Annotated in this window: 100 protein-coding genes and 2 pseudogenes (2 of these 102 only partly in view); 76 read left to right on the forward strand and 26 right to left on the reverse strand. The window is 39.6% G+C overall.

All coding sequences use genetic code 11. The annotated features are described in order from the left end of the window. The 4 genes from CZ382_RS16480 to CZ382_RS16495 form a co-directional block, all read left to right on the forward strand. Positions 1-951, forward strand: partial view of a TRAP transporter large permease gene (locus CZ382_RS16480; protein ID WP_088052305.1) — the 3' portion only. The gene continues 330 nt to the left of window position 1, outside the view; the window shows 951 of its 1,281 coding nt (coding positions 331-1,281); the start codon falls outside the window, past its left edge; it ends in the stop codon at positions 949-951. Between the two features lie 109 nt (positions 952-1,060). Further along, on the forward strand, positions 1,061-1,885 hold the full coding sequence (locus CZ382_RS16485; protein WP_088052306.1) for a carbon-nitrogen hydrolase family protein: 825 nt from the start codon (positions 1,061-1,063) through the stop codon (positions 1,883-1,885). 894 nt (positions 1,886-2,779) lie between these two features. Continuing rightward, positions 2,780-3,358, forward strand: a complete 579-nt coding sequence (locus CZ382_RS16490) for a sigma-70 family RNA polymerase sigma factor (protein WP_088052307.1) — start codon at positions 2,780-2,782, stop codon at positions 3,356-3,358. A gap of 538 nt (positions 3,359-3,896) precedes the next feature. Then, the gene (locus CZ382_RS16495) at positions 3,897-4,535 is read left to right on the forward strand and encodes a sigma-70 family RNA polymerase sigma factor (protein ID WP_088053506.1); all 639 of its coding nucleotides are present in this window, start codon (positions 3,897-3,899) and stop codon (positions 4,533-4,535) included. Positions 4,536-4,970: 435 nt separating this feature from the next. On the opposite strand, the gene tagD (CZ382_RS16500) is transcribed toward CZ382_RS16495, so the two are convergent. From tagD (CZ382_RS16500) to CZ382_RS16515, 4 genes are all read right to left on the reverse strand, one after another. Beyond that, positions 4,971-5,366, reverse strand: coding sequence for a glycerol-3-phosphate cytidylyltransferase (tagD, locus tag CZ382_RS16500; RefSeq protein ID WP_088052308.1), 396 nt, complete (start codon positions 5,364-5,366; stop codon positions 4,971-4,973). 131 nt (positions 5,367-5,497) lie between these two features. Then, positions 5,498-6,673: a CDP-glycerol glycerophosphotransferase family protein gene (locus CZ382_RS16505; protein WP_088052309.1), complete on the reverse strand. Its 1,176-nt coding sequence runs from the start codon at positions 6,671-6,673 to the stop codon at positions 5,498-5,500. Next, on the reverse strand, positions 6,666-7,064 hold the full coding sequence (gene tagD, locus CZ382_RS16510; RefSeq protein ID WP_088052310.1) for a glycerol-3-phosphate cytidylyltransferase: 399 nt from the start codon (positions 7,062-7,064) through the stop codon (positions 6,666-6,668). Before tagD (CZ382_RS16510) ends, CZ382_RS16505 begins: the two co-directional genes overlap by 8 nt. Positions 7,065-7,385: 321 nt before the next feature. Next, on the reverse strand, positions 7,386-8,519 hold the full coding sequence (locus CZ382_RS16515) for an acyltransferase (protein WP_088052311.1): 1,134 nt from the start codon (positions 8,517-8,519) through the stop codon (positions 7,386-7,388). A gap of 502 nt (positions 8,520-9,021) precedes the next feature. Between CZ382_RS16515 and CZ382_RS16525 the strand changes: the two genes are divergently transcribed. From CZ382_RS16525 to CZ382_RS16540, 4 genes are all read left to right on the forward strand, one after another. Then, positions 9,022-12,693: a GW dipeptide domain-containing protein gene (locus CZ382_RS16525; RefSeq protein ID WP_088052313.1), complete on the forward strand. Its 3,672-nt coding sequence runs from the start codon at positions 9,022-9,024 to the stop codon at positions 12,691-12,693. A 413-nt stretch (positions 12,694-13,106) separates the two neighbouring features. Then, positions 13,107-15,230 carry a bifunctional glycosyltransferase/CDP-glycerol:glycerophosphate glycerophosphotransferase gene (locus CZ382_RS16530; protein ID WP_088052314.1) on the forward strand — a complete coding sequence of 708 codons (2,124 nt, stop codon included), beginning with the start codon at positions 13,107-13,109 and terminating at the stop codon, positions 15,228-15,230. An 83-nt stretch (positions 15,231-15,313) separates the two neighbouring features. After that, positions 15,314-16,483 carry a CDP-glycerol glycerophosphotransferase family protein gene (locus CZ382_RS16535; protein ID WP_088052315.1) on the forward strand — a complete coding sequence of 390 codons (1,170 nt, stop codon included), beginning with the start codon at positions 15,314-15,316 and terminating at the stop codon, positions 16,481-16,483. 46 nt (positions 16,484-16,529) lie between these two features. Next, the gene (locus CZ382_RS16540; protein ID WP_088052316.1) at positions 16,530-18,044 is read left to right on the forward strand and encodes a glycosyltransferase; all 1,515 of its coding nucleotides are present in this window, start codon (positions 16,530-16,532) and stop codon (positions 18,042-18,044) included. A gap of 267 nt (positions 18,045-18,311) precedes the next feature. Here the strand turns inward: CZ382_RS16540 and tnpC are convergent, their stop codons facing one another. The 3 genes from tnpC to tnpA (CZ382_RS16555) form a co-directional block, all read right to left on the reverse strand. Continuing rightward, on the reverse strand, positions 18,312-19,886 hold the full coding sequence (gene tnpC / locus CZ382_RS16545) for an IS66 family transposase (protein WP_088052317.1): 1,575 nt from the start codon (positions 19,884-19,886) through the stop codon (positions 18,312-18,314). A 68-nt stretch (positions 19,887-19,954) separates the two neighbouring features. Beyond that, positions 19,955-20,311: an IS66 family insertion sequence element accessory protein TnpB gene (gene tnpB / locus CZ382_RS24855; RefSeq protein WP_088049270.1), complete on the reverse strand. Its 357-nt coding sequence runs from the start codon at positions 20,309-20,311 to the stop codon at positions 19,955-19,957. Next, positions 20,305-20,631 (reverse strand): IS66 family insertion sequence element accessory protein TnpA, encoded by a 327-nt coding sequence (tnpA, locus tag CZ382_RS16555; protein ID WP_088052318.1) that lies wholly within the window; start codon positions 20,629-20,631, stop codon positions 20,305-20,307. The genes tnpB (CZ382_RS24855) and tnpA (CZ382_RS16555) overlap by 7 nt, the downstream gene beginning before the upstream one ends. Positions 20,632-20,893: 262 nt before the next feature. Between tnpA (CZ382_RS16555) and CZ382_RS16560 the strand changes: the two genes are divergently transcribed. From CZ382_RS16560 to CZ382_RS16570, 3 genes are all read left to right on the forward strand, one after another. Further along, on the forward strand, positions 20,894-21,718 hold the full coding sequence (locus tag CZ382_RS16560; protein ID WP_088052319.1) for an ABC transporter permease: 825 nt from the start codon (positions 20,894-20,896) through the stop codon (positions 21,716-21,718). A 15-nt stretch (positions 21,719-21,733) separates the two neighbouring features. Further along, on the forward strand, positions 21,734-22,540 hold the full coding sequence (gene tagH, locus CZ382_RS16565) for a teichoic acids export ABC transporter ATP-binding subunit TagH (protein WP_088053507.1): 807 nt from the start codon (positions 21,734-21,736) through the stop codon (positions 22,538-22,540). Positions 22,541-22,675: 135 nt separating this feature from the next. Next, on the forward strand, positions 22,676-23,926 hold the full coding sequence (locus tag CZ382_RS16570; protein WP_088052320.1) for an outer membrane protein assembly factor BamB family protein: 1,251 nt from the start codon (positions 22,676-22,678) through the stop codon (positions 23,924-23,926). A 53-nt stretch (positions 23,927-23,979) separates the two neighbouring features. On the opposite strand, the gene CZ382_RS16575 is transcribed toward CZ382_RS16570, so the two are convergent. Further along, positions 23,980-24,696 (reverse strand): glycerophosphodiester phosphodiesterase, encoded by a 717-nt coding sequence (locus tag CZ382_RS16575; RefSeq protein ID WP_159457819.1) that lies wholly within the window; start codon positions 24,694-24,696, stop codon positions 23,980-23,982. 252 nt (positions 24,697-24,948) lie between these two features. Here CZ382_RS16575 and CZ382_RS16580 point away from each other — a divergent pair, with 252 nt between their 5' ends. The 7 genes and pseudogenes from CZ382_RS16580 to CZ382_RS16610 all read left to right on the forward strand — a co-directional run bounded on the left by CZ382_RS16580 (position 24,949) and on the right by CZ382_RS16610 (position 32,875). After that, positions 24,949-25,185, forward strand: a complete 237-nt coding sequence (locus tag CZ382_RS16580) for a GlsB/YeaQ/YmgE family stress response membrane protein (protein ID WP_250889762.1) — start codon at positions 24,949-24,951, stop codon at positions 25,183-25,185. Positions 25,186-25,493: 308 nt separating this feature from the next. After that, the gene (locus CZ382_RS16585) at positions 25,494-26,684 is read left to right on the forward strand and encodes an ElyC/SanA/YdcF family protein (protein ID WP_088052323.1); all 1,191 of its coding nucleotides are present in this window, start codon (positions 25,494-25,496) and stop codon (positions 26,682-26,684) included. A 469-nt stretch (positions 26,685-27,153) separates the two neighbouring features. Continuing rightward, complete coding sequence (locus CZ382_RS16590; protein ID WP_088052324.1) at positions 27,154-27,747, forward strand: TetR/AcrR family transcriptional regulator; 594 nt, start codon at positions 27,154-27,156, stop codon at positions 27,745-27,747. Positions 27,748-27,775: 28 nt separating this feature from the next. Further along, positions 27,776-29,117 (forward strand): annotated as a pseudogene (locus CZ382_RS16595) (purine-cytosine permease family protein). Beyond that, complete coding sequence (locus CZ382_RS16600) at positions 29,114-30,205, forward strand: DUF917 domain-containing protein (RefSeq protein ID WP_088052325.1); 1,092 nt, start codon at positions 29,114-29,116, stop codon at positions 30,203-30,205. The pseudogene CZ382_RS16595 and the gene CZ382_RS16600 overlap by 4 nt, the downstream one beginning before the upstream one ends. Next, positions 30,205-31,764 carry a hydantoinase/oxoprolinase family protein gene (locus CZ382_RS16605; protein WP_088052326.1) on the forward strand — a complete coding sequence of 520 codons (1,560 nt, stop codon included), beginning with the start codon at positions 30,205-30,207 and terminating at the stop codon, positions 31,762-31,764. Before CZ382_RS16600 ends, CZ382_RS16605 begins: the two co-directional genes overlap by 1 nt. Positions 31,765-31,948: 184 nt before the next feature. Next, entirely contained in the window at positions 31,949-32,875 is a 927-nt protein-coding gene (locus tag CZ382_RS16610; RefSeq protein WP_088053508.1) for an RpnC/YadD family protein, read from the forward strand. A gap of 194 nt (positions 32,876-33,069) precedes the next feature. Here the strand turns inward: CZ382_RS16610 and CZ382_RS16615 are convergent, their stop codons facing one another. The 5 genes from CZ382_RS16615 to CZ382_RS16635 all read right to left on the reverse strand — a co-directional run bounded on the left by CZ382_RS16615 (position 33,070) and on the right by CZ382_RS16635 (position 40,311). After that, positions 33,070-34,497 carry an oligosaccharide flippase family protein gene (locus CZ382_RS16615; RefSeq protein WP_088052327.1) on the reverse strand — a complete coding sequence of 476 codons (1,428 nt, stop codon included), beginning with the start codon at positions 34,495-34,497 and terminating at the stop codon, positions 33,070-33,072. 667 nt (positions 34,498-35,164) lie between these two features. Continuing rightward, positions 35,165-36,334 carry a hypothetical protein gene (locus CZ382_RS16620; RefSeq protein WP_088052328.1) on the reverse strand — a complete coding sequence of 390 codons (1,170 nt, stop codon included), beginning with the start codon at positions 36,332-36,334 and terminating at the stop codon, positions 35,165-35,167. Between the two features lie 15 nt (positions 36,335-36,349). Beyond that, entirely contained in the window at positions 36,350-37,438 is a 1,089-nt protein-coding gene (locus tag CZ382_RS16625; protein ID WP_159457820.1) for a polysaccharide pyruvyl transferase family protein, read from the reverse strand. Between the two features lie 547 nt (positions 37,439-37,985). Next, positions 37,986-39,032 (reverse strand): glycosyltransferase family 2 protein, encoded by a 1,047-nt coding sequence (locus tag CZ382_RS16630; protein WP_088052330.1) that lies wholly within the window; start codon positions 39,030-39,032, stop codon positions 37,986-37,988. Further along, complete coding sequence (locus CZ382_RS16635) at positions 39,019-40,311, reverse strand: O-antigen ligase family protein (protein WP_235000457.1); 1,293 nt, start codon at positions 40,309-40,311, stop codon at positions 39,019-39,021. Before CZ382_RS16635 ends, CZ382_RS16630 begins: the two co-directional genes overlap by 14 nt. A 226-nt stretch (positions 40,312-40,537) precedes the next feature. Between CZ382_RS16635 and CZ382_RS16640 the strand changes: the two genes are divergently transcribed. The 3 genes from CZ382_RS16640 (at position 40,538) to CZ382_RS16645 (ending at position 43,076) form a co-directional block, all read left to right on the forward strand. Beyond that, positions 40,538-41,671, forward strand: a complete 1,134-nt coding sequence (locus CZ382_RS16640; protein WP_088052332.1) for a glycosyltransferase family 4 protein — start codon at positions 40,538-40,540, stop codon at positions 41,669-41,671. 100 nt (positions 41,672-41,771) lie between these two features. Continuing rightward, positions 41,772-41,918, forward strand: a complete 147-nt coding sequence (locus CZ382_RS23810) for a hypothetical protein (RefSeq protein ID WP_159457822.1) — start codon at positions 41,772-41,774, stop codon at positions 41,916-41,918. A 153-nt stretch (positions 41,919-42,071) separates the two neighbouring features. Further along, positions 42,072-43,076, forward strand: a complete 1,005-nt coding sequence (locus CZ382_RS16645; protein ID WP_088053509.1) for an MraY family glycosyltransferase — start codon at positions 42,072-42,074, stop codon at positions 43,074-43,076. A gap of 260 nt (positions 43,077-43,336) precedes the next feature. Here the strand turns inward: CZ382_RS16645 and CZ382_RS16650 are convergent, their stop codons facing one another. After that, on the reverse strand, positions 43,337-44,404 hold the full coding sequence (locus CZ382_RS16650) for an LCP family protein (RefSeq protein ID WP_088052333.1): 1,068 nt from the start codon (positions 44,402-44,404) through the stop codon (positions 43,337-43,339). Between the two features lie 300 nt (positions 44,405-44,704). Between CZ382_RS16650 and CZ382_RS16655 the strand changes: the two genes are divergently transcribed. Continuing rightward, positions 44,705-45,439 carry a WecB/TagA/CpsF family glycosyltransferase gene (locus CZ382_RS16655; protein WP_088052334.1) on the forward strand — a complete coding sequence of 245 codons (735 nt, stop codon included), beginning with the start codon at positions 44,705-44,707 and terminating at the stop codon, positions 45,437-45,439. A 94-nt stretch (positions 45,440-45,533) separates the two neighbouring features. Here CZ382_RS16655 and CZ382_RS16660 read toward each other — a convergent pair whose 3' ends face one another. Both CZ382_RS16660 and CZ382_RS16665 read right to left on the reverse strand, forming a co-directional pair. Next, positions 45,534-45,935 (reverse strand): ribosomal eL19 family protein, encoded by a 402-nt coding sequence (locus tag CZ382_RS16660; protein ID WP_088052335.1) that lies wholly within the window; start codon positions 45,933-45,935, stop codon positions 45,534-45,536. Further along, positions 45,932-46,117 carry a hypothetical protein gene (locus CZ382_RS16665; protein WP_088052336.1) on the reverse strand — a complete coding sequence of 62 codons (186 nt, stop codon included), beginning with the start codon at positions 46,115-46,117 and terminating at the stop codon, positions 45,932-45,934. The genes CZ382_RS16660 and CZ382_RS16665 overlap by 4 nt, the downstream gene beginning before the upstream one ends. A 228-nt stretch (positions 46,118-46,345) precedes the next feature. Here CZ382_RS16665 and CZ382_RS16670 point away from each other — a divergent pair, with 228 nt between their 5' ends. The 9 genes from CZ382_RS16670 to CZ382_RS24320 all read left to right on the forward strand — a co-directional run bounded on the left by CZ382_RS16670 (position 46,346) and on the right by CZ382_RS24320 (position 53,884). Next, positions 46,346-46,570, forward strand: coding sequence for a DUF1659 domain-containing protein (locus CZ382_RS16670; RefSeq protein WP_088052337.1), 225 nt, complete (start codon positions 46,346-46,348; stop codon positions 46,568-46,570). Positions 46,571-46,660: 90 nt separating this feature from the next. Next, positions 46,661-46,876, forward strand: a complete 216-nt coding sequence (locus CZ382_RS16675; protein WP_088052338.1) for a DUF2922 domain-containing protein — start codon at positions 46,661-46,663, stop codon at positions 46,874-46,876. A gap of 296 nt (positions 46,877-47,172) precedes the next feature. Continuing rightward, entirely contained in the window at positions 47,173-48,618 is a 1,446-nt protein-coding gene (locus CZ382_RS16680) for a PTS mannitol transporter subunit IICB (RefSeq protein WP_088052339.1), read from the forward strand. A 180-nt stretch (positions 48,619-48,798) separates the two neighbouring features. Next, positions 48,799-50,910: a BglG family transcription antiterminator gene (locus tag CZ382_RS16685; protein ID WP_235000458.1), complete on the forward strand. Its 2,112-nt coding sequence runs from the start codon at positions 48,799-48,801 to the stop codon at positions 50,908-50,910. A 15-nt stretch (positions 50,911-50,925) separates the two neighbouring features. Next, positions 50,926-51,363, forward strand: a complete 438-nt coding sequence (locus CZ382_RS16690; RefSeq protein ID WP_088052341.1) for a PTS sugar transporter subunit IIA — start codon at positions 50,926-50,928, stop codon at positions 51,361-51,363. Next, positions 51,364-52,524, forward strand: a complete 1,161-nt coding sequence (locus CZ382_RS16695; protein WP_088052342.1) for a mannitol-1-phosphate 5-dehydrogenase — start codon at positions 51,364-51,366, stop codon at positions 52,522-52,524. 234 nt (positions 52,525-52,758) lie between these two features. Next, entirely contained in the window at positions 52,759-52,866 is a 108-nt protein-coding gene (locus tag CZ382_RS24315; protein ID WP_235000459.1) for a putative holin-like toxin, read from the forward strand. A gap of 377 nt (positions 52,867-53,243) precedes the next feature. Beyond that, positions 53,244-53,513, forward strand: coding sequence for a mannitol dehydrogenase family protein (locus CZ382_RS23490; protein ID WP_123057226.1), 270 nt, complete (start codon positions 53,244-53,246; stop codon positions 53,511-53,513). 263 nt (positions 53,514-53,776) lie between these two features. Next, positions 53,777-53,884 (forward strand): putative holin-like toxin, encoded by a 108-nt coding sequence (locus CZ382_RS24320; protein ID WP_235000460.1) that lies wholly within the window; start codon positions 53,777-53,779, stop codon positions 53,882-53,884. 277 nt (positions 53,885-54,161) lie between these two features. On the opposite strand, the gene CZ382_RS16700 is transcribed toward CZ382_RS24320, so the two are convergent. Next, positions 54,162-55,004, reverse strand: a complete 843-nt coding sequence (locus tag CZ382_RS16700) for an aldo/keto reductase (protein WP_088052343.1) — start codon at positions 55,002-55,004, stop codon at positions 54,162-54,164. Between the two features lie 283 nt (positions 55,005-55,287). Between CZ382_RS16700 and CZ382_RS16705 the strand changes: the two genes are divergently transcribed. Beyond that, positions 55,288-56,499, forward strand: coding sequence for an AGE family epimerase/isomerase (locus tag CZ382_RS16705; RefSeq protein ID WP_088052344.1), 1,212 nt, complete (start codon positions 55,288-55,290; stop codon positions 56,497-56,499). 149 nt (positions 56,500-56,648) lie between these two features. On the opposite strand, the gene CZ382_RS16710 is transcribed toward CZ382_RS16705, so the two are convergent. Beyond that, on the reverse strand, positions 56,649-57,545 hold the full coding sequence (locus CZ382_RS16710; protein ID WP_200809538.1) for an SDR family oxidoreductase: 897 nt from the start codon (positions 57,543-57,545) through the stop codon (positions 56,649-56,651). A gap of 489 nt (positions 57,546-58,034) precedes the next feature. On the opposite strand from CZ382_RS16710, the gene CZ382_RS16715 reads away from it, so the two are divergent. Both CZ382_RS16715 and CZ382_RS16720 read left to right on the forward strand, forming a co-directional pair. Next, positions 58,035-58,454 carry a YwqH-like family protein gene (locus tag CZ382_RS16715; RefSeq protein ID WP_088052345.1) on the forward strand — a complete coding sequence of 140 codons (420 nt, stop codon included), beginning with the start codon at positions 58,035-58,037 and terminating at the stop codon, positions 58,452-58,454. Further along, the gene (locus CZ382_RS16720; RefSeq protein WP_088052346.1) at positions 58,454-58,732 is read left to right on the forward strand and encodes a YwqI/YxiC family protein; all 279 of its coding nucleotides are present in this window, start codon (positions 58,454-58,456) and stop codon (positions 58,730-58,732) included. The genes CZ382_RS16715 and CZ382_RS16720 overlap by 1 nt, the downstream gene beginning before the upstream one ends. 740 nt (positions 58,733-59,472) lie before the next feature. Here CZ382_RS16720 and CZ382_RS16725 read toward each other — a convergent pair. Beyond that, positions 59,473-60,441 carry an SDR family oxidoreductase gene (locus CZ382_RS16725; RefSeq protein WP_088053511.1) on the reverse strand — a complete coding sequence of 323 codons (969 nt, stop codon included), beginning with the start codon at positions 60,439-60,441 and terminating at the stop codon, positions 59,473-59,475. Positions 60,442-60,622: 181 nt separating this feature from the next. On the opposite strand from CZ382_RS16725, the gene CZ382_RS23980 reads away from it, so the two are divergent. Beyond that, positions 60,623-60,793, forward strand: a complete 171-nt coding sequence (locus CZ382_RS23980; RefSeq protein ID WP_196406345.1) for a hypothetical protein — start codon at positions 60,623-60,625, stop codon at positions 60,791-60,793. A gap of 516 nt (positions 60,794-61,309) precedes the next feature. On the opposite strand, the gene CZ382_RS16735 is transcribed toward CZ382_RS23980, so the two are convergent. Next, the gene (locus CZ382_RS16735) at positions 61,310-62,623 is read right to left on the reverse strand and encodes an MFS transporter (protein ID WP_088052348.1); all 1,314 of its coding nucleotides are present in this window, start codon (positions 62,621-62,623) and stop codon (positions 61,310-61,312) included. A gap of 60 nt (positions 62,624-62,683) precedes the next feature. Next, complete coding sequence (locus CZ382_RS16740) at positions 62,684-63,283, reverse strand: TetR/AcrR family transcriptional regulator (protein WP_088052349.1); 600 nt, start codon at positions 63,281-63,283, stop codon at positions 62,684-62,686. 449 nt (positions 63,284-63,732) lie between these two features. On the opposite strand from CZ382_RS16740, the gene CZ382_RS24325 reads away from it, so the two are divergent. From CZ382_RS24325 to CZ382_RS16755, 6 genes are all read left to right on the forward strand, one after another. Further along, on the forward strand, positions 63,733-63,840 hold the full coding sequence (locus CZ382_RS24325) for a putative holin-like toxin (protein ID WP_235000461.1): 108 nt from the start codon (positions 63,733-63,735) through the stop codon (positions 63,838-63,840). Between the two features lie 730 nt (positions 63,841-64,570). Beyond that, complete coding sequence (locus tag CZ382_RS24330) at positions 64,571-64,843, forward strand: hypothetical protein (RefSeq protein WP_235000462.1); 273 nt, start codon at positions 64,571-64,573, stop codon at positions 64,841-64,843. 21 nt (positions 64,844-64,864) lie between these two features. Beyond that, entirely contained in the window at positions 64,865-66,481 is a 1,617-nt protein-coding gene (locus tag CZ382_RS16745; RefSeq protein WP_235000463.1) for a DEAD/DEAH box helicase, read from the forward strand. Between the two features lie 18 nt (positions 66,482-66,499). Further along, positions 66,500-66,754 carry a hypothetical protein gene (locus CZ382_RS24335; RefSeq protein ID WP_230855990.1) on the forward strand — a complete coding sequence of 85 codons (255 nt, stop codon included), beginning with the start codon at positions 66,500-66,502 and terminating at the stop codon, positions 66,752-66,754. A 9-nt stretch (positions 66,755-66,763) separates the two neighbouring features. Next, positions 66,764-67,486, forward strand: coding sequence for a hypothetical protein (locus CZ382_RS16750; protein WP_230855991.1), 723 nt, complete (start codon positions 66,764-66,766; stop codon positions 67,484-67,486). A 211-nt stretch (positions 67,487-67,697) separates the two neighbouring features. After that, a complete protein-coding gene (locus CZ382_RS16755; RefSeq protein ID WP_088052350.1) occupies positions 67,698-68,267 on the forward strand; it encodes a Uma2 family endonuclease in 570 nt (189 codons plus the stop codon). Positions 68,268-68,936: 669 nt separating this feature from the next. Here the strand turns inward: CZ382_RS16755 and CZ382_RS16765 are convergent. After that, on the reverse strand, positions 68,937-69,722 hold the full coding sequence (locus CZ382_RS16765) for an HAD family hydrolase (protein ID WP_088052351.1): 786 nt from the start codon (positions 69,720-69,722) through the stop codon (positions 68,937-68,939). An 87-nt stretch (positions 69,723-69,809) separates the two neighbouring features. Here CZ382_RS16765 and CZ382_RS24340 point away from each other — a divergent pair. Next, positions 69,810-69,953, forward strand: a pseudogene (locus CZ382_RS24340) (cytochrome P450); the annotation flags it as partial. Positions 69,954-70,143: 190 nt separating this feature from the next. Here CZ382_RS24340 and CZ382_RS16775 read toward each other — a convergent pair. Continuing rightward, on the reverse strand, positions 70,144-71,925 hold the full coding sequence (locus CZ382_RS16775; protein ID WP_088052353.1) for an alpha-glycosidase: 1,782 nt from the start codon (positions 71,923-71,925) through the stop codon (positions 70,144-70,146). A 421-nt stretch (positions 71,926-72,346) separates the two neighbouring features. On the opposite strand from CZ382_RS16775, the gene CZ382_RS16780 reads away from it, so the two are divergent. From CZ382_RS16780 to CZ382_RS16880, 21 genes are all read left to right on the forward strand, one after another. Beyond that, positions 72,347-73,627, forward strand: coding sequence for a sugar ABC transporter substrate-binding protein (locus CZ382_RS16780; RefSeq protein WP_088052354.1), 1,281 nt, complete (start codon positions 72,347-72,349; stop codon positions 73,625-73,627). 151 nt (positions 73,628-73,778) lie between these two features. After that, a complete protein-coding gene (locus CZ382_RS16785; RefSeq protein WP_088053512.1) occupies positions 73,779-75,026 on the forward strand; it encodes a carbohydrate ABC transporter permease in 1,248 nt (415 codons plus the stop codon). Then, positions 75,026-75,865 carry a sugar ABC transporter permease gene (locus CZ382_RS16790; protein ID WP_088052355.1) on the forward strand — a complete coding sequence of 280 codons (840 nt, stop codon included), beginning with the start codon at positions 75,026-75,028 and terminating at the stop codon, positions 75,863-75,865. The genes CZ382_RS16785 and CZ382_RS16790 overlap by 1 nt, the downstream gene beginning before the upstream one ends. A 41-nt stretch (positions 75,866-75,906) precedes the next feature. Continuing rightward, positions 75,907-78,258: a glycoside hydrolase family 31 protein gene (locus tag CZ382_RS16795; protein ID WP_088052356.1), complete on the forward strand. Its 2,352-nt coding sequence runs from the start codon at positions 75,907-75,909 to the stop codon at positions 78,256-78,258. 24 nt (positions 78,259-78,282) lie between these two features. After that, a complete protein-coding gene (locus CZ382_RS16800; protein ID WP_088052357.1) occupies positions 78,283-79,299 on the forward strand; it encodes a LacI family DNA-binding transcriptional regulator in 1,017 nt (338 codons plus the stop codon). Positions 79,300-79,734: 435 nt separating this feature from the next. After that, on the forward strand, positions 79,735-80,883 hold the full coding sequence (locus CZ382_RS16805; RefSeq protein WP_088052358.1) for a GntR family transcriptional regulator: 1,149 nt from the start codon (positions 79,735-79,737) through the stop codon (positions 80,881-80,883). A 516-nt stretch (positions 80,884-81,399) separates the two neighbouring features. Next, entirely contained in the window at positions 81,400-82,701 is a 1,302-nt protein-coding gene (locus CZ382_RS16810; RefSeq protein WP_235000464.1) for an ABC transporter substrate-binding protein, read from the forward strand. 62 nt (positions 82,702-82,763) lie between these two features. Continuing rightward, positions 82,764-83,690 carry a carbohydrate ABC transporter permease gene (locus CZ382_RS16815; protein WP_200809539.1) on the forward strand — a complete coding sequence of 309 codons (927 nt, stop codon included), beginning with the start codon at positions 82,764-82,766 and terminating at the stop codon, positions 83,688-83,690. 14 nt (positions 83,691-83,704) lie between these two features. Further along, entirely contained in the window at positions 83,705-84,541 is an 837-nt protein-coding gene (locus CZ382_RS16820; RefSeq protein WP_088052359.1) for a carbohydrate ABC transporter permease, read from the forward strand. Positions 84,542-84,608: 67 nt separating this feature from the next. Then, positions 84,609-87,752, forward strand: coding sequence for an alpha-mannosidase (locus tag CZ382_RS16825; protein WP_088052360.1), 3,144 nt, complete (start codon positions 84,609-84,611; stop codon positions 87,750-87,752). Between the two features lie 153 nt (positions 87,753-87,905). After that, entirely contained in the window at positions 87,906-88,658 is a 753-nt protein-coding gene (locus tag CZ382_RS16830) for a basic secretory protein-like protein (RefSeq protein WP_159457823.1), read from the forward strand. Between the two features lie 276 nt (positions 88,659-88,934). Beyond that, on the forward strand, positions 88,935-89,918 hold the full coding sequence (locus CZ382_RS16835; RefSeq protein WP_088052362.1) for a LacI family DNA-binding transcriptional regulator: 984 nt from the start codon (positions 88,935-88,937) through the stop codon (positions 89,916-89,918). 12 nt (positions 89,919-89,930) lie between these two features. After that, complete coding sequence (locus CZ382_RS16840) at positions 89,931-90,686, forward strand: SDR family oxidoreductase (protein ID WP_088052363.1); 756 nt, start codon at positions 89,931-89,933, stop codon at positions 90,684-90,686. Positions 90,687-91,072: 386 nt separating this feature from the next. Beyond that, a complete protein-coding gene (locus tag CZ382_RS16845) occupies positions 91,073-92,395 on the forward strand; it encodes an ABC transporter substrate-binding protein (RefSeq protein ID WP_088052364.1) in 1,323 nt (440 codons plus the stop codon). Positions 92,396-92,486: 91 nt separating this feature from the next. Next, complete coding sequence (locus CZ382_RS16850) at positions 92,487-93,818, forward strand: carbohydrate ABC transporter permease (RefSeq protein ID WP_088052365.1); 1,332 nt, start codon at positions 92,487-92,489, stop codon at positions 93,816-93,818. Positions 93,819-93,830: 12 nt separating this feature from the next. After that, positions 93,831-94,652 carry a carbohydrate ABC transporter permease gene (locus CZ382_RS16855; RefSeq protein ID WP_088052366.1) on the forward strand — a complete coding sequence of 274 codons (822 nt, stop codon included), beginning with the start codon at positions 93,831-93,833 and terminating at the stop codon, positions 94,650-94,652. Between the two features lie 91 nt (positions 94,653-94,743). Further along, on the forward strand, positions 94,744-95,826 hold the full coding sequence (locus CZ382_RS16860) for a Gfo/Idh/MocA family protein (RefSeq protein ID WP_088052367.1): 1,083 nt from the start codon (positions 94,744-94,746) through the stop codon (positions 95,824-95,826). A gap of 30 nt (positions 95,827-95,856) precedes the next feature. Then, positions 95,857-96,072: a hypothetical protein gene (locus CZ382_RS16865; RefSeq protein WP_088052368.1), complete on the forward strand. Its 216-nt coding sequence runs from the start codon at positions 95,857-95,859 to the stop codon at positions 96,070-96,072. A gap of 72 nt (positions 96,073-96,144) precedes the next feature. Beyond that, positions 96,145-96,867: a ThuA domain-containing protein gene (locus tag CZ382_RS16870; protein ID WP_088052369.1), complete on the forward strand. Its 723-nt coding sequence runs from the start codon at positions 96,145-96,147 to the stop codon at positions 96,865-96,867. A 74-nt stretch (positions 96,868-96,941) separates the two neighbouring features. After that, positions 96,942-97,982 carry a Gfo/Idh/MocA family protein gene (locus tag CZ382_RS16875; protein WP_088052370.1) on the forward strand — a complete coding sequence of 347 codons (1,041 nt, stop codon included), beginning with the start codon at positions 96,942-96,944 and terminating at the stop codon, positions 97,980-97,982. 104 nt (positions 97,983-98,086) lie between these two features. After that, positions 98,087-99,055 carry a sugar phosphate isomerase/epimerase family protein gene (locus tag CZ382_RS16880; protein WP_088052371.1) on the forward strand — a complete coding sequence of 323 codons (969 nt, stop codon included), beginning with the start codon at positions 98,087-98,089 and terminating at the stop codon, positions 99,053-99,055. Positions 99,056-99,387: 332 nt separating this feature from the next. Here CZ382_RS16880 and CZ382_RS16885 read toward each other — a convergent pair whose 3' ends face one another. Both CZ382_RS16885 and CZ382_RS23815 read right to left on the reverse strand, forming a co-directional pair. Continuing rightward, the gene (locus CZ382_RS16885) at positions 99,388-99,750 is read right to left on the reverse strand and encodes a GyrI-like domain-containing protein (RefSeq protein WP_088052372.1); all 363 of its coding nucleotides are present in this window, start codon (positions 99,748-99,750) and stop codon (positions 99,388-99,390) included. 19 nt (positions 99,751-99,769) lie between these two features. Beyond that, complete coding sequence (locus tag CZ382_RS23815) at positions 99,770-99,934, reverse strand: hypothetical protein (RefSeq protein WP_159457824.1); 165 nt, start codon at positions 99,932-99,934, stop codon at positions 99,770-99,772. Positions 99,935-100,242: 308 nt separating this feature from the next. On the opposite strand from CZ382_RS23815, the gene CZ382_RS24860 reads away from it, so the two are divergent. From CZ382_RS24860 to CZ382_RS16925, 8 genes are all read left to right on the forward strand, one after another. Next, positions 100,243-100,434, forward strand: coding sequence for a putative holin-like toxin (locus tag CZ382_RS24860; RefSeq protein WP_088052373.1), 192 nt, complete (start codon positions 100,243-100,245; stop codon positions 100,432-100,434). Between the two features lie 681 nt (positions 100,435-101,115). After that, entirely contained in the window at positions 101,116-105,327 is a 4,212-nt protein-coding gene (locus tag CZ382_RS16895; RefSeq protein WP_088052374.1) for an endo-alpha-N-acetylgalactosaminidase family protein, read from the forward strand. A 94-nt stretch (positions 105,328-105,421) separates the two neighbouring features. Then, positions 105,422-106,009 carry a CalY family protein gene (locus CZ382_RS16900; protein WP_088052375.1) on the forward strand — a complete coding sequence of 196 codons (588 nt, stop codon included), beginning with the start codon at positions 105,422-105,424 and terminating at the stop codon, positions 106,007-106,009. Between the two features lie 117 nt (positions 106,010-106,126). Then, positions 106,127-106,585 carry an NPCBM/NEW2 domain-containing protein gene (locus CZ382_RS16905; protein ID WP_200809540.1) on the forward strand — a complete coding sequence of 153 codons (459 nt, stop codon included), beginning with the start codon at positions 106,127-106,129 and terminating at the stop codon, positions 106,583-106,585. Continuing rightward, a complete protein-coding gene (locus CZ382_RS16910) occupies positions 106,578-106,913 on the forward strand; it encodes a metallophosphoesterase family protein (protein WP_088052377.1) in 336 nt (111 codons plus the stop codon). Before CZ382_RS16905 ends, CZ382_RS16910 begins: the two co-directional genes overlap by 8 nt. Before the next feature lie 120 nt (positions 106,914-107,033). Further along, on the forward strand, positions 107,034-107,405 hold the full coding sequence (tnpA, locus tag CZ382_RS16915; protein ID WP_088052378.1) for an IS200/IS605 family transposase: 372 nt from the start codon (positions 107,034-107,036) through the stop codon (positions 107,403-107,405). Positions 107,406-107,413: 8 nt separating this feature from the next. Then, positions 107,414-108,586 carry an IS200/IS605 family element RNA-guided endonuclease TnpB gene (gene tnpB / locus CZ382_RS16920; RefSeq protein ID WP_088052379.1) on the forward strand — a complete coding sequence of 391 codons (1,173 nt, stop codon included), beginning with the start codon at positions 107,414-107,416 and terminating at the stop codon, positions 108,584-108,586. 64 nt (positions 108,587-108,650) lie between these two features. Continuing rightward, the gene (locus tag CZ382_RS16925) at positions 108,651-109,118 is read left to right on the forward strand and encodes an FIMAH domain-containing protein (RefSeq protein ID WP_088052380.1); all 468 of its coding nucleotides are present in this window, start codon (positions 108,651-108,653) and stop codon (positions 109,116-109,118) included. Between the two features lie 206 nt (positions 109,119-109,324). Here CZ382_RS16925 and CZ382_RS24550 read toward each other — a convergent pair whose 3' ends face one another. Continuing rightward, positions 109,325-109,447 carry a hypothetical protein gene (locus tag CZ382_RS24550; protein ID WP_268811328.1) on the reverse strand — a complete coding sequence of 41 codons (123 nt, stop codon included), beginning with the start codon at positions 109,445-109,447 and terminating at the stop codon, positions 109,325-109,327. A 154-nt stretch (positions 109,448-109,601) separates the two neighbouring features. Between CZ382_RS24550 and CZ382_RS16930 the strand changes: the two genes are divergently transcribed. From CZ382_RS16930 to CZ382_RS16945, 5 genes are all read left to right on the forward strand, one after another. Beyond that, complete coding sequence (locus tag CZ382_RS16930; protein WP_088052381.1) at positions 109,602-112,286, forward strand: polysaccharide lyase 8 family protein; 2,685 nt, start codon at positions 109,602-109,604, stop codon at positions 112,284-112,286. Positions 112,287-112,420: 134 nt separating this feature from the next. Next, the gene (locus CZ382_RS24865) at positions 112,421-112,570 is read left to right on the forward strand and encodes an FIMAH domain-containing protein (protein WP_407701327.1); all 150 of its coding nucleotides are present in this window, start codon (positions 112,421-112,423) and stop codon (positions 112,568-112,570) included. 610 nt (positions 112,571-113,180) lie between these two features. Next, positions 113,181-113,633 carry a hypothetical protein gene (locus CZ382_RS16935; protein ID WP_088052382.1) on the forward strand — a complete coding sequence of 151 codons (453 nt, stop codon included), beginning with the start codon at positions 113,181-113,183 and terminating at the stop codon, positions 113,631-113,633. Between the two features lie 20 nt (positions 113,634-113,653). After that, complete coding sequence (locus tag CZ382_RS16940) at positions 113,654-114,241, forward strand: CalY family protein (RefSeq protein WP_088052383.1); 588 nt, start codon at positions 113,654-113,656, stop codon at positions 114,239-114,241. A gap of 70 nt (positions 114,242-114,311) precedes the next feature. Continuing rightward, a protein-coding gene (locus tag CZ382_RS16945) for a M6 family metalloprotease domain-containing protein (protein WP_088052384.1) crosses the window boundary here: on the forward strand, positions 114,312-115,343 show its start. 1,212 nt of this gene lie beyond the right edge of the window; the window shows 1,032 of its 2,244 coding nt (coding positions 1-1,032); the start codon lies at positions 114,312-114,314; its stop codon lies off the right edge, out of view.

Below are 115,343 nucleotides of genomic sequence, written 5' to 3' on the forward strand. Positions count from 1 at the left end.
GCAGTTGGAGATCAGGCAGGTCTTGGAGCTATTGAAATGAAGGCAATGGTGGAGAAGGGTTATCAAAAGCCATTTAGTGCGGCCCTTACATTGGCTTCGTCTGTTATCGGTGCTATTATACCGCCGAGTGTCCCATTTATTGTCTATTCATACCTTGCAGAAGTTTCAGTGGAAAAGTTATTTATTGCTGGGGTTATACCAGGCTTAATGATAGCCGTTGCATTGTCGATGTATGTATATGTTGGGGTAACACGGGGGGTTATATCGGCCCCTCCTCCAAAATCTTTTTCGGTCAAATCACTTTCCGAGACGTTTAAAAACGGTTTCTTTGCATTGATGGCGCCAGTTGTTATTTTAGGTGGAATGCTTGGGGGGGTTGTTACACCAACGGAAGCTGGTGCAATTGCAGTAGTATACGCTCTATTTTGTGCCGTTATTTATAGGGAATTCAAATGGGAAACGTTAAAGGAAGGGTTTATGGCTAGTGTTGGTTCGACAGCACAGATCATGTTTTTAATTGGTGTGGGTACAGCCTTGGGTTGGGTCATCTCGGCTGAACAATTACCGTATTTATTATCAGATTCTCTACTCACATTAACAGAAAACAAGTACCTAATGTTATTGATTATCAATATCTTGTTATTGTTTTTAGGAAGTATTATGGAAGGTATTCCGATAAAATTAATCATGCTTCCGGTCTTGTTACCAATAATTGATAGTCTTGGAATTGATCGAATTCACTTCGGCGTAGTTATGTCTTATAACTTATTATTAGGAATGATAACACCGCCAGTTGGAATTGGGTTATATGTCATGAGTCGGGTAGGAAAGCTTTCTTTTGAAAGTATTGTCAGAAGAATTATTCCGTTTTATATTCCATTAATCATTACACTAATTATCATTACCTATTTCCCACAATTGTCTCTATGGTTGCCGTCATTATTAAAATAATTGTTACGGGAGAGCAATTTCCCGTTGAAACGTTACCAATGATGGTTGGGGAAGGAAAAGTATTTGGAGGAGAGTAAGTGAATAAGAAAAGAAATGGAGAGGATAACGTATGAAAGTAGCTGTTATTCAATTGAATTCAACATCTGATAAACAGGAAAATTTAAAAAATATATCTGACTATATTAAGAAAGCTGCTAAAGATGGTGCTGAACTTGTTTCATTGCCAGAGTATTGTAATTTTATGGGTAGAGATACGGAGAAAATAGTAAACGCAGAAAAAATACCGGATGGAGAAACGACTAGATTATTGGTGAAACTCGCAATGGAATATAACCTGTTTGTGCACGTGGGTAGTATTGTGGAAAGATATAACGGCGAAAAGTCATACAATACAAGTTACATTGTCAATCCTGATGGTAAGTTATTGGATAAATACCGAAAAATTCATTTGTTCGATATTGAAATTGAAGGAATGCCTGGTTACAAAGAGTCGGATTCAATTCAAGGCGGAACAAATCCTGTTATGACAAGGTTACCATTTGGTAATGCGGGTTTGAGCATATGCTACGACTTGAGATTTGCGGAGCTGTATCGAAATTATGCAACACACGATGCAAAAATACTATTTATACCGGCAGCGTTTACCAGATATACCGGAATGCTTCATTGGGAAAATTTGTTGAGGGCACGTGCAATAGAAAATCAATGTTATGTTGTTGCTGCTGGACAGTTTGGTAAGTATTTGCCTGAAAAAGAATGCTACGGTAACAGTATGATTATTGATCCTTGGGGAACAGTTGTAGCTCGTGCATCTGAAGGAGAAGGAATTATCATAGCGGAATTGCGGGAAGAGCTCATTCAATCCGCAAGAGAAAGTATACCTTGTTTGAAGCATAGAAAACCGGAGTTCTATGACAATTTGATGGTAAAATAGTAAGTATAGGATATGTTCCAATCTTGGTCATATTTTAAAGTGAAGGAGGAAAACATTAGGTTTTGCTCCTTTTTGTGTGAGTGGCAGCACATACGCTATAGGGGTGCAAGTCCTGACTGCGCCGTACAGCCGGTCTAAAGATGCAAAACAATCTTAAAGAACTTGATAATATTGACTCTCTTTTCGAAAAATCCGAACGAGGTGAACTTTCAGGCGATGATGTATCTTGTTTAAGATTAAATGACGACAAAGTTTTTAGAACTAGCTAGTTTAATAAAGTCTAACGCTATTTTATATTCACAAACAAATCGGTACCTTTCAACTAAAAGTACCGATTGTTTGTTTTTTGATTTATTATTGTTTATTTCATTTTCATGATGTATTATAGCCGCAAAAGCAGCATATCTTTCTTTATTGCTAAAGCATGATATTAAGCACGTAGAAATGATTTGATAAAGGAATAAGTTTGCAGTCTCTAACGATTACCTTAGCTGAGTTTAAAAAATTCAATTCAATAAATTAAGTTTGATCCAGAGGCTTATTTTTACTGGTATAAATGTATTCAAATTATTGAAGTAGAGGCTAAGGCTAAAATATAAAATACTAGAAAACATTTTTATAACTGAGGGTTCTCGCTCATCGCACCCACGTGTGGAAAAATGTCACAAATCTGTCACAATTATCAATCCGTATTTTCTAGCAGCATAATTCGACACAAATAGCAAAACATGCCGTCACTCAAGTTAATTCGACAATTTTCGATAACTGTTTCGTGGTCTTTCGACAATTAATGCGCGCCATTCCGGTTTTTCGGACGACTTGACACGATCTGCCATAATAGAGGTAAGCGCGCAATTATAGCAAGGCCGGCCTTGAGGAAAGAGTGAGGCTGTAATGAATATTCTTATTGGGGAATCTTTTGAGGAAGTCTTACGAAAACATGAGGGAAGAATTTATTACCACATCCACAAGTTAAACATCTTTGACCCGCACCGGGAATTTTACCAGGAAGGTTTATGTGCTTTATGGGAAGCGTATAAGACATACCAACCGGATAAAGCACAACTTTCCACTCACCTCCATAATGCGATTCGCAATCGTTTAATCGATTTACTACGAAAAAAGGCATGCCAACAACGTCACGATGAGATGTTTCATCAAGAAGAAATGAAAAAACAAGTAAGCGGAAATCGCCGTTGCAATGTAAATATGCCGATTCATGATGATCCAAGGATTATGCTCCATGAAGCTAAACTATGGCAGCAGGTGCGAGCTTTGCTAACTGTCAATCAGTGGAAATGGCTGAAGTTTAATATTTTAATGGGTCTTTCGAATCAGGAAATAGCAGAACAGGAAGGTGTTTCCGTTGCAGCTGTCCATAGTTGGGCGAAAACCGCAAAACGGAGATTGAGGAAGGAATTGAGTAAATGGAAGCGTTATTTAGACTGGGATGGAGTAAGCTGGATCGGTTGATGATGTAGGAAACACGGGTTGCCCGTTCGTACGTTTGCAAAGACGGGTAACCCTTTGGCCATTGGAAGTGTGGAGTATATGCTTAAGTAATTTCCGCAAATGGACCTTACATATAAGCCTATTTGAATGTGGTTAATCATGGAAACCGGCTCTTTTTATTTATATAAATATTTGTTGAAAAATATATATTTTTTTAATAAAACGTGCTACTTTTATACTACTTAATTCGATAATAGTAGTAGGGGAGGAGTTTAAAAATATAGATCAAAAGTCACTTTTGGGAATAGGGAGCGAATGCTGATAAGCTGTATCATTGGCAAACTGCATTCATCGTTGATTCCCATACATACATCATCCCCTTAAAGATTATCTCCATCGTTCCCACACCTGTCGCCACGCAATTAGCCCACCTAAAAATGGGGCAGGCCTCTGTCCCGCTATTAGTTTCCAAATTATGAATGATTCGGCTAATGAACATGGAGATAATCTGACTTTGCATCATATTGCGAAAGCTGGCTTTTGGGAAAAGAGGCGAGAGATGCGTAACGAGGAAAAGGGTAATGAGGAAAAAAGCTGTAATGAACAACGTCATGGGGAAAGTATTCGTGGACAAAGGGGGCATAAGGAAGAAGGTAATGAAGAAAAGGTGAGTTTTGAGGACATTTTCAAGCAGAATGAGCGGCGCATTCATTACCACATCCATAAGCTGCACATTCAGGATCCGCATAACGAATTTTATGTAGAAGGCTTGTACGCCTTGTGGTGTGCCTATAAGAAATACAGACCTGATCAGGGAGTCATGTCCACTTACTTCAACTTCACCATCCGCAATCGTTTAATCGATATGCTCCGTAAGAAAAACCGAGAAAACCAACATCAAGAAACGTTTATCCAGAATGAAAAACAAAAAATGGATAACGGCAATCGTGACTGCCGGACCAATCTTCCTATTCCTGATATGAATGGGATTGAGTTGCAGGATGATGTGCTTTGGGAGAAAGTGCGAGCCATGCTGACGGACAATCAATGGAAATGGGTGAAGTATCACATTATCGCGGGCATGCCGTTGAAGCAGATTGCAGAACAGGAAGGAGTAACGGTTGATGCGGTGAAGAGTTGGAGAAAGACAGCGAAGAAGAGGCTGGAGAAGGTTGGGATTAGGGAGTTGTTGGAATAAGGAAAGAAAAGCCGGGCAGGTGCGGCCAGCGGGACAGAGGGCCGGATCCTTTGTCCTGTCACTATTTGCCACACGGAGTGACTGGGAAAAGTTGGTCGGGTGCATAACCGATCGAGTAATTTTAAATTCATTTTTTGCTATTATGCCAAATTAATTGTCGATATATAATTCTTGAAATAGCCAGATGATAGAGAGCTGAACCCATTGTATTGGTTTATTAAAGTTTATTACCTTGCAAGAGAAGACTTGGGAGAACCTAATACTGCATTTCAGGGTTTTAATAATGACAAAGGGCTCGTCCGTTTTTGGTGCCAGCTCATGTACGGTATTATCCCCAAATGAAGCGATAAAGATTGTTTCCCTTTATAGAAATTACCTGAAATCAGTAAATAGGGTTTGAAAAACTCCGAAGTATATGGTGATAAAATTCTTTTTCTAAACCTTATTCTGATTGAAGTCATTTTTAATTTTGGTTGTCGAGATACCGACTGTACGCGGTAAATAAACAACTTGACAATAATCATTGAGAAAATCGAATTTACCTTTCCAGTCATCACCCATCACAAAAACATCAATATGGTACTTCAGCACATCATCAACTTTTTGCTCCCACGTGTTTTCCGGAATAACTTTGTCCACATAGCGAATCGCTTCCAGAATAGCCTTTCGCTGCTCAAAGCTATAGTAGGCTTTTTTATCTTTAAGCCTGTTAAATTCGTCTGTCGAAATGGCAACAATCAGGTAATCACCATATGTCTTTGCCCTTCGCAATAAGTTAATGTGCCCAGTATGGAGTAAATCGAATGTTCCATAGGTGATAACTTTTTTCATGGTATTCCCCCCGAAAACAGTATCGTTAATTATTATTATCTCAAACATGGATTCATGATAAACAATTGATCGAATGGTATGCAGTTTTTAACACCCATTCATAAAAAAAGACACCAGTCGGCGCCTATATATTAGTTTTCTACTGCTTGATACTGTTCCTCTTCGCGATATAGTTTATTAATTAAAGTTTTACTTGCATTCCCTTTGGAGTATTGATTCCATAGATTTGCAAAATCTTTAATACGTTCTATATCAAAGTAGCCATTTTCAATAACATCAATTAAATCATCGGTATTGTCTACAACCGGACCCGGGACAAGCGTTTCATAGTCTTCCCAGAAACCCGTTGTTCGTTCATACTTATCCAAGTCATAAGCAAAGAAAATCATTGGCCGCTCCAATAAAGAAAATTCAAATGGGATAGAGGAATAATCCGTTATTAAAATATCAGTAATTACCAGTAAGTGATTAATGTCGGTAACATCTGAAACATCATATACAAAGTCAGAATGTTGGTTACGGAATTCATGTTTCACTGCTGGATGCAATCGTAGAAATAAAACATAGTCATCATGGAACTTTTCATAAAGCTTTTCGATTTCAAGTGCAATTTCAGCTTTGTTTAGTTGATCATCCCGATAAGTAGGGGCATATAAAATGACCTTTTTACGATTCGTTACCGGATAAATTTGCCGCAACTCCTGCTCAACATTTTTTTTCTCCTGAATATTAAAGAAAAAATCACTTCGAGGGATCCCACTTCGCAAAATTGCTTCATTCGCCAGGCCAAAGCTTTGCCGGAAAATGGCTGCCATTTTTTCAGAGCCCACAACTACATGAGTAAATCGCTGATAAACGCTTTTAAAACGCTCAAGAGCTCGTTCAGACCTATTTTCAACAGAAGGATCTTTTAACCCAAATCGTTTTATGGCACCTGCAGCATGCCACAATTGAACACATTGAACATTTGGCTTGAAATCTGTCACTGCTAAAAAGCCAAAATAGTTATCGACAAATACTTTATCTGCAGTAGCCAAATGATAGATCGCTTGAATCCATTGCAATAGATTCATAGATTCGAAATTCAGCACGTTATCATCGTGTTCAAAGTCAACCTTGCATTGGGAGGTTTTGAGAATAACAACAGGATAATTTGTATGCTTTTTTAACTCATTTAACGTATACAAAATATTATCCCCAAATGAAGCAACAAAAATTGCTTTCTTCTTTTGGGGAAATAATTTAAAGCCATTAAAGAGTATCTGAAAAACAAAAAGGTACACCGTAACTACCAGTTCTCTAGCCATTGTTCGATAGCTGCAAATCTTTTTTGATTTTTGTGGTTGATATTCCAACTGTGCGTGGTAAATAGACAACTTTACAATAGTCTTTCAAGAAGTCAAATTTTCCTTCCCAGTCATCTCCCATTACAAACGTATCGACTTGATGCTTTTGAACGTCTTCTACTTTTTGTTCCCAATTGTGTTCCGGGATAACTTCATCGACGTAGCGTATAGCTTCAAGGATGGCTTTACGCTGTTCAAATGAATAATATGCCTTTTTACCTTTTATTGCATTAAATTCATCTGAGGAAATAGCAACGATCAAGTAGTCACCGTATTCCTTGGCACGACGCAATATATTTATATGGCCTGTATGAAGTAAATCGAATGTTCCGTATGTGATTATTTTTTTCATAAATAAAACCCCCGTTCAAAATTCATTACATATAATTATACTATATTTAACGTTACAGTGAGTTAACAAATTTGTATCAATTTTATTTGACAAAATATATTGTCGTAATATGCATTACTACTATATTATTTTATATTATAGCATTAATATGCAACGGTTTCTAGGTAACCTATGATTTATTTTTACAAGATATGCACTACTAAATAGGTTTTCTGTGAGCTTTAATCAAAATTTGGGCAAGGATTGCAATGTTTTTTGTGTGTCTAATCTTATAGATAAATTATAACTTATAAAAACTTAAGAAAAAGGAATTCAAGTTTCCTATGCACTTATAGTAGTAGGTTTTTCTGAGCTTCTTATATTAGATCTTTTGTTTGAACGAACAACAGTAACTATATAATTCCCAAATGGAAGTTTAACTATTAATTTTACGAGTGCTATAGATACAAATAAAGTAAATAGGAAGACTAAAGGTAAGAATCTAGTTCGATCAAAGTAGTGATTGAAAATCTCATACCTGCGCAGAAAAAATAAAATTAGTGGATGAACTAAATAGATTCCCATTGATAAGTTACCTATTTCAACAAAGTAATATTTAATCTTATTCCAAGAAGAAAGCGAAGAATATATACCTGCTAAAGCAACAAAAAGTAATGGAAGGTTTATCATATTCAGTGATCTATTAGAATCAATCCATCCAGCTAATTGATACTCCAATATCCCCCCAATAACCACTACAAGCCCTAAAAGCATACTGAAAATTGTATTTTGCTTTATCCATTTTATAATAAGATCCCAATAATAAACTAATAACCCACCCATAAAAAAGTAGTATACCCAATGAAAGAAAAATACTCTCTCGTTAAGGAATTTATTAAATAAGCCATTCCCAATCTCTATTTTATATTCTACAAAGAAAAAATTGACAAAAAATGATATTAACGTAAAAAGCATAAGAGATTTCTTAGATTTAAATAGCTGTAATAGAGGAAATAGTAAATAAAATTGGACTACAATAGCGATAAAATAAAGGTGATAATTACTTTTTCCTGTAAAAAAGTAATATAGGAAATATTTGATTTCCTCAGAAGAATCTAGCGAAGGTATTGCAAACAGATTATATTTCCATTTGATCAGAAGATATAATAAGCTCCAGATAAAAAAAGGAGTGATTACTTTCGTAAAACGCGATTTCCAAAATTTTTTAAAATTAAACCCCCTTTTGATAACCTGATTATACAATAGAAAACCGCTTATAATTGCAAATGCGGGGGTTCCAAACCGTGAAATTTGATTCAGAAATTGAGTTAACCAGTTGAAAGAATTCCCATTTTCATAGTAGAAACCTGCTGTTACATGTACCGTGACAACACAAAGACAGGCAATTGCACGGATGAAACTTATTTCGTAAAAGTATTTTTTTGATGATTTTATGTTTCCTTGGTTAATTTCCATTTTGTAAGCGCTCTTTCCTTAGCTGTAATTTGTTTTAATTCTCTATCTATAATAACAGCAAATTAGTACTCTTTCAATAGTATATTTTTAATTGATGGTTGAATGAATGTTTTAGAGGATGGGAGGTTGTTCCAAAAGTTCAGTGGAGAATGGCACTTTAATGTTTTTAGTTAGTTTGTTTCTTTCACTGCTCACTGCCATGTATCTAACTGTATACATTATGCCACCCCTTGAACTTCTTTTCCCTTTTTCCTCCTTTTTGAACACCCTCAAAAAGTATCGTAATAATTTTCAAGATCTTACTAAACTATCAAGAGTTAAAAAAACGGCAGTATATATACTATATAAATCAACCCATAAAATACTTGAATTTAATGGAATTAAACCGATAATAGTATATATAGTATTTTATTCTATGTTTAAGGGGGTGGAGTACATAAACGAGGTTCGATTTATTAAAATTGTAAACTTTTATTTCGAATAACGAACAAGGAGGTATTGAATGAAAAACATAGTACGCATTTTGGTATTTTTGCTAATATTTAGTTTAGCAGGACCTTATTCTTTATCAGCTAAAAGTATTGCTAATACAACGGAAGGAGTTGAGTCTGCTCCGGTTAATGAAGGTAAAGAAGATCCATCTTCGAATCAGAAAGAATTGGAACTAGACGATAAAAATAAAATTGAAAAAAATGGTGATAATACAAAAGGTGAAACTAACAATCAGGATAATGGAGTTCATGATGAAAAAGTAAACAAGAATGACTCCAGTACCGTAGAAGATACCGAATATGATGATCGGCAGAATGATAAAAAAGCGGAGAATACTGATAAGGATACTGAGAGCTCAATTGAAAAAAAGGACGCAAAAGGTAATGGAATAAACAATGTAGAAGACTCGGAAACTAGCAAGAACTACACTGAAAGTCATTTAACTTCCAAAATGAATGTGAACGAAAGCAAAACAAGCAGACTAGGACATATCCGAAGGGCAGACGTAAAAATATACAAAACTTTAGATGACCCGTCATCGGCTATAAAAGCAGGATCGACCTATACCAACTCGGTATATTATATAAAGAAACAAGCAAATGTAGGTAATCAACTGTATTATTTAATTAGCAATGAAGCAAGCAGTGTAAAAGGAGTAGTAGGTTGGGTGAAAGCCGAAGATCTCTCCACACATGCACATTTATCCGTAGATAAAAAGGCTAAAACGTTTTATGTAAAAGGAACCGGCAACGCATATAGCCGAGCCTGGGGAGGAAGTAAAAACCTGGTCTATAACCTCTCGAAATATAAGGGAGAAAAATTCGAAGTACATTTAACCGAAAAGGTAGGAACGAATGTATGGTATCGTGGCAAATTGAATGGCAAGACAGTGTGGATGCATTCAAGTTACGTACTATCAAAAAACGAAAGCAAAACAAGCAGACTAGGTCATATTCGAAGGGCAGATGTAAAAATATATAAAGAGGCGGGGGATGAATCCTCCGCAGTAACAGCAGGAACAACTTATACCAACTCGGTATATTATATAAAGAAACAAGCGAATAAAGACAATCAACTATATTATTTAATAAGCAATGAACCAAGCAGTGTAAAGGGAGTAGTAGGTTGGGTGAAAGCCGAGGATCTCTCCACACATGCACATTTATCCGTAGATAAAAAGGCTAAAACGTTTTATGTAAAAGGAACCGGCAACGCATATAGCCGAGCCTGGGGAGGAAGTAAGAACCTAGTCTATAACCTCTCGAAATATAAGGGAGAAAAATTCGAAGTACATTTAACCGAAAAGGTAGGAACAAATGTATGGTATCGTGGTAAATTGAATGGCAAGACAGTGTGGATGCATTCAAGTTACGTACTATCAAAAAACGAAAGCAAAACAAGCAGACTGGGTCATATACGAAGAGCAGATGTAAAAATATATAAAGAGCTGGGGGATGAATCCTCTGCAATAACAGCAGGAGCGACCTATACCAACTCGGTATATTATATAAAGAAACAAGCGAATGTAGGTAATCAACTGTATTATTTAATTAGTAATGAAGCAAGCAGTGTAAAAGGAGTAGTAGGTTGGGTGAAAGCCGAAGATCTCTCCACACATGCACATTTATCCGTAGATAAAAAGGCTAAAACGTTTTATGTAAAAGGAACCGGCAACGCATATAGCCGAGCCTGGGGAGGAAGTAAAAACCTGGTCTATAACCTCTCGAAATATAAGGGAGAAAAATTCGAAGTACATTTAACCGAAAAGGTAGGAACAAATGTATGGTATCGTGGTAAATTGAATGGCAAGACAGTGTGGATGCATTCAAGTTACGTACTATCAAAAAACGAAAGCAAAACAAGCAGACTGGGTCATATACGAAGAGCAGATGTAAAAATATATAAAGAGGTGGGGGACGAATCCTCCGCAATAACAGCAGGAGCGACCTATACCAACTCGGTATATTATATAAAGAAACAAGCAAATGTGGGTAGTCAACTATACTATTTAATTAGCAATGAACCAAGTAGTGTAAAGGGAGTAGTAGGTTGGGTGAAAGCCGAAGATCTCTCCACACATGCACATTTATCCGTAGATAAAAAGGCTAAAACGTTTTACGTAAAAGGAACCGGCAACGCATATAGCCGAGCCTGGGGAGGAAGTAAAAACCTAGTCTATAACCTCTCGAAATATAAGGGAGAAAAATTCGAAGTACATTTAACCGAAAAGGTAGGAACAAATGTATGGTATCGTGGTAAATTGAATGGCAAGACAGTGTGGATGCATTCAAGTTACGTACTATCAAAAAACGAAAGCAAAACAAGCAGACTGGGTCATATACGAAGAGCAGATGTAAAAATATATAAAGAGGTGGGGGACGAATCCTCCGCAATAACAGCAGGAGCGACCTATACCAACTCGGTATATTATATAAAGAAACAAGCAAATGTGGGTAGTCAACTATACTATTTAATTAGCAATGAACCAAGTAGTGTAAAGGGAGTAGTAGGTTGGGTGAAAGCCGAAGATCTCTCCACACATGCACATTTATCCGTAGATAAAAAGGCTAAAACGTTTTACGTAAAAGGAACCGGCAACGCATATAGCCGAGCCTGGGGAGGAAGTAAAAACCTAGTCTATAACCTCTCGAAATATAAGGGAGAAAAATTCGAAGTACATTTAACCGAAAAGGTAGGAACAAATGTATGGTATCGTGGTAAATTGAATGGCAAGACAGTGTGGATACACAATGCATATCTTAATGGAGCTGTTACCGTATATACTAGTTATGATATGACCATTAATAATATGGTTAATATTCAAATGGCTGTGTCACCTCAAACAGATAAAAAATACAAACTTTGGATCAGAGAAGACGGGATTAGGAAAACTAGTAACGATAGTGGTGTTGTTAATGGGAGTAACTGGAATCTGCGAAGAGGACCAGGAACAAATTATATTGTAGGTGGAAAAGTTAATAAAGGAACAAAGCTTAATTTATATTCAAGTACTAAAGCGTCAGATGGTTATACATGGTACCATGTAAAATATACTTCTGGGTGGGTTACTCCAAGTAAAAGTGATTTGAAATATTATCTTACACCTAACAACTTTACTAATGACTTAAAAAGTTCATTCCAATTCTTGTTATTATCAAAAAATGCAGGTGTTAACGTAAATGAAGTTAATAAAAAAATCCTAAAAGGAAAAGGAATACTGGCAGGTAAAGCAAAAGCATTTGTAGAGGGTGGAAAGAAGCATGGAGTAAATGAAATATATCTAATTTCACATGCTCTTTTAGAAACAGGAAATGGAACATCGGAATTAGCGACAGGTGTAAAATATAAAGGTAAGACTGTTTATAATATGTACGGAATAGGTGCTAAAGATGGTTGTGCGTTAGAATGTGGAGCTAAATATGCCTACAATGCGGGTTGGTTTACACCTGAAGAAGCAATTAAAGGCGGGGCTGAATTTGTAGGGAAAAACTATCTGGATGTAGGCCAAGATACCTTATATAAAATGCGTTGGAACCCTGGATTTGCGGCGCAGAATGGGTATGCGACACATCAATATGCATCGGATATAGGTTGGGCAGATAAGCAAACTACTAAAATGTATCAATTATATAGCCTGTTAGATGGGTATAGTTTAACTTTTGATATACCTAAATATAAATAAGCTATCTTGCTTATAGCACCTTGATTACGGGTTTACCGTAATTCAGGGTGCTTTTTACTTTAAAATATAGTTCTCTGCTTATTACATATAATTAATTCAATTGATTAGAAAAGTATTTTCCTTTAATTGCTGGATTTTTCATTTTCCTAAATGAGAATCATAATGATTTGCGTACATAAAATTGATCTGTTAATCGAATTGAATTATAATAAGGTTTATGATATTAATGTTTAATAATATAAATAATTGGTCAGTAAATCTAGATGGAAATGTATTATATTAAGGTATATATATATTTTGATTTAAAGTTTTCAATTACATAAACTAAAAATATTCATTGTGTAAAAGTTTGGAATTAAGTTAAGTATTGAGCAAAAAAATAAGCGTTAAATTTATTTTCAAGGAGTGCAGTTATGGAAAAGGTTTCGGTTATCATACCTGTTTATAACACTGAAGATTATATAAAAGATTGTTTGAATTCCGTAATGGAACAAACATATACAAATATTGAAATTTTATTAGTAAATGACAATAGTAATAAAGAGTGTACGCTGTTGCTTGAAAGAATATCTAAACAAGATAGCAGAATTCAGTTATTTCACTTTCAAAAAAGAGGGGGAGTTGGGGCGGCAAGAAACTTTGGAATAGAAAAAGCAAATGGGGATTTTATATACTTTTTAGACAGTGATGATTATCTACCCAATAAAACATTAGAAATATTAGTGAAAAATATTAAAAATAACAATATGATTCACGGGAAAATAAAGTCTACTTATTTCAATAGTGGTATGGCGATTATCCTAGAGGGTTTATATAAAATCAAAACATATTCTGATGAAAAATATAACTTGATTAAAAACAACTTAGTAAATAATTTTTTGTTTAAAAAAGAATTTATACTGGATAATAAGTTATTTTTCTTTGAAGATGTAGAAGTTTATACGGATTTAACGTTTATGGTGCCTGCGTTAATTAATACAGAACAAGTACCTCATATTAAAGAAGCAGTTTATTTTAAAAGAAAAAGGAACGATCCAATTACAAATCCTTCTTTATCACAAATGGATGAGTATATAAAAATAAAAGACTTTTTGTATATATATAGTACTTTAAAAAATATTTACAATGATGAATTGGCAAATAATTTTCTTGACGAACATTTACTAAACTTTTATAGAAAGGATATCGTTACTTATTTTAAACAAAGTGAAAATATAGATCCCCTTTTTTCCCAACTTGTCAAAACTCTGAAAAAAGTTGATACTAAAATATTAGGTGATCAAGATTTTATATTAAAAAGAGAAGCAAAAAAAATTATTAAAGGAGATATTGACAAGTATAAGAAGATAAATTCTAGGCATCAATGGTTAAGGGAACTTAAAGGGGGTTTAAAAGGCAGACGAAGATTTTATAGATTTTTATATAATAGGCTGTTCATAAAACTTCCAATTAAGCAAGAGTGGGTTTTTTTTGAAAGCTTTTTAGGGAAATCCTACTCTGATAATTCAAAGTACATTTATGAATACATGATAAATAATAATATGAAGTTTAAATATATTTGGAGTTTGAATGAAAAAAAGGACATTCCTGGAACTCCGATACAAGTAAAGAGGTTTAGTTTGCGTTATTTTTATTACTTAGCAAGGTCGGGGTATTGGGTGAGTAATTCAAGGTTACCAAAATATTTAACAAAAAGAGAAGGTAATATATATTTGCAAACTTGGCATGGAACGCCTTTAAAAACACTTGTATTTGATATAAAAGACATTTATTCAGCAGATCCAAATTATAAGAAAAATTTTTTTGTGCAGTCTAGAAGATGGGATTATTTAAATTCGCCAAACTTATATTCAAGTGAAATTTTCAGAAGGGCTTTTAAATATGATGGGCGTATGCTGGAGTTTGGATACCCTAGAAATGATATATTATATAAGAAAAATACAAAAGAATATATCTTAGGTTTAAAAAAGCAAATGAACATTCCAGCCAATAAAAAAGTAATTTTATATGCACCGACATGGCGTGATGATGAATTTTATGGTCGTGGAAAATATAAATTCAATTTACAATTAGATTTAGAAAAATTACAGAATGAGTTTGAAGATGAGTATATTATATTATTACGCATGCATTATTTTATAGCATCACAAATGGATATTTCTGAATTTGAAGGTTTTGTTTACGACTTTTCCGATTATGATGATATTGCGGAGCTTTATTTAGTATCAGATATTTTAATAACTGATTATTCCTCTGTATTCTTTGATTATGCGAATTTACAAAGACCAATATTGTTTTACACTTACGATTTGAAAAAATACCGTGATAAATTAAGAGGGTTTTACATTGATCTTGAAAAAGAAGCACCAGGCCCTTTATTAATGAATACGGATGAAGTTCTTGACGCAGTGAAGCATATTGAGGATACTAAAAAGAAATACGAGTATAAATATAGAGCCTTCTATGAAAGATTTTGCGAATGGGATGATGGAAATGCGACAGAAAATACAGTAAAGTCTGTTTTTGGAAAAGAGTAGATTCTACTAATATTGGTGCCTCTTATTGGGGGTACTTTTTTGATTATGTGTGAAGGAAAACCCAAGCTGAGGTGTTTTAATAATTGAATATTAAAAAAGGGATAATAGGAATTTTTAAATTACTTTTTTATACAGTTGGAAGATTGCCAATAAAAAAAAATACAATTGTATTTGAAAGCTTTTTGGGGAAACAGTTTAGTGATAATCCTAAAGCTCTTTATGATTATATAAAAAACAATTACCCTAACTATAAACTTTACTGGAGTTTTGATAGAAAGTACAAGTACAATTTTAGTAATCATGACTTGAATGTCTTGCCACGTTTTAGTTTAAAATGGATTTTTGTTATGGCTAGGGCACAATACTGGATAACAAACAGTCGTCTGCCTTTATGGATTCCTAAACTAAAACACACAATTTACGTCCAAACTTGGCATGGGACACCCTTAAAAAAACTTGGAACTGATATTAACAAAGTACAAATGCCCGGCACTAATACTCAAATTTATAAGAATGAGTTTATAGAAGAGGCTAATAAATGGGACTATTTAATATCGCCAAATTCATATTCTACGACTATTTTTAAAAGCGCATTTGAATTTGATAAAACTATAATCGAAAGTGGTTATCCACGAAATGATATTTTGTACTTAAAGAATACTCCTAAAGAGATTAAAAAATATAAGGAAAAAATGAATATTCCTTTTGAAAAAAAAGTAATTCTTTATGCGCCGACATGGAGAGATAATGATTATTATACAATTGGGAAATACAAATTTAGCTTAAAACTGGATTTAGCTAAAATAAAAGAGGAATTTGGAAATGATTATATCGTTATTCTTCGAATGCATTACTTGGTAGCTGAAAGTTTTGATTTAAGGGGCCTTGGTGATTTCGTATATGACTTTTCCTACTATAATGATATTAGTGATCTGTATTTAATTTCTGACCTATTAATTACGGATTATTCTTCAGTCTTTTTCGATTATGCAAACTTAAAAAAGCCAATTTTATTTTACACTTATGATATAGAGAGTTATCGAGATAAATTGCGTGGTTTTTATTTTGACTTTGAACAAGAAGCACCAGGTCCGCTTCTTACTACTACTGAAGAAATAATGTATTATTTAAGATTAATTAATAATAATCAATTTCAACTAGATAATGAATTTGAAAAGTTCTACAACAAGTTTTGTTATTTAGAGGATGGTAGAGCTTCACAGAGAGTAATTGAAGCCATTTTAGAAGGATAAGGTAGAAAAAGAGAACAAATAGCTGGATTTTTGAAGGGAGATAGTAATGGTGAAAAGAACTCCTGTAATAATGATACGGTCATTAAAGGCGGAAAGAGGAGGGATTACAAGGGCAGCCATAACTCGTGCTAATGCCTTTGCCGAAAAGTTTGATGAGGTTATCATTGTTACGTTTTTATATCAACAATATCATAAAAAGATAATTGCTGATTTAAAGGAAAAAAGACTTTTGTCTAAAAAAGTGAAGGTACTTAATTTTTTTGAAGACACAAAACCGAATATAAAAAGACGTGGGGAGTCTAGGGATACACAGAAGAATTTAATAAAAGAAAAAGGATTAGTTGAGTTTCCTGATAAAAGGTATAAGGAAGAGCCTTCGTATCGATATTACGAAAATGGTATATATATAAAGTACAAACGATTTACCGAAGATGGTCAATTAAAATTTATTGACTATATGGATTCAAACAGATATAGAATAAAAAGAGAGGAGTTTAATGAGCAGGGGCTATTAGTGCGGACGAGGCATATGGATTACTTATGCAATAAGTCAAGAATGGACAGATACTTTGACGATGCTGGAAATTGCTATATGAGTGTATGGCTAAATGCGGAAACCGGGGATGAAGAACGTACATTAACGTTTTCTGGTAAGCCAAATGAATATAAAAATTTGTATAAATGCCAAACAATGTGGCTGGAAAAAACCCTAAACAACATAGCTTTTCCAACTATTATGTGTGAACAAAGAACTTTAGATAAAATGTTACGTGAAGTCAAACACTATAATATTAAAAGAGTTAGTGTCGTTCATGCAAACCATTTAGAAAAGCCTTTTAATAATATATTTGATATTAAGAAAAGTTATACTAACCTTTTTAAAAATGGAAATAAATTTGATAAAATTATTCTTTTAACAAAGGAACAAAAAAAAGATGTTGAAAAAGCATATAAAGATCTTAAGAATATTTGTGTAATACCACATCCATGTGAACAAATTAATGAACTGGCTAAAGATAGGCATAAGGTAAACTGTAATCCCAATTTAGCTGTGACATTAGCCCGTTTCCATAAGGACAAACGTTTAGACGAGGCTATTCATGCTTTTAAATTTGTGGTTAATCAAATCCCGGAAGCTAAATACTATATCTACGGCTATGGGGAATTAAAAAAAGAATTACAAGAACTAATTGACAAGTTAAATTTGAATGAAAATGTGTATCTAAAAGATTACACGTTAAATCAAAAAGAAGTCTATCAATCAGCAGCTTGTTCAATATTGACATCTAGACAAGAGGGATTTGGCATGGTTATCACAGAAAGTATGGCAGTAGGAACTCCTGTAGTTTCTTATGATACTAAGTATGGGCCAAAGGATATTATAGAGGATGGTGTCGATGGTTATGTAGTTGAGCAAGGCAATAAGGAGCAGTTGGCAGAGAAAATTATTAAAATAATGCAGGATAAAAAACTTCGTGAAATATTGTCTGAAAATGCATTAAAGGTTAAAAAAACTTTTAGTGAGAAAAAGTATAAAAATTCTTGGTTTGATTTAATTTAAAGATTTGGATTTGTTTTGTGGCTAGAATAAAAAGGAGAAACAAAAGAGTCACTTTGTAAGAACATATTTTCAAAGATTTTCCGACTGTGGGGATAGATGGTAAATGTGGAAAGTAACTTTGTAAAATTATTTAGTGGAGCTACTTTTTAAAACTTATAAGTAATATTTGCTATTTAGAAGTAGAAGATAGAAAAACAAGCAAATGACCGTAAAAGGTAAGCGTAAAATAATCCCCACCTATTTTCAGATGGGGATTTCATGTATGCTTTATTTAGATTTATTTGGGACACGACATTCTTCTGGGAGTGTCTGGGACCAAGGTAGAAGTTGATCTAATTTATTTGCATCTGTTGTATCCATATTGGGAAGCTCCTCAAATAGGTAGCTAAGATAGTTAAATGGGTTCAATCCATTTTCTTTGGCTGTCTCCACCATACTATAAATGATCGCACTGGACTCTGCTCCCTTTGCGGTGTTGCTAAAGAGCCAATTCTTTCGGCCGATCACGAAAGGTTTAATCGAGCGCTCAGCACGGTTGTTATCTATCTCTAAACGGCCATCCTGTAAGAATCCACTCAATCGCTCCCACTGGTTACGACAGTATTTGATTGCTTCTCCAAGCGCGCTTTTGGGCAGCACACGTGGTGTTTGTTCACGAAGCCATGCTGAAAAAGCCTCCATTACTGGCTGGCTGCGTTCCAAACGTATGTTATAGCGTTCTTCAGGGCTAGCGTCCTTGAGTTCGTGTTCAATGGTATAAAGTTGGTTACAAAATGCCAGGCCTTCTTTTGCTTTAACGGTGAAAAGTGCTGCTGAATCCGGAAGTGCCTTTAACGCTTCCGTAAATTTGCGGCGGGCATGGGCCCAGCACCCAACTAATGTTACACCGGAAATCTTGTTATAACCAGCGTACCCATCGACATGTACGTATCCATTGAAATTTGCTAAAAAGCGCGATGGATGTTTACCTGCACGGGTTTGCCTATAATCATACAGAACAATTGGCGTATCGTCTTTTCCTGTACGATAAAGCCACATATAGGATTTTGATGTGGCAGGCCGTTCCGGTTCAGAGAGAACTTGCAGGGTTGTCTCATCTGAATGTAATATATCCCGTTCCAGGAGATGTTCCTGCATCCGGTCATATATCAGACGAAGCCATGTATCTGCACCATACAGAATCCAATTAGCCAGCGTTTGACGTGGTATGGATATTCCAAAACGCTCCAAATGCTTCTCCTGACGATACAATGGCATACCTTCCACATATTTTTGCGTCATCGTATAAGCCATTGCGGATGGAGAGGCCAGGCTTCCCGGAAAAACAGGGGCGGGCATTGTTGCTGTTACAATTGGCGTTTCTATTTCATGGCGCTCACAATGACGGCAACAGTAAACATAGCGAACATGCTCCTTCACGTTTACTTGTGCAGGAATAACTTCTATTTCCTTACGCACTTCTGTACTCATTTCGTGAAGGTCGCCACCGCAGCACGAACAAACCTGTTCCTCTTCGGATAAACGATATTCGATCGTCTCCGTAGGCAGGTTTTCAAGCATCAGTTTACGCTGACCACGTTGTTTTTTACGTTTATATGTAATCGTATCAACAGTTGGTTCTTCGATTGTTGAGTCAGCTGTGTCCTCAGCTTCATTAAAAAGGGAAAGTTGGTCTGGATTGGTTTTCTCGCTGGAAGAACCGAATCGTTGTTGCTGGCTTAGGCGAAATTGCTCCTCATACCATTTTAATTTTGCCTCTAAAGCTTCCTTTTCCAATTGTAGCTTTTCAGCACGTTCTTTATAGTATTCCATTGCCTTTGGTGATTGCGCCGTATTTTCCATACCTTAAGTATAAGGGAAGGAACCCGGCTTGCCTAGTCGAATTCCCATTTTCCCATATTTCACTTTATTTATAGGATGGTACGCGCTTTTACTTCATGATGTGCCTGCTTTTGTTCGAGTGGTAACCCGTCCAACAACCAGCGTAACTGCCGTGGGTTAATACGCACGGCGCCGGAATCCTTTTCAGATGGCCACCGGAATGTTCCGCGTTCCAACCGACGGTAATGCAACCAAAACCCGTTATGTTCCCATTGAAGAATTTTGAGCTTATCGCGTTTTCGATTACAGAATACGAAGACGCTGGGAGAAAAAGGGTCGAGATCAAAGCATTCCTTTACGATAACGGCTAAACCATCTATAGACTTTCGGAGATCCGTACTTCCGCGAGCTAAGTAGACCCGTTCAATTGGTGCATTCGTTAACATTGATTTTGTAGCACATGGACAACATCGGATAATACGGCCATATTAGCTCCTGGACGTACTTCAACGGAAATAGCCCCGAAATGAATGAATACAGGCTCCTGTCCAGTAGTGACATTGATCGGTTCATCAACTTTGACCGTCAGCCATTGCGTTTCCGATGTTTCCTTTTTTGGAGTATCGTACTCAAATTTCTGTATCCAATAATACATTTGATGATCTTTTACACCTTGTTTACGACACCACTCGGCCACACTGAACCCACTTGCTTTCCAGGCATCAAACCGCGCTTTCCATTCTATTCTTTTGTCTGCTTGGGTCATCGCAAAACCTCCCGAATTAATTTCTAAGGAGATTATCGCATGATAAGCTCATGAATCATAGGTGGGTAGTACTTGACGCTTACGTCGAAATGACAAGTTAGCGGCTTATACTATAGATGGTATAAGCCTTCTTTTTATTGTCATTTTTGTTTGTTGCCTGTATAATTTATTAAGTTGCATTTGTTTATAAAAAAGTTATGATAAAAACCATTAAATAAAATTACAAAAAAAGAGATTTATTAAGGTTTGAAAGGATACACTTATGAAATCTGCAATTACCGTTATCAAAGAACAAATAAAGCATTTTTATTTAATTAGGCGGCTGTCTGTGTATGAAATAAAAAGCAAGAATAAAAATAATTACCTGGGGATATTATGGGAAATTCTTAATCCATTAATACAGATTCTAATTTATTGGTTTGTATTCAGTGCTATTCGGGAACGGGCACCAATCAAAATGGCTGGAATGGATATACCATTTTTTAGCTGGTTACTTGCTGCGTTCTTTTTATGGATGTTTTTTTATCAATCCACCATACAAGGGTCTAAATCGATTTACTCGAAATTGAGAATGTTGTCAAAAATGAATTTTCCAATGAGCGTTATTCCAAGCTACACCATATTTTCGCTGTTTTATGTTCACTTGTTCATGCTAGTGTTATCGATTATCATTTTTCAATTCAATGGATTTTATGTCAATATATACTATTTGCAGCTTATTTATTTCATATTTGCAGCACTTTGTTTAATTTTTTCGTTATCGTTGATTACATCAACATTATCAACGATTATTAGGGATGTACACATGCTGTTGAATTCAACATTACGTATGTTGCTATATTTATCGGGGGTATTGTGGCCGATAACGATTCTAAGCGATCAATTTCCAAAGATCATGCAATTACTGAAATTAAATCCCTTATTGTATTTAATCGAAGGGTATCGCGCTGCATTTTTTGGAACAGGCTGGTATTTTATCGAACATTGGCATTACACACTTTATTTCTGGGGATTAGTAATTGTGCTATTCTTGTTTGGATCCATGCTGCATGTGAAGTTCCGGAGACACTTTATTGATTATTTATAAAGGCTTGTGATTAAAATGGAAAAAGCGATAGTCGCTAAAAATATTACGAAAAAATATAAATTATATCATGGAACAAAGGAACGTTTGCTGGATTTAGTTACTCCAAAAAGCTACGGGGAAGACTTTTATGCGTTAGCAGATGTAAGCTTTGAAGCTGAAAAAGGTGATGTCGTTGGCTTTATCGGTATAAATGGATCCGGGAAATCAACGTTATCCAACATTGTTGCCGGAATTGTTCCTGAAACATCCGGAACAATTGAAATTAATGGCCAGGCATCGTTAATTGCTGTTGCCTCGGGTCTAAAAGGCGATTTAACAGGTAGGGATAACATTGAACTAAAATGTCTCATGTTAGGTTTTAGCAAAGATGAAATTAAAAAACTTGAGCCCCAGATTATTGAATTCTCTGAGCTAGATAACTTTATTGATCAGCCTGTAAAATCTTACTCAAGCGGAATGAAGTCGAGGCTCGGTTTTGCGATTTCCGTTAATGTTGATCCAGATATCTTAATTATCGATGAAGCTTTATCAGTCGGTGACAAAGCGTTTGCAGAAAAAAGCTTAGATAAAATGAAGGAATTTAAAAAGATGGGAAAAACAATGATCTTTGTTAGTCACTCTATTGGCCAAATGAAACAATTCTGTGAAAAAATCCTATGGTTAGAATATGGAATGGTAAAAGACTTTGGGACAGTAGAAGAAGTTATGCCAAAATATGAAACGTTTTTAAAGGAATATAAAAAAATGTCCAAGGAAGAAAGAGAAGCATATAAGAATGATGCATTACAAGAACAGCAGAAGGTCTTAATGGCTAAAGCATAAATAATTTTATATGTTAGGAGGCTAACTATCCGGAAAAAGGGGATACCGGTTATAGTAGCTATAGTTATTTTTAGTATCTTGTGGTCAGTTGTAAACTCAAAAAACTTTGGTCCAGATGAATGGAATCAATATCGTATGGACAGTGACAAAAATGCAGTATATGATAATGGATCTAAACCGCTAGATTATCATGAGTTTCAAACCGCTGATGAAGTTCGGGCAACTCCAGTTGTTGCTGGAAATAAGTTGTTTATTGGGAATCATGATTCTGGAGATTTATTTGCCTTCGATGTAACAACCGGAGAAAAACTATGGCAAAGTAAAGCACCGAACTGGATTCATTCTGAAATGATTTATCATGATGGAAAAGTTTATGTTGGTTTTGGTAATCGATTTTTCCAGGATGATGGAATTCGTGGAACTGAAGAAAGTGGTGTTTTGGGGTTAGATGCTGAAACAGGGGAAATTCTCTGGAAGTATAATACAGAAGGCGAAGTAATGCCAACTCCTGCCTATTCCGATGGGGCTATTTATGTTGCTACTGGTGATAGACTTTTATATAAGCTGGATCCTGAAACAGGTAAATTATTGAATAAAGCGGATATTGGTTCCGTAATTAGTATGTCAGCCCCGAGCATAGATCAGAGAACACTTTATGTGGGGGGTGGTCGCCCTAAGCCATATACATTTTCAGCATACGACCTGCAAACAGATGAATTCAAATGGCAAACAGAATTTCCCGACGTATTTGCCGGATTAGACGATGTCCCACCGGCAGTATCTAATAATATTGTTGTGACCACTGCTTTAGAGGGGGATAGCGATAATCCAGAACATTTTATGTATGCACTAAACACTGAGACCGGCGAAATTATTTGGGAAGAGAGTCTAGGTAAAGGTGAGTTTGTAGAAAACAATAAATCTGGAGCGCCAATTATTTATGATAACAAAATTTATGTTGGAAGCCCAATCACTAAGACATTCTACGCCTATGATATAAAAACTGGTGAACAGTTGTGGAAATTTAAGAATGAAGTGATGAAAGCTCCGCCAGTTGCACAAGATGGTGTTGTTTATTTTTCAAATACAAAAGGATTCGTTTATGCTTTAGATGCTGAATCAGGTGAAGTTGTCGGAAAAAAGGAGCTGGGTGGTAAATTAGCACCAGCCGGACCAATTATTATTAATGATACATTGTTTGTTGGAAGCCAGGACTCAAATGTCTATGCAGTCCCACTGGCTGATATCACCAAAGGAGAGCATGATGATGAACCTAAGGTCGCGTTAAAACAGGAAAGCAATACAATACAATATGCTATCATTGCTGTTTTAATTGTAGTGTTGATTGGATTATTATTGATCATGTTTAGAGGTAGGAGAAAATAATACTTGATAAAGAGACGAGGCTCCACACCAAACTAACTGGAGCCTTTTCCCATTCACCGCCCAAACACCCCCACACTATTCGAAAACACCCCATCCACACCAAACCCAACCAATTCCTCATACCGTTCCTCCGTATTTACTGTATACGGATAAATCTTATATCCAAGCCGTTTACATTCCTGAACAAACGTTTGATCAACATATACTTGATTCGGATGAATGCTGCTGATCTTTAGGCCGCTATTTTTTGCATACTCCCATTCGCGTAAAATACGATAATAAAACAGCATTCCGAGCTCCATATCTGGTGCAAGCTCCTGCACATTGGCCAATGCGACATGATCAAAAGATGAAATAATAATGTTTTCCATACGGTCATGCTCTTTTAGACAATCCAGCAGAATGCGCTCGATACCGTTGTAAATGACAGGGATATTCTTAATCTCAATGTTTAGAATGATATCATCAGGGCAAATAGCCAGAAGCTCCTCCAATGTAATTAATGTTGTTCCTTTAAATTCCTCAGAAAAGGCAGTACCCACATCGATTTGTTTAATTTCGGACAGTGTATAATCTTTGATTAGTCCGTTCACTTCTTTATTAAACCGCGCAAATTTATGGTCGTGACAGATAACAAGCCGATTATCCTTCGTTAATTGTACATCTAATTCGAGCGCCTGTGCGCCATGATCGATTGCCTTTTGAAATGATGGCAGTGTATTTTCCGGTGCTTCCGTGAGTGAACCTCTGTGTGCGAAATTAAGTGCCAAGTGGCATCTCCCCAATCTGATTTAGAAGTTACTCAAATCATAACATATAGGGACAGTCTGCTAACACACAGAATTGTGATTTGTACGAAAGAAATGATTAGAAAAGAAAGGGAACGGGAATTTGGGTAGTAACACTTGAAAAGGAAGGGGTTGTCCGTACGATATACTATGTATAAATGCATGAAGGAAACAAAAACTAATGATGGAAAACTTTAATTAGGTTAGGAGAGGGATATTGTGGGTGTTATTTGGATGCTTATCGTTGGCGGTGTTATTGGCTGGTTAGGAGGCTTAATCGCCAGTCGTGATATACCAGGTGGGATTATTGGCAACATAATTGCCGGACTTATTGGTTCATGGTTAGGAACACTTATCCTTGGTCATTGGGGGCCTGAACTCGCCGGCATTTTCATTATCCCGGCAATTATCGGTGCGGTTATTTTAGTACTAATCCTTAGCTTCATTTTTCGATCGTTTCGAAGTGATTGAAAATAAATAGGGGATCTACAGTTTGAGAGGTGGAGTTTCCATCTCTTTTTTATAGCAAAAAAAACAAGTAAAACACCTAAGGCTTTTTATTCATTTTAGATAAATTTCCCTGTTTCATGAAAAATAGGTGGAAGATTCTGCTATAGTTTTATTATAAATATGGAAAACAACTCCTCTTTATTACTTGGTTAATACAAGCAAAATAAAAGCGAGAGATGACGGGCTTAGTAAAAAGAGGTCATGTACTTATTTTATTGCTGTTCCTTTAATGGTAATAAGTGGATGTTCAAACGAAAGGAGATTCAAAAATGGGAAAAGGAATGATTCGGTTAATTACTATTTTTTTCTTATTTTTTGGTTTAGTTGCATGCACGAACGACGAGACTAGTCAAACGAAAGATAAAGGTAAGGAACTATCCAGCAACAATACTGCGGAACAGACTAGTGAGGAAGTAGAACAAAGCCCTGAAGAATTATTTAATAAAGTAAAAAACAACTCACCAACAAGTGAAAGAATTAAGGCTTTAGAAGATATTGCCATGCACTACTATTGGTATGGTGGAGATGTTAAAAAAGCAGAAAAGGACGTATTCAAAGGAATCACATTGCATGGTGATTATGATGTAGTGGAAGAAGCTTTTCGCCAAGCATCCAAGATAGACCCATATAATCTTGATTTAAAATATTCGTTGGCATCTGCTCATATTCTACAAAAAGAGATACCAGAGGCTTTAGATACTTATCAGCAAATCCTGGCCTTCGATAATAACCAATTTAATGCACGTCTTTTGTATGCGATTTATTCCAAGGTTCAAGGAAACGATAAGGAATTTGAATCCAACTTTGACGAATTAATAAAAATGAATAAGGAAAAAGCAGATTTATATAAGAAAAGAATAGAACTTGTCGAGCAAATAAAAGAAGAACCATTCAATAAAGCTGTACCAGATGATCTTTCGAAGAAGCACCATGCTTTTGTTGTACTTGGATATGCACTGTCTGATGAAGGAGAAATGCAAGACACGTTAAAAGAAAGATTAAAAGTGGCGAAAAAAGCAGCGGATACATATCCAAATTCAAAAATTATTGTTTCAGGTGGTGTACCTAAAAAAGGAAATACAGAAGCCGATGTGATGTTTGATTGGCTGACTGAACAAGGAATCGATAAGGATCGGATCATTAAAGAAGATTTGGCAACAGATACCGTTGAGAATGCTTTGTTTTCGATGGATATTGCAGAACAAGAAAATATTGAGGATATTACGTTAATAACGAGTGCCAGCCATATGCGTAGAGCGTTGGTAATCTTTAATGAAATAAATCAAATGCACGAAAAAATAAATAATGAAACTCCTGATCGTCAGATTTCAAATATTGTCTACATGGATTATGACAGCGATGAAGAGGCAAAGAAAGTTACGAAAGATGAAGAACTGGTTGTCTATCGTGACCTAATGAGAGCTTCGGGTATTTGGGCATTTCCAGGCCTGCAACGATAACGATTCAGAACCCTAAGCAAATTTGTAAATCAATTTATACGGAAGCTTCAGATCACTTACCAATTATGACTGAATTGACATTTATACGGTGATTGGAGAGGTGTAGTTATGAAAGTGTAACGCAGACACACTTAATGGTACCTCCCAGAAGTAATGTACCGTTTGCATATTATTTTTAGAAAGTTTTGCTTCCAATTTTAATTTTAGTGCTAACTATTTATTGGGATTAAAGTTAAAATGCAAAATCAATGAGATATTAGAATAAGCCATCAAAGAGACTTCACATTTTTTTGTGAAGTCTCTTTCAAGTTAGTGTAATTTCAAAACATAACAATCCCCTGCTAAAAACTGATAGCGCTTACACTAAAAATAGAAGATTTATCTTACTATGAATTATTGAAAAATTTGTTGACTTTTGTCTAATATGCTCGTATAATTCTACCTAACACTTGTTAGGTTGGTGGTTGGCATGAGGAAAAAGTTAATCGATGCTGCACTGCGTCATTATTCCTTACATGGGTATCAGGGGGCGACAATGAGAAAGATTGCGACAGATGTTGGCATTAAACCGGCATCTATCTATTTTTTTTATAAAAACAAGGAGGCGCTGTTTATTGATGCGTTTCAACAGCTTCTTGATAACCACTTTCATGCAATGGAAAGGGCTCTGCGGGAAAACAAGGACAAGCCGATTGAGCAAATATTTTCAGCTATGCTTCATGGAAGTGTGACGCATCATAAGGACGATGAACCTGGCACTAAAGCATATATTTCGCTCGTTACAGCACCGATTCCGGAAATCAAACAGCACTTGACCAGTCATATGCAGCGATATAATGACTGGCTTGTTGATTCGTTGGAAGCAGCTCTGAAAAGCAGCTACCCTTTAATGCCATCCAGGGAAGTAGCGCGAGTGATTAAACAATTTGTGTTGATTGGTAATGGCGTTTTTTGGGGGATTAATTTGTATGAGGGGAAGGATTTTGCAGAGCAGGTGGATTTGGCGGATCAGATGATTCAAACGCTGGTTCTTGAGCTAAACCAAAATTGTCAAAATACTTAATTATATTATGCAGCAGGAGGGAAACATCATGGCAAATCGATTTGACTTGGTCCAGGATTATGAGCTGGAACCAGTACCCCAGGAAAAACGAAAAGGGTGGGGGAAATTGTCCTTTGTATGGATTGGCGGAATTGTTGCTTTATCCGCTATTGTCCTTGGTGGAACACTTGGGGCGGGCTTACCTTTATCGGAGGCAATTATTGCTTCATTCATTGGTTCGTTTATTTTGGCAATACTTAGTGCTTTATGTTGTGTAGTTGGGGCTAAAACAGGATTGTCGACGGCGTTAGTATCCCGATTTGCTTTAGGCAGATATGGATCATACGCCGTTTCCATTATTATAGCGCTTGCTTTATTTGGCTGGTTTGGTGTCCAGCTTGACTTGTTCGGAAGCAGCTTGCGGGAATGTATTGATTGATGGCTTAAATATTCATATTCCAGCCTTTATCCTCGTCATCATTGGTGGTATTTTGATGACTACCACTGCATTTATCGGCTATAAGGCAATCGAAAAATTAAGCCTTTTGGCTGTACCGCTGCTGGCAATCTTATTGATTAGCTCGCTGGTTAAAGTAGTGGGCGGGCAATCATTTGCGAAAATAGCTCAGGCACCGATTATTGGTGATCCTTTAACATTTGGCTCGGCGGTATCGTTGATCATTGGATCGCTGGCGATTGGAGCCATTATCGGACCGGATATATCACGGTATGCACGATCAACAAAAGATGCGGTCATCTCGTCGTTTGTTGGATATTTTATCGGATTTAGTATTGTATTAATTATTGCCGCCATCCTGGCCAAGGCGACCACCAAGGTAGATATCGTGGAGATTATGCTTGGTCTTGGCTGGGGAACGGCAGCACTGCTTATTTTGATACTGGCACAGTGGACTACAAATGATAACAATTTGTACTCATCGGCATTAGGATTTTCAACGATTTTTCCGAAAATACCTAAATCAGTCCTCACGATTTCGGCAGGGGTCATTGGTACAGGGATGGCATTAGCAGGAATTTACGATAATTTTATTCCGTTTTTGAATTTCCTGAGTGCGTTTATTCCTCCTGTAGGCGGGATTTACGTAGCTGATTTCATTATAAATCACAGAAAATATAACTTTACAAAGCTAGCGGAAATTAAAAATGTGGAAATTACCAGTGTGCTTATTTGGATAATTGCTGTGGTGATTGCTTTCATGACAACAGCTGTCCCAACTGGATTTGGCTGGTTTACCATAACCGGTGCATCGGGATTTGATGCTTTCTTAGTTGCGTTTGTGTTACAGCTTATCGCAGGGAAATTGGTTAGCAAATCCAGGGCAGAAAAATTAGTCTCGCAATCACAGGTTAAAGGAGGAAATGCTTCATGAGATTAATTGGTAAACAAGAGATAGAAGATATTGCAATTGGTGCTGCTCTTTTAGGAACAGGGGGTGGCGGTGACCCTTATATTGGGAAACTAATGGCGCTTCAGGCAATTGAAGATAATGGACCAGTTAAAGTATTGTCGGTTGACGAAGTACCTGATGATGCCTTAATTGTTCCTTCTGCATCAATGGGGGCGCCAACTGTCATGGTCGAAAAGGTGCCAAGCGGAGAAGAAGCTATTGGTGCTTTTCAATCCTTGGAGACATACCTTGGGAAAAAGATTTTTGCAACCATGCCGATTGAAGCTGGCGGCGTTAACTCCATGTTACCTTTTGTGTTAGCAGCAAGGTTAGGACTGCCGGTCGTTGATGCGGACGGGATGGGACGAGCATTTCCTGAGCTGCAGATGGTGACCTTCTATTTGGAAGGTGTTTCAGCTACGCCAATGGTTCTTGCTGATGAAAAAGGGAATCATTCCTTGCTTAATACGGTTAACAATGTATGGGCAGAACGGATTGCCCGTAGTGCGACAATTGAAACGGGTGGATCGGTAATGCTGTCGATTTATCCAATGGATGGGCAAACCGTCAAGCGAAGCGGAATTCCCGATACACTCTTGTTAGAGGAAAAAATCGGGCGATCAATTCGCGAGGCCAAGCAGCGAAACGAAGACCCAATTACGGAAGTGTTAAAGCTGACCAATGGCTATAAATTGTTCAAAGGTAAAGTTACGGACATTGATCGTAAAACGGAAACAGGGTTTGCCCGTGGGGTTGCAACGATTGAAGGTATGGAAGCATATCAACACGAAGAGCTGTATTTACGATTCCAAAATGAGCATCTTTTAGCCGAAACAAAGGAGAAAGTTTTATGCATGACGCCAGACTTAATTGCAGTTCTTGATTCTGATACGGGAATGTCGATTACGACAGAAGGATTGCGATATGGAGCCCGCTGTGTTGTAGTTGGCCTGCCTTGTCATCCTAAATGGCGGACGACAAAAGGGATCGAAACAACCGGCCCGCGCTATTTCGGGTATGATGTAGATTACACACCAGTTGAAAAGCTTGCAGATAAGGAGGAAGCATAATGCCAAGTTATCGCATTGGAATCGATGTAGGCGGAACACATACAGATGCTGTCATCTTGGATGAAGCGTATAACGTTATAGCAGAAACGAAAGCCCCTACAACTGAAGATGTTAGCAGCGGAATTTATCAGGCATTGAAGGAAGTGGTAGCTGTTTCCCGCGTACCGGTTGAGGAGATTAATTACGCGATGTTAGGTACAACCCATTGCACCAATGCCATTGTGGAACGGAAGCGGCTTAATAAAGTTGCCGTCATTCGGATCGGTGCACCAGCGACATTATCCGTTAAGCCCCTGATTGGTGTACCGGAGGACCTGAAGGCTATTTTAGGAAAATACATGTATATTGTTCGCGGGGGTCATGAATTTGACGGACGTGAAATAACCGAACTTGATGAAAAGCAGCTATATCGAATAGCCAATGAATTAAAGGGGAAAGTCGATTCTATTGCTATTACATCAGTTTTTTCACCCGTTTCCAATCAACATGAACAACGTGCTGCTGAGATAATCCAAAAGGTGCTTGGCGAAGATGTGGCGGTTTCCTTATCAAGTGAAATTGGCAATGTCGGGCTATTGGAACGTGAAAATGCAACGATCTTAAATGCAGCAGTTGTGGAAGTGGCAAGAACAACAGCAAACGGATTTATCAATGCATTAAAGGAAGAAAATATAGATGCGAAGGTTTTCTTTGGCCAAAATGATGGTACACTCATGTCGGTGGAATACACGGTTCGCTATCCAATTCTAACAATTGCTTGTGGACCGACAAATAGTTTGCGGGGAGCGTCTTATTTATCGAATATATCAGATGCCTTAGTCATTGATGTCGGCGGGACCACGACAGACATTGGTGTGTTAACAAATGCCTTCCCGCGTCAATCATCATTAGCGGTTGAAATCGGCGGGGTACGCACCAATTTTCGGATGCCGGATATCATGTCTGTCGGACTTGGTGGTGGAACAATTATTCAAGTTCAGGACGACAAAACATTCCAGATTGGACCAAGCAGTGTTGGTCACCAGCTTTCTGAAAAAGCCCTTATTTTTGGCGGGGATATGTTAACGGCAACAGATGTGATTGTCGGATTAGGAAAAGCTGAGCTAGGGGATCCATCAAAAGTTGCGCATTTGGACATGACACTGTTAGAGCGTATCTATTCCAAAATGGTGCATATGGTGGAAGAGGCACTGGATAAAATGAAAACAAGTGCTGAGCCTGTACCAGTTATTTTAGTTGGTGGAGGGAGCATTTTACTTCCAGATACGTTAAAAGGCGCTTCGGAAGTCATTTGTCCAGCTAACTTTGGCGTTGCAAATGCGATTGGCTCTGCTATTTCACAGGTCAGTGGTCAAATCGAGAAAATTTTTGCAATGGATGAGCTTGGTCGGAAAGAAACCATTGAGGCTGCTAAAGAAATGGCCCGTAATGAAGCAATTGTAGCAGGTGCTGATCCTGATGATCTTGTGATTGTCGATCTGGAAGATGTTCCACTTGCTTATTTGCCGGGAAATGCAACAAGGATTCGTGTTAAGGCGGCAGGAGCATTGAAAAAATAACGTTGAAGTAATGAATGAAAAATTGGTTGGCGCCCTGTTATTTCTTGAAATGGAGATAACGGGGCTTGGTTTTGGAATGAAGAAAATAGATAAGCACTTGTCTTTGGTGAAATGTTCTGATATATTAATTTTAGAAATAACTCCCCTTGTTCCTGCCTCATACCCTCGCAAAGGATGTGCTATCATGTTACCCCCAACGCTGATAAAAGAAAAACCCCACGGCTACACGAAGCATGACCAACTATTCAAACAGTTAATTCACACATTTTTCGACGATTTTTTAGAAGCCTTTTTTCCCGACGTTCACCAAAACATTGATTTTCAATCCATTAAACCATTTTCTGAGGAAGTTTATACAGATTTAGTGCAAGGAAAAACACGAAGACTGGATATTGTGGTGGAAACCAAACTGAAAGGAACGGATACAGTTATTATCATTCACATTGAACCGCAGAATAGTAAGCAAGACAACTTTCATGAGCGAATGTTCCATTATTTTAGTTTGTTATATAATAAATATAGGAAGCCCATTATTCCAATTGCTGTTTTCAGTTATGAGGAAAAGTGGGAAAGAAACCTATACACGATGGAATTCCCTTTCTTTCATGTATTATCATTTCATTACATGACACTACATTTACGTAAAAGGGATTGGAAAAATTACATTAGATCGAATAACCCAGCCGCAGCTGCATTACTCAGTAAAATGGATTATAAAGATGATGAAAAAGTGCAGGTCCAGGTTGAATTCCTTAAAATGATGGCCAGGATGGAATTGGATCCGGCGCGGCAAAGGCTGATATACGGTTTTTTCGAAACGTATTTAAAATTAACCGAAAGGCAGGAGGAAGCGGTAATGGAAGAGATCAAACAACTGGATAACGCTGATAAGATTATGGAGCTGCCGATTTCGTATGAGGAGCGGGGAATTGCCAAAGGAAAGGAAATCGGAGAGAAGGTTGGTAAGGAGATTGGTAGAGAAATTGGCAAGCAGATTGGTATCAAGGAAGTAGCCCTTGAAATGTTAAGGAAAGGGATGTCGGTTGAACTAATTGCGGAAGTAACCCATTTGGAAAAGGAAGAGATTGAGCGATTGCGTGAAACGTTGTAGTATCTTGATTAAGCATCTATTAGATGAATAAATATTAACTTACACACTTTATTTGACAAACCCTGACCATGTCGCAACCGTATGACACCTTTGACAGGGAATACTGGCTGACAAGCTCTATACCATCCATAAAAGGGACTCCCAGATTTACTGTGGAGTCTCTTTAATTAGAAGTTTAACACTTCTGCCGATAATCATCCTCCATTTGCTTTCCCCAGCCGCCTAACAACCATCTCTTTCATATTTTGAAACACCATCATCATCATCCTCCAGTTGTACATGAAAAATAAGAGTATTCCTAAACAAATGCTTATCGCGATTCCGACCCAGTCAAAGATAAATGGGACAATAATTGCAGCCGCCATTACTGGCAGCAATATCAGCATATCGCGATAATTGATGCGGATAGTAAAATAGCTGCCAGCAAAATACACCCTCATCAACCACATCACTAAAAAGGCCAAAAAAGTAGAAATCGCTACTGCATATAACCCGATATACCGGATTAGCAGCAAATTGACGAGCACATTCACAATAGCACCAACAAGCGACGATACGAAAATGAGATTCGTTTTTCTGGCTCCATGATAGCCTGCTCCCCAAAACTGGGAAAAGGAACTTACCAGCGTTGCGAGCAACAAAATGCCGATATATTTCCATGAACTGTAAAAGTCACCCGCAATAAAGAGTGCCAGAACAGGTTTTGTCAGTAGCGTTAGGCAAATGACTGCAGTTGTCATCAAACGGAAAAAGTGTCGGAAAACCTTGGAGTAGTATTCATTTTTGTCAGCCGATTCGAACTCTACGATAGCACTATCCTTCCAGGCAAGCGAAAAAACCGAGCTTACCATTAGCAGGACAGCGGGAATTTTATTGGCGATCGCATAAATGCCGTTATCATCCATCCCCAAAAAGATCGTTATAAAATACCTGTCCGACATCGTCATCACCCACCAGCTGGCCGCACCAGGTATGATCGGGATTGAGTAAACAAGAAAGGATTTAACAAGCTTTTTGGAATAAGCCTTCAGAGAAAGATAACGACCGAAGCCCATAGCAATCCAGGCCATAACCACAACACATATCCCGGCTATAATGGCTGAGTAAAAAAACGCCTCAAGTCGCAAATCCAGGATGAGGATGAAAATAAGATTTAACGTTACCGTGATGGCAGTTTGCACGATGCCGATAAGGGCAAAAAGCTTATTAAAGCCCAACCCTCTTGCACATTGCTGCATAAAACTGGTGAAAACCGAAACATCAATAAATGCAAGTGCTTCCCAGCCGTAGGGGACAGAAATAAAAACGAACAGGAATACAGTGAGAACATTAAAAATCAGCAGATTGCGGAGGATGGTGACCGCACCTGATGTGATAATGCTTTGTTTCGCTGCTTTCGCGTTCTCTTCAAGCAACCACCGGTAAACTGCTGCAACTAATTCAAATGTAATAAATGGTGCCAGCAATGTCGCTGTTGTTACAACGATGTCCCACAAGCCGTATTCGGCCGTGGTGAAATAATGGGTATACAACGGCAGCATCAAAAAGACCAATATTTTTGAGCCGAAATTAGCTACCGAGTAAAGTAATGTATCCTTTAACAATTTCGTTCCATTTGCCATGCTACGTCTTTCCTTTTAAGATAAAAGATTTTTTAAGAGTAACGTAATTAAAATCGGAATTCGCACGCTAAGCCAAGGAGCTCGCGCATCAGATCAAGAAACTCGAATGATCAGTCTTTCCGGTCGATGCTTGCGTTCTCCGGTTGATGTTCCAGTTCACGGGTTGAAGTTCCAGCTCACCGGCTGAAATTTCCGCTCATCGGCCGAAGTTTCCGTTCACGGGCTGAAGTTCCTGCTCATCGGTCGAAGTTTCCCGCTCACCGGCCGAAGTTTCCTGATCACCGGCCGAAGATCCCGCTCACCGGCTGAAATTTCCTGCTCACCGGCTGAAGTTCTCGCTCACCGGCCGAAGTTTCCGTTCACCGGCTGAAGTTTCCAGCTCACGGGCTGAAGTTCTCGCTCACCGGCCGAAGTTTCCGCCCACCGGCCGAAGTTTCTGCTCATGGGCTGAAGTTCCTGCTCACCGGCCGAAGATCCCGCTCTCCGGCTGAAATTTCCTGCTCACCGGCTGAAGTTCCCGCTCACCGGCCGAAGATCCTGCTCCCCGGCTGAAGTTCCCGCTCTCCGGTCAGAAATCCAGTGCGACAAATTGGAACTCGCGTGATCATCTCAAATCCCGCGCGATCAGGCCTGGGCAATAACCTTGAGTCCGTTCTATATTGTTACCCTATCCTATTATCCTGAGTTTCGTCAGTACCTTCTTAACGGAGAATTTAAGTAGGTAGTAAGGTGTCAGCATGACGGATGCAGCGGGAATTTTATAGTTATAGCGCTTCATTTCCTGGTAAATCTCCCTGGAATATTGCTCGCTTTTGAGAGTTGCTAAAACTTGTGCAATATAGCCAGTTTTTCGGTACTGGTATTTTTTAAGATCAAACACCTTTTCATACAGCTGCAGTTTTCCCATTACATCGAAGGTCAGCATGGTACGGAGACATTTTTCACATGTCGAGCAATTTGCTGCATCCCCGTTCGTGCATACATTCAAATAGCGGTAGGTCGGTTCATAATTGGCAACTATTTTTGTCTTCTCGACCCGGGAATAGCTTGAACCGGTTGAAAAAAATGTTAACGATTCTGTCGATAGCATATTCAGCGTCAAAATATCATAGGATGCCCCAATTGTCGGGCTTAATTCGAAGTGCTGGAACTGTCTGCCTGATGAATAATAGTAATAACGGAATAACTTCTGCAAGGCGAGTATGCAAGCGGCATTTCGGATTGTATGGGACGGCACGTAATCCATGTTGAGCACTTCACTTATGTTGGAATCGATGGGGATCATGTCCATTTCCTTCTCGTTACAGAACGGTGTTACCAATTTTAGTCTTTCCTTAAAAAGGGTTCTGGCATTCTCACCGCCAAAGTCACCATTTGAGCCGGCGTTATGGAACGTAAAATGCGTCAATTTTAACGATTCCGGGCATTCATCCATGAGGTGCTCATAAACGGTGCAAAACGAATCAACACCTGCAGAAAAGCCTGTCCCGACCGCACCGATCGTTTTGATTGGAGCACTTTCCAACCCATTATGGATAATCGATATTTGGGTTAAATGAGGCATGGCAATTGTTAGTGCCTTTATTAAATAGTTCGTCAGCGTATAATAGAGACGCTCTGAAATGGGAAAATGGAGTTTAATATCCTGACCCTGTTTCATGGCGAGCAGCAGCAATCCTACCAAAAAAGAGTCCCCTCTTTCGTACGTCAGGTAATCCTTGTATTGCTTTGGTACGGAGAACCAGAGAAAATCCTTTTTATCACCTATTTCTAGTAGGGCACGAATGATTCCCCTATCCTTTTCTGTGAGAACTTCAGGTTTGTGAATGATAAGCAAGCGCGTCTCCTCTTTCTAATCCTTCTTTAAATAATGATCGAGCACTTCAAATTGTTTTTCCGCACATTTCACTTGTTGCGTAACATCCATTATGTTTGTTTGCATACTCGCAAAAACAGCTTCAGCTTCGAGCGTTTGGATTGTGCTGAAATCTGTATAAGCCCCAGTAAATCCCGCATCCTGCATTACATTGGTCATTTTGTTGCTGTAAACGATTGGGAATACTCTCTTATTCATGACCCAGCCGAGAATCATAGCATGAAACCTTGAGGCAACTATGAAACTGGATGTTGCTAGCAGGTTTAGTGTTTCATCGATATTAGATCGATAAAAATGCTTTGTAATACTGTTTTTATAGCCTGGCGGGATTTGCCCCATAATCATTTCCACAGCCTCGTCATCCTTCTCCATTCCGCAAAAAGCCATCAGTGTGACATGATATCCTTTCTCTATGAAAAAGACAGCGATCTCTGTCATCTTTTGATAATAAACGGTGTCGCAGCCAGCTAAATGTTTGCGAATGGAAGGTTTGATGACAGATAGGACAACCCTTTTTTCCTGCTTGGCTGTAGCGGGTTCTTTTAGTTGAAAAATAATATCATCCGCCATCCGTACTTGCGGTAAATCGCTGAAAAGGTCATAGGAGTAGTTTTCACGAAAACAGATGTCGGTATAAGTGCGAAACAGTTCTTTATATTCCTTGAAGAACGCTTTGTCAGAAAAAGGCCCGAAGTTTGCCCCTAACAGAAAAAAAGGCTTGTCCTTCAGCTGCATTGTTTTGTTATGGTTTAGTTCCTCTCGCCAATTTTCCCCTTGGATGAACAGGGAACCCCCGATTTGGATGGCCATAGTACATGATTTAGCGATTAGCCGGCGTGTAAAACTGTATATATGAAAGCGGCGGAAAAGAAAATTTAGTCCTTTGAATATTAATTTGTCACTGGGAATAATCCGGATATTTGCCAGTTCTTTAAAAGTTTGTTTATAGCCGCTCGGTGCGTAAAGCATGAAGGTTGTGTCCGGATAACGTTCGCATAAAATTTTTATAAATAAATCATCACCTAAATTAAATTGTGTGTAGGCGTAAATCATTACCTTTTTCATGTTAATCATTCCTCATTCTTGGGGCTCGCCCCTATCTAACATGATTGCACAAAATGAACATGTTTAGACATGAAAGGTGTTGAAAACGAATGATCGATACCTATAATAGATGTCAGAATAGTTTTGGATGAGAAAATGGAAGGGGTGACGGATACCAGGAAATGTTAACTGGAGAAGCTGGAAGTCAGGAGAAAAACTTACACAGGAATAGTTCCAAGAAGAAGTGAGAGAGAAGTTCACATTCTTGGAGGAGTTTCAGAAGGAAGAAAAAAAGAAATTTGAAACTCAGAAAAAATTTCAGACAGAAGTAAGAAAGAGGTTTGAATCTTAGGTCATCAGGCTTACATCACGTGAGGAGGGACAAGATAAAAATATGCTTTACTTGTCACCGTAAGTGCTAGCGAACCACTAGACAGAACAGAAGCACTTGCGAAACGAATGCGGAATGTGGAATGCGACATATCACAAATAAAATGCAGAACAGGGATTTAAAATAAAGGCACTTGGCGAATATCCCAGTGTTTTTTAAAAAAAGAACTTCATTTGTTCAAGAAGACAAATTCATCCGTTTCAGCAAATAAAATAGTGGGTGCAGTCGCTGATGGAGCATATTTTTTACCACAAAAAACAGATATATTCCATTTACTGATTTGTGCTCAATCATACTTCCGACCAGCCGGGATTGCAGCGTATCCGAAAAATGGGCATGCTTCACATTATCAGCAGAAATGATGGTCGCGATCGCAGCTTTTTTCTGCCTTGGTGTCAGGCTGCTATGCTGGTGAAACAAATTGTTAAGACCATTCACAATTCCATTGGCTTGAATGATCGCCAGAAAATAATGATTATCACCCGTGTAGCAATTCTTTCTCTGCAAAAAATCCTGTACACGTCCAATTAATACTTGTTGATTTTCCATTAAATCCTCTTTAAAAACCTTTGTCAGCGAGTTATGGTTCATACAATAGTTGTACAATGTATCACGAATGATGTGAATCCGGTCGCAAACATTAAGGTAAGCGAGATTAAACAAAAGATCCTCACCCATGGTAAAATGCTTGTCAAAGCGAATATCGTAATCGTTGATAACGGCTGCATCATACAGTTTATTACAAGGTGAGGGGAGCAGGATGTTTTTATAAAGCTCACCGACATGCTTTAAAAAGGCAGCATTTGCATAAACGCCGGGAATCGATGGGATTATCGCCGATGTCATTCTTCTATGCATCATTTTATACCCACAAATAACAAGCTGAACCTCATTTTTCATAGCTTCTACAAGGCGGGCGGTCATTGTCGAATCAATGCAATCATCGCCATCAACAAACTGGATATAGTCGCCACTTGCAGCTGCAATGCCAGTATTACGGGCAACGGATGGACCAGCGTTTTGCTGATGGATCACCTGAACACGGCGATCCCATTTTGCGTAACGATCACAAATGGCCCCGCTGTCATCGGTCGAGCCATCATTGACCAGAATCACCTCAATCAGCTTGTGCGTTTGATTTAAAATACTGCTGATGCATCTGCTGAGGTATTTCTCTGCGTTATATACGGGTACGATAATACTTACTAAATTAGGTAACGCCATCTTTGTTCACCTCAACATTTTCCATTCCTAATCCTAAAATACAAATAGTTACATATGACATCACGGACGGCGCGAATAGCACATGACCAGCCAAAAAGGCAATCCCTAGACATAACCCAAGTGTTAATACCAAGAGGAATTTACGTATATTCAACGGGAAAATTCCTTTTAACAGCTGGGTTATCAGATAAATAAGCGGCATAACCAATAAAATGCTGCCAATTACCCCATACCCGAAAAAAAGGTCAAAAAAGTCCATTTCAATCAACTTGGGAGCCTCGGTGTAGTCACCGGCATATCCCAGCCCGAATAATTTTCGGGTGTTGGTAGCTTCCGTATAATCTGCTTTTGTTTGCTGTAAATAGATATCCCGAGAGCTTAAAATCTTCCCGACCAATCCACTTGTCCTATTTGGATCTGTAACTTGTTCCGTATGCTCGACATCCGTGACGTAATCCATTTGCTTGGTATTGAAAAAAATCGGCGATAATGGAATGCAACATACGAACAAGACAACAATGCTGAGAAAGAATAAGGCACTTTTCTCCCTTACTATACGGAATCGAAAGGTAAACAACACATACAAAACACCTGCCAAAACGATGAACAAGCCCCCAAAAAAAGCAGTTTTTGTCCCGATCATCGGTACCATACTCACCATCAAAATGAAGGCGAGCCATGTACGGAATCTCTGCTCATACCAAAGGTAAACAAGACTTAAGCTAAGCAATACAATAACAATCACACTTAATTCATTTGCCGAGAAAAACCAACCGGAAAACCCGACGCTTCCATGCCGATAGCTGTCGATGCTTGTCCCTGTCATAATGGCCAGCCAATAGCTAATCCCAACGATAAGGCTAACGACTGCAGCGGACTGGTAAAGGAGTGCTTTGTTTATTATTCTTTGCTGTAAAAGAATGATTGATGCATGAATCATGACAAGATAATAACTTGTTTTGATTGCAAAATTAATTTCCTGAAAATAGGCTACAGGTGTTTTTTGTAAACCATTAACGATCAGCATCAGTAAAATTGGCGCATACGAAACAGCAAATGGTAAAATCATCGCCCGTTTGTAACGGAATAAATAACGAAAAATATAGACAACTAATCCTGCCATAATCAGCGCTCGGGATAATGATCCGATTGTTATTGCCATGCCATAGTAGCTTGATATGGAAGTAATGATGTCAATTATTGGTTGCAGCACGATAAGGAAAAAAATAAATTTATCCCGCTTGGTTTTGGTAATCTCCATTGTGTTATGTCCTTTCATTTTTACCATCATACACCACAATTATAGTCATTTGCCGATCAAATATTCACTGCTATTATAATTTCCGCTTAGTCTGGGTATATTGATTTACTACATCAAGTAAGTACAAAAGCACACTGACTGCTACATCTGGACATGGCTGATTAGCACATCCAAATTTTTCTAATAAATCCGCTTGGAGATAGTTTACTGTCAGGCGTCGGAAAAAGGGAGTGAATAGGAAGGAATGAAAATATTACATTTAAACGCAGGAAACGAAACTGGTGGCGGTATGCACCATATTCTTGGGTTATTGAAAGAATTTAACCGGGACGAATTTATTTTAGGCGTTCTGGAAAAGGGAGAAATGCTGAAACAGGCGGAGAGACTAGGGATTCAGACGGTATACTTTTCCAATCGTGTAAAACTTAGTATCCCGCTCATACATAAAATAGCCAGCTATATTAAACGGGAACGGATTGGCCTTGTTCATACACACGGACCACGCGCGAATGTGTACGCGAAAGTTCTAAAAAAAATGGCACCCTTTCATTGGATTGTAACCGTACATAGTGACCCGACCCACGACTTCATGGGCAAGGGGATGTATGGGGATTTTTTGTGCCGGCTTCATTTAAATGCTATCAGGAATGCAGACCGAATCATCGCTATTTCCGAGCCTTTTCGCACGAATCTTCATGGCGTCGGGGTAGAAAATAATAAAATTGTCACCGCATTAAATGGGATTGATTTCCGGAAAAAAGCGGACAAGCCACATGTAAGAAATGATTTTGGCTTTGGTGAACATGATTTTTTGTTTTTAATGGCAGCAAGGCTTGAACCGGTAAAGGGTCATCAAATAGCTTTGGAGGCTTTTTCCGAAATTATCAAAGGACATAACGGCTGTCACCTGCTGCTTGCCGGGGACGGGACGCTTACGGACACCTTAAAACGGGCGGCACGGGATTTGGGTGTCGAAAAAAATGTCCATTTCCTCGGCCACCGCCACGATATTGATAAATTTTACGGAATGGCAGATATCACCATGCTCACCTCATTCAGTGAAAGTTTTCCATTAGTATTATTGGAGTCTGCCAGGGCCAAAACACCGGTCATCGCAACAGATGTCGGCGGGGTTTCCGAATTGCTATGCGACAAATCATTAGGCTGGAAAACAAGCCCGGGTAATGTTCGAGAACTGACAAGTGCAATGGAAGAGGCGATAATTTTTCGCAACAAGGGTATGTTAAAAAGGATGGGAGAAAAACTCGAGTCCCACGCTTCAAGCAAATTTTCGTTGGAGATTTTTGCTGAAAACGTTTATAATGTATACTTAAGTATGGATAAAGTAAATTTAAATGTAAAAAGCGAATGGAATTGATTGATGCGCCCGAGTGGAGTGCGCGATACAATATCGATCGGGTACTATATAAAATCGATCCAGCAGGGCTCATTTTTAATCGAGCGAGAAGCAAAGACGATTGAGCGTCGCAAAAACGATCGAACAGGGGGCAAAGTCGATCGATAGCGGGATAAAATCGATCGAGTACCAGGAAACTCGTTTAACATTTAGTATGTGCAACACGAAAAATGCTTTTATCGATAATTACAAAATTCCAACATCATAATTATAAGTGTGTGTTGAAAAAGTCGCCGCTTATCTTTGGTGACTTTTGAACATTCTCTATAAGTAAAAAGAGTCTATGTTAAAATAGACAATTGAGGTGGGCTAAGTGATAAAAATTGTAGTATTAGCCTTTTTAACATTGTTAATTTCGTTAATGATAACGCCGTTTCTGATAAAAATTTCGTTAAAATTTAATGCAACAGATAAACCGAACCATCGAAAAGTTCATGCAACCCCAATTCCAACTTTGGGCGGGCTGGCAATTTATTTTAGTTTTCTCATTGGCTTAGTCATTTTACAACCGGAAAACGACTATCATCTTGCAATCATCTGTGGTGGATTTATTATTATCGTACTCGGTTGTTTAGACGATCTATTTGACTTATCGCCCAAGGTAAAATTTATTACCCAAATTATCGTTGCGGTTCTGGTCGTTTTCTGGGGTGGATTGCAGGTTGAATTTATTAATTTACCGTTTGGCGGACAAATCGAATTTGGCTTTTTAAGCTCCGTTGTGACGATTTTTTGGATAGTCGGAATTACCAATGCGATTAACCTGATTGACGGGTTGGACGGGCTGGCTGCAGGAGTATCATCGATTGCATTATTTACGATCGCTGGTATGGCTGTTATTATGGGAGACGTTTATGTTGCAACCATGGCTTTGATCCTGTTTTTTAGCACGGTTGGATTTTTACGCTATAATTTTTATCCCGCAAAAATATTCATGGGGGATACGGGGGCGCTTTTTTTAGGGTATATGATTTCGGTGTTGGCGCTTCTCGGCTTTAAAAATGTAACCATTATTTCGTTTATCATTCCAATCTTTATCTTGGGAGTGCCAATTTCCGATACACTCATTGCGATGGTTAGAAGGTATATTAATAATCAGCCACTGTCGAGTCCGGACAGCTCGCATTTGCATCATCGCCTAGTCAAGTCAGGCTTCACCCACAAGCAGACTGTCCTGATCATATACGCGCTAAGTGCGATGTTCAGTGTAGCCGCTATATTATTTTCCATGACAACGGTTTGGGGATCACTGCTGATCTTCACGATATCATTACTGGCAGTACAATTTTTAATTGAAAATCTGGAATTAATCAATGCGGAATATAAGCCATTAACCAATTTTGTAAAAGGCTTGCGACATAAATAGCAGCGGAGGTTCCGCTGCTATTTATGTCGCTGGTTGTTGTAATTGGCGATCTTCCTTTTCGATTTTTGTCAAGGGAATAGATGCCCATGCTTCAGGAATTGTCTACCCGTGTTCAAAAGTCGAGCGGATCGAGCTAAGGAATTGTGCGCTCATGTTACAAAGACAGGCGCTCAAGCACATAACAGCGCGTACCAGAAAACAACAACCGCTACCCTCCCACAAAAAAAGCCGCCAGCCATACGGCCAGCAGCTTCTCCAATCTAATATGAAGTTGTTGTCGGGCTCTCGGTAGTACCGGTTTCCGCCGTACTATTGTCAGCTTCACTAGCTGTTGTGCTTGTATTATCTGCCAAATCCAATTGATTTTTCAGAATTTGCTTCGTCTCTTCAAGCGCTACTTCATCCAATTGATAATAATACGTGCTACCTGGCTGGTAATCATGACCTTCTAATGTTAGTGACTCAATGTTTAAATTTTTTCCGCTTGTGCCATAGGAAATAAAACTTTTCATTTCATCAAATGTCATGTTGGTTGTCATGTTTTTTCCGACTGCTTCAATGATGTTATCAAATTTTAAAATGGAATCCATCGATACAGCCTTCTTCATAACTGCTTTAATTACTTCCTGTTGCCGTTTCCCTCGCTCAATATCATTATCTTGTTTTCGTGTTCTGGCAAAAGCTAGTGCCTCTTCGCCATTTAATACCTGCTCACCAGGTGATAATTGAATGGCACCAGCCTTGTCCTTGGAATCTTGTTCACTCATTTCATAAGGAACATCAACGGTTACGCCATCAACTGCATTAACTACATCGATAAATGCTTCAAAGTTCACTTTGACATAATAATCGACCGGAATGTCCAATAAATTTTCAACTGTATCAATCGTTGCTCTCGGCCCACCGTACGCATGGGCATGGTTGATTTTTGTTTCATACCCGACCTCCGGAACGTAAACATAAGAATCACGTGGAATACTCAGCAGCTTGACACTCTTATCATCCTTGTTCAGTGTGGCAAGCATCAAGGAGTCTGTCCGTGAATCATCGTTATCTTTATTGTTCCTGACATCACTGGCATCAACACCCATAATCAGAACGGATACATTATCGACATCTGGATCCACTATTGTCTCACGCAAATCTGATTTTTCCCGTCCATCATTCTTATAGGAATCAGAGAATACCGAATCAGCTTTAATATATAAGTAAGTAGCATAGGTTGCAACAGCAAAAAAGGCGACTAAAACCGGCACCAATATGAAAACAACGCGCTTTTTCAGCTTGCGTTTCTTCGTTCTCCGGACACGACGTGTATTGTTATACATTAAAATTCCCCTTTTATGCAAAATACCTTACAATTAGTATTATGCTAATTTGATTATCTATATTGCAAAAAAATCAGTTGGAAAAACCTGACTATAAATGATATCATAATTTCGAGTAACATTTACATAATAACTGAAAAACTAACATTAATTTTACTAGAAAAATGCCCAGTAGTAAATTAAAATTTGATTACAATTTTGTAAGAATTGTTTAGACAGTTGGAAAATTGGTATATGTATAGCCGTTTCAGCTGATATAAGATTTATTTCATCTGAGTTCTTTTAGAAAGGTTGCAAATAATGACGAAAGCTAATGATTCTGTAACAATTATGGACATTCCTTTTTTAAATACGACAAAAGATGACTTTCTGCACCAATACCTTTTTCCAAGGCTAGCTGATCAAAAAAAAAGTTTTGTTGTAACAGCAAATCCGGAAATTGTCATGCGTGCAAAAGAAGACACAACATATAAAGAAATTATTCAATCCGCAAATTATGTTATCCCTGACGGATCTGGAATACTGATGGCGGCAAAATATAAAAACGAGCCACTTCAGGAACGAATACCTGGCTACGACCTTATGCTGGATTTGCTTAAACATGCTGAAGAAAAGGGTTATAGCTGCTATTTCCTCGGGGCAAAGGAATCGGTTAACGAAAAAGTTGTAAAAGAAGTAAATAGGCAATACCCTGGACTGAAAATCGCCGGTCATCACCACGGCTTTTTCGCTATCGATGACCCGGAAATGGCTGCAACAGTGAAGACCGCAAATCCCGATCTGATTTTCGTTGCGCTGGGAGTTCCCCGGCAGGAAATGTGGATTGCGAAGCATAAGGATCAATTCGCAAAGGGTCTATTTATTGGTATAGGCGGCAGCTTCGATATCATAGCAGGAGAGACAAAACGTGCTCCACAGTTATGGATTAACTTAAATTTAGAGTGGCTGTACCGCCTTATTAAACAACCCACACGTTTTAAGCGTATTTTGAAAGTGTTTGAATTTATGGGGCGAGTTATTTTAAGACGGGATTAATACTGTTGCCTCCCGTTAAGCTAAAGTAATAAAGTGGCAGGAGGCTAACCTTTGGATTGAACAAGGATTTATTCTGGCATACTCTAATGAATGTTCATGGGAATCCCCTTAATCCCTTATTTTCCTGAATTTTTGGAATGATATTTTTGTGAGCAGTATGATATACGATCGGCGACTTTTCGCTTTCGATCGGCGACATTCCGGTTTCGATCGGCGGGATTTCGCTTTTGATCAGCGTTTTTTCGCTTTTGATCGGCGACATTCCGGATTCGATCGGCGGCTTTTCGCTTTCGATCAGCGATTTTTCGCTTTCGATCGGCGGGATTTCGCTTTCGATCGGCGGGATTTCGCTTTTGATCAGCGTTTTTTCGCTTTTGATCGGCGACATTCCGGATTCGATCGGCGGCTTTTCGCTTTTGATCAGCGTTTTTTCGCTTTCGATCAGCGGTTTTCTGCTTTTGATCCGCGACTTCCCACTTTTGATCGGTGACTTCATGGGAATTCATCACCACCCTTGGAATGTAAAAGTTCGTTTGTTGCATTTTTATCCTCGACTGCACCAATTAAATCGACTTCTTCAACAATTTCTTGTTCATTATCATTCATAAGCTTTGAAGACAAGGTCTTAAGTTTTACAAATTGATTGGGATACATTTCACGAACAGAAGACCACTTCATTTATATCATGCCTCCTGCTTTTTTATCTTATTTTAATTTTTACTGGTACTCGGCTGAATGATAGTATTCGGCGAAATTCTGGATTTAGCACTTCCTATAAAGAACCTGTTGTATCTATTATCGTCTATGCTCCACCACAAGTGTCATCATTGCAAAATTAATTTTTAAATTCCCATGCCCCCCTTTCCCCTTTCCAGACGATTGTAATGGTGAAAGGAGGGGATGAACATGGCAGTAGCAGAAATGTACAAATCCACTTTGCAGCTCGTTTTGGACGATGGTGTGGATGAGTTGACAGGGAAGCCGATTTATAAAACGAAAAGCTTCAATAATGTCAAGACCGAGGCAACGGCTGATCAGCTTTATACGATCGCACAAGCCTTTGCCGGACTGCAGGAGCGCCCGCTTTACGATATTGAGCGAAAAGACAGCTCTGAGATCAGGCAGGCATAATGCTATACCCGGTGCAAGCACCATTGCTTCCTGACCGCGTCATACGCAGTCAAGCATCAAAAAAATTGGAATAGAAGGGAGGGAAGACTTTTGAAAAAGCTTGAACTGAAATTTTTAAATGAGGACGGGAAAACCGTTACCTACTCATTAGAAAAACCAGCTGAACCGGTTGATCCAGCAGCTGTCAAAAGTGCGATGGACGAGATCCTGACGGAAAACATTTTCACAACTTCCGGTGGTGACATTGTTTCCATCAAAGGTGCACGAATTGTTGATCGTGAAGTGACGGAGATTGAGTTGGGATAAGGATGGGGAACGGATCCTGGGAAATCTGGGTATGTTCTCTTCTAATAAAACAAGATCAGCGCGCGCAAATGGGATGCGTGCTGGTCTTTTTCAGGTTAAAGCGTAAAGTCGTATTGCAAGGGTCTTCTATATCTGCTCGTACAGAATAAGTACTGCCTATGCCATTATTAAATAATGTCAACAACACATTTGCCAAATCGCCTTTAAGATTAGCTTGATGATGGCCTTGTAAGCGCTGTAAAATTAAATCAGGAATCATTATTGGAAAATCATAATTGAAAAGGGGGATTTTTATTATGGCAAATAAAGGCATTCGTGCGAAGCTACAGCACTTTGGCAGTTATTTGAGTGGGATGATAATGCCGAATATAGGCGCTTTTATCGCCTGGGGTATTATCACGGCATTATTCATTCCAGATGGTTATTGGCCAAACGAGGATTTGGCAGCATTAGTAGACCCAATGAAATTTTACTTGTTGCCACTCTTGATTGGGTTTACCGGTGGACGATTGGTGCATGATGTACGTGGCGGGGTGGTAGGTGCTATTGCTACGATGGGGGTTATCGTAGGAGCAGACATCCCCATGTTTCTGGGAGCCATGATCATGGGACCGCTAGCTGGATATTGCATGAAAAAGATCGATGACGTATTACAGGATAAAATCAAGTCGGGTTTCGAAATGCTTTATAACAATTTTTCTGCCGGTATTTTAGGGGCGATTTTGGCAGGTATTTCTGTCAAATTGATTGGGCCAGTCGTTGCAGGTTTGAATAATATATTGGCTTCAGGGGTAGAAGCAATCATTAATGCAGGCTTACTGCCGCTGGCAAATATCATTATTGAACCAGCCAAGATTTTATTTTTAAATAATGCCATTAATCATGGAATCTTAAGTCCAATTGGAGTCGAGCAAGTGGGCGATGCAGGGAAATCTATACTATTCCTGTTGGAAGCAAACCCCGGCCCAGGGTTGGGCATCCTGCTGGCATTCGCAATTTTTGGCAAAGGGATGTCAAAAAGCTCCGCACCTGGTGCAGCGGTCATTCATTTTTTGGGTGGGATACATGAGATTTATTTCCCATATGTCCTAATAAAACCCACCTTACTACTAGCAGCTATTGGCGGTGGTATAAGTGGTGTATTCACCCTAAACGTCTTTAACGCGGGATTAGTAGCACCAGCATCACCAGGAAGTATTCTTGCTGTAATGGCAATGACACCACAAGGAAATTATATCGGTGTGATCCTTGGTGTGCTTGTAGCAACAGTCGTTTCCTTCTTAATTGCATCGTTTATTTTGAAAACAAGCAAGTCAAGTGGCGAGGAAGATTTATCAGCTGCTACGGGTAAAATGGAAGAAATGAAAGGCAAGAAAAGTTCTGTTGCCGATGCTCTTACCCAAGACGAAGAGGCTGTAAAAAAGCGTTCAGATGAAGTTCATAAAATTATTTTCGCCTGTGATGCAGGAATGGGTTCAAGTGCAATGGGTGCCTCATTATTGAAGAAAAAATTTAAAGAGGCTAATATTGATGTGGCAGTTACGAATACATCGATTAACCAACTGCCAGATGATGCAGACATCGTCATAACGCATCAAGACTTAACGGATCGAGCCAAGGCTAAATTATCAAGTGCCGAGCATGTGTCGGTAGAAAACTTCCTGAATAGCCCTAAATATGATGAGTTGGTGGATCGACTTAAAGATAACGTAACGGAAGATGGCCCAAAAGTCACCAAATGATAGGTGGTGAACTTTGGAGTTAGCAATAAATGATTCTTCTGTTAAACCGCCTGTGACAATTGCTAACACAGAAGTAAGCACGTTCTGTGCAAGCCTAGTAGACGGGTGCTATTCCGCATCAACTTTCAAAAATCAGGTTCGGCCACTTTTGAGCATACGCTAATAATATGGCTGCAGGAGGTGAACAGTTTGTATATTACGGGGCGGGAACGCAAGATAATCGAATATATATTGCATGCACAAGCAGCTGTTACAGTGAAAGAAATTGCTGATGATCTGAACGTCAGTGAGCGTACGATTCATCGTGATTTGAAAAATATTGAAAGAATAATTTTGGAATACAATTTGGAATTACAAAAGAAGGCAGGGGTTGGTCTCCGTATCATTGGGGATGAGAACGACAAACAGCAATTGGAATTAACCCTTTCCAATGCAGCAACAGCAGATTTTACACCAGATGAACGGCAGGCAATCATTTTATCAACACTTCTTGAAGCAACCGAACCAATCAAACTGTTCACCCTTGCTAATGAATTAAAGGTAACAATTGCAACAATAAGCAATGACTTGGATCAATTGGAAAATGAGTTAGCAGGCTTCGACCTATCCGTCATCAGAAGAAGAGGGTATGGGGTGAAGGTGGAAGGTGATGAAACGAATAAACGCGCCGCTATAAGCAAGCTGATTACTAAGTATATGGATCCTTTTGAATATGTGTCGCTTTTAAAAGAGACTATCCAAAAGAAGTCGCAGCAGCAATTAAATACGATTTCAAGGCGACTGCTAGGATTAGTTAATCTGGAGACGTTACACACAATTGAGGATAGAGTAGAACAAGTTAGGGACGAACTACCACATGAATTAGCTGATAACGCTTATATTGGCCTGGTTGTTCATCTAGCATTAGCGATTGAACGACTGAAAAAGGGAGACAAAATAAAGTTTGATACGACGTTTATGAGACAAATTGAGGAAACAAAAGAATATGAAATTGCCAAAGAGGTTGTTCAGGATCTGGAAATAGCGCTATCCATGGATATTCCGGAGGATGAAATCGGCTATATTACGATGCACCTGATGGGAGCCAAACTGCGTGTTGATCACAATTATGTAATTGAAGATTCGAGCTTGGATATTGCCTTGCAATCAAAGGAATTAATTCAATATATCAATTCTCGTCTCAATGCTGATTTAGCAGCAGATAATTCATTGCTTAATGGGCTGGTTGCTCACTTAAAACCAGCTATTTATCGGCTAAAACAAGGAATGAATATCAATAACCCAATAATGGATGAAATTAAAAGCGAATATAGGGAGCTTTTTCAAGTTATTCAGGATGGTATCAAGCGAACGTTTCCGGATCTGCCATTTCCAGACGATGAAATTGGGTATCTCGTGCTTCATTTTGCAGCCGCACTACTTGATGGGAAAGAGGAAGTAGCATTACGCGCCTTAATTATCTGTTCCAGCGGGATCGGCACAGCAAAAATTCTCGCTACAAAATTAACACAGCGGTTTCCAGAAATTAAACAGGTGGAAAATAAATCGCTGTTCGACCTGAATCATCTTGATCCTGATAAATACGACATTGTTGTGTCAACGATCCCGTTAAAAGGATTTGCTGGTGATTATATCCTTGCATCACCAATTTTATCGCAAGCGGAAGTTCATCGTATCAAAAAGGTCATTCAGCATAAAAAGCTTTCGTTTAAGGCGAAGAGAACCCAAGCAAAGTCAAATCGTGAGGACGAACAGGTTTTGGCTTTTATTCCAAAGCTGGAGGTCATGCAGCATTATGCAAAAGTCATGTTGGATTTGCTTGAGGTATTTAACTTAAAGAAAATTACCGGACGAAGCTCATTACCTTCCGTTTTACATTTGATTTGTAAAGAACTAGCAGACAGGCGGCTGCTGAAAAATGAAGAAAATGTTGCCAAAAGGCTGTTAGAGAGAGAAAAGGCTGGTGGATTGGGGATTCCCGGTACACCGCTTGCCCTTTATCATACGCGGTCAAAGGCGATTGAACGGCCAAGCTTTACTATTTACCGGCTGGAGCATGCGTTAACCGTAAGAGGGATGGACGGAGGCAGAATGGAGATGAGCACATTAGTACTGATGCTTGCTCCAGAAGCTGCCTCACAGGAATTATTAGAAGTGCTTAGCTATCTAAGCAGCTTACTCATACAAGGAGAAGAAAGTGTGAAGATGTTTGAGACAGGGGACGAAATGCAAATCAAACAATTTTTATCCCAGCAATTTCAAACTTTTTTACAAGAAAAAAATCTATGGTAAGGAGTGTAGCTAGACATGACAAAAGAAATTTTAAGCAAAGATAATATTCAGCTAAACGTAACATTGCGCGACGAGGAAGAAGCAATCCGTTATACCGGAGATATCCTGGTAAGGAACGGGTATGTGGAAGCATCCTATGTAGAAAAAATGCTGGAAAGGGAAGAAATGACATCTACTTTTATGGGGAACCATGTCGCCATTCCACACGGCACAGAAGATGCCAAGGAAGCTGTTTTGGCAACAGGCATTACCGTGGTAACGGTTCCTGATGGGGTTGATTTTGGCGGAGGAAATATAGTAAAGGTTCTTATCGGTATTGCCGGAAAAGGGGATGAGCATTTAGACGTACTGTCCGACATTGCCATTGTCTGCTCAGAAGAGGAGAATATCCAGCAAATAGTCAACGCCCAATCGAAGGAAGACATTCTGAATCTATTTAATGGGGTGAATTAAATGTTAGCTGTACACGTTGGCGCAGGAAATATTGGCCGGGGTTTTATTGGTTCCCTCCTTTACCAGGCAAATTATCAAACCGTTTTTGTTGATGTAAACGATGAAGTGATTCAAAAGCTGAACGAAAAGCAACAGTACAATGTCCGATTGGCTGCTGAAACTAGCAAAACATTAACTGTGAAAAACGTATCAGGAATTAATAGTATCCGTAATCCAAATAAAGTTATCCAGGCTATTGTGGAAGCTAATATTGTGACAACTGCTGTAGGACCAAACATTTTACCAGTTATTTCAGAGCTTGTAGCGAAAGGATTGCGTGAACGGCTGAAATCTAGTAAAAAGCCATTAAACATTATCGCTTGTGAAAACATGATTGGCGGAAGCTCGCTACTAAAGGAAAAAGTAATGGAACACTTAACGAAAGAAGAGTGCAAAGCGCTTGATACGATGGTTGGGTTTCCGAATGCTGCTGTTGACCGAATTGTACCGAATCAAAGTCATCATGACCTGCTGGAGGTTTCTGTAGAGCCGTATTATGAGTGGGTCGTGGAAGAAACAGCGATCAAAGGAGAAAAGCCGTCAATTGAAGGGGTTACGTATGTTTCCGACTTAACACCATACATTGAACGAAAATTGTTTACCGTCAATACTGGTCATACGATACCGGCGTATGTAGGTCGTTATTTGGGATATACAACCATTAATGATGCGATGCATGATAAAACGGTTCAGGAAATCATTCGAGGGGCATTAACAGAATCTGGCGAAGCGCTTATCCAAGCGTACCAATTTGACAGGGAAAAACACCAGGCATATGTTGATAAAATTATCGAGCGATTTAGGAACCCGTATATTTCCGACGAGGTTACTAGAGTAGGGCGGGGGCCGATTCGCAAATTGGGACCACAGGACCGTCTGATTCGCCCGGCAACAATGTATATGGATGTCACTGGGAAAGCCCCACGCTATCTGGCAAAAACGATTGCGGCCGTTCTGGAGTATCATAATGAAAACGATGAAGAAGCGGTTAAATTACAGCAAATGATTACGAATAAAGGATATGAAAAAACATTACAATTGGTGTCCGAATTGGATTCGGATCATCCGTTGATCCCAGTAGTTATGAAGCAGTTGGAGGAAATGAAGGCTTTACAAAGATAATAATAGTTCGCGTAATGCGCAATCCGATAAAAAAGTATTGGCCTGCACAAATGTGTGGGCCATTGCTGATGGTTCTTTAGTTCTAAATTTTCGGAATAATTGTTCTCGCTTTCTGCCAATCCGGCAACCAGCTATGGTAAACTATAATTAGCAACTACATAGGTATTGTGGGCGGTTGGCCATCGTTCCTTGTCCCTTAAGCCATGTGTAAGCTTAGGGAAAGGAGGTGGTAGGATGACGACATATCAAGCATTAAGTTTGGCGTTGCAGTTTGGATTGCTCCAAATTACAGCACTCACTTTTATTGTTACGATTGTCGTTTATTTAATTAAAAAAAAGTAATCGCCCCGACCAAGGTTAGCGATTACTTCTTTAGATAATACATTTTAACAGCTGGCCAACTGCACTTAATGCAGTTTGTAGTTGCCGGAACCGGATAGTTAGCGCTATTCGGTTCCTTATTCTATTTTTATTGTAATTCTATTTAATTATACTGTCAATTTTTTGTGCGTTGGTTCAAGTATCTCGTTCCCCTTATTATTACCCCATCAGTTTACAGATACTTCCGATTTCATTGCCATAAACACGTACGTATTGTTAAAACTCTTTATAAGTAGCAGGATCTTGATTGTTAATTCTGCCATCTGGGCGATTATCCAAACTTATCAATTCGCAAGGGAAGTACACTAAACTTATGTGAATAGATTATTCAGCAGTTTATGAACCCGTATATTTCCTATCAGGTTACCAGAGTAGGGCGAGCACCAGTATGTAAACTAGGACCAAAAGATCGACTGATTCGCCCAGCCAGTATGTATATGAAGGTCACCAAAATGGCTCCATTCCATCTTGCGAAAACAATAGCGACCGCCCTGGAATACCATAATGAACAGGATGAAGAAGCGGTTAAGCTGCTGCAAATGATTGTAGAAAAAGGATATAGCAAACATTACAAACTGTTTCCGGGTTTGATGCTAATCATCCGTTAATTTCGGTTGTTTTGAAGGAATTGGAAGAGATGAATGATTAGAAAGGAATAGTGTAGTGAGGCTCCATTCAATTGAAAATTTATGTCCACACATTTGTGTGATCCTTTAGTTAATGAATCGTTTAAAAGAGCTTCGAACTAGCCTACCAATCCTGCAAAAGTTATGATAAATTATAAGTAGCAACTACATAGGTATTGTGGGCGGTTGGCCATCGTTCCTTGTCCCTTAAGCCATGTGTAAGCTTAGGGAAAGGAGGTGGTAGGATGACGGCATATCAAGCATTAAGTTTGGCGTTGCAGTTTGGATTGCTCCAAATTACAACACTAACTTTTATTGTTACGATTGTCGTTTATCTGACAAAAAAGAAGTAATCGCCCCCAACCCAAGGCCGGCAATTACTTCTTCAGAAAAAACATATTGAAACTCTGGCCAACTGCACTTAATGCAGTTTGTAGTTGTCGGAACCGGGTAGTTCGCGCTACCTTGGTTCCCTTATTCTAAGTATATTATAAAATTTATTTATTATACTGTCAATTTTTTGTGCATTCGTTAAAATATCACGTTCCCTTTGGTATACCCCATCAGTTTAACATGATACTTCTGATTTCGTTGCCCATCAAATTCGTAAAAATAAACACGCACTCATTGTTAAAATTCCTCATAAGTAGCAGGGTCTTGATTGTTAATTCTGCCATCTGGGCGAGTTAATGCCGCGATTGCATTCATTTCTGTTTCATTTAGAGAGAAATCAAAAATTGATATATTTTCAAGTTGCCGTTCAGGAGATGAAGATTTAGGAATTGGGATTGCCCCTAGTTGGTAATGCCAACGTAAAATAATTTGTGAAATCGTCTTGTTATGATAGCTGGCAATTCTTCCAATTGTTTCATTTTGTAAAACCGCATTTGCCCGAGCTAATGGACTCCAGGATTCTGTTATAATGTTGTTCTCCTCGTGCCATATTCTTTGTTGTTCCTGGTTGAAAAATGGGTGTAATTCTATTTGGTTGATGCTCGGCTTCGTACCAGTTTCCTTTTCTAACCGCTCGATATGTTCAGGAAGGAAATTACAAACACCGATTGAACGAATCAGTCCCCATTTTTTTGCGTCAATTAATGCTTGCCAAGCTTCTACATAGTTATTTTGTTCTGGGTTAGGCCAATGAATAAGATATAAATCGTAATAATCCAGATTTGCCCGATATAAGGATTCTTGAATGGTAGTGACGGCTTTATCATACGCATGATAACGACCTGGTAATTTGGATGTAATCCTTAATTCTTCCCTTGGAACAGAACTGCGGCGAACGGCTTCGCCTACCGTTCCTTCGTTTTCATAATTATAAGCAGTATCAATCAGGCGATAACCTGCATCAATTGCACTAGTTATGGCATTGGCCCCTTCATTTCCATTAAGTTTGTATGTACCAAAACCTATAACGGGCAAAGTAACGCCATCATTAAGTGTGATCTCTGGAATTGATATACTCATAACGATCCACTCCTTTCCATAATACTTTTACATTACCACTTACAGGAATAGAGATCCAAATATTTGATCTACTGTTTCCGGGGAGACAATGATTATTATTTGGATAAGTAATTCTATTGGATTGGGGAAATGAGAAGCAGTATCATTTGCAGTAGTAGCACAATAATACTAGCTTGCATGACGCTCCTCGTCATAAAAGAAATCAGTTCAATAAGAATATTGCTGGTAAATGAAACATAGGGTAAACCAAATTCCTTTAATGATAAGGTGGTATCACAAGGATATGGACTTCCCCAATTTCAAAGTTCAAGCGTTTCTTAAGCAGCATATTGTCGATACCGTTAATTTTTATGCCCCGCGTTGTATTGATGCTGAGACAGGAGGTTATATAAACTGCTTTCTGGATGATGGGACAATTTGTGATAAAAAAACGAAGCATCTTGTTGGGCAATCCAGGTTTATTTATATTTTCTCCATTGCAGCTATGATCAGCGATTCATCCTGCTATAAACAGATGGCAGAATGGGGGTTAAAATTTTTACAGCATCATCAGCGGGATCCGAAAAACGGTGGATATTATTGGGTACTTAAGGGGCTCAAGGTTGAGGATTCCAGCAAACAGGCCTATGGTCATGCCTTTGTCCTAATAGCTGCAGCCACCGCTTATAAAGCAGGCATTAGTTATGCAGGAGGAATAATTGCGGAGGTTTATGACATACTGGAACGCCATTTTTGGAGAGAACAGGATGGGCTGTATGTAGATGAAATCTCGAGAGACTGGCAAACCGTATCTTCGTATCGTGGACAAAATGCGAATATGCATTTGTGTGAAGCGATGTTGACAGCATATGAGGCTACAGGTGAAGCGCGTTATTTGCAGCGAGCCTATCGTATTGCCTATTCCGTTATATTCAAACTGCTCCCGCAATCAGGTTATTTGATTTGGGAACATTACGATGAGGACTGGAAAATTGACTGGAACTATAATAAAGGGAATACAAAAGATGAATTCCGTCCGTATGGATATATTTTCGGGCATTCGATCGAATGGAGTAAACTGCTTCAACGCCTGGAGAAGCATTTGTATGAGCCATGGATGTTTCCCCATGCGAAAATGTTATTTGATCAGGCTGTCCGTAAAGGAATTGATTACAAGAATGGAGGAATTTTCTACAGCATGGCACCAGCAGGCGAGATCATTGATTCTGATAAAGTCTATTGGGTGATAGCAGAGGCAATTGGAGCTTCTGCCCTGTTTGCTGCAAAAACAGATGATCCAACCTATTGGGAGTTTTACGACCAAATTTTTGCATACAGCTGGGAATTTCTGATTGATCAAAAAAGAGGGGGCTGGTATCAAATGCTGAACAGGAACAATCAAAAATACAGCAATATCAAAAGCTCTCCTCCAAAAACCGATTATCATCCTGTCACGAATTGCGTTACCGCTTTACGGGCTTTTTATGATAGCGATGGTGTTAATAAACAGGCTTGAAAAGAAAATTTATTTTTTCAGGAGTGTGTGGACATCACAGGAAACGTGGATATCCGAAGTAGTGTCCCTGATTGGTGCCAGGAGAATTTCGTCCTTATTTGGACTAATTCTGGTGGCGGAGAATGAGTCTCCACTGAATGAATGCTACTTCAGGAAGAAACAAATTGCCCTCCGTTGACATGAATTGTCTGTCCGGTTATATAGGAACCATCATCTGATGCGAGCAGGACATAGACCGGAGCAAGCTCAAACGGCTGGCCAGCTCTTTTCATTGGTACGTCGGCTCCAAACGATTTGACCATTTCTGGTGTAAATGTAGCTGGAATAAGCGGCGTCCAAATCGGGCCGGCAACGGCATTGACTCGGATACCTTGTTCAACAACATTTTTGGCCAGTGCCCTTGTATAACTGACGATCGCTCCTTTTGTAGAAGAATAATCGATTAAATTTTCACGTCCGATATATGCATTTACCGATGTGGTATTAACAATACTGCTTCCCGCAGGCATATGGGGGAGGGCAGCTTTTGTCAAATGGAAGAACGATAAGATATTCGTTTGAAACGAAGCTTGCAGCTGTTCTGCACTGATATCCAGCAAGCTGTCTCTGATAAACTGAACGGCATGATTGTTAACAAGAACATCTATTTTTTCAAATAAATCAGCAGTAACATGGACCACATGCTGGCAGACCTCTTCCTTCCTTAAATCACCTGGTATTAACACACAGCGTCTTCCGAGTTGCTCAATCGCCTGCTTCGTTTCTACTGCATCCTGATGCTTATCAAGGTAGGAAATGACAATATCGGCTCCTTCCTTGGCAAATGCTACTGCCACTGCTCTTCCGATACCACTGTCCCCGCCACTGATGATCGCCACTTTATCTTTTAACTTGCCTGTTCCGACATAGTTTGGATTATCATAAATCGGGCGAGGCACCATTAAATATTCAAATCCCGGCTGCCGGTATTGTTGTTGTGGTGGAAAGGTTACAGGAATCTTTTCACACTTTTGTTCATACCCATAATAAGGATATTTCGGATACAAGCTGGATCCCCTCTCAGTCACTTTATTAGATATGGTATTATGTATATGCTGCCTAACTAAACAGGTGAATGCCTAAACGGATTGGACATGCTGCCTGATTTTCCTGGAGCAACTGATAAATAGGCCCTATTTACTGAGCCGGAGCAGAATCATTACTTTTGATACTTCACTTTTATAAGGCTTGTCGTCAACCTAATTAAAAATCACTCCGACTCTAGTTAAGATTTAGCTAATCACTTGTTTTAGTAGCCAACTGACTTATTCAGTTTGCAGCTATTGGTGGCGAATAATTAGCACTATTCGGGATCCTATCAATAATTTTTTCCGGATTAAAGTCCCCGACTTGAGTCTATTCGAAACTTAATGCCTATCCAAATTGAGTTAAAAATAGTCATTTATACCCCTTTCGAACAGGGCAAAAATACCATATAATGAGTAGATGGCTGGTAAAATATTCTTGCCGGACGTGATGACCTAGAGGTGACGCAAATGGAAATGTTATATGTTATCGATGATCAAATCTCTACCCTTCAAAGCTCCATTTACTCCACGAATCAACAGCTTATTCAAAAACGGGATGACTTAGAACGGTTGAAAACTTTATTTGGACAGCTTGAGGACTATCAGGAAGAATTCAAGGTAAATCAAAAGTACTGTTGTGACCCGGAACTCTCCGTACATACTTGGAATGGACAATTGGCAACGCAATTCCATTTATTTCGCATCGAGGAAATCCAAACAAGCTATCAATCCATATCGGAATACCAATTAGACGGGATGATTATGCAAATAGCTGATAAAATTGCAGAAATAAAAGCAACGATCGGTGATTTGCAAAGTGACTATGCAGCTAAAAATGCAAACTTAAGTGATTTGAAAGCGCAGCGGCGAGAGGAGATGGCGAAATAATGAGTGAAGAGATCAAACTTATTTTTGAGGATGTAGAAAATACACTAGCTGAATTGAGAGCTTCTGTTCAATCGTTAAAGCCAACATCTGTGGTTGCGATTACCGATAATCAGCTTGCTACAGCAGATAAGTTGAACATGATTAATCAAACGCTTGATCAAGTAATAACGTCCTATAAAACCTTATTGTTAAACAATGAGGAAGCGACAATAAATTCAGTGAAAGCATTAAAGGATACGGAAGAAAAGGCGGCAAGTGCAATCCAACTGCTAGAATGAGGCAGAAAGCGGTGAGAGTAAACCATGAAGCGTTTAGATAAGTGGAAGCTTAATGAGGGAATTGATGCTACGTTATTATGGGATCAGATCCATGATGTTCAGGAGTCAGTAAACGAAATATTATTAATCTGAACGAATCTAAAAGGAAAACTGGAAATGCAATTTGCTCATTTATAATGAAGATAAATATATCAATGAAAAATAGCTTTCACCTTAATCTACATAGCTGAAAAGGAATTGTTATTCCAATGAGTGACAATTGTGTGCAATTGGCTCGTCCTGTCGAAAATAACCCCGATTATACTCGAAAATGAATAATGAGCAAATGATAATAATATCTATTTCCCGGGAAATATCGACATATATTTTCATGTGTCAGGGTTACCTTTTAAAATGGATGTAAGCAATAGAAAACATTAATCAAGTGGAATGCGAGGGTTTGCCAAATTTAACGGATTTTTAACTTATCGTTCATGGAATGAAGAATGGATACCGCAGCTCGTTTGACGTATTTGAATGTACAACGTAACTTAAAACGCCTAATCTAAACATGGCAGATTAGGCGTTTTATCTTTTTGCACTTTAAGAAATTTCTGCTTTGTTAAAGGATTAAAGTATAAGAAAAACGTGACTTGTCACCAAATCTTTAGCGACAAGTGACATTTTTCTAATATTCAATGAGCGGATGTTGTTTAGCTCAAACACTTAGGCAACTTAATCAAGTGTTTTGGGGAATCAACTTAAGAACTGGTTGATTCTCCACCATCCACATGCAATACTTGCCCCGTTACCAGTTGTGAGTCATCTGAAGCGAGATAGACAAATGTCGGGGCTAATTCAAATGGTTGGCCGATACGGTTGAATAGGTTGTTCCCATGCAGGGCATTTTCATCAGATGAGAAGCTCGCAGGGATAAGTGGTGTCCATATTCTTCCCGGTGCAATGGCATTTACCCGAATCCCTTGACCCGCGAGACTTTTGGCAAGTGATCGTGTCCACCCGACAATCGCCCCCTTTGTTGCCGAATAATCAATTAATAAGGGTTCCCCTGCATAAGTAACCACGGATGTTGTGCCAATGATTGAGCTTCCTGGTTTTAAATGTGGTAAAGCAGCTTTGGTAGTATAAAAGTGAGCGTAAATATTTACTTTGAATGTGTCATCAAATTGCTCATCTGTAATGTCCAGCAGACTATTTTGCTGAAATTGAATGCCTACATGATTACAAAGAATATCCAGCCCGCCAAATGTCTGAACTGTTTGTTTGACAATGGTTTTACATTGTTGCTTTTCTCTTAAATCTCCTGGTAATAGGAGACAACGTTGACCAAGTTCTTCTATCCTATTCTTGGTTCGTTCTGCATCATCGTGTTCATCCAAATAAGCAATAGCTACATTTGCTCCTTCTTTTGCAAACGCAATTGCCGCTGCTGCTCCCATTCCACTGTCTCCACCAGTTATCAAAGCTACCTTATTTTTCAGCTTCCCGCTGCCTTTGTAGTTAGGATTTTCAATAATTGGTTTTGGAACCATCAGGTCTTCGTGGCCTGGCTGTTTTAGCTGGCGTTGTTCAGGGTTAGCTAATGGAACCTCTTGATAGCGCGTTATCTTTCCGTAATTCGGATAGAGCGGATATGGTTTTGTTTGTTTATTTTCCTCAAACCATTTTTGGTATGCTCGTATTTCTCGTAATTCACTCTCTGTTGGCATTTGCTCATTATTGTTACTAGGGTCGTCTTGTTGATACAAACGTATAACCTCCCTCTGATGTTTATCCTATGTAATGTATGATTAGGCGATCGTCTATGTGCGTGTCTGGATATATTGCAACGATGGACTTGCTCCAAAGCCTCTAGCCTTACGTAGAATGCTAAATAGGGAGGTGTCACAATTGCGTATTGAATTTAACCCTAAGGTAAAGTGGCTGTTAGTTGACCAATCAGATGAAAAAGTAAAATTGAATTATCTCCAACATAGCTGGTTGATGCCTGTTATTGTAAAGAGACCGCCATACTATACGAATCCGCGTTACGAGCCCTATTATCCGCTTGTTAAGAGATGAGGCTGTTCAAACTATAAAATAGATTGAGAGGGACACAAGCTGTACAGCGTAGTTACAAAAAAGGGCCGAAATCGAAATCCGATTTCGGCTCTGTTTATCCGGACCCTGAAAAGATACTAGAGCAGCTTCAAGTAGGTGGGCCAGGGGAATTAAAGAAAGAAGGGTATGTACTTGCCTCCAGCCAAAATAGACATAAGCAAAATTGTACTTGCTGGAAAGGATAAAGCGGGAACCTACTATGCTGCGCAAACGTTTAAACAATTTTTGATTTATTGTTGGATTCGATCGGCGGCTTTTCGTTTTCGATCAGCGACTTTTTGGATTCGATCAGCGGCTTTTCGTTTTCGATCAGCGACTTTTTGGATTCGATCAGCGGCTTTTCCCTTTCGATCGGCGGATTTTTGGATTCGATCGGCGGCTTTTCGTTTTCGATCAGCGACTTTTTGGATTCGATCAGCGGCTTTTCGCTTTTGATCGGCGGCTTTTCGTTTTCGATCAGCGGTTTTTCGCGTTTGATCAGCGGCTTTTCGCTTTTGATCGGCGACTTCTCGCTTCGATCAGCGACTTCCCGGTTTCAATGGGCGATTTCTCTCTTTCGGTCAACCGAAATAACAGACCAGTACTAATCAGGCCCATCACAGCCATCATGATGGTCAGCACAATTGGTGGAAGCCAGCTGCTAATAATGAGAAAAACTCCGGCTGTACTGACCCCAAGGAAGACAGCAATCGTATATATTGCCATATAGGAACTGCGTTTATGATTAGGAACAGTATTCGCAAGCATCGTTTGTTGGATAGGTGCATACATCATTTCCCCGATAGATGCGATAACCATTGCAATCATTAACAGGAATGGGAAAGTACTATAACTGATGATGGTGTAGCCGATAAAAAAGAGACACAGTCCGGTTAACAAAACAAATTGCTCATTCCAACGCTTTATTATCCTCGCAATTAGCATGGTACAAAAAACTACGATTAATGTATTTGTCGTTTTCAGCATACCGACTAGATTCATGCCATCGACTTGCAGAGAAAACAGTGGCAGAAGCTGCACCGGTTCATTAATTTTGTTGACTAGTCGTACACCAATGTAGTTGGTTAGTTGTTCCTCAACAGATACGATGAGTAAAGCCGCAATCGTAAATGTGAAAAAGAATTTGTGAGCGAGTACGTTTTTATATGTTTGCAGTATTTGCAGGGGCTGTTTTTTTCCTTGTAAACCATTTTTCATTACAGCTTTTTCTGTTATAGGGATGTATGTTTCCTGTATATAGAAAAAGGTAATCAGAAGAGAAATCAGCGTACAAAGCGCCACACCTATAAAAAGGTAAAAATGATAGTTATGAAATAGGAATGCACCAATCATACTTCCAATAGCTGCAGCCATATTTCTTAGCCAGTAAGCATACGTATAGATCATTTTTCTATTATCTGGCTGGCTCACATCAACAATTAATGCTTGATATACAGGGGTAGCAGCTCCTGTACTAAATTGGATAAAAATAAACAGGCTAAAGGTGATATATGGAGATGTATGCCAAGGTGAATTAACAGAAGCAGCACCAATAAATCCAATAAAGATAATGAATTCCGCTAACAAAATCACACGTTTACGACCGATTTGATCAGAAATATAACCTCCTAGTATGGAACCGCACACATTAGCGGCCATTACAACGAGAAACAGAAAACCTGTAATGAATGTTCCTAACTGATCGGAAAAAAAGATAATTATAAAAGGGATGACGGACATGGTGGCCATCGTGGTTAGAAATTGCAATAACAACCGGATTCGAATGACTGGAAGAAAACGGAATATGTTCATATTATCCTCCTAAAATATGATTGATCAATCAATCGCTTGTAAAGTAAAAGATTAGACCTACTAGTTGATAGGTCCAAAAAGCTGAAGAGCAGGTGATATATATTGATCCCATATTTTACTGTAACGGGTATCTGTATTATTCAAACGAATGCCGATCAGCAGGCTCGTATAGAGAGTAGCGACAGGCATGGTATCCTGTTTCATCAAAACCCCTTTATGTTGTCCGTTTTTGATTAGACAACTGATTTTCTCCCTTAATTGATCGTGGAACTGATCGAGCTGTTCAAACGCTGCAGGATAACGATGAGGTTGACCGACGACTTGCGCAACGAGTGTTAAATAACTTTTTACTCCAGCGAACAATTGAATATGTTTCGTTACCATCTCTTGTAATTCAACTAGTGGATCTTCCGCATCAGTATTGAAATCCAATACTTGTTCCGAAAAGGTCCCCAGTGGCTCGACAACGGAAGCTAAAAAGAGCTGTTCCTTATCCTTAAAGTATGTGAACACATTTCCAAAGCTCACCTCAGCAGATTCTGCAATTTTTTTAATCGTCGTTCCTTCATACCCTTCCGATGCAAAAAGGGTAATTGCACTATCAAGGATTTTCTGCCGTTTTTTTATCATATTTAATCGCTGTTCTTCAGATAATGGCATCGTTATGTCTCCTTATATTGATGAATGATTAATCAATCGTTAATAGAAGAATAGCAAAAAAGGAGCTGGATGTAAAGCTGTTTTTGCCCAAAATGCAGCTCGTTTTAGGACAGGGATATTTTCAATAAGCGATGGGAGCCCTAAAACAGGGCCCAGATAGGGGTACATAGGGGCTAGGAGGTAACCTTTGAGGTAAAGTCGGTGGTTTAACTGATTCGTGAGTCACACTCTTGTCTGACTCAATGTTTTACAATGTAATCATTTTCTCGCCTTATTATCTTTGGTTTCTAGAGCACATCAAGTTTTTCAAACGTTTGCACTAATTAGACTATAAACTTATCAATGGTTATGATAAAATTAATATAGCAACTACATAGGTATTGTGGGCGGTTGGCCATCGTTCCTTGTCCCTTAAGCCACGTGAAAGCTTAAGGAAGGGAGGTGGCAGGATGACGACATATGAAGCATTAAGTTTGGCGTTGCAGTTTAGTTTACTCCAAATTGCAACACTAACTTTTATTGTTACTATTGTCGTTTATCTAATCAAAAAGAAGTAACCGCCCACCACCCCAGGTCGCGATTACTTCAGTAGATAGGCAACATGTTTCAGCGGCCAACTGCACTTAATGCAGTTTGTAGTTGCCGGAACCGGGTAGTTAACGCTACCTCGGTTCCTACTTCTAAGTATAGTATAAAATTTATTTATTATACTGTCAATTTTTTATGGGTTGTTTAAAATACACAGATCCCCTTATTACTGCCCAAGCGGTTTCATATGATACCGCTGGTTCCGCGGCCCATGTCCCCTATACATGTTTTCCATCAGAAATAATTAATGCTTGGCTGTGACCAACTGCACTTGTTTCAGGTGGGCTGCCGTATTCCCTTCGATGTGTTTAGTTTCTGGGTGGTTCTATGGAAAAGTTACATACAGCCGCATTAACATATCCGTTTTTACATCCTAATCAGCATTTTCATTAACGGAAATCCCGGTAGTTGTAACAGAGAGGAGACAACCTCAAGGAAACCTTCATTAGTAGGCTTACGGGATTTACATTTGGGTGCTATTCAAAAACCAATCTATTAAATCTGGTATTATATCCTCACTTTCTTTTCAGTATGTTAAAATAATAGGATAGTACATGTCATAAATAGGGGTGAAAAGCAAATTGGAAACGTATCTGTTTCATGTAAATAAAGAACTTTTCGATCTCCAGGCAATGGACATGGATGATACGCTAATTCACTTCTTTTCTTGAAACCCAGATTACAGACGAAGCATTTACGATGGAAAATGATCAGAGACTAAGGAGAAATTTTACCATTGACTGGGATGAAAGGCTGCTGCAGGGGAGAGGAATCAAGGGTTTTTTTGCACCTTACACCGAAGAATTTTTACTCGTTGTCCATACAGAAGATAACCGCATCGTTGTTTGCCAGCAAGACGATTCATTGCCGGTGGATGCAGAGAACACCCTACATCACAAGGAGCGGGCACATCAGGTGATGGAATCACTATCAAGTTTTAGCAATAACGCGGAAAAATGGTTTCAATTATAACAAATCGCTGAACAGTATAGGGTGCAGCCAAGTGAAAACGAATTGCTTTGTTTGCCATATGTCCGTGAATTGGAAACATTTGATTATCAGGTGAAAATAGTTAAATCAGTGCTGAACCGGTTTAAAGGGCGCGTGATGTTAAGCGATGAGGTTGGTCTGGGCACAACCGTTGAAGCAGGTATGGCAATGCTGGAATATGTTATGCGTGGTCTGGCGCGGCGAATACTGATTCTTGTCCCACCATCCCTTGTCGGCCAATGGGAGAATGAGATGAAAAGGAAATTCAATCAGGATTTTGTCCGGGCAGATCACCCTGATTTTAAAAAGCACGGTCAAAACGCGTGGGCACATTACTCGAAAGTCATTGCTTCGATTGATACAGCAAAACGTAAAAACAATCGCGAATCCATTTTCAAGGAACAGTACGATTTAATTATTGTGGACGAGGCCCATCACTTAAAAAACCGGACAACCCAAAAATGGCAGTTCGTCAACGGAATCAACAAAAAATATATTTTCCTTTTAACAGCTACGCCAGTGCAAAATCATTTGGAGGAATTGTATAATCTGATCACCCTGTTAAAACCTGGGCAATTACGAACGTACAGCTATTTCAAGAAAAATTTTGTCGAAAGCAAAGACGGAATTGAAGCAAAGAATGTTGATAAATTGAAAGGTCTGCTGGCGGACGTCATGATTCGCAATAAGCGCAGTAATGTGGATGTTACTTTTACCAAACGGACAGCTTACACACGAACCATTGACATGACAAACGATGAAAAGGCCTTGTATAACAACCTTAGTCTATTTGTTCGGGAACGTTATCATGTAAAACATCCGGTCTTGAACAGGTTTCAGCTAAAACGTCTGCAGGAACAGATCGGCAGCTCCATTACGTCTGTTGTCCCTTCGTTAGAACGCCTGAGTGTGAATGAGAAGCTAACCGAATTTGAGCGGAAAGCCATGAAACGGTTTCTGGATGAGGCAAAAACGATTGCGGAAAATACTTCAGGTTCCCGTACAAAGGTGGATGAACTTGTCTCCATTTTAACCGAATTTAATGATAAAATGATTGTTTTTACCAAATTTGCTGCTACACAAAAGTATATTAGCAACGTACTCAAGGACCGCGGCTTTCAAGTTGCTGAATTTCACGGGGCGATGCGTAGAAAAGAAAAGGAAGAACAAGTAACCTGGTTTAAGGAGGAAGCGGATGTATTGGTGAGTACCGAAGTTGGCGGCGAAGGGAGAAATCTGCAATTTTGTCATGGAATGATTAACTATGATCTTCCCTGGAATCCGATGGCCATTGAACAACGAATCGGGAGAATACACCGGATTGGCCAGGAAAACGATGTTGTTGTTTATAACCTTGCTGCCAAAGATACGATTGAATATTATATTCTGGATTTACTGGATCGCAAAATTAACATGTTTGAACTGGTTGTCGGTGAGGTTGATGCCATTCTGGGAGATCTGGAGGAAAAGGAGGACTTTTCCGAGCTTGTGATGAAGGCCTGGGTTGATTCGCAAACAAAAGCAGATGTGGAAGCAGAATTGGATCAACTTGGAGAAGTCATGTTAAAAAACAAACAAAAACTGGCGAAGCAAAAACATCTGGATGATCGATTATTTTAACCTGATGGAGGTGTAGTGATGCAGTTGCAGCAGTTTGTTACAGAAGTAGTCGAGCAATTGGGCGGGATCGTTATTCCTGTGGAGTATGGATTGTGCCAGGTACTCATCCCTGAAGCGTACGCGCCGTACTTTCAACATAAAACAGAATTGCAGCTTTCCTTTGATTATGAGGTTGCCCAAGAGAATCCGGATTCAGAATTTGTGACGTTTGGGAGCTACATCCTGGAGCAGCTACTCGAATTGATCCATCAGCAAACCGTCAGTACAATGTGATTTGCTGAAGTGGACCGTCTGGAATTGGGAAATGCATTGAAAAAAATAAGGGATTTTCTAAAGGAAGACCCAGGCAAACTTACGATTATGGAGGAAAGACCTGTTATGGGTGTGTGGGCAGTTTTTCAATACAATGTTGCCTACGTAGCCGATGAAAAAACGGAATCCTCCAGACAGGTTTGGGTAAATTTGTTAACGAATCGTATAAGCCATACAATGAAACGGGAACAAAGCCGGATTATGTATCAGCATGAACCTGTTTATACCTACCCACTTCCTGTATCCATTGATGTTCCCCAAGCATTTTCAATGGCGACTGCACATGTAAAAAAGTTGAGCGAACAACAGAAAAGTGATCCAACGAGAATGGCTGCTATGGATAAGGATATTAATCGAATAACCACTTATTATCGAGAACTTGTTGCAGAAAATGAAAGACGAGCTGACAGGAAAGGAATAAGTGAAGAAAAAAGAAGAGAGTATCTTGAAAAAACGGAGGCCATTAAACTTGAAAGAGACAAGCAATTACAGGAGATTCGCAATAAGTACAATGGGCAAATAGAAATCAACATCGATAATGGGATACTCTATTTTGTACCGATACTGGAATACCGTTTATTGCTTGAGCACAGGGGTGATGCGTCTGAACGAATACTCTATTATAATCCGGTAACCAAGCAGTTTTTCAGTAGACAGGACGAAACGAGTGAAACAGCTGTGCCTTCCCTGTAGACTGGTGAAGTGTGGCGTGAGTGTACAGACAGCCCGCACACTTACACATCAACCTCATGGCAAGATCATAATGACTGAACACTATGGTCAATCGTTAATAAAAACTGTATACCTGCAAAGAAATATTATATAATGGGTATAGGATGAAAAATTGTGTTAACAAAATGCTTACAATTTAAGCCATTATTCAAAGGTCAGTGGAGGGAAAAGCATGGTTTTACCACAAGAAAACAAATTGACTTATGCTGAATACCTGAAATTGGATAACGATATACAATATGAAGTAATTGATGGCCATATATATGACATGGCGCCATCACCAAACGTGAAACATCAATCCATTGCAATGGAGCTTGCCACTGAATTTAACATGTTTTTTAGGAATCAATCATGCAGGGTAATTAGTGAGATTGATGTTTGTCTTTGGGGAAAAAAGGATCCTTCTGAAGTAAACGAATGGGTTAAACCGGATATTGTGATTGTATGTGACAAAGAAAAAATCATGAAGAATCATATTGCGGGAGCACCAGAATTGATCGTGGAAATTCTATCGAAGTCAACTGCAAAAATGGATAAAATGATTAAGTTTAACTGCTATCAAAAAGCAGGTGTGAATGAATACTGGATTGTTGATCCTGCACATGAGACTGTTGACGTTTATGTATTGGAGAATGAGTACTACAAACATGTTGGCACGTTTACAAATGATGAAGTGATCAACGTTACGAGCTTTGAAAATCTCTCCATCAATTTAAAACATGTTTTTAGGGAAGATTTTTAGCCCGAGAAGTGATTTCGGTTGGATAAACATTAATCAGTAGCCAAACAAGGTCACTTATATGTACGGAAGGGTAAACAGATATTAGAGAAAAAGAGCACAACAGGCTGGAGTAACCAACTAAAGGCTGAAATAGAGAACAAAACTTGATGAGGTTTTTTGCATAGAAAGCATGATCCAATGTAATACAGAACTCTGGACAAAGTGGATTATCAGCTGAAAATTAAAACCAAAAATCGCATAATAATAAGGATTTTTTTTAACCCATGCCAGAGAAGTTTTTTATAGTTACCTTAAAAAGTATTTGTTCCGATAGTCAATTAAATCGTTCCTCCATAAATTCAACTTGTAACTATAAAAAACTTTTTTGGATGTCCTCAGTCCTGTAATATAGAATTGGATCATGTCCTTCTTCACCATTTTTAGTCAGATAAACTGGCTCACCTGATTCCTTGCAAAGCGAAGATATCTCATTATAGTTATTACGTATTGAAGCAGATGGTTTGATATTTATCATGCACAACAAACCTCCATATGATTATTATATCTATATTTTACTATGATTATGTAGTCAAAATGTTGCGGACTCCTGTAGAAGGGTATGTATAAAAGATCCCCATCCAATTTTAAAACATCTGGATGGGGAAATTGAGAAAAATGGCTGCTATTGACCTACTTCACCAACCCCAATTCCTTCAACCCATTAAATATCCCCGATTCCTCAACCGAAGTTGTCCTCCGGTTTGCATATTTAAACAGCTCAGGAGATGCGTTTCCCATGGCAAACCCAACGCCTGCAACTTGCAGCATTTCCTTATCGTTCATTCCATCCCCGAAGGCAATCGCATTTTCAGCCGGGATGTTCAGGCGTTTGAGTACCTGCTTGATCGCTTCCCCTTTGTTTACGGCTTTACGAATGATGTCATAGCAATGTTTAACGCCCTCAATGTTAACCTGTGAAAGATGGATATCTGCTTCAATTTCGTAAAGTGGTACTTCAGCCGGTTGCATATTGATAACCGTGCCACCTAGGACATGGTCAACTATATCGAGGGAAAAGGCTTCATTTTCCTTCATTTGGAATTTCTCAATAAACTGCTGCACTTCCGGTGTTTCAAAGGTTGTGAAATAATTTTTTTCATTTGTATATAGCACGAGTTCATTTCTGTTACTTTCTGCAACTTTCAGGAACTCTGTCACTGTATTAGTGTCCAAAGGTTCATTAATAATGGATTCATTTTGATATATTGCATGTGCGCCATTATATCCAATGAATGAATTAACACCAAGCTCTTCAGCCAGTTCAGCAATCTCATGAATCGGCCGACCCGTTGCAAGGAAAACTTCAATACCCTTTTCCTTTAACTGGGCAATCGCATCCTTCGTTGATGGGCTGTAGGTATGATCTGGTTTTAGTATGGTTCCGTCGATGTCGAGGAATAGTACGTTGTATGGCATGGTTGTCTCCTTCTGTAGGTAATTATTGATATTAAAAATGATTGTATCATATTTTGGATGGAATTTGGTGGTTGGAGGTCTGACAGGGATCCTCCAGTACAACGAAAAAGACGTTCCTTATTATCAGCAGCTTTTACACCGCGCAGTTTAAAAAATTGGGAACCCCGTATTGGGCGGATAGCAACTGAACTTGTCGATGATATAGAAGAAAATTCTACTGTTGATATCCTTCATCGTGTGAGGGAGAATGATATTATCCCCTTTAAGTAGACAGGAAAGAGAAAGCCTATTACTGTTTACTTGAAGGGGAATTTCTATGGGGGAATTGCTAACTTTATAGCGTTAGTACATCCAGCTTTTTAACATATTTGTCATCTCAACGTGGTCAAACATTTACCATCGATATAGTCTTTTACTCCTCCTATCCATTCATTTTTTTACCAACTTTTTCAAAAATCCTGAACTTATAGGGTCCAAGCTTGATAGGCGATTCTCCGATTTCAATTGGACTTTTCTTAAACACGTTTCCTGAAAAAATACGTTCATCAAACTTACCTGAAAGCCCAAATGATCCTGTCACTTGCTTAGGGCTATTATTAACCGCAACTATGACATGGTTGCTCTTATTATATTTTTCAAAAACAATCGTATTTTTTGCATCGTCTACATCCAGAAAGCGAAAACTTCCCCCATTAGCGTAAACGGGATGCGACTTCCGCAAGGCAATTAGTGCTTTTACAAACTGGAAAAGATCATGATTTTGCCCATCCTCTTCCCAAATCATGCATGCGCGGCACCCTGGATCTTGTCCTCCCGCCATACCGATTTCATCTCCATAATAGATACAAGGCGTACCAATAAAAGTTAATTGGAAGAGGTATAGTAATCTTACACGGTCTACGTTTCCGTCAGCCAACGTTAAAATGCGTGGCGTGTCATGACTATCAAGCAGGTTAAACGCCACCTCATTCACATTGGCAGGGTACATGTGTAATACTTCCGTTATGGAGTTGGCAAATGTACTAGCCTTCATTTCCTGTTTCGCAAAAAAGTCAATCGCTCCATTTGTAAACGGATAGTTCATAACAGCGTCAAACTGATCACCTAAAAGCCAGGGCATTGCGTCATGCCAAATTTCACCCAAAATATAGGCATCCGGTTTAACCGATTTAACAACCTTGCGAAATTCGCGCCAAAATGCATGATCGACTTCATTGGCTACGTCCAAACGCCACCCATCAATATCGAATTCTTCTATCCAATAACGGCCAACATCCAACAAGTATTGCTTTACTTCAGGATTTTCCGTGTTCAGCTTTGGCATTGAACTAACAAAACCGAATGTATCATAGTTAGGCGCGGGATTGGTTTTGACAGGAAAATCCCATAGGTGGAACCATTTTTTATAACGGGACTTCTCCTGATTTTCAAGCACATCCTGAAATGGTGGAAAATAATAGCCGCTATGATTGAATACAGCATCAAGCATGACTCGAATTCCCCGTTTGTGACATGCCTTGACTAATCGTCGGAATGTTTCCTTGTCCCCAAACTGCGGATCAATTTCCATATAATCGATTGTGTCATACTTATGGTTTGAGTGTGCCTTGAAAATAGGGGTAAAGTAAATCCCGTTTATCCCTAAGTTGACCAAATGATCAAGATGGTCCATTACACCTTGGAAATCACCACCGAAAAAGTTGGTCGGTGTTGGTTTGACCTCGCCCCATGGTAATGTGCCTTTTGGGTCGTTGGAAGGATCTCCATTTGCAAAGCGTTCCGGGAAAATTTGATACCAGATCGTGTCTTTAACCCAGGATGGAGCGTTGAATACGTCTGCTTTGTTTAGGTATGGGAAGCAGAAATAGTTTGAAATCTCACTAGGTGGGTCAGAGAAAATTCCACGCTCAGTATAAAAACACGTTTCGACATTATCTGTACAACGGAAAGCATAACGCGTTCTATGAAATTGTGGTTTAACCTCAGTCGACCAATAATCATGTAAACTGGTTGAACCCGATTTTTTCATGTTTCTTGTATTCGTTTGCCATTGCTCATTTTTCCATTCATAAGGGTCACCAAAAACAAGTTCAACAGATTTCATGTCATCTTTCTTCGCTTTCAAAACAATATGAAGGGTATTATCATCGTAAGCGTATGCAAAATTATTTTTTGGACGGTGGAAAATTGCTTCTTTTATCATTTATAAGAACTCCTTTCGTAATAAAATAGCGCAAACGATTTCATGAAAAGGTTGTTTAAAAAACATGTCATCATTCCTCCTGTTTATTAAATTTAGCTTCAATCCTCTCTTCAAAAAACAACCCCAGCTTTTATCATAAAAAGCCGGGGTTGTTTGAATACAAATCATTGCCCTCTAATTGTGAATAATGATAAATCTTGTTGTTATAACTATTAATATATAACATAATATGCAATTGTCAATAGGATTCTAGACTTGAAATAATGTTTTCAAAAAAAATAAAGAAAACGCTTGCAGTAAATATGAAATAACTGTAGAATAATAATAAACCTAATGCAAACGTTTGCACATACAATTTTGTCATAATCAGTTCCTATTTTGTTTGAGGTTAGGTTATATCATCAAAAAGGGGAGAAATTTAATGAAGAAGAAGAAGGGCATGCTTTTATTAGCGTTAGTACTATTACTAACCTTACTTGCGGCGTGTGCACCGAATCGTGAAGACAGGACCAACGCGAATACTGATGAGGGTAAAACAGAGAAGACCGAAAAACCAGAAGAACTGACTATCTGGGCAAATGATGAGGAGAAGCAACTGGAAGCAATCAAAAAAATTGCGGCTGATTATGAGGAAAAAGAGGGAATTAAAGTTAATGTTGTAGCGAAGGCAATGCTGGACCAATTGCAAGAGTTGTCTCTTGCGGGTCCGGAGGGCAAAGGCCCTGATTTATTTTTTCAACCACATGACCAAACAGGGAATATTGTAGCACAAGGGCTTGCAGAACCTCTTGATTTATCGGATGAGGAAACAAATGGATATAGCAAGGCTGCTATTGAGGCTGTTACTTATAATTTTGATGGAAAGACCGATATATATGGAATTCCTGCAGTTATTGAAACGTATGGAATTTTTTACAATAAAGATATTGTTTCCAAAGCCCCGAAAACAATTGATGATTTATTGGCGATTCTTGAGGAAAATACGGACGCTTCAAACGAACAATATGGCTTTTTAATGAAACCTAATGATCTTTATTTTGCTTTTCCTTTTTTTAAGAATTATGGTAGCTATATTTTTGGGGGAGACACCGGAGAATATAATACGGATGATATTGGTTTGAATAATGAGGGCTCTGTTGAAGGTGGTAAGTTATTCCAATCATTTTTTGGTGGGGATAAAATACCTGCATCAACAACTGTAGACGTAGTCGATGGGTTATTTACAGAAGGAAAGGTAGGAGCAGTCATTAATGGGCCGTGGAGTATCGCATCATATAAAGAAGCTCTTGGCGACAGTGTTGGATTTGCGCCATTTCCAACAATTAACGGCGAACCTGGTCAGACATTGGTAGGGGTAAAATCATGGTTTGTTTCCTATTACTCTGAAGATAAAGATTGGGCAAAAGAATTAGCGTTGTTTATGACAAATGAAGAAAATCTTTCCTATTATTTTGAAGTAGCTGGGGAACTTCCTCCGAATACAAATGCTTTGGAATCTATTGATGACCCAATATATTCTGCTTTTGCTGAACAAATAAAACATGGGGTACCAATGCCAAGTACACCGCAAATGTCTCAAGTCTGGGAGCCAATGAATAATGCGTTACAGTTCCTGGCCGAGGGAGAGGAAGTTCAATCAGTGTTGGATGAGGCTGTTCAACAAATGGAGGATAATATTGCGGCTAGCGGTTCAGGTCAATAGGGGGTAGATGGGGAGGAGTATCTTCTTCCCATTATTTTCTTCTATCTACTAAACTAAGGGGGTGTTGGCGTTGACTGTACCAACCGAAGAAGATTCAAATAGAAAAAGGTTAAATATAAAGGATGTCAGAAAACATAGTCCTAAATTAGCTATGTTCCTATCGATTTTATTTGCTGGTTTAGGTCAATTGTACAACCGTAGATTTTTAAAGGGGGCTATATTTCTTTTAATTGAGGTTTCATTTCTTGTAACTTTGCTAGACTCAATAAATTTTGGATTATGGGGTTTGCGTACACTTGGTACGATTCCAGGAACTGACCATTCCATTCGTTTACTAGTATTTGGGGTTCTTGCTTTAATTGCTGTTTTCTTTGCAATCAGTTTATATGTATTTAATGTAATTGATGCGAGGAATCAGGCACGTAAAATTCAAAACGGATGGAAACCCTTGAAATTTAAAGAAACTGTAAAAGAAGCTTATGATAATGCTTTTCCTTATTTAATGACGTTTCCTGGTTTATTTTTAATGATTTTTGTAGTTATATTTCCCTTGTTATTTTCTGTTTTACTAGCATTTACCAACTATAATTTATATCACTCTCCACCTCGTAATCTGGTTGATTGGGTTGGATTTGATAATTTTGTTGACTTGGTTACTGTTCCAATTTGGCAAGATACGTTTATTAGCGTTTTTGCTTGGACGGTTGTTTGGACCGTTGTGGCGACAACATTGCAAATTGCCTTGGGGTTGTTCCTTGCTTTAATTGTAAACGATCCCAGAATCAAATTTAAAAAATTAATTCGTACAATCTTGATATTACCATGGGCGGTTCCGGCATTTGTTACAATTTTGATATTCTCGGCTATGTTTAATGATGACTTTGGTGCGATCAATCGAGATATTATTATCCCGCTTTTTGGTGGAGAAGGTTTCCCTTGGTTAAGTGACCCTGCATATGCGCGAATAGCTATTATTATGATTCAAACATGGTTGGGATTTCCTTTTATATTTGCATTATTTACCGGTGTTTTACAAAGTATTTCAAAAGACTGGTACGAAGCTGCAGACGTAGATGGCGGTTCACGGTTTCAAAAGTTTCGTCATATTACGTTTCCACATGTAATGTTTGCAACGGCCCCATTATTAATTATGCAATACGCACAAAACTTTAATAACTTTAATATCATTTACTTATTCAATGAAGGGGGACCACCAGTAAGAGGACAAAATGCGGGTGGAACGGATATTCTTATTTCGTGGGTTTATAAACTGACTTTTGACACAAATAATTATGCCATGGCAGCGGTTATATCGTTGATTATGGGGTTAATTGTTTCCGGATTTGCTTTTTATCAGTTTAAGAAAACGAGATCGTTCAAGGAAGAGGGTGAAATCTAATGAATCAAAAAATGAAGTCCAAACTTGAAGTGACGGTACTTTATGTCATATTGGCTATTGTTGCTGTAATTATATTCTATCCTTTGGTATGGACTATTGGTATGTCCTTCAACCAGGGAACAAGCCTATACTCTTCCTCGCTAATACCAAAAGCCTTTTCATTAGATCACTATAAATGGTTGTTTAGTGAAGCCAGTGATTATTTATTATGGTATAAAAATTCGCTTATTGTGTCTGTAGCTGTAGCGATCGGTAGTGTTATTATAACTTCGCTTGTCGCCTATGCATTTTCCAGATATAAATTTGTAGGGAGAAAGAATGGACTATATGTCTTTTTACTCTTACAAATGTTTCCGGTCATGATGGCAATGGTCGCATTGTATATTTTTTTGAATATGCTTGGCTTACTAGATACACTGACAGGATTAATATTTATATATTTAGGTGGACAGATACCGTTTAATGCGTGGTTGGTGAAAGGATACTTTGACACAATTCCACGTGAGTTGGACCAGGCAGCAAGAATAGATGGTGCAGGACATTTAAGGGTTTTCTGGAGTATAATGCTTCCACTTGCCAAGCCGATTTTGGCAGTAGTTGCTTTATTTAACTTTATGATGCCATTATTTGACTTTCTTCTACCATCAATTGTCCTTTCAAGCCCAGAAAATTATACCTTGGCAGTAGGACTTTATAATTTCATTAATGATCAATTTGCAAATAATTTCACTAGATTTGCTGCGGGGTCAATATTAATAGCAGTTCCTATTGCAGCTGTTTATTTATATTTACAGAGATATTTAATCTCCGGCTTGACTGCTGGGGGATCAAAAGGATAAAACATATCATTTGATAATTATTTTTTGATGGAGGTACATCAATGCTTGAAGACACTAGCTTTGCAATTCACCCGGGAAAAGAAAAAGATGCCGAAAATGGACCTTATTACGATATTGGGAAACTATTAGATCACAAAAAGATAGACAACACCTATTTCTTTAATTGTGAAAACGGCAAAGTAGCTATCCGATTTTATACGGATATTATTGTACAAGTAGTCATGAATCCAACTGATGAACCAAAAATGGAAGGATCAAGGGCTGTCATTGCTTTGCCTGAAAATGTTGCTGTTGAAGAGCAGCAAAATGAAGCGCATTTGACATTAAAAACAGACAAGTTGGAGGTTGTCATAAAAAAATCGCCGTTTCGAATAACGATTAATGACCATGATGGCCGTGAATTAGTGGCAGAAACGGATCGAGGAATGGGCTTCAAAAAGGGTGGGGAAGTCATAGCATATAAAGTCATGCATGATAACGATCATTTTTATGGTTTTGGTGAGAAATCTGGCCATTTGGATAAGCGTGGGGAAAAGTATGAAATGTGGAATACGGATGTCTATGCACCTCATAATCCGGAAACAGATCCCTTATATGAGTCGATTCCCTATTTCATGACATTGCGTGAAGGACGTGCCCATGGTGTGTTTTTCGATAATACATTTCGAACCGTTTTCGATATGAAATCGGAGGAAAATAATTATTCTTTTTGGGCAGAAGGTGGGCAACTTGATTACTATGTTTTTGCTGGACCTGAACCGAAGACTGTATTAGAGCAATACACACACCTGACAGGTAGAATGCCACTGCCGCCGAAATGGGCATTAGGATACCACCAGTCGCGTTATAGCTATGAATCAGAAGCAGAAGTACGAGAGCTTGCGAAAACATTCATCGAGCATGGTATCCCGCTGGATGCTATCCACCTGGACATCCATTACATGAACGGATATCGGGTGTTCACCTTTGACTCGGAACGCTTCCCAACCCCGGAAAAATTAATTGCGGATCTGCGTGAGATGGGAATTCGGATTATTCCGATTGTGGATTCAGGTGTAAAGAAGGATCCTGAATATCACATTTATCAAGAAGGTGTTAACGAGGATCTTTTCTGTAAATATATTGAAGGTGCTATTTATTTTGGAGATGTGTGGCCTGGCACAAGTGCATTTCCTGACTTTACGGATGACAAAGTACGCAAATGGTGGGGCGATAAACATCAATTTTATACAGATTTGGGTATAGAGGGAATCTGGAATGACATGAACGAACCTGCTGTATTCAATGAAACAAAAACAATGAACGTGGCAGTAATGCACCGCAATGACGGGAATCCAGCCACACACCGTGAACTTCATAATATTTATGGATTCTTAATGGAGGAAGCGACTTATGAGGGGATGAAGGATCAGCTTGAAGGCAAACGTCCATTTCTATTGACCCGTGCAGGATATGCAGGTGTCCAGCGCTATGCAGCTGTCTGGACAGGGGATAACCGGAGCTTTTGGGAGCATTTGCAAATGTCACTTCCCATGGTCATGAACCTTGGACTGTCCGGGGTTCCTTTGGCCGGCCCTGATGTTGGCGGATTTGCCCATGATACCAATGCAGAACTGCTTACACGTTGGACACAGGTAGGCGCATTTACACCGTTTTTCCGGAATCATTCGGCGCTCGGGTTTAAATATCAGGAACCATGGCAATTTGGTGAAATATATGAAACGATGATGAAAAAATATATTCGGATGCGTTATGAGTGGATGCCCCAGCTGTATTCCTTGTTTTATCAAGCTAGCAAGACAGGCATTCCAGTCATGCGTCCATTGATGCTTGAGTTTCCGGATGATGAAAAAACTTATAATTTGAACGATCAATTTATGATTGGCGATAATGTCATTGTTGCACCAATTTTGGCACCTTCCATTACAGACCGGGCTGTTTATTTACCCGAGGGAGAGTGGGTTGAATTATTTACTGATGTTACGTATGAAGGAAAGCTAACACATTTAATTCATGCCGAGCTGGATCATATGCCGATCTTTGTAAAGAGAGGATCAGCTCTGATGCAGACAGATTGGACGTCAAATACAAATAAAACACCAAAAACGATGACAATGCATGTGTATGCGAGTGATTCCGATGAAAGCTATCGTTTTACATTCTATGATGATGATGGGGAGACATTCGAATACCAAGAGGATGGGTTTCTGGAGCTTGACATTGAATTAAAGTCAAGTGCAGATTCTGTTGTGATAAATGTATTGCAGCAAAATGGTGTATTTTTACCGGTATATAAAGAAATAAATGTAAATATAGCAGGACTGATGGAAGGACAACGTGTTATAATTAACGGTGAAACCAGCGGAGAAAAACACGTTATTCCATTAAAATAGACGATGTAGAGGGCTGATAGCAAAGTGGTAACAATTAAAGATGTAGCAAAAGCAAGTGGAGTATCCCCCTCTACGGTCTCAAGAGTTATTGCCGACAATCCGAGAATAAGTGCGGATACAAAGAAAAAGGTACGTAAGGTCATGAAGAAACTTGGCTATCACACGAATATAAATGCAAGGAATCTTGTCGTTAAATCTACAAAGGCAATCGGGGTTATTATGCCTTCTTCAACAAATAAAGCGTTGCAAAATCCATTTTTCCCTGAGATTCTTCGCGGGATTGGTTCGGTTATTCATAAAATGCAATATTCGATGTCACTATCAACCGGGGAGACGGAAGATGAGATCTTTGAAGAGGTAAAGCGAATGGTGTATGGCAGTTATGTTGATGGTGTCATTTTGCTCTATTCCCGGGTCGATGACAGTGTCACGAATTTCTTATATGAACAGGATTTTCCGTTTGTCATTGTAGGGAAACCGCATGAATATGTGAACGAAATCACCCATGTGGACAATGATAATTTTCGGGCTGGAAAGGAAATTACCGAATATTTGGTTGCAAAAGGGCATCAAAAAATTGCTTTTATCGGGGGAGCAAGCGACCTGTTTGTAACGATGGATCGGCAAGCAGGATACGAATCAGCTTTAACAGAGGCAGGTATCGGGAATTGCGAGGAATACAAAATTCATACGGAGTTTCTGGAATCAGGTGGCCGGGGAGCAGTTGAAAGCTTGTTTGCACTAAATAGCCCGCCAACTGGGATCGTCGTCAGTGATGATTTGATCAGTCTTGGGGTGTTAAGCATGCTTGAAGACTCTGGGTATCACATTCCAGAGGATATTTCACTCGTTAGTTTTAACAATGTTTATTTGTCCGAAATAACAAGACCACCTTTGACAACAGTAGATGTGCAAATTTACAAGCTTGGAGCACAGTCGGCAAAGGCGCTGATTGAAAAGACATTGAATAAGAATGAGCCTGCAAAGCGGATTATTATCCCGCATCGGATTGTTTATCGGGATTCGGTGAGTGAACGTTGAAAGAAACTGTCCATCAAGGTCATGAAAACTGCCCTTGGAGGACAGTTTTTTCGTTCGTACTTCTATATTCAATTTTTATTAACAAATCCCTGAAAAACAAGATACTTATATTCAACATTTATGTCAAATGGTGAACTTTTGCTATTTTGTCGTAAACTTTCGCGATTTCTTGCCGAACTTTTGCTTTTTGATGTCGAACTTTGGCTAATTCATGTCGAACTTTCGCCTTTTTGACAAATCCACAACAAAAAAGCCATTGCAGCATAACGGAACAGCTTTATGATTGCGATTTTTTGTTTTATGGGAACCCTCACAGAATGCTGTTTCGGCCCTTCCCTACCTCCTACGGTTCAATCCTGCACAGATAATATGAAATTGAATTTAGTGACCGCAATTTGTTATTATTAATATAACAATTAGCTGAGGAATGATCGAATGAGTCTGTATGAACAAATTTACAATTATATACTTGACAAAATAAAAGCAGGTGAGATGAAGCGGGGAGATAAAATCCCTACAGAGTATGAATTGGCGAAGCTATTTCGCGTAAGTAGAATCACTTCTAAAAAAGCACTGGATATGCTTTCACAGAATAATATAATTGAACGCTTCCAGGGAAGAGGGTCGTTTGTTTCCAGTACGCTGCCTGATTTTAGCACTATTTCTGCGAAGCGGGAATATTTGGATACGGAAAGGGATAATTTAATTGGATTGATCATACCCGATTTTATGGATACTTATGGTCTAGAGTTAGTAAAGGCAATTGAGAGAGGCTGCTCGGACCACCAATACAATCTTGTACTAAAGCGGACGTTGGGATTGCAAGAAGAAGAGAAGAAGGCAATCAATTCCTGTATAAATATGGGAGTTAAAGGAATTATTGTACTGCCGGTACAGGGTACGCACTATAACAATGAACTGCTTCGCCTTGTAGTAGAGGAATATCCGCTAGTTCTCATCGACCGTTATTTGAAAGGAATACCTGCAAGTTCTGTTTCTATTGATAATAAGAAGGCAATGCGGGAGTTAACCGGTTTAGTATTGGAAAGTGGTCATCGGAATATAGCCTTTATTTCTCCATCCATTGAAGGTACATCTTCTGTAGAGGAACGGTTTATAGGATTTCAGGCAGCTTTTTCGGAAAAAGGGAAGCCGTTAAACCCGGATTATATTTTAACGGAAATGAAAAGTACAATGCCTGTAAACGTGCATGGTGACAAGCAAATGGGCTATGAAACGGAGGATTGTGACAAGTTAGCCCGATTTATTGAACGTAACCCAACGATCACAGCTTATATTTGCAGCGAATACGAAATAGCTGTGATGTTGTATAAAGTTCTTGGAACGCTGGGCAAAAAAGTTCCAAAGGATGTATCAATTGTTTGTTTTGACTCACCTAATGCCTATTTGGACTATCCTTTTTTTACACACATACGTCAGGATCAGGATGCTATGGGACGAAATGCAGTAGAATTATTAATGAAGCAATTAGCAGGAGAGAATGAGCCTTTCAATTGTAAAGTTAACTTTCGTTTAGAGAAGGGGCAGTCACTGAAAACAATTGAATTGGAAAAACAGGAGTAATCATGTTTTTAAAAAGAGGATGTTCAAAAAGTCACCAATTGATAAGCAGATGAATTGGCGAGCTTCATTGATTTTCCACCCCCGATGTACTTAAGTGATAAGGCGGTTTTCTACTAAAACCGCCTACGTCCTGCAGGCAACGAGAAGTTAACACCTTCTGTACCAAGTCCGATGCTGGAGATCTATGCTGCCTAAAGCCTTCAAGACTCAGATTCGGCAACGTTTTGAACACGCACTAAAAGATAAGGATATGGAACCATGAAACTGGAGTTACCTGTACAGGGTCATCTCCTTTTTTGTTCGCCTATTTACTCGAAAATAGTTGCAAATAAAAAATATTGGCATTAATAATTTGGATTATTAATATAATGATATATCAAAACAGGCTAATTTACAGCATTAATCTCTCATTAAAAATTCCAAGATTGCTACTATTTACAACGAAATAGTTGTGTATCAATAAAAAGAAAGGGGGATAGAAGGTTTGAAAATATCCAAATACAAGGGGGAGAACCATTGTTCCTAAAGAGTGGAAGGTTAAGAAAAAACGTATTGGTTATTGTTCTGATGTTGGCACTTGCACTAGTGGCGTGTTCCGATAATGGGAAGTCCGGGGAAGCAAAATTGGAAAAATATGGTGTAACTACTGTTACGTTTTGGCATGAAAATACAGGTGTTGGAGAAGAAGCGATTAAGGCTGTAGTAGATGCCTTTAATAAAAAACACGAAGACATAAAGGTGAAACCGGTCTACACTGCTGCAGACGAATCACAAAATGAAAAGCTGCTGGCGGCGGTCGCGGGAGGCAACCCACCCGATGTGTCATGGTTTGACCGTTTTAAAGTCGGCTCATGGGCTGAACAGGGTGCCTTGACAGATCTTACGGAGTACGCAAAGCAAGATGGCGTTACCAAGGATAACTATTATCCATTTGCCTGGAACGAGGCAAATTATCAGGGAAAGCTTTATGCGATGCCGGTTGATACAGATGCACGCATGTTGTTTTACAATAAAGATGCATTCAAAGATGCGGGTTTAGATCCTGACAAGCCTCCGAAAACCATAGCAGAACTCGAAGAAGCAGCTGAAAAACTAACCATTAAGGAAGGAAGCAGGTTTAAACGAATTGGTTTTATTCCTTGGTACAACCAAGGTTGGCTTTATTCCTGGGGCTGGGCATTCGGGGGAGATTTTTATAATGAAGAAGAAGGCAACGTAACGCTTGATGATCCGAAAATAGTTGAATCTCTTGAATGGATGACCGAATTTGCAAAGAAATATGATGTAGAAGATATCACCGGCTTTACGGACTCAAGCGGTTCTGGAGCAATGGATCCATTCCTTACAGGCCAACTCGCGATGCATATTGGAGGAAACTGGAGTATTTCGGGTTACTTGAAGTATAAACCGGATTTAAATTATGGGGTCGCACCGATACCAACTCCAACAGGGGATAATTTCACTTCCTGGTCTGGTGGTATGGCAGTTGTTATTCCGAAAGGTGCCAAGCATCCCGATGAAGCATGGGAGTTCGTTAAGTTCTTTGGCTCTGAAGAAGGTCAGGAAATATATAATGATATTTATAAAACGTTATCTGTAATGGATTCCGTTAATGAAAAACTTGGATATAAAGACGATCCTATTTTTAGTGAATTTGTCAAAATTCTTCCTAAATCACATAACCGTCCAGTGCTGCCTGAGGGTGAATTATTATGGAATGAATTGGCCAATGCGGTGGACAATGCTATACACGGAAACGGAGAACCAAAAGAATTGCTGAAATCAACAAGTGATCTAGTAAACGCGGAACTCGAATAACTAAACAGATAGGGAGAGGGAAGTAGTCGCTTCTCCCTTCTTGATAAAAAGGGGAGGGTAAATTGAAATCGATAGCAAATAAAAGAAAGGTGGCTCGTACTGCAAAAACCAATAACATAAATAATGGGGCAACAGGGTGGTTGTTTGCAGCACCATGGATTATTGGCCTGTTTTTGTTCTATATCCTGCCATTGGTCGTGTCGATATTTTTCAGTTTTACATCTTATTCTATTCTGCAGCCTGGTGAATTTATTGGGTTTCAGAACTACAAGGAATTAATAAATGACGAATTATTTTTTAAATCGATTTATAATACCGTTTACTTTGCTGTTATCTTCGTCCCTCTAAGTATTATTTTTGGTGTCGCCCTAGCAATGTTATTGAATATCAAAATCAAAGGTATGACGATCTACCGAACTATTTTCTTTCTGCCGACTTTGGTTCCGCACGTGGCGATCGCCGTGCTTTGGATGTGGATGTTAAACCCGGGCTTTGGTCTTGTAAATGGGTTCCTTGACATGATCGGGATAAAAGGACCAGCTTGGCTTGGGAGTGAGGAGTGGTCGAAACCTTCCCTTATTTTTATGTCTCTATGGGGAATTGGGCAAGCTATCGTAATTTATCTGGCAGGTTTGGGCGATATTTCTGATGAATATTATGAAGCAGCTGAAGTGGATGGGGCAAATTGGTTCCAAAAAACGTTTCATATTACCCTGCCTCTCTTGACTCCGGTCATCTTTTTCAACCTTGTCATGGGTGTCATCGGAGCATTTCAACAGTTTACCCTGCCTTACACACTTACACAAGGACAGGGTAAGCCCGCAAACTCGTTAACGTTTTATGTGATGTACTTATATGATAATGGATTTAAATACTTCAAGATGGGTTATGCCTCCGCGATGGCCTGGATCCTGTTTGTGGTTATTATGATCTTAACGATACTTATATTCTGGTCTTCCAAGCGCTGGGTACATTATCAAGGTAAATAAAAGGAGGGAATTCAATGAATCCGGAGCATGCAAAGAAAATAAAATTTACAGCGGCACATGTTTGCTTAATGATAGCTTCTCTGTTTTTCTTAATCCCGTTTATCTGGATGGTTTCAACATCGCTGAAGCCTATTGAACAGGTTTTTACATTTCCGCCTGAGTGGATTCCCAGACCATTTCATTGGAAGAATTATAGCGAGGCGATTGAATACATTCCTTTTTGGAAGTATTTGATTAATACGTCCGTCATTACCATCTTAAGCACGATTGGTGTGGTTCTAACCTGTCCACTTGTGGCTTACAGTTTTGCCAAATTGCGGTGGAAGGGCAGAAATATTGTTTTTGCAATCACGTTGGCTGTTATGATGATTCCCGCCCAAGTTACCATGATTCCCCTATTTTTGTTATTTAATAAATTAGGGTGGGTGGGTACTCCATTACCGCTAATTGTGCCGCAATTTTTCGGGGTACCATTTTACATATTTTTGCTGCGTCAGTTTTTTATGGGTCTGCCGGACTCTCTCAGAGAAGCTGCGAAGATGGACGGAGCAAGTGAACTTCGGGTTTACTGGCAGATTATGCTTCCATTGGCGAAACCAGCAATTCTGGCAGTTGGATTGTTCCAGTTAATGGCGAGCTGGACTGATTTCCTCGGTCCTTTGCTGTATCTGACAAATGAAGATTCCTATACACTATCTTTAGCCTTGCAGCAGTTCCAGAATAAGCAGGGATCCGAGTGGAGTCTAATGATGGCTGTGTCTACACTAATGACTTTACCAATTATCATTCTGTTCTTCTTCCTGCAAAAAACATTTATTAAGGGAATCACATTTAGTGGGATTAAAGGGTAGATAAATAAACTTTTAAACTAGAAAAAATAGTATAATTAAAATGAGAGGATAAGAAAAGAGGGGTATAGTGTTTCAAACTGAAAAAAAACTTGCAGCAAGAATAACCGAGTTACAAGCCTATCGATATAGGGGCAAAATAGCAATACCATCTTTCCAATTTCAACTTGATGAACAGGGGGATGCTGGAGCTTCACCTGCAACAACAGGAGAATGGTCCACATTAAAAAAAGGAGAGCAATGGACAGGAAGAGATTTATATGCATGGCTTAAGGCAAAAGTTAACCTCCCGGAGGAGTGGAAATCAAAAGAGATTGTCGGGGTTTTTGATTTCGGAAGTACTGACGGTGGAACGAATTCTGGCTTTGAGTCCTTATTATATGTCAATCAGTCACCTTATCAGGGGGTTGACGGCAATCATAAAGAAGTATTTCTTGCCAATGAACTTGCTGGAACCTCGGTTCAACTTATGTTTCGTTTATGGTCGGGGTTGGAAGGAGGGGGACAGCCTCAGAAGCAGGTGCATACATTTAAGCAGGCTTTTATATCCTGGCTTGATAAAAGTACGGATGATTTGTATTACACAGGTAAAGCCGCCCTCCAGACAATTGAAATGCTGGATACGATGAATCCAGCTCGCGAAGATATACTGATCGCCTTAAACCGAGCCTTTAATCAAGTGGACTGGGTATCACCCGGATCGGAGGCGTTTTACCAATCAATTGCAGCTGCACAGAAATATTTGCATAAAAGCATACAGAAGCTGGAAAAACATCATCCGGTTACTGTTCATGCGGTTGGCCATACACATATCGACGTTGCCTGGCTGTGGCGTCTGCAGCATACACGTGAGAAGGCGGCCCGTTCGTTTTCAACGGTACTTCGCCTAATGGAAAAATACCCGGAATACCTTTTTCAACAGGCACAGCCACAACTCTATGACTTTATTAAACAGGATTATCCGGAGCTCTACTGCGAGATCCAACAACGCGTGAAGGAAGGTCGTTGGGAGCCTGATGGCGGAATGTGGCTGGAACCGGACTGTAATCTGCCGTCAGGGGAATCATTTATCCGGCAGCTGTTGCACGGTACCCGGTTTTTTCGGAAGGAATTTGGTGTTGAATGCACGTATCTTTGGCTGCCAGACGTATTCGGTTATAGCTGGGCGCTGCCGCAGATTTTAAAAAAATCAGGTATCAAATCGTTTGTGACAACTAAAATCAGCTGGAATCAATATAACCGCATGCCGCATGATGTCTTTACATGGCGTGGAATAGATGGATCAGAGATTCTGACTTACTTTATCACTACTCCTTACCCTGGGCGAAAAGGCTGGGGAGCAGATTATAATGCAGAGATAACAGCAGAAACGATGGTTGGAGCATGGGAAGCATTCAGAGATAAAGGAGTTACCAAAGAGATCATGGTGACATATGGTCATGGTGACGGTGGTGGTGGAGTCACCAGGGATATGCTGGAAATGAGGCGCAGACTGAATGACATGCCTGGTATTCCAAATGTCGTGCCAGCTAAAGCAGTTGACTATTTGAAAAACCTTCATACAAATGTGGAAGAAACGGATGGTTATGTTCATTTATGGGATGGTGAGCTTTATCTGGAATTTCACCGTGGAACCTATACATCACAAGCGAATAATAAGAAATATAATCGCAAGCTGGAGCTTTTGTATAAGGAGGTGGAACTGTTAAGTGTTTTGGCGAGTGCTATCAAAAATGACTGGGCGAAATATCCACAGGCACAATTAAATCAGGGCTGGAAAATAATTTTGCGGAATCAGTTTCACGATATTCTGCCTGGTTCCGCAATTAAAGAAGTCTATGAAGATAGCAAACTGGAATATAAGGAAGCAGAAAAAATTGCTTTATCTGTAAAAGCCAATAGTGATGGCAGGGACTATACCGGTGAGGAGAAGATTTCTTTCAACGTCATCAACCAGTCTTCATGGAACCGGAATTCTCATGTGTCCATCCCGGTTAGACCAGGACTGGAAAACGGATTGTGGTTTGATCATCAGATGACGCCACTGCATGCAGAAAAAACTGGCGATGAATGGCTGGTTCAAGTAAAGGTTCCCTCCTTGGGCATTACAAGAATTACGTTTGATTCGGCTCTGAAGGAAGGCGGAAAAGATAAAGAGTCCCCATTCGTCATTGGCAAAAACGCCATTAAAACGCCTTTTTATGAAATAGAATGGAATGAAGCAGGACATCTGACGAAGATTTTTGACATTGCAAACAATCGGGAAGTATTGAAGGAAAACCAATCCGGCAATGTTTTACAGATTTTTGAAGATAAACCATTAAGATGGGATGCCTGGGAAATTGATCTTTTTTATCAAGAGAAGATGAAAGAAATAAAAAATGTAAAATCGATAAAGGTGCTGGAATCCAATTCTATTCGTGCTGTTGTCCAGTTTACCTGGGAATATAATAATTCTTTCTTTAAACAAAATATGATCGTTTATGCGAATAAGCGTCGAATCGATTTTGCTACCAATATTCAATGGCATGAGGTACATCATTTGCTTAAAGTGGCTTTCCCAGTGGAAATTCGCTCAACGGAAGCGACATTCGATATTCAATTTGGGAATGTAAAACGTCCTACACACTGGAATACGAGCTGGGATCTGGCAAAGTTTGAAACAGTTGGTCACCAGTGGGCTGATTTATCTGAGCAAGGCTATGGAGTAAGTTTGCTAAATGATTGCAAATACGGCTACGACATTAAGGACTCTACCATACGGCTTACACTAATGAAGGGCGCGACATATCCGGATTATTCCCAAGATCAAGGGGAGCATGAATTCACCTATTCTTTACTGCCGCATAATGGCACTTGGATAGAGGGGGCTACTGTTAAGGAAGCCTACGATTTAAATCAGCCATTATCATCGATTCCGGGTGATTTAAATTATGATCGTTTAAGTCTGTTCACGGTTTCAGCAGACTATGTCATGGTGGATGCAGTAAAAAAAGCAGAGGACAGCAGCAAAGTGGTCATTCGGCTTCATGAATTTACCGGAAGAAGAGGCCCTGTAACTATATCATCCGACCTAGTTATCAAGAGCTGGCAGGAATGCAATTTAATGGAGGAGCCTCAGGGTGAAGTCTTTCATGAAAAAGCTATAAAATTTGCTATTAAACCATACGAAATCAAAACATTTCTTGTTGATTTAAGGAATGGCCAAGTATGATGATAGCTGTTTGACGGCATGACTTGTTTTTATGCTAATTGCGGTTAACGGGAAAATAGGTTCCGCAAAAGGGGGAGAGTAGCGGCGGGAGATTCCTGTTCCAATGACTCAATGATTGGCAAGAGTCTATATATTGATACGAGGAGGAAACTGATGAAAAAATTTGTTGGATGTCTGGTTTGTGCAGGTGTTTTGGTAAGTGGCGTTTTTGGAGGCTATTCTGGAGTTCATGCTGAAGAGACGTCCGCGATTGAGAAAGAGGTCAACAACTCGCCAAGTTCAACCCTGTATGAAAAAAGAGGGTATACACTGGTGGTTATTAAAGGAGTAGATGATCCGGCCATTGATCCAATCATTGATGAGTTTGTAAATCTTTACTTCAAGGTTTATCCAAAACTGGTTAAAAAGTATGCCGCTAATCCAAAGGAACATAGCAGGGAAGTAACCCTGGAATTTGATCCGCAGTATGATGGGGTGGCCTACGCAGACAATGGGAAAATTGTTGTTAGTACAAATTGGATACTTGACAATCCCGATGATGTGGCGCTTTTCACGCATGAATTGACCCATCTTGCCCAAGCTTACCCAACTTATAATGATCAGACATGGTGGATTACGGAAGGTATTGCGGATTATGCCAGATACGTCTATGGACCACATAATGGAGATTGGCGGTTACCTGAAGAAGTCAAGGATACAGACAACTATGACAGCGGCTATCGTGTAACTGCCAGATTTTTACTATGGATTACCCAAAACAAGAATCATTTTGCTGTCGATATCATCAACCGGGCACTTCAATACGATATATTTGATCTGAGACTTTTTAAGGTCATAACTGGTAAATCTGTGGAAGATCTTTGGGAAGAGTATCGTGAAAACCCGGAAGTGAGAACAGATTATTAGAAGGGTCTTTTCCGCATCGGATTGTTTATCGGGTTTCAGTGAGTGAACGTTGAAAGAGACTGTCCATCAAAGGTTATGAGAGCTGATCTTGGAGGACAGTTCTTTTTATGTAGTAAAGAAAATGTGGCAAGGGTCATGAATATGTTCTTTGGATGAGTCTTTCCAGGCTTTCGAATGGTGATGAGAAAAGATGCAAACGACATTGACAATAAAGGCACATACCAGTAAGATTATTTGTAATCGATTACATTTTTTGTAGAGAAGGAAGGTGATTTCATGGCAACGATACAGGAAGTAGCCAAAAGGGCAGGTGTTTCTGTTGCGACCGTTTCACGGGTTATCAATAAGCGGAGCAAAGTTTCCATGAAAGCCAGGATTCGGGTGGAGCAAGCAATTAAGGAATTGAATTATGAGCCGAGTGTACTTGGACGAAACTTAAGGAACTCTGAAAGCAGGCTATTACTCGTTTTATTGCCAAGCATTTCAAATCCGTTTTATTCCGAAATTATAAATGGGATTGAGGATACTGCTATCGGACAGGGATATAACATTCTTCTGTGTGAGACCGATTCGAACCCAGAGCGGGAGGCAATCTATTTTAATATGATGCGAAACCGATTAGCTGATGGAATTATTTTAATGGATCCCACAGTAAATCAGGAAAACTTGCATGAACTGGCAAGTAAATATCCGGTAGTTCAGTGTAGTGAGTTTGATGAAGACGGAAATATTTCGTATGTAACAATTAATAATGAATTGGCCGCATATCAAGCTGTAAAGCATTTGATTAAGCTGGGGAAGCAAAAAATCGCGTTGATCAACTCGGATGAAAAGTTTCTTTATGCACGGGAACGAAGAAGCGGTTATGAGAAGGCATTAAAGGAATTTGCTATCCCGATCGAGGAAAAATGGATTTATAATACGGATAACCTTAGTTTTGAGAGTGGCCAACAGGCAATGCGATTCCTGCTGAACGAGGAAGATCGCCCTGCAGCTGTTTTCGCTGTTTCTGACTTATTTGCGATTGGTGCATTGAAAGAGATAAATTCGAATGGGTTACGGGTGCCAGATGATATTGCAGTGATTGGCTTTGATAAAATCAGCTTTTCCAATATGACGTATCCAACATTAACGACTGTTGCACAACCGATGTACCGGATGGGCTGCATTTCAGCAAATATGATTATCAATAAAATAAAAGGTGAAAAAGTAGACAGTTTAATTTTGGACCATGAACTGATTATTCGTGAATCTACCTAAAGGAAGTAGGACATGTATCATTTGGACAATCAAATTGCTGTTGTAACAGGAGTGAGCCACGCAAAAGGGATTGGCGCTGCTATTTGCAGGAAACTTGCTGAAAGTGGAGCAGATATCTTTTTTACATATTGGCAGGCGGAGTCCGAATGGCTTAAAGATTTTCAACGGGAAATAAAAATGAAAGGTGCACAGTGTGCATGTAGTGAAATCGATTTATCCAAGGATACCGCTTCAATTCAATTATTTGATCATGTTACAGAAGTGCTTGGTTTTCCCTCGATTTTAATCAATAATGCTGCACATTCGAAAAGAGACGGTTATAAAAAGCTTGATGCACAACTGCTTGATGACCATTATGCTGTAAACATGAGAGGAACACTTTTGCTTAGTGTTGAGTTTGCACGCCGCTTTGAACAATCCGAATTAAAAAAAGGAAGGATTATTAACATTATATCCGGTCAAGGTCAGGGGCCAATGTTGGAGGAACTCGCTTACGGGGCAACAAAAGGTGCGATTTCAGCATTCACACTGTCGTTATCTGCAGAGGTTGCACCACTAGGGATTACGGTGAATGCAGTTAATCCTGGTCCGACTGATACCGGGTGGATGTCAGAAGAACTTAAGCAGGAATTATTGCCGAAATTTTTAATGGGACGAGCTGGAATGCCAGAGGATGCGGCTAGACTGGTTGCGTTTCTTGCTAGTAATGAGGCCGAATGGATTACCGGACAATTTATAAATTCAGAGGGCGGTTTTTTGCGGAAATAGGTAATCATTGTTATTTCCTGCATGACAGTTATTTTAGAGGTTGCAAAATAATGATTGACATCAAACAAACATCTTGTATAATATAACCTAAGTTGTAATCGATTTCACTTTTTGCAATATTCATGTTTGGTTTCATCAGAAATGAAGCAAAATGCCGGATCCCGGTAAGAACCGGAAAGGGGGTTGTATAACGGCTTTGGCAATTATGAGTAGTAAATATTGTAATGAAAATGGGGTCAGTCACTGGGGGGAAAACACCAGAGATATAGTAGCAGCTCCGGAATTAGTAACGACAACTATGTAATCGCTATCATTTAACAATGTAAAGCGGAAATTGGAAGTTCACCACTTATAAAAAATAAGCATTACAAGGAGGAGGAGTTATCGTGAAGGTTTGGAAGGGTGTTTTGGGAAGCTTATCAATTCTTATGTTAATTGTATTTCTTGCTGCTTGTGGAAATGACGATGAGGCAGCAACCAAAAAAGACGCGGATAAAGGAACAAATAATGATGCCAAAACAGAGGAATCTGACGAAGAGGTAACGATTGTATATGCTCGCGGTGTTGATACAACGCCTGGTACAGATGCAGTAATCAAAGCATTTGAAGAAGCTCATCCGAATATCAAAGTGGAACAGCGAGAGATGCCGGCTGATACGGGGCAATCACATGATCAATATGTAACCGCATTCAGTTCGCAAAGCTCGGAAATTGACGTATTCAATGCTGATGTAATCTGGCCAGCGGAGTTTGCCCAGGCGAATTATGCACTTGAGCTTGATCGCTTCATCGAGAAGGATGGTATTGACATGGATGCATACTTTCCGGGGACTGTCGCTGCCGGCAACTTTAATGGAAAACAGTGGGCGATGCCGCAATATACTGACGCTGGTGTATTCTATTACAGAACAGATATTGTGGAAGAACCACCGGCTACTTGGGATGAATTGATAAAGCAGGCAAGTGAACTACAGGGAGAAGAAGGAACCAAATTTGGCTACATTATGCAAGCAGCCCAATATGAAGGACTCATCACAAATGCGATTGAATTTATTGCATCCTACGGTGGAGAGGTGGTTGACGAAAATAATAATGTTGTTGTAGATAGCCCTGAAACGGTTAAAGCAATTAAGAAGATGCAGGAAGTCGTAAATTCAGATTTTGCTCCAGATAATATTTCCAACTTCCAGGAAATAGAAACAGAAAATGCATGGATTGAAGGAAATTCAGTATTTGCTCGAAATTGGCCATATATGATATCTTCCTCGAATGATGAAGAGCGTTCCGAAGTGGTTGGAAATGTGGAAATGGCCAGACTTCCAGCTGGTGACAAAGGAAGTGCGGCTGCGCTAGGTGGCTGGATGACAATGATCAATCGTTATTCCGAGCATCCACAAGAAGCGTGGGAATTTGTTAAGTTCATTTCCGGACCAGAAGGACAGAAAATTACTGCAATAGAAGGTGGGCGGGCGCCGACGTTAAAGAAATTATATGACGATCCGGAAGTGCAGGCAGTAAGTTCATTATTCGCTAATCCAGAGTTTACAGAAGTTTTGCAAACGGCAGTACCTAGACCAGTGTCACCAATATATCCGGAAATTTCGGATATTATGCAAATAGAGCTTTCAAAGGCTCTCGCTGGTGACCAAACTGCGGAAGAGGCAGCGGCAAATATGCAGGAAAAAATGGAAGCTGCAATGCGGGAATAATTGGTCAGAAGAGAAGCAAGATGGGCGGGAACTCTCATCTTGCCTTCCCATTTATCCTAGTTTCAATCCTTACATTGCGAGGAGATTGACAATGAATAAGAGGAAAAGGCGTAAATTTCAACTAAATGAAAAGCAACTTGGATATGTCATGGTTATCCCATCACTTATCTTGGTTTTTGTTGTAGTTCTGTGGCCAGTTGCCCAGTCTTTCTATAACAGTTTGTTTGATTATAGATTAAATGATCCTGCACGCTCCCAGCTTATGCTCGGTGCAACAATAGATTTAGAGCGTTATGTCGATAATCACTATTATTTTGACAACCAACTGGAGGATCTTACAAGTGGCGAAGAGGACGAGGAAATAATAAATACGATCAAGTCTATTAAAGAAAGTGTCGACCAATACCATGCACAGTTAATAAGTGATGAAGTAATTAATACAAAGGTTGAGAAAATTGATGAGATGCTTGCGAGTTTTACCCCGGTTACGGATGAAGATTTGAAATATGCCAAGATTGATAATGATTTAGCATCTGATTACCGGGAAAAGCTGCAGTCTTCTTCGGAGGAACTTACAGCGATAGCTGAATCAGCAGGTGATCAAACGAAAAACCAGAAATTCCAGCAAACTGCTGATTTGCTAGAAGCAACTAGTGGAAATATCTTGGAATCTAACTTCATCGGCTTTGCTAATTATGGAAAGTATTTCAAGGATGCACGTATGTGGAATTCTTTATGGAATACAACGGTTTTTACCGTCGTTTCGGTAGCACTTGAATTAGCACTTGGATTAGGCGTGGCGCTGCTGATTAACCGTGCGTTCAAAGGAAGAGGTCTAATAAGAGCTTCCGTCCTAATACCGTGGGCCATACCAACGGCGGTGGCTGCGATGATGTGGGGCTTCTTGTATGATGGCCAATCCGGTATTATAGCGCATTACTTGGAAGTTTTAAACATTATACCAGGTTCTTCCTGGCTGCTATCAACATCAGGTGGTGGAATGTTTTCTATTATTCTAGCGGATGTTTGGAAAACAACTCCATATATGGCACTGTTGCTTTTAGCAGGATTACAAACAATACCTCATTCTTTATACGAGGCATCAAATGTGGACGGAGCAAATAAATGGCAACAATTTTGGAGGATTACCCTGCCTTTATTGAAATCCTCCATTCTAGTAGCATTATTGTTCAGAACACTAGATGCTTTTCGCGTTTTCGACCTGATTTATGTGTTAACTGGTGGAGGTCCTGCAAACGCCACCGAATCCATCTCGATTTATGCGTATAAAACATTGTTCGCTCAGCAAAATTTCGGGGAAGGCTCCGTACTTTCGGTTATCGTGTTCTTATGTGTAGCTTTGATCAGCTTTATTTACGTCAAACTAATCGGTTCAGATCTCTTTGCAGGTCGTACAAAATGAGGAGGGTACTGAATGACTAAACGAGCAGGGATTGGATTTTATGTGTTTTTGGCGGTTTTCGTGTTTCTTGTTATGTTTCCGTTTATTTGGGTGTTTTTAACATCGATTAAACCACCTGGTGAAATTTTCTCGTCCTTTAAATGGTTTACCAGTAACCCGTCACTCGAATCGTACGATGCTGCATTATCCAACAGGCCATTACTTCGTTATATGTTAAATAGCTTTGTTGTGTCCTCGTTAACAACCATTTTGGCACTATTGTTTGCCTCATTCACGGCGTATGCGGTGACAAGGCTGCCAATTAAGGGAAAAGGATTGATACTGGGAATCGTACTGGCGGCATCGATGTTTCCGCAAATTGCGATTATTTCACCAATGTTTAATTTGGTTACCGACTTGGGATTACGTAACAGCTACCTTGGTCTTGTAATTCCATACATTACAATTAGTTTGCCGTTAGCAATTTGGATTTTATCCACATTCTTCCAAAAAATTCCATTTGAACTGGAGGAATCAGCAAAATTGGATGGGGCAAGTCCCTTTCAAACGTTTCGCAAAGTGGTTTTTCCATTGGCAGCACCTGGTGTGTTTACTACGGGGATCCTCGTTTTTATTGCTGCGTGGAATGAATATTTGTTTGCATTGACGATTAATAGTGATGACATGTGGAGGACTGTGCCGGTCGGAATATCCATGTATCAGAGTCAGTACTCGATTCCATGGGGTGATATTTCTGCGGCAACCGTAATTGTAACTATTCCTATTGTTATTCTTGTGCTATTTTTCCAACGCAGAATTGTGTCTGGTTTGACGTCAGGTTCTGTTAAGGAATAAGAGACTGGTGAAACGGTTTAGTAAGGAGCTGGATAAAGCAATCGCTTTGTTCATATAATTTCTAAAACATAAAAAAAAGGATGAAGAGGATATGTCAACGAACGTAAACGTTGCAATCATTGGCTGCGGCGGGATTGCCAACGGGAAGCATCTACCAAGTTTGAAGAAATTACAACAAGTCAAACTTATCGCATTTTGTGATCGCGATATCGAAAAAACAAAATTGGCAGCAGCTAAGTATGGGGAAGCGGATGCGGCTGTCTATACGGATTATAAGGAGCTTTTGCAGAATTCATCAATTGATGTTGTTCATGTTTGTACACCGAACAATACCCATGCTGAAATTTCCATCGCTGCACTGGAAGCGGGAAAGCATGTGATGTGTGAAAAACCAATGGCCAAAACATCGCAGGAAGCAAAAGCAATGCTCGACGCCGCAGAAAGAACGGGAAAGAAACTGACGATTGGTTATCAAAACCGTTTCCGGCAAGACAGTCAATATTTGCATCATGTGTGCAAACGCGGTGATTTAGGTGAGGTATATTATGCCAAAGCACACGCCATTCGCCGGCGTGCAGTACCAACATGGGGGGTATTTTTGGATGAGAAAAAGCAAGGTGGTGGCCCGTTAATTGATATTGGTACACATGCACTGGATTTAACACTATGGATGATGAACAATTATGAGCCGAAATCGGTTATGGGTACAACGTTTCACAAATTAGGGAAAAAAGCCAATGCCGCAAACGCGTGGGGGTCGTGGGATCCGGAAAAGTTCACCGTGGAGGATTCAGCATTTGGTTTTATTACAATGAAAAACGGTGCGACAATTGTACTGGAATCCAGCTGGGCACTTAATTCCCTTGATGTTGACGAGGCTAAATGCTCGCTCTCCGGAACAGAGGGTGGAGCAGATATGAAGGATGGATTAAGGATTAACGGCGAGGAATTTGGCAAGCTGTACACGACCAATGTAGAGCTTTCCAATAGTGGTGTAGCTTTTTATGAAGGCGATACCGAGAGTGATGCTGATCTGGAGGCGCGCCTGTGGATAGAGAGCATTGTGAATGATACGGAACCGATTGTTAAACCGAAAGAGGCGCTTGTCGTGACGCAGATTTTGGAGGCAATCTATGAATCTGCTAAAACTGGAAAGGCTGTTTATTTCGAATAGCATTATAGCGTATTCCGCTGTGATGAAGTAATGTGGTTTACTGTCGAAGTATGGCGGATCACTGTTGATGTTAGGCGATTTACTGTTGATATTGCGCAATCCACTGTTGAAGTAATGCGATTTACTGTTGATATTGCGCAGTCCACTGTTGAAGTAATGCGATTAACTGTTGAAGTAAGGCGGATCACTATTGATGTTAGGCAATTTACTGTTGATATTGCGCAAATCACTGTCGATGTAATGTAATTTACAAGGATGAGTGGAAAAGTGGGACGAGGAAGCTGTCCCCGTGTACCACCAGGAAAGGAGTAATTAAAATTGAATGTGACCGTATGGAATGAATACCGGCATGAAAAAGAAAATGCAACCGTTCAGAACATTTACCCAGATGGAATCCATCAGACCATCGCCGACTTTTTACAGGAAGAGGGACACCAAGTCAAAACGGCAATTTTGGATGAAGTGGAGCACGGATTAACAGAGGGGGTTCTATCAAAAACAGACGTGTTAATCTGGTGGGGACATAAGGCGCATGGTGAAGTGAAAGAGGAGATCGCAGAAAGCGTAAAACAACGTGTGTTGGCTGGCATGGGGTTAATTGTTTTGCATTCTGGCCATTTCTCCAAGGTTTTCAAAAAATTAATGGGTACAACGTGCGATTTAAAATGGCGGGAAGCGGATGACAAAGAACGTCTTTGGGTAGCCGATCCGAGCCACCCGATTACAGCCGGACTTGGCGAGTATATCGAACTGGAAAAGGAAGAAATGTACGGGGAGCATTTTGATATTCCTGCACCAGATGAAGTGGTTTTTATCAGCTGGTTTGAGGGCGGCGAGGTGTTCCGGAGTGGAGCGACATTTAAACGCGGTAACGGAAAAATATTTTATTTCCGTCCAGGGCATGAGACGTACCCAACGTACCACAATCGGGAAATTCAGCAGGTGATCAAAAATGCAGTGAACTGGGCTGCGGGTTCGAATAGAGCAAGGCCGGTGTATGGTAATGCGAAGCCGCTGGAGCAGATAGCTGAAAAAGGATAGATTTTCCTTATCAAACATACAAGGAAGGGAAATTTCCTCCTTGATATAGAATGTTCAGCATTGGAGATGAAAACATGACGAAATTAAAAATGGGAATCATTGGTGCAGGTGGGATTGCCCAGAACCGGCATCTTCCCGCATATCAAAGTCTGGGGGATATGGTTGAGGTTGTTGCCGTTCAAGATGTGAACAGTGCGCGCGCGAAAGAGGCTGCGGAAAAATTTCAGATCCCCCTGGTTTTTGAAGATTATCATCAATTATTCAAGGAAGTGGATGCAGTAACCATTTGTACACCGAATAAATTCCACGCTGAAATTACCGTTGCAGCTTTGGAAGCAGGGGTACATGTAATGTGTGAAAAACCGATGGCGATGACAACAGAGGAATGCAAGCAAATGATCGGAGCATCGGAAAAGGCGGGCAAACTCCTGTCGATTGCCTATCATTACAGGCAAACAGACGCAGCCCAGGTTGCCAAGCGCGCGGTCATGGATGGAGAGGTTGGTGACCCGCTTGTTGTCAGGGTTCGTGCCATGAGACGGCGGAAGGTTCCAGGCTGGGGTGTGTTTATCAATAAGGAATTACAAGGTGGTGGCAGCTTAATCGATTATGGATGCCATCTATTGGATATGGCGTTATGGCTTTTAGGAAATCCAGTGCCTGTGGAGGTGCTTGGCTCAACGTATAACCGTTTAAGTAAAACCCCAAATCAGCCTAATGACTGGGGAATCTTTGATCACGAAATATTTGACGTGGATGATCATGTATCGGGATATATTACCTTTCAGAATGGTGTATCGTTATTGCTGGAGTGTTCATGGGCAGCAAATATCAAGGAAGACACCATGCATCTGAGCATATCTGGTTCAGATGGCGGTATAAATGTTTATCCGTTTGAGCTTTATCGTCCTAAGCATGGAACATTTCTGACCAGTGAAGCGAAGGCTGAACATAACGAACAGGAAGCAGGACTCAGGCAGGCAAAGAATTTTGTGGAAAGTTGTTTGGGCAAGGCAGAACAGCTGGTAAGGCCCGAACAGGCAATGCAAGTAAGTCAGCTGATTGAAGCGATTTATCGAAGTAGTGAGACAGGTAAAAGTATAAGACTCGTATAGTAGGGTGCGCGGGGAGTGAGGTTACGCATTCCACAAAAAGAATGTGAGGAGAGGCAAGGAACCCGATTCTTATCGCATTACATAAAAATGGAGGGAAGTAAACGATGAAACTAGGCGTATTTACCGTTCTATTTGCAGGAAAAACATTGGATGACATGCTTGATCATGTTCGTGATTCCGGTCTGCAGGCAGTGGAAATCGGAACAGGAGGCAATCCCGGCATCGATTTTTGTGATGTTGATGCGTTGCTGGCAAGTGGGGAAAAGCGAAAAGAGTATTTGGATAAGGTGCACTCACGTGGCCTGACAATCAGTGCATTCAGCTGTCATGATAATCCGGTTTCTCCAAATGAGGCAGAGGCAAAAAAGGCGCATGATACCTTTGTGAAAACGGTTAGGTTGGCAGAATTAATGCATGTTCCGGTTGTAAATACATTTTCCGGAACACCTGGATCTCATGAAGGGTCCAAATATCCGAACTGGCCAGTTACCCCTTGGCCAACAGCGTATTCCGAAATACTGGAATGGCAATGGGAGAAAAAATTGATTCCGTATTGGAAGGAGCAAGGTCAGTTTGCCAAGGATCATGGTGTCAAGGTTGGGTTGGAACTCCATGCCGGATTTTCCGTACATACCCCATATACGATGCTGAAGCTTCGGGAGGCAACGTGCGATACAATTGGCGCCAATCTTGACCCAAGTCATTTATGGTGGCAGGGAATCGATCCGGTGGCAGCGATCAAAATTCTTGGGAAGGCAAATGCAATCCACCATTTTCATGCAAAAGACACCTACATTGATCAGGATAATGTCAACATGTATGGACTGACCGATATGCAGCCTTATTCCAACGTGCAAACCCGCGGCTGGACTTTCCGGTCGGTTGGCTATGGTCATAGTACAAAAGAATGGTCCGATATTGTCAGTGCATTAAGGACATATGGATATGATTATGTGATCAGTATTGAACATGAGGATCCGATTATGTCGATTGATGAAGGATTCAGGCAGGCAGTTAGAAATTTAAAAGCAGTTAATATGGAGGAGAAGCCTGCGGATATGTGGTGGGCTTAGTAGGGCCGAGATAGCCGCGGGCACGTGAGAAGTGTAGAAGTTTTATGGTTCTTTGACGCGAAACCTGGAGTTAAGAAGAAGTCAAATACTTGTACAAAAAATGATATCCACCCCAATAGTATTGCAAATGTTGGGGATTCGGATTATAGTATAGAAACCTAAATAGCTAGGTCATTATTTTTAAAACTATAAAACGATAAAAGTGTGGAATTCTACACAAAAGTGAAACTGTCAATTGCATGCTTAGAAAAGGATGTTACAAAAGAAAAAATAAGAGACTCATGTAAAAATGAGGGTTATACTAAAATGGTAGAAGAAAAGTAGCAACTTGCTTACTTTTCTTCTAATTGTATCATTATTTTTGTTACATAATTATCTTCCCCGCATACACTTACCTCATCAATTACATACTCTTCAAAGCTGTCACCACAAATACGATACCCTTCCTTACTCAAATAAGTTTTCATTTTTTCATAGGTTTCTTGAATCGTCATATAACTACCTTTATGATAGGCAATCACATATTTTCCGGCTTTTTTGATAAAAGGTTCTGCTAAATCAGGTTGATCCACACGCATATAAAAATGCGAATAATTCCAATAATCTCCTGCATCTACTTGCTCTTGACGGATCAAACCTCCAATAGGATAACCAGTTTCAAGTTCTTCTTGCTTTGTATATTTAATAAATGACATAATTGACCTTGTAAATTCTTTATCGGAACAGTTTTAAAGTATTTTCACTTAATACATAGCATTCTGTTTCCATCTTTTCGATTGTAAACCAATCAAAATTCAATCGTAATGCTTCCTCAATTTGCTTTTTCTTGTTTTGAATAATTTGCTGTGTACGCTGCATTTTCACGATTTTCTTTTTCACTTTCTCTTCTTTTTCCGTTAATAATTCGAGGGTTTTTGAAATGCAAAAAGTCTTTAATTTCTGCTAAAGATATACAAATTTCTTTCAGCATCTCAATTACACTAAAAACCTCCTCTTGCGTTTTTAAGGAAATTTATGGATAACCAATGCCCATAATATTGAAATAAACCTTTCATGAAAAAAGTGTTAGTAGCTTTCTTGCAATTATGATAAAATGAATGAAGCAATTACATAGGTGTGTGGGCAGTTGGCCATCTTTCCTTGTTCCTTAAGTCACGTGAAACTACTTAAGAAGGGAAGGTGGTAGGATGACGACATACGAAGCATTAAGTTTAGTAGCGCAATTTAGTTTAACGCTTGTAGCTACTTTTACTCTAATTGTAACTATTGTCGTTTATCTCATCAAAAAAAGTAATCGCCCCCTATCCCAAGGTCAGCGATTACTCCACCTAGATAAAAACATAATTATGTTGGCCAACTGCTTTTCATGCAGTGTGTAGTTGTCGGTACTGAGTAGTTAGCGCTACTCGGTACCTTATTCTAAGTACAGTATAAAATTTATTTTTTATACTGTCAATTTTATTTTACAAAAGTTTAAAAAGGGGAAACAATATAATTGCCTCTACATCTGTATTCCTTTTATTTGATCAAGACTGCTTATTCAAGGTTTTCTCTTTATCATTTCCACTTTTCCTTTCTTCTTCATCTCCTAATAGTTCGATCAGCCATTTCGAAAACGAGAAAAACACTTTTTTGAGAATTTATTCGGTTTTGAGCAACAGCACTACGCAAAATCAATCGAGGGCACCGCGAAATCGATCGAGGGCACCCCAAAACCAATCGAGAACACACAAAATCGATTTTGAACCCGGATCGAAAAACTTGTTAAATTATGTAATCCAAATAAATAGTAAATATGTCCCAAACCCTCATTTTTTGGGGTTTTTTTACTTAGTACTATATCACTAATTTATTAAAAAATCCAACAACAAGCAATATTCATAAAAAATATGACAATATTTCTGTTGTGAAAGCGTTTTAACAGGGTTAATCTTAACTTGTATTATCGCACCTTACACAGGGAGATTCTGGGTATAAAAATATCTCCATTTTTTAAAGGTTGATATGCTCGACTCGCCCATCCGTTTTTCATCTATCAAAAAAGGAGGTTAACATGACAAGTGGCAAAAAAATTTTCTAGAAAAGCATTAACAGTGTTACTGGCATTTCTGCTATTGGTTCCTTTTGCATTCACGAATCTTTCACCGTCAGTTCATGCAGAAGGATCGAAGCAAAACGCACCTGCCGGGGACAAAACAACTGAAATCGTACAACAACAGAAAAACCGCAATGACAAGTCAGAAACTGAGAAACAAGCTAGTAACCAGGATGCAAGGGCAAAAACGAAAGCGACACAAAAAAGGGAGGAATCACAAGAAACTGCTGAATCCTCTAATAGTCAAGGAGAAATCACAGACGAGAACCTGGAAGAAGGTGACTTTGAAATTATTCAAGGTGACGGAAAGCTAACCTATAACGATGATGGATCCGCAACGTTTGGTGTTACATCGAATGGGAAAAATAAAATAGTTTACAAAAATATGGAAAAAATCAAGAATGGTATTTTTGAAGCGGACATTACATCGGATACGGACTTGAATCGTTTTGGGGTTATTTATCGTGTTCAAGATCCTTCAGCGTATTCGTACGCGGGAACAGGGGATCAGAACAGTCAGTATTTCCACGAAATCTTCGGCCCGGCAAACAAATGGACTTCGATGACGAAAGGTGCCCCATTAAAAGCGGATCAAACCTATCATCTGCGTGTCAGGTTTATTGATGATTCCGCAACTTTGTACATTAATGACGAGAAAATGGGTTCCTGGACTCAAGCAGGCGGTGTAGATAAAGCAGGGTTGCTGGGATTCGAGAAGAGCCGTGGTGCTGCTAACATTACGATCTCTAATGTAAGCATCAAGGAATACAATCCACCAGAGCCGCCAAATAAAGAGCCGATAGAACAGACGTTAAGCTCGGAGTATATGGATGTCACGATTGATGAGGTATTCCCGCGCATTATCGAATATAATGTTGGCGATCACGTCATGAATGGGCAGGAATCGCCTGTTTATGGATTAAAAGTAAATAATATGCTTTACTATCCAGAAGTAAGCTTTGAAAAGGTTAGTGATAGGGAAGCGGTTTATACGTTAAAAGTTAAAGATGAATTTGCGGATCTTGATGCTACCTTTACCGTTTCGCTAAAAGTGGATGATAATAAGGCCATTTACAGCTTTGAGGAAATGAATAACAAAGGGGATGCAGCAATTGAGACGGTTGAATTTGCCGATATGAATTTTATTTCGGTAGATGCCTCGCAAACAGGTGCAAAAGCTAAATTAACCAATCTCAGCGGTGACGTTACTAAACCCGGTGACGTAAACGTGAAGGTTGATTCATCAATGAAAGAAATCGGAACATCAAAGGGGTACTATACCGCCTTCTTGTCGACAGACGATTTGAGTGCAGGGGTATGGTCCAGTTCGGAAGTAGATGGATACCATAACTTGATTGCTAACCGTTACGAAAATGCTAATGGTGACAAGGCAATGGGTATAGCGTCTAGCTCTCTCTATTACCAGCGGGAGTTTATGCCGGAGCCATCGTCCAGCAAACCAACGATAAAAATCGTCATCACGGAAGATAGGAACGATGACAAGAAAGTGGACTGGCAGGATGGTGCGATTGCTTATCGGGATATCATGCAAGATATTAAGGGATCCGAAAATGTGAACAATAACGTCGGTATGCGGATTGCGATGAATTTTGGCTCACAGGCCCAGCAGCCATTCCTAAAAACACTGGACAATGTTAAAAAGGTCGCGCTCGCAACGGATGGGTTAGGACAAGCCGTTTTATTGAAAGGGTATGCTAATGAAGGGCATGACAGTGCACATCCGGATTATGGTGATGTCGGTGAGCGCATGGGTGGTGCTGTAGACTTAAATACCTTAATTGAAGAAGGACATAAATACAATTCGGAATTTGGTGTCCACATTAATGCGCAAGAAACGTATCCTGAAGCTGATGCCTTTAATGAGGATTTTATCGATGGTCCAAATGATAAAGGATGGGGCTGGCTGGATCAGTCATATACGATTGATAAATTAAAAGATTTGTATTCAGGGACCCGAGCAGAACGACTGGACAAACTGAAAGCTGCCGTGCCAGGACTTGACTTCGTTTACTTGGACGTTTGGTATCAGGATCAATGGGAGTCCGATCGAATTGCTGAACAATTTATCGATAGAGGATGGAGAGTGACGACTGAATTTGGTACGTCTATTCCAAACTATTCCACTTGGCAGCATTGGGCTACTGATAAAAACTATGGTGGAGCATCCAGTAAGGGGATCAATTCCGAAGTACTGCGATTTATCAGCAACCAGCAAAAAGACTCCTGGGTATTGAATTGGCCGGAAGCGGGAGGAACTGCGGATCATCCATTACTTGGCGGATTTGAATTAGCAGGTTTTGAAGGATGGCAGTCAGATAAGAATTTTGATCATTTTATCCGCATGACATTTGATACCAATCTGCCAACGAAATTTTTGCAAAAATATTATGTGACCAATTGGGAAACAACAGATGGAGATCCAACGAAAACCAATCTGGAAAAGGAAATTAAGTTAAAAGATCCAAGCAACGGCGATCAGGTTGTCGTCACAAGAAAAGATGATTCAAGAGAACGGATCATTACGCTTAACGATAATGTCGTACTTGATGAACACAAGTATCTGATTCCGTGGGTAGAACAGGACTTTGCAACGCCTACACCTGATTCTAGTAAACTATATCACTGGAATTTGGATGGTGGAAAATCAACGTGGACACTTCCAGATGAATACGAAGGTATTACTAGTCTGAAGGTCTACAAGCTAACGGATCAAGGCAGAACCGATATGCAAGAGGTTGACGTAGTAGATAATCAAATTACACTGAACGCCGAAGTAGCAACTCCTTATATTGTCGTTACCGGGGAAGATGATGGTGAAAAGGTTGATGATTGGAGTACAGGCGCCCATGTCCATGATTCCGGGTTTAATACAGGAACCGTTGATGATGACTTCACGAAGGTTAAGGGCGATAAGCAGGCAGTAAGTGTTGTCCGAACCGATCAAACAGGTGATGCCCGGAATTTAAGCAGTGGTGACTATTATTTAAATGTTGCCAGTCCAGCAAAGCAGACGAGCGTAACGAGGACATTTACCGACCTGGAACCAGGCAAGGATTATGTAGCGGAGGTATATGTGGAAAACAACAGTGATGAAAAAGCTTCAATTGCTGTTACAGGCGGTGTCAAGGATGTAAACAATTATACATTACGCAGCCTGCAAAAGAACTATGTCAAAGCTGATTCGCATGCAACAAATGATGGATATAACAGCAAAATGCAACGAATGCAAGTAAGCTTTACCGCTGAAAGTGACACAGCGAAATTAACGCTTAGCCGTGAAGCGGGAGAAGGAAATACAAAATTTGATGACATCCGAATCGTGCAAAAGTCACTAAATAATTATATCTCACCAAGTGTGTTTGAACAGGATTTTGAAACAGTCGCCCAAGGAATTTACCCATTTGTTATCGGTAACACAGAGGGTGTCGAGGATAATCGAATCCATCTGGCCGAGCTTCATGCTCCGTATACGCAAAAAGGATGGGCGGGTAAAAAGGCAGTGGATGATGTACTTGATGGAAACTGGTCCCTGAAGGTGAATACCGGAAACAGTGGATTGGTATATCGGACAATTCCGCAGCATTTTCACTTTGAACCGAGGGTAACGTACAAGGTGAGCTTTGACTATCAAACAACTGCCGATTCCTACCGGTTTATCGCTGGTAATCAAGCGATTGATGTTCGAAATATCGGTGATGCAAAAGGATTAACAGCAAATGAACTACTTCCTTCATCTACCGATACGAAAACAGCGGAGTTTACGATTACCGGCTCGGAAAATGGACAAACGTATATTGGCCTCTTTAGTGATGGAACGTCGGTCAATATGGATACTGGGGAAGGCACGTTCATGTTGGATAATCTCCGGATCGAACAGGTAGCTCCGGTATCAAGTGTGGCTGACTTGCGTACATTAGTTGATCAATATGATGAATCTGGCGCGTTTGCAAACGATAGCACCGTACATGCTTTAAAAATGCATCTAACCGCAGTTAAACGATTTGAACAAAAAGAGCAAGCAGAAAAGATCGTGAAACACTTGAAAGGGTTTAAACTGCTGCTTGACCATCAACAAGAAAAAGAGCTGATAACAGATGAAGCCTATGAGGGTCTTGTGTCTGGTACCAACAGCTTGATTGCAAATGGCAATAGGTAACGCATCATGCGTTGCCTTTAGCCTGGCAATCATGATCGGCAACAGGGATTAGCAAATCTACTAACATAGCACAAAATATGAAGGAGGATTTTGGATGGGAATTAAAAAGCAATTGGGTATAGGAATCATGTCGGCGGCATTAGGTATAGCGTTAATTGGTGGTGGAACATATGCGTATTTCAGTGACAGTGAGCAGACAAACAATACATTTGCTGCCGGTACACTGGATTTGTCCGTTGAGCCTACTACCATTATCGATGTTGAGGGTCTGAAACCTGGTGATTATGTCATTCGGGATTTTGAACTGCAAAATAATGGTTCACTGGACATTGAAAAAGTTTTTTTGGAAACGGATTATAAGATTGTGGATGCGAAGGGCGACAATACAGATGATTTCGGGAAACATATCGAGGTTGAATTTTTATATAATGCGGACAAGCTTGACGAGGTCATCTACAAGACAACCCTTGCTGAATTGAAGGAGATGACTCCAGAAGCTGTCAATAAGCATATTTTCTATCCAACCCTTGGCGAAAAAGGACTGCAATCCGGTGATCTCGATGATTTGGTTGTCAAATTTAATTTTGTCGATAATGGGGAGGACCAAAACGAATTTCAGGGAGACGCGCTGGAGCTTGAGTGGACGTTTAATGCGGAGCAGGCAACTGGCGGGGAAAAATGATAGATTAATTCGTACTTGGTTAAATTTGTTTCAAGATATAAGAGTTGCTAGAATATCCCAATAATTATAAGTTAAGGTGTATAAGAGGGTATACAAGATTTAATGGAGGGATCAGTAATGGGAGCAAAGAATATAAATAAAATTATCATTCTATCATTTGCGTTAACATTCATGCTGCTATGTGGGATCACCTTGAATGCAGCGATTTCCCATGCAGCTAAGGATACGAAAGATAGTTCTCGCACTGACAAGTTAAGCGATCCCCCAACAACGTCTTCGTGGCTGAGTGATTTGGAACCAATTAAAGCCGAAAATGGTTGGGGCCCTGTGGAACTTGATAGCAGTAATGGCGAATCTGGCGAAGGCGATGGTAATATCTTAACATTAAATGGTGTTACGTATGATAAAGGTTTAGGTGTACATGCGCCATCAAAGGTTTCCTATTACCTCGGTGGTAATGCCTCCAGATTCATCTCCGATATAGGAGTTGACGATGAAATAAGTGCAAACGGTTCGCAGACCTATGGAACAGTCGAATTTCAAGTTCTGGCAGACGGAGAAAAAGTTTATGAGTGAGGAGCCGCTGCAATGGTTGGAACAAACGCTTGAGAAACACGATGATTCGACCAAACCAATTTTTGTCTATCTGCACAATCCATTGCCATATTCGTTTACAGGAACGGATATTGAGTATTATCAACGTGGTATCTTACAGGATAAGCAACTAAGGGAGATTCTTTCCCAATATCCGCAAGTGATTTTTTTCTCTGGCCATACACATCATGAATTGCATATACCTGGCTTGTTTGTGAAAGATGGATTTTATGCATTAGCCGAGAACACTCGTGATTTCAATCATGAGATGAATCGGCTTCGAATCGGGCGTGACTTCATGTCACGTTAACGATTCAACATTTGTAATATAAAAAGATGCATAATGTTCTTGTTTAATCATAATTCCTATCATAAAACGCACTAACATATGGTACAATACATGTGAGGTGGCTGATATGGCAGGGGATATGTGTACACTATTCAATATCATCTTGTATGGTGTGTAAAATATCGTCATAACGTATTAACAGGCGATATAGATACAAGATTAAAGGAATTGCTACATCAAATTGCTGCGGATAACGGTTTTACCATTGTGGAGATGGAGAGTGACCATGACCATATGCATCTATTGGTGGATTGTACGCCACAACATTCTATCCCAACGATGATCAAAACAGTAAAGGGTGTTTCAGCTAGATTACTATTTAAAGAGTTCCCTGAATTAAAAAGGAAACTTTGGGGTGGTCATCTTTGGAACCCCTCTTACTTTGTGGCAACGGTTAGCGAGCAAACAGAAGCACAGATTCGACAGTATATTCAAAACCAGAAAGCGAGGTGAGCATTCCATTGTTGGTGAAGAAAGCTTATAAGTTCAGAATCTATCCGACCAAAAAACAAGAAGTCCTCATTGCGAAAACGATAGGTTGTTGCCGTTTTGTTTACAATTTTTTCGTGGGCAAACAAAAAGAACAGGATGCTTATTGGCACACCGTTCATGAAATGGTTCAAAAAGGACAACTCCCTCAAAATAATTGGAGAGGGAAATTCTTCGACAAAAACAAGTCCATCAAAGCCATTCGTGATTTGAAAGCGCATTATGCATTCCTGAAAGAAGTAGATAGTATAGCCCTGCAAAAGTCAGTTGAAATCGTGAATGATGCCTATAAAAGGTATTACAAAAAGCAAAATAATGAGCCATGCTTTAAATCTAAAAAGAATCCAGTTCAGTCCTATACAACGAAGCATGTGAATGGAAATATTGCTATACGAGACAAACATCTGAAACTCCCAAAACTTGGGCTTGTACGCTTTGCGAAAAGTCGGGAAGTTCATGGGAGAATCATAAACGCCACGATTAGACGGAATCCTAGTGGGAAATACTTTGTTTCCATTCTTGCAGAAGTAGACGTGCTACCATTGCCAAAAACAGGTTCATCCGTAGGCGTCGATGTAGGGTTAAAGGATTTCGCTACACTGTCAGATGGGACTGTCTACGAAAATCCAACGTTTTTTCGTAGACTGGAAGAAAAATTGGCTAGAGCTCAACGGGTCTTATCAAGAAGAAAAGTCGATTCTTCTAATTGGCATAAACAACGAGTGAAAATCGCCAAAACCCACGAAAAAATCACGAATGCAAGGAAAGATATGTTACATAAAATCTCCACCCATCTTGTCAAAAACCACGATATCATTGGGATGGAAGATTTAGCTGTCAAGAATATGCTTCAAAATGGTCGTCTGGCAAAGGCCATAAGCGAAGTATCATGGGCACAATTCAGAGTGATGGTGGAGTACAAAGCAACGTGGTATGGAAAGCAAGTGGTCACCGTGGCGAAAAACTTTGCTTCCAGCCAATTGTGTTCCAATTGTGGTCATCAACATAAAGATGTTAAGGATCTTGCGCTGCGTGAATGGACATGCCCGATTTGCAAGTGTCATCATCATCGTGACCTTAACGCAAGTATTAATCTTCGCAATGAAGCATTGCGATTAACCGCAGGAACTGCGGGGATAGCCTAATCCATTAGAAGCCAATAGGTTTCCGTACTTAGGAATCTCGCGACTTCAGTCGTGAGAGGTTCAAATGGCAACGTCGGGAAGTGTGTACAATACCTATGGGCTAGACGGACATGGGAATGAAATCATCATCGATCATGCTGGAAGCCAGGGCTTATACGTCCAGGTTTATGATGATAAAGTTGTAATAAAAGGTCGTGATTTTGCTAAAAAAGAATGGATTGACGAATATCATCATGAAATTCCCGTAGAGGATGCGACAGCACCGGTAGAAAATGCTACCGATTTAAAAAAGCTTGTGGAACAGTATGAAGAAGGTGGAGAGTTCTCCGGTGATAATACAGCGCACATGTTAAAACTTCATATGAATGCAGTGAAGCGTTTCGAAGACCAAGAAAAAGTGGAGAAAATACTTAAGCACTTAAAAGGGTTTGAAAAATTGCTTGATCAGCATAGAGAAAAACAATGGATTTCCGAAAAGGCTTATGACGTACTTAAGTTAAGCACAGAAATGTTGATTAAGAAATGGCAATAGCTTAGTGTAAAACGACCCCCATAGTAATTAATCTACCACGGGGGGTCTTAACATAAGCAGTTGACTGTAATTTAACTACCAGATGGGTGTCCGGTGTAGGTGTTACATCTGCATGGTTAGGTATTGACTTTCCAAAGAGGATGACTGTTAACCAGACTATAACGGGAGTATAAAAGGGTTGGCAACCGTTTCCAGAAATATGAAATTTAATTTTGGGATGGAAGCAAATGGGCAACGGTTATAGGGCGGCGTACCATCCGCCATGGAGATTGACCAATTTCCTTTCCTGCTGTTACAACGAATAAGTTGCGCTTAGCCTTTGAGGTCATTCCAACCTCCAATTCAGATTATTTACCAATAACCGCAAACTTTAAAGTTGAAAGCACGCCATAGTTTTATAAGTAGGGTGCCCCTTTCGTAGCAAGTGCGATGGCTCGACACAAGGTATTTAAACAAATCTAACAAAGAGAGGAGAAGGTGACGTTGATCAAAAAAATATCGAAATTAGTCCCCTTGTTGTTTATTATTTTCCTAGTCACATCGACATTTGACAGTATCAATGAGAGTCAAGTATCAGCGGAAGCGCCCGACGATTTCGAACAAATGCGATCCCAATGGTTTAATAAATTAACGGGTGGAAAGGACTTGGATTTAGCAGACCCTGATATACAAGCGAAGATAGAAGCGATTAACGAGGAGGCCACTGACTATTGGACGAGTATGGATACTGATCCAGAAACGGAGCGCCTGTGGGAAGACCTTGATGTTCCCGAAAGTGCCCATAATTATCCTTTCAACATGCAAGCTTCGTACACTCGTTTAAAGCAAATGGCTCTGGCATATTCGATAAAAGGATCAGAACTTTACCATGACGAGCGTTTATTGGATGACATAATTATGGGAATGGAATGGGTTTATACAGAAAAATACAACGAAAATACCAATCAGATTGGCAACTGGTGGCAGTGGCAAATAGGACTACCTTTATTGTTAAATGATCTTGTCGTCTTACTCTACGATGAGTTGACAGAAACTCAGAAAACCAATTACATGAACACTATCGATCATTTCGTTCCGGATCCGACTAGGAGAGGAAACGGGAATCTTGAAGAAACTGGTGCTAACCGTGTGGACAAGGCGTTAGCCGTTGCGCTTAGAGGTGTAATCGGTAAAAATCCAGACAAAATCGCTCAAGGACGAGACGCATTAAGTAAAGTGTTTCTTTATTCAACGGGAGGGGACGGATTTTATAAAGACGGTTCATTTATTCAGCACGGCAATGTTGCCTATACGGGGAGTTATGGGTATGTGCTGATAGACCACTTAGTTGATGCTCTGTACTTGTTGGGCAATTCCTCTTGGGAAGTCACAGATCCGAACTTAGAAAATGTTTATAAATGGGTAAAAGAATCTTATGAACCTCTTGTTTATAACGGGCTCATGATGGATATGGTTCGAGGAAGGGCAATATCGAGGGAAATTCAGCAAGATAACATCGTGGGGAGTGATTTGGCTGCAATTTTTCTCCGACTGTCCCAAATAGCACCACCTGAAAAAGCCGATTATATCAACAGTATGGTTAAATCATGGATTGAAGAAAACGATAGATTGAACTACGAAGGGATGGAACTCGGAGACATTCTCGCTGTCAATACATTGTTAAACGATAGTAGTGTTGAACCTAAACCAGATTTAACCTTGCATAAACAATTTCCGGCGATGGACCGTATCATTCATCGCCGTCCGGGATTCGCCTTTGGGATTAGTATGAGCTCCGAGCGTATTCGAAACTACGAGACGGGTAACGATGAAAACCTGAGGGCATGGTATACGGGTCAAGGGATGACGTATTTGTACAACGGCGACTTGGCACAATTTAATGACAACTTTTGGCCGAACGTTGATCATTACCGTTTACCGGGAACGACATCTGATGGACAAACACGACAAGGTGAAACAACAGACCAGTCATGGGCTGGCGGGGCATCGATGGATGATCTTTACGGCGTTGCCGGGATGAAACTGGACCCGGATTTAGAAACCACCAGTGGACAGGCGTCCAGCTTGAGTGGTCAAAAGTCCTGGTTTATGTTTGACGATGAAATCGTTGCTCTTGGAGCTGGAATAACGAGTGAATCTGGATCACAGGTAGAAACAATCGTAGAAAATCGTAAAATCAACGAAGAGGGCGATAATACATTAACCGTCAACGGAGAAGCTAAACCATCTCATTTAGGTTGGTCGGAAACAATGGAAAACGTCGATTGGGCTCACTTAGAGGGGAACACTAAAAATTCGGATATCGGCTACTTTTTTCCGGATGGATCAAACGTTATCGGAAAAAGAGAATCCAGCACACATGCATGGTCCTTTATAAATGAGTTGCCAGAATATGCTACCTATACACCAAGTACGCGCAACTTTTTATCACTTGCAATTGAACACGGTATCGATCCAGTGGATGATAACTATTCCTACGTTCTACTTCCAAATAAGAATGTAGATGAAACGGAGCAGTACCAAAATGATCCGGACATTCAAATCTTGAGTAATACCAATCGGATTCAGGCAGTTAAGGAAACACAACTTGATTTGACAGCGGCAAACTTTTTTGAATCTGGCCCTAATCAAATCAATTTTATTCGTTCGTATGATCCTGCGTCGGTGATCATAAATGAAGAAGGAGATGAACTAACAGTTTCTGTATCTGATCCGACAAAGGAGCAAGAAAAGATAACACTTGAACTAGGGAAAACTAGTTTTTCGGTTCTTAGTAAAGACGATAATATAGATGTTTTAACTATGCAACCCTATACAAAAATTGAAATAGACGTGTCCGGTTCACTTGGGGAATCACATACAGTGAAACTTTCGTATAACCAAAAAGAAGGTGAACTTCCTTCTCGTGCAGACGCTCTCAAGACGTTTGTTGAGCAATTTGCAGAAGAAGGAGCATTCGCAAACACAGAGGCCCCTCACGCTTTAATGCTTCATTTGACTGCGGTGAGTCATTACGAAGATCAAGAAGCAGCAGAAAAAGTAGTTAAACACATGGAGGAAGGTTTTAAAGATTTGCTTGATTATCAAAAAGAGAATGAATTGATTTCTAATGAAGCGTTCAATAGTTTGCAGATTCAGGCCGACGAATTAATTGCAGCATGGCAATAGGTTTTGCCGTTTTACGAATATGACAACCCTTTGTGGCAGGTTACGACCTGTCACAAGGGGGATGTAAAATAGTTGTATAAATTCTTTGGGACAAACAAAGAGACAGGTATGCTAAGAATTAGACTGTTAAAGAGATAAGAAACCCTTCTGTTGAACAATATGAAGAAGATGAATTCTCCAATGATACGATAGCGCAGGTGTTGAAACTTCATATGAAAACAGTGAAGCATTTTGAAGACCAGGAAAAAGCGAGGAAATTTGTCAAGCACGGAAACGTTGATTAAGAAATGGATACAGAAGAATTAATTGCAAAGTAGAAGTGAAGGAATTAAGAGTTGCCCGGCATTAGTCTAAATAGAATTGGAACGCTGGTAGCGAAGTTACGAGAAGGCTAAAACGTCTATCGCGTAACTTCTCTTTTTTTGCTTTTTACTAGAGGTATCGACTGGAGAAGCTCGACCATCGACCGGAGCGCGACCAAGGAGGGAACAAAACATTAGCTGCAAATTCCACTGTACAAAAATATGCTTCCCACTTATAGACTAGTCCAGAAACCCTGTAACCGCTTGATATTAACTGTTTTACACAACCTTTTCACCCATAGCCTCACGTTTATGCTAGTGCTAACTATTCATTTTTTAAATAATCAGATTTATACGACATTATTCGACACCATTTGCAAATGAATTCTATTATACTTCAAGTAGAAATGATGTACATAAAAGGTTTTTACACATCCAAAGAAGAAGTAAAAATTTTTTGGAAAGGAGTGTATTTTTTAACACATTTTGTGATTGGAGGTCGAGAAAGATGACGAAATGGTAAAGAACGTATGATATTGTAAATGCTTCACGTTTTGTAGCTAATCTTAATGCATGTCAAAGGAAGATGAAAATGCCTGACCAGCGAAAAAGCATCACCAAGAGAAAAAGCAGGATTTGGTTACGAAGCCTCACCATTGTGTATTTGACGTTCCTGATTGTCCATGTACTAACCTCTCCAACCAATGCTTACTTCACGGATACAGCGTCATATGATGAAAAATTGCAGATGAAAGCCGAAGTTAACGGCGGAGACCCGACTGAGCAGCAAACCACGGAATCAACTGATAACAAAGTTGATGAACCAAAAGAAAGTCAAGAGGAAACAGTGGACAAAAAAGATAACCAGCAGGTGACAAAAAATCAGGAACGCCGAGATGAGAAGGATAATGCAACAAAAGAGCCTCGTAATCTATCTGAAGAGACGGATGCTCCAGAACAAGAAAAGGCTGAGGAAACAAATGAAAATCCTGACTCATCAGCCAGTAAAACAAATGTAGAAGAAGATCCAGAAACGAACAACTAATATTTTGGGAGGAATTACAGATGGGTTTGAAAAAACAATTAGGTATGGGAATGATGTCAGCGGCACTTGGGTTAACATTGATCGGGGGAGGGACATATGCGTATTTCAGTTCAAGCGAGACAACGAATAACACGTTTGCAGCTGGTACGCTTGACCTGGCAGTGGAGCCAACAGCGCTGATCGAAGTGGAAAATTTAAAACCGGGTGATTCGATTATCCGTGACTTTGAGTTGCAAAATAATGGAACATTGGATATCGAAAAAGTGACATTGGATACGAATTACAATGTTACGGATGCTAAAGGGGACAATACAGAGGATTTTGGAAAACATATTGAAGTGGAATTTTTATATAATGCGGACAAGCTTGATGAGGTTATTTTTAAAACAACACTGGATCAGCTGAAAAACATGAGTCCAGAAGCGATTAACGAACATATTTTTTATCCGGACCTAGGAGAAAAGGGGCTGCCAGCAGGTTCCCTGGATGATCTTGTTGTGAAGTTTAATTTTGTGGATAACGGCGAGGATCAAAACCAGTTCCAAGGAGATTCATTGCAACTGGAATGGACGTTTCAGGGTATGCAAACAACCGGAGAGGAAAAGTAATGGTGATGAGAGGGGGAAATTCCTCTCTCTTTTATTCTATTACGCCTGAAACGGAAAGGAGCATAACATAATGAAACTACTTAAGCGATCGATCTATTTAATGATTCTACTAATAATGTTGCTGTCGACACCGGTTTATGCGGCCCAGTCTGGTTTGCCCGCCTTTCCTAAGCCGATTGATCCCGAAAACTTTGAACTTCCAGAGGATATGACATGGGAGGATTATCAGCCGGTTCCTGGCATTGACTGGAATGAAACAGATATTGAGCCGGAAAGAGTTCTTAAAGGTGCGTTAGTGGTTGTGGATTTTCAGGATCGTGATTTTATTTTAAGTCAGGAAGAAGGTACGGAGGTTGCAGGAAATCCGATCGGAATTGGAGCAATACCTAGAGAAGATGTTCCGGAGTTTTGGGAGGATTTCTTAATGGAGCCTCAAGCCCTTAACAATTTTCACTCGATCAACGAATTTTGGCGGGAAAACTCTTTTGGTGAATGGGCGGTGGAAATAGACGCTTTTGGCCCTTATCGAATGGATGGAAAAGAGTTTCAGTATGGACTAAGCAGGGGACATGGGCAACATGAGAATATGCCTCCAGGGTATGAGGCCAAAGATTTACGATCAGAGGCTATGAGTAAGGCAGAGGCAGATATAGAGGCGGCTAGTGAAGAATATGATTTCACATTTGTCTTACATGCAGGTTACGACGAATCAGGGGTTTGGCAGGAATTTGGGGAAATGAAATTCCTGAATCCTGAGGCAGTAACCGATGAATATGGACCCGAAGCCGAGCTTGGCGATTTGCCTAATTGGACAAATACCCGTTATGTTGACTGGACATCTTGGTTAGCAGGGAAAAGTATTTGGTCCAGTGCCGACATACGAAATGGTATTTCCGTTCAAGGTGAAAATGATGGGATGGGTACGTTCGCCCACGAGTTTGGCCATATTATGAGTTTGCTAGATAACTATAATAATCCTTATGGAGAGCCGGTATCCCGTTCTTATTCAGGTCCCTGGGAATTAATGAGCCGCGGCAGTTTCAATGGGCCAGGGGGACCGCACACCCGCTGGATGGTTATGCCAACATTGGGCGGTTCTGCT

Origin of the sequence: Virgibacillus dakarensis (assembly GCF_900155625.1) — a bacterium.
Taxonomy (GTDB): domain Bacteria; phylum Bacillota; class Bacilli; order Bacillales; family Amphibacillaceae; genus Lentibacillus_C; species Lentibacillus_C populi.

Excerpts from the sequence above, each read along its gene's own strand:
- CZ382_RS16485 (WP_088052306.1), top strand. The coding sequence starts at position 1,061 with ATGAAAGTAGCTGTTATTCAATTGAATTCAACATCTGATAAACAGGAA.
- CZ382_RS16490 (WP_088052307.1), top strand. The coding sequence starts at position 2,780 with ATGAATATTCTTATTGGGGAATCTTTTGAGGAAGTCTTACGAAAACAT.
- CZ382_RS16495 (WP_088053506.1), top strand. The coding sequence starts at position 3,897 with ATGCGTAACGAGGAAAAGGGTAATGAGGAAAAAAGCTGTAATGAACAA.
- tagD (WP_088052308.1), bottom strand. The coding sequence starts at position 5,366 with ATGAAAAAAGTTATCACCTATGGAACATTCGATTTACTCCATACTGGG.
- CZ382_RS16505 (WP_088052309.1), bottom strand. The coding sequence starts at position 6,673 with ATGGCTAGAGAACTGGTAGTTACGGTGTACCTTTTTGTTTTTCAGATA.
- tagD (WP_088052310.1), bottom strand. The coding sequence starts at position 7,064 with ATGAAAAAAATAATCACATACGGAACATTCGATTTACTTCATACAGGC.
- CZ382_RS16515 (WP_088052311.1), bottom strand. The coding sequence starts at position 8,519 with ATGGAAATTAACCAAGGAAACATAAAATCATCAAAAAAATACTTTTAC.
- CZ382_RS16525 (WP_088052313.1), top strand. The coding sequence starts at position 9,022 with ATGAAAAACATAGTACGCATTTTGGTATTTTTGCTAATATTTAGTTTA.
- CZ382_RS16530 (WP_088052314.1), top strand. The coding sequence starts at position 13,107 with ATGGAAAAGGTTTCGGTTATCATACCTGTTTATAACACTGAAGATTAT.
- CZ382_RS16540 (WP_088052316.1), top strand. The coding sequence starts at position 16,530 with ATGGTGAAAAGAACTCCTGTAATAATGATACGGTCATTAAAGGCGGAA.
- tnpC (WP_088052317.1), bottom strand. The coding sequence starts at position 19,886 with ATGGAAAATACGGCGCAATCACCAAAGGCAATGGAATACTATAAAGAA.
- tnpB (WP_088049270.1), bottom strand. The coding sequence starts at position 20,311 with ATGTTAACGAATGCACCAATTGAACGGGTCTACTTAGCTCGCGGAAGT.
- tnpA (WP_088052318.1), bottom strand. The coding sequence starts at position 20,631 with ATGACCCAAGCAGACAAAAGAATAGAATGGAAAGCGCGGTTTGATGCC.
- CZ382_RS16560 (WP_088052319.1), top strand. The coding sequence starts at position 20,894 with ATGAAATCTGCAATTACCGTTATCAAAGAACAAATAAAGCATTTTTAT.
- tagH (WP_088053507.1), top strand. The coding sequence starts at position 21,734 with ATGGAAAAAGCGATAGTCGCTAAAAATATTACGAAAAAATATAAATTA.
- CZ382_RS16570 (WP_088052320.1), top strand. The coding sequence starts at position 22,676 with ATGGACAGTGACAAAAATGCAGTATATGATAATGGATCTAAACCGCTA.
- CZ382_RS16580 (WP_250889762.1), top strand. The coding sequence starts at position 24,949 with ATGCTTATCGTTGGCGGTGTTATTGGCTGGTTAGGAGGCTTAATCGCC.
- CZ382_RS16585 (WP_088052323.1), top strand. The coding sequence starts at position 25,494 with ATGGGAAAAGGAATGATTCGGTTAATTACTATTTTTTTCTTATTTTTT.
- CZ382_RS16590 (WP_088052324.1), top strand. The coding sequence starts at position 27,154 with ATGAGGAAAAAGTTAATCGATGCTGCACTGCGTCATTATTCCTTACAT.
- CZ382_RS16600 (WP_088052325.1), top strand. The coding sequence starts at position 29,114 with ATGAGATTAATTGGTAAACAAGAGATAGAAGATATTGCAATTGGTGCT.
- CZ382_RS16605 (WP_088052326.1), top strand. The coding sequence starts at position 30,205 with ATGCCAAGTTATCGCATTGGAATCGATGTAGGCGGAACACATACAGAT.
- CZ382_RS16610 (WP_088053508.1), top strand. The coding sequence starts at position 31,949 with ATGTTACCCCCAACGCTGATAAAAGAAAAACCCCACGGCTACACGAAG.
- CZ382_RS16615 (WP_088052327.1), bottom strand. The coding sequence starts at position 34,497 with ATGGCAAATGGAACGAAATTGTTAAAGGATACATTACTTTACTCGGTA.
- CZ382_RS16625 (WP_159457820.1), bottom strand. The coding sequence starts at position 37,438 with ATGAAAAAGGTAATGATTTACGCCTACACACAATTTAATTTAGGTGAT.
- CZ382_RS16630 (WP_088052330.1), bottom strand. The coding sequence starts at position 39,032 with ATGGCGTTACCTAATTTAGTAAGTATTATCGTACCCGTATATAACGCA.
- CZ382_RS16635 (WP_235000457.1), bottom strand. The coding sequence starts at position 40,311 with ATGAAAGGACATAACACAATGGAGATTACCAAAACCAAGCGGGATAAA.
- CZ382_RS16640 (WP_088052332.1), top strand. The coding sequence starts at position 40,538 with ATGAAAATATTACATTTAAACGCAGGAAACGAAACTGGTGGCGGTATG.
- CZ382_RS16645 (WP_088053509.1), top strand. The coding sequence starts at position 42,072 with ATGATAACGCCGTTTCTGATAAAAATTTCGTTAAAATTTAATGCAACA.
- CZ382_RS16650 (WP_088052333.1), bottom strand. The coding sequence starts at position 44,404 with ATGTATAACAATACACGTCGTGTCCGGAGAACGAAGAAACGCAAGCTG.
- CZ382_RS16655 (WP_088052334.1), top strand. The coding sequence starts at position 44,705 with ATGACGAAAGCTAATGATTCTGTAACAATTATGGACATTCCTTTTTTA.
- CZ382_RS16660 (WP_088052335.1), bottom strand. The coding sequence starts at position 45,935 with ATGAAGTCACCGATCAAAAGTGGGAAGTCGCGGATCAAAAGCAGAAAA.
- CZ382_RS16665 (WP_088052336.1), bottom strand. The coding sequence starts at position 46,117 with ATGAAGTGGTCTTCTGTTCGTGAAATGTATCCCAATCAATTTGTAAAA.
- CZ382_RS16670 (WP_088052337.1), top strand. The coding sequence starts at position 46,346 with ATGGCAGTAGCAGAAATGTACAAATCCACTTTGCAGCTCGTTTTGGAC.
- CZ382_RS16680 (WP_088052339.1), top strand. The coding sequence starts at position 47,173 with ATGGCAAATAAAGGCATTCGTGCGAAGCTACAGCACTTTGGCAGTTAT.
- CZ382_RS16690 (WP_088052341.1), top strand. The coding sequence starts at position 50,926 with ATGACAAAAGAAATTTTAAGCAAAGATAATATTCAGCTAAACGTAACA.
- CZ382_RS16695 (WP_088052342.1), top strand. The coding sequence starts at position 51,364 with ATGTTAGCTGTACACGTTGGCGCAGGAAATATTGGCCGGGGTTTTATT.
- CZ382_RS24315 (WP_235000459.1), top strand. The coding sequence starts at position 52,759 with ATGACGACATATCAAGCATTAAGTTTGGCGTTGCAGTTTGGATTGCTC.
- CZ382_RS23490 (WP_123057226.1), top strand. The coding sequence starts at position 53,244 with ATGAACCCGTATATTTCCTATCAGGTTACCAGAGTAGGGCGAGCACCA.
- CZ382_RS24320 (WP_235000460.1), top strand. The coding sequence starts at position 53,777 with ATGACGGCATATCAAGCATTAAGTTTGGCGTTGCAGTTTGGATTGCTC.
- CZ382_RS16700 (WP_088052343.1), bottom strand. The coding sequence starts at position 55,004 with ATGAGTATATCAATTCCAGAGATCACACTTAATGATGGCGTTACTTTG.
- CZ382_RS16705 (WP_088052344.1), top strand. The coding sequence starts at position 55,288 with ATGGACTTCCCCAATTTCAAAGTTCAAGCGTTTCTTAAGCAGCATATT.
- CZ382_RS16715 (WP_088052345.1), top strand. The coding sequence starts at position 58,035 with ATGGAAATGTTATATGTTATCGATGATCAAATCTCTACCCTTCAAAGC.
- CZ382_RS16720 (WP_088052346.1), top strand. The coding sequence starts at position 58,454 with ATGAGTGAAGAGATCAAACTTATTTTTGAGGATGTAGAAAATACACTA.
- CZ382_RS16725 (WP_088053511.1), bottom strand. The coding sequence starts at position 60,441 with ATGCCAACAGAGAGTGAATTACGAGAAATACGAGCATACCAAAAATGG.
- CZ382_RS16735 (WP_088052348.1), bottom strand. The coding sequence starts at position 62,623 with ATGAACATATTCCGTTTTCTTCCAGTCATTCGAATCCGGTTGTTATTG.
- CZ382_RS16740 (WP_088052349.1), bottom strand. The coding sequence starts at position 63,283 with ATGCCATTATCTGAAGAACAGCGATTAAATATGATAAAAAAACGGCAG.
- CZ382_RS24325 (WP_235000461.1), top strand. The coding sequence starts at position 63,733 with ATGACGACATATGAAGCATTAAGTTTGGCGTTGCAGTTTAGTTTACTC.
- CZ382_RS24330 (WP_235000462.1), top strand. The coding sequence starts at position 64,571 with ATGGAAAATGATCAGAGACTAAGGAGAAATTTTACCATTGACTGGGAT.
- CZ382_RS24335 (WP_230855990.1), top strand. The coding sequence starts at position 66,500 with ATGCAGTTGCAGCAGTTTGTTACAGAAGTAGTCGAGCAATTGGGCGGG.
- CZ382_RS16755 (WP_088052350.1), top strand. The coding sequence starts at position 67,698 with ATGGTTTTACCACAAGAAAACAAATTGACTTATGCTGAATACCTGAAA.
- CZ382_RS16765 (WP_088052351.1), bottom strand. The coding sequence starts at position 69,722 with ATGCCATACAACGTACTATTCCTCGACATCGACGGAACCATACTAAAA.
- CZ382_RS16775 (WP_088052353.1), bottom strand. The coding sequence starts at position 71,925 with ATGATAAAAGAAGCAATTTTCCACCGTCCAAAAAATAATTTTGCATAC.
- CZ382_RS16780 (WP_088052354.1), top strand. The coding sequence starts at position 72,347 with ATGAAGAAGAAGAAGGGCATGCTTTTATTAGCGTTAGTACTATTACTA.
- CZ382_RS16785 (WP_088053512.1), top strand. The coding sequence starts at position 73,779 with ATGTTCCTATCGATTTTATTTGCTGGTTTAGGTCAATTGTACAACCGT.
- CZ382_RS16790 (WP_088052355.1), top strand. The coding sequence starts at position 75,026 with ATGAATCAAAAAATGAAGTCCAAACTTGAAGTGACGGTACTTTATGTC.
- CZ382_RS16795 (WP_088052356.1), top strand. The coding sequence starts at position 75,907 with ATGCTTGAAGACACTAGCTTTGCAATTCACCCGGGAAAAGAAAAAGAT.
- CZ382_RS16805 (WP_088052358.1), top strand. The coding sequence starts at position 79,735 with ATGAGTCTGTATGAACAAATTTACAATTATATACTTGACAAAATAAAA.
- CZ382_RS16820 (WP_088052359.1), top strand. The coding sequence starts at position 83,705 with ATGAATCCGGAGCATGCAAAGAAAATAAAATTTACAGCGGCACATGTT.
- CZ382_RS16830 (WP_159457823.1), top strand. The coding sequence starts at position 87,906 with ATGAAAAAATTTGTTGGATGTCTGGTTTGTGCAGGTGTTTTGGTAAGT.
- CZ382_RS16835 (WP_088052362.1), top strand. The coding sequence starts at position 88,935 with ATGGCAACGATACAGGAAGTAGCCAAAAGGGCAGGTGTTTCTGTTGCG.
- CZ382_RS16840 (WP_088052363.1), top strand. The coding sequence starts at position 89,931 with ATGTATCATTTGGACAATCAAATTGCTGTTGTAACAGGAGTGAGCCAC.
- CZ382_RS16850 (WP_088052365.1), top strand. The coding sequence starts at position 92,487 with ATGAATAAGAGGAAAAGGCGTAAATTTCAACTAAATGAAAAGCAACTT.
- CZ382_RS16855 (WP_088052366.1), top strand. The coding sequence starts at position 93,831 with ATGACTAAACGAGCAGGGATTGGATTTTATGTGTTTTTGGCGGTTTTC.
- CZ382_RS16860 (WP_088052367.1), top strand. The coding sequence starts at position 94,744 with ATGTCAACGAACGTAAACGTTGCAATCATTGGCTGCGGCGGGATTGCC.
- CZ382_RS16865 (WP_088052368.1), top strand. The coding sequence starts at position 95,857 with ATGTGGTTTACTGTCGAAGTATGGCGGATCACTGTTGATGTTAGGCGA.
- CZ382_RS16875 (WP_088052370.1), top strand. The coding sequence starts at position 96,942 with ATGACGAAATTAAAAATGGGAATCATTGGTGCAGGTGGGATTGCCCAG.
- CZ382_RS16880 (WP_088052371.1), top strand. The coding sequence starts at position 98,087 with ATGAAACTAGGCGTATTTACCGTTCTATTTGCAGGAAAAACATTGGAT.
- CZ382_RS16885 (WP_088052372.1), bottom strand. The coding sequence starts at position 99,750 with ATGTCATTTATTAAATATACAAAGCAAGAAGAACTTGAAACTGGTTAT.
- CZ382_RS24860 (WP_088052373.1), top strand. The coding sequence starts at position 100,243 with ATGACGACATACGAAGCATTAAGTTTAGTAGCGCAATTTAGTTTAACG.
- CZ382_RS16900 (WP_088052375.1), top strand. The coding sequence starts at position 105,422 with ATGGGAATTAAAAAGCAATTGGGTATAGGAATCATGTCGGCGGCATTA.
- CZ382_RS16905 (WP_200809540.1), top strand. The coding sequence starts at position 106,127 with ATGGGAGCAAAGAATATAAATAAAATTATCATTCTATCATTTGCGTTA.
- CZ382_RS16910 (WP_088052377.1), top strand. The coding sequence starts at position 106,578 with ATGAGTGAGGAGCCGCTGCAATGGTTGGAACAAACGCTTGAGAAACAC.
- CZ382_RS16925 (WP_088052380.1), top strand. The coding sequence starts at position 108,651 with ATGGCAACGTCGGGAAGTGTGTACAATACCTATGGGCTAGACGGACAT.
- CZ382_RS24550 (WP_268811328.1), bottom strand. The coding sequence starts at position 109,447 with ATGACCTCAAAGGCTAAGCGCAACTTATTCGTTGTAACAGCAGGAAAG.
- CZ382_RS16935 (WP_088052382.1), top strand. The coding sequence starts at position 113,181 with ATGCCTGACCAGCGAAAAAGCATCACCAAGAGAAAAAGCAGGATTTGG.
- CZ382_RS16940 (WP_088052383.1), top strand. The coding sequence starts at position 113,654 with ATGGGTTTGAAAAAACAATTAGGTATGGGAATGATGTCAGCGGCACTT.